A 115,343-nucleotide genomic window follows, 5' to 3' on the forward strand; every position below is an offset into this window, starting at 1 on the left:
GATTGGTCACGGAGAAATAAAAGGAGAAAATAAAAATGAACAATAGTAATAAAATGGCAGCCATCCTTTCTAATGTTTCTTCTAGTAAAAATTTAAAACCTTTAACAGATGTCCGCCCAATCGCTACTCTTCCTTTTGATTGTAAATATCGTTTGATTGATTTTCCACTTTCTTCGCTCTCGAATGCTCATGTGGATAATATTTTTATGACTTTTAATGAAGGAGAAACACAGTCCGTTTTTGATCATCTGGGTTCAGGAGGAGAATGGGGCTTAGATGGATTTAATAGTCGTTATTTTGTTTATATCCAACAGGATTTTGATCGTTTAAAGGAGCTAGGAAAAGATTATTTTGCTCAACAACTAAATTTTTTGCGAAAATCAAAAGCTCCTTATACAGTTCTGTTGGGAAGTAAATTTATTTGCAATGTAGATTTGACCGCTGTACTCAAAATTCACAAATTGGCCGGCAAAGAGATCACCACAGTTTATAAAAAGGTTTCTCCAGATTTAGCAAGTGAATATGATACAATTCTTCGTTTTGATGAAACAGGTAAAATGAGTAATTGCTATGTTAATCAATTAGAGGACCCACAAGAAAGAGAAGCACTTTGTTTAAATTTATTTATTGTTAATACTGATTGGTTGATTAATTTTATAAAAGAAATGCAAGATTTAGGAGAGTTGGCATCAATCGCTCGTTTGATTCGAGTTTATATGAAAAATTATGATGTGAACACTTATGAATATACTGGTTATATGAGCAATATCACAAATATTAAATCTTTTTATGATGCTAATATGGTTATGCTTGACCCCCAAAATTTCACTTCTCTTTTATACAGTAGTCAGCCAGTCTATACAAAGATAAAAAATGAAGTTCCAACTTATTTTTCGGAAAATAGTAAGGTCGAAAACTGTCAATTAGGTTCTGGTTGTATCATTAATGGACGAGTAAAAAATTCTCTTATTTCTCGGGGAGTCAAGATTCAAGATGATGCATTAATTGAAGAATCATTAATTTTTACAAATTCTGAGATAAAAAGTGGAGCTCAAGTAAAGTTTGCTATCATCGATAAAGGGGTAGTTGTAGAAAACAATGTTAAAATTATTGGTAGCTCAGAAAAACCAATAGTTATTCCTAAAGGCACCGTTGTGACTGCAGATATTTTATAAATATAAAAATAGCGCTGATATTCTTTATCGGCGCTCTTGAGTAAACGTAAAAAATGGCAATTAGAGAAATGAAAAGAGAAAAAATGAAAGTTTTATTTGCGTCAAGTGAGTGTGCTCCCTTTTTCAAAACGGGAGGACTTGGTGATGTAGCGGGAGCACTTCCAAAAGAGTTGGCTAAGAAAAGTGAGATTTCTTCAGTTGGTGTGATTTTACCTTATTTCAAAAATGAAATGAAAGAAGAATATCGTTCACTACTCGTCGATGAATTTTATGATTTTGTTGATGTAGGTTGGCGGCATGAATATGTTGGAGTTAAAACCTTAGTAAAAGATAATGTTAAATATTATTTTTTAGATAATGAGCATTATTTTGGTCGAGGGCAGCTTTACGGTTATGGTGATGATGGAGAACGTTTTGCCTTTTTCGATTTAGCAGTTTGTCAGCTCTTAGAAAAATTAGATTTTATTCCTGACATTTTGCATGTAAATGACTGGCAAACAGCCATGATTCCATTTTTACTTAAAGAAAAATATAAGTGGATTAACGCTTATTCCGATATACAGTCAGTTTTGACTATTCATAATATAGAATTTCAAGGTGTGATGCAAGGAGATGCCCTGACAGAACTATTCGGAATGGGAATGGAACGGTATTTTGAAGGAGTTGTTCGCCATAATGGAATGCTAAATATGTTGAAAACAGGTATTTTGTATGCAGACCGGGTTAACACTGTCTCGCCTACGTATGCAAAGGAAATTCAAACATCAGAATTTGGTGGTGGATTGGAAGGCGTTTTGCAGTATGTGAAAGGAAAGATTTCTGGGATTTTAAATGGGATTGATTATGAGATTTATGACCCAGAAAAAGATAAACAAATCTCATATCATTTCAATTCACTGGACCTTACAGGCAAAGCAAAGATGAAGGCAGAATTACAAAAAAGAGCATTTTTACCGATAAATCCTGATATTCCAGTAATTGGTATGGTTTCACGATTAACCAATCAAAAAGGATTTGATTTAGTGTTAAGCCAATTGGAAGAGCTTTTGAAAGAAGAGGTTCAAATTGTCTTACTAGGAACAGGTTTTCCAGAACTAGAAGAAGGATTTAAATATTTCGCACAAAAGTATCCTGATAAACTGTCGGCGAATATTGCTTTTGATTTGCAATTTGCTCAAGAAATATATGCTGGTTCAGATCTATTTTTGATGCCATCGGCTTTTGAACCCTGTGGTTTATCTCAAATGATTGCTATGAGATATGGAACTTTACCGATTGTCCACGAGATTGGCGGACTAAGAGATACCGTAATTCCATTCAATCCTGTTACGAAAGAGGGGACTGGTTTCGGTTTTATAGATTTTGACAGAGATATTTTATTAGAAACGATTAAACGTGCACTAGAAGTTTATAAAAAGGAGCCAAAGACTTTAAACCGGATAATTGTATCCGCAATGGAACAAGATTTTTCGTGGGAAACGAAAGCACAGCAATACATTGAACTTTATCAAACAATATTAAAGTAACGCAAGCGTTTGCGTTAAGTGCTAAAGTGTGATAAAATTCTTTTTAAAATAAATGATGTTTGATTTTAAAAAAGGAGCGATGAGTGAAACTTTCTAAAAAACAATTTAAGCAAGATTTCGAAGAGCGTCTAACTTCAAAATTTGCGACTGACCTGACTAAAGCAGGTTATCAGGAAATTTATGATGCATTAGCATCTGTTGTGAAACACTACTATGCTAATATCTGGGTTTCTGATAATCAATATAAGGATGAAACTGGGAAAAAACAAGCTTATTATTTTTCAATTGAGTTTTTACCGGGGAAAATGCTTAAATCCAATTTACTTAATTTAGGTATTTTAAAAACCGTTCGCGAAGGTCTGGAAGATTTTGGCATTGAACTTGATGAAGTAGCTAAAGTTGAACCAGACATGGCGATTGGTAATGGTGGTTTAGGGCGCTTGGCAAGTTGTTTTATGGATTCCTTAGCGTCTACGGGCCTACCAGGTAACGGAAATGGAATTCGTTATCGCTATGGACTATTCAAACAAAAAATTATTGATGGCTATCAAGTAGAATTACCTGATTCTTGGCTGAATAATGGAAATCCTTGGGAAGTTCGCAGAGCTGACAAAGCAGTTGAGGTAACTTTTGGTGGTGAAGTTTGGTTAGAAGATGATGGTAAGGGAAATCTCATTCCTCATTATAAAGATCAGGAACGTGTTTTAGCCGTACCTTATGACACACCAATGATAGGTTATGAAAATACTACGGTCAACAATATGTGTCTGTGGCGCTCAGAAGTTCCAGAAGAGTTAGATCCCAAATTTCAAAACTTAGAATATATGCGGCAAACCTCAATGTTATCAGCTGAACTTTATCCAGATGATTCAAATTATGATGGACGTCTCTTACGTTTGAAGCAGGAATATTTCTTTGTTTCCGCTGGTCTACAAAGGATTTTACACCATTACAAAGGAACACAAAAAAAAGATATTCGAAGAATTAGTGATTATATTGCAGTCCATATAAATGATACTCACCCTGCTCTTTGTGTGCCAGAGTTCATGCGCCTTTTGGTTGATGATTATGGGGTAGGTTGGAATCGTGCTTGGGATACAACGGTTAAGGTGATGTCATATACCAATCATACGATTTTATCTGAAGCTTTAGAAAAATGGCCTGAGGAAATGGTGAAACAATTATTGCCTCGTATTTATCAAATTATTGTCGAGATTGACCGTAGGCGTACGGCAGAGTTACTCCCTAAAATTGGAGCAAGCCTTGTTCATAACACGAGAATTATTAAAGATGGACAAATCCATATGGCAAATTTATCAATCATCGGTTCACACTCAACAAATGGTGTAGCCAAGTTACATTCTGATTTGTTAAAAGATGTTGAACTTCATGATTTTTATGAAATTTACCCTGAACGTTTTAATAACAAAACGAATGGAATTGCTGACCGTCGTTGGATTCAGATTGCAAATGAACGCTTATCAGGTATTATTGACGAAACAATTGGTAAATCATGGCGTCATGATTTGGATGAATTAAAATTGTTAAAAAATTTCAAGGATGATGAAAAAACGCTTGAAAAACTGCAAAAAGCTAAATATGATGATAAGCTTAGATTAGCAGCCTTAATCAAAGAAAAAAATGGGATTATTGTTAATCCTGATGCTATTTTTGATGTTCAGGTAAAAAGATTGCATGCCTATAAGCGTCAGTTGCTAAATGCTCTACATATTCTTAAATTATATTTTGATTTAAAAGAGAATCCAGAATTAGATAGGGTTCCAAGAGTATTTATTTTTGGAGCAAAAGCGGCACCTTCTTATCATTACGCGAAGTCTATTATCAAATGTATTAATGAAATCGCGAATATGATTAATAATGATCAAACGGTTAAAGATAAACTCAAAGTTGTCTTTATGGAAAACTATAATGTAAGTCTAGCAGAAATGATTATACCAGCAGCCAATGTAGGGGAACAAATTTCATTGGCTTCTAAGGAAGCCTCGGGGACTTCAAATATGAAATTTATGCTAAATGGTGCTCTAACAATTGGAACACTAGATGGGGCTAATATTGAAATTTTTGAAGCTGCCGGAGATGGGAATAACTTTGTTTTTGGTCTAACTAAAGATGAAGTCTATGAATACTATCGCAATGGTAATTATAATGCGCGTGATATTTTTGAGCAAAATCCAGTAGTTAATCGTATTTTGAATGCTCTAATTGATGGGACGATTCCCAATATAAAAAGTGAAGGACGCGAAATCTTTGATTCACTGACCGTTTATAATGACGAATATTTTGTACTACGTGATTTTAATGATTATGTTCGAGCGCAAGCTGATCTTGAAAAACTTTATCGAGATCCTAAAGCATGGGCTCAAGCAAGTTTGATGAACATTGCAAATGTGGGGCGTTTTAGTTCTGACCGGACGGTAAAAGAATACGCCGACGATATTTGGTATATTAAAGCTAAAAAAGAATGACCAGATTTGCTGACAGAGCTGTCAGTAAATTAAGAAATCTTATAGTGAATAAAAAGTTCGCTTTATAGGATTGAGTAAGCCTTTTTAGATAGAGTAGTTTTAATGATTTACTGACAAACTTGTCGTTGGTCAAAAAACTCCTGACCGTTTGTGACAGGAGTTCTTGTTTTAATAGAAAGAACTCTCTAATTTTCTATCTTAAACTACTAAAAAATGAAATGAGAATCAGATGTATTACTATAATCCATGGAATTTAGATTATAAGCAACCTTTTGGTGCAGTAAAAGTAGGGCAAGCCATTTTATTGAAATTTGACGCAAATCAAACTCAAGTAGAAGTGAAGTGCATTATTCGACGTGATTTTGGAAAAAGATATGAATTCCTTATGAGCAGAGATGAGTCAGGTTTTTTTACAGTCACTATCCCATTTGATGAAAATGCTGGTCTTTATTTTTACTATTTTGAAATTTTGGAGGGCTCAGATTGGGAACAAAACAAGCGTTTTTATGGGAGTTCTGGAATAGGTGGGGAAGGGCTGCTTTATACTAACGAAAATGATATTAAACCCTATCAGCTGACAGTTTTTGAAAAAGAGGACAAGGCACCAGCTTGGTATCGTGACGCTGTTTTTTACCAGATTTTTCCTGATCGTTTCCATAATGGAAATGAGAATGGACAAGTCAGCCATCCAAAACCGAATTCTTTTATTTATGGAACTAAATCTGATACGCCTTTTTATGTGAAAGAGGAAAATGGTGATATTGCACGTTGGGATTTCTTTGGTGGAAATCTAAGAGGAATCATTAACAAAATTCCATATTTAAAAGAACTTGGAATCAATGCCATTTATCTTAATCCAATTTTTTCTGGGACAAGTAACCATCGTTATGACACCAACGATTATCTAAAAATAGATTCCATGTTAGGAACTCAAGAAGATTTTCAAGAATTAATCAATTTACTTCATCAAGAACAAATGCATTTAGTTTTGGACGGTGTCTTTTCACATGTAGGTAAAAATTCACTTTACTTCAATATCAGTGGAGATTATGGAGATGATGAAGGAGCGGCGAAAAATCCTGACTCCCCTTATTTTGACTGGTTCAAGTTTGAAAATTATCCTTTTGATTATAAATCTTGGTGGGGAATTAAAGATTTACCTGAAATTGATAAAGATAATGAGTCCTTTCGTGATTTTATTTATGGTAGGAAAAACTCTGTTTTATCAAAGTGGAATGACTTGGGAATAGATGGTTGGCGATTAGATGTTGCTGATGAATTGCCTGATTCATTTATTAAAGGGATTCGTGAGAATCTTGAGCGTTATTCAGAAAAAATTCTAATAGGAGAAATTTGGGAGGATGCTTCTAATAAGATTTCTTATGGAACAAGACGCAAGTATATTCTTGGCAGGAGCTTACAAGCTTGTATGAACTATCCGTTTCGTGAGTTAATCATCAATTTATTAAACGGAAATCGCTCATGTCAGGATGTAGCCCATCAATTGATGACTTTGCAGGAAAACTATCCCAAAGATATTTTTTATAACAACTTAAATAATTTGGGAACCCATGATACGGAACGTATTTTAACAATGGTCGGAAAAGAAAATCTGCCATTAGCTGTTTCACTCTTATTTGTTTTACCAGGAATCCCTTGTATTTATTACGGTGACGAAGCGGGACTTTCTGGAGGAAAGGATCCAGAAAATCGTAAATATTTTCCTTGGGATGATATTTCACCAGAAATATATGATTATTATAAGAGTTGGACGAAAAAGCGTCTGTTAGAAAATAGTTTGAAAGAAGGAGAATTTTCTAGCTTTTATAGTGACAGACTACTAGGAATTTTGCGCTATACAGATTCAGAAGTTTTTGTCGAGGTGATTAATCCCAGTGAAGATGAAATCAAGATAGATTATTCAGAAATTACTTTTTTACAGAAGTTTGATTTTATGCCAAAACTAAAAGATTTACTGACAGAGCAAGTGATTAGTGGAAAATCAAACTTAGATTTGAAAATAGAAAGATAAAAATCTGCTTTAGCAGATTTTTGATTTACCGAAAAGTCTGTCAGTGAAAAATAATTTAAAAAGGGATACAAATGAATGGCTGAAGATAGTCTTAAGGATTTTCAAACTTTAGGTGATAATGAACTGATGGAAATTAAAGGAGGAGACCTTTCTACCAATATTAGAAATGAGCGCTTAGCGATTGGCTTAACTCAAAATCAATTAGCTGAGCAACTTCAATTTTCAAAACAAGCCGTTTACAATTGGGAAAAAGGAAAATGTGAACCAAACATTGAAACCTTAAAAGCTTTAGCAACACTTTTCAATATCTCAGTGGATAAACTTATCAGGTAAACAAAAAAGTTATTGACAGAAAAATCAGATAATTGTAAACTATATTAGTAATCGATTATAACAAACCAAAATATTATCTTTTAAAGAATGGAGATTCAGATGGAAAATGTTAAAAACTCTTTAGAACTTTTCACAGAATTGACTGATGAAGAACTTGAAAATATCCATGGTGGTCAAAATATGTCCATGACAGATGGTGGATTCGAATGGATTTACATGTTTGGACAACCGTATGCTCGCGTCGCTTAAATAAAGTCAGGAGTCAAATTTGACAAAAAAATACTGGATGAATAAACTAAAATATTTTGGTTTATTCATTTTAATTTGGACAATTTATTGGTTTCCAGATGTGATTTTCGCTTATCCTGAAATCTTCTTCAAATCACTGATAGGATATGAACGGCAATTAGCTTCAACTTGGTTACTTTTTGCTAATCTATTAATAAGTATTGGACTAGGCATTTTTCTTGGCGTTAAATTTGGCTATTTCAAAAATACTTTATCCATGTTTAAAATCAAAAACTTATTGATTATTTTGATGACTTTTTTCTTTGCTAGCATCCTATATTTTGTTACATTGACTTACTATTCTTCCCATTTTCCTCTGGCCGGAATTGCCCAAACACAGATGGAGTATAGTAATCAAATTGTATTTCCTTGGATTAATGCAATAAGTTTTGGTATAAGTTCTCCCCTATTTGAAGAAATGGCCTTTCGGGGAACAATTTACCGTTTTTTCAAGAATGATAAGTTAGCATTTATCCTAGCAAGTATTACTTTTGCTTGGATACATACGGGATTTAGTCCAGTTTTGTTAGTGTATCTCCCCATGTCCGTTATACTAACTACGATTTATCATAGACGAAAAGTGCTTTCTGAAAGTATTTTGCTTCACGTCTTGTTCAATACATTTTTACCGATTATGTTTTCATTTCTACAGTTTCTCACGGGAATTTATTATTTATGAGAAAATTAAAGACTTATCTTAGGAATGTTTTTAAAAGAAATACCTTGAAAAGTTTGTTATTGTCCCTCTTTTTCCCGCGTTTTTCAAAGAATCTGTATAGGCAAAATTGTTTGACAACTTGACAAGTTGTATAGAAAACTTTATAATATAATCTATGCAAAACTTAAACAAAACAGAAAAAACATTTTTCGGTCAACCTCGCGGCCTATTGACGCTTTTTCAGACTGAGTTCTGGGAGCGTTTTTCTTACTATGGGATGCGTGCCATTCTGGTTTATTACCTCTATGCATTGACAACTGCAGATAACGCAGGTTTAGGACTTCCTAAAGCTCAGGCAATGGCGATTGTAAGTATTTATGGTGCACTTGTCTATCTTTCAACGATTGTTGGGGGATGGGTTGCTGACCGTTTGTTGGGTGCTTCGCGCACAATCTTCTTGGGTGGTATTTTAATCACTTTAGGACACGTCGCTTTAGCAACACCATTTGGTTTATCTTCACTCTTCGTGGCATTATTCTTGATTATCTTAGGAACAGGGATGCTTAAACCCAATATTTCTAACATGGTTGGACATCTATATTCAAAAGATGACTCACGTCGTGATACTGGATTTAATATCTTTGTAGTCGGAATTAATATGGGTTCTCTGATTGCTCCATTGATTGTTGGGACAGTTGGACAAGGTGTGAACTACCACTTAGGTTTCTCACTTGCCGCAATCGGAATGATTTTTGCATTATTTGCTTATTGGTATGGACGTCTTCGTCATTTCCCAGAAATTGGACGTGAACCATCTAATCCAATGGATGCAAAAGCAAAACGTAATTTTATTATTACATTAACGATTGTTCTTATCGTTGCTTTAATCGGATTTTTCTTAATTTATCAAGCAAGTCCTGCGAATTTCATCAATAATTTCATTAACGTTTTATCAATTATCGGTATTGTTGTTCCAATTATTTATTTCGTAATGATGTTTACCTCTAAAAAGGTAGAATCAGACGAACGTCGTAAATTAACAGCTTATATTCCTTTGTTCCTTTCTGCGATTGTCTTTTGGGCAATTGAAGAACAAAGTTCTACGATTATTGCGGTTTGGGGAGAATCACGTTCTAACTTAAATCCTACTTGGTTTGGATTTACTTTCCATATTGACCCATCTTGGTACCAATTGTTGAACCCACTCTTCATCGTTCTCTTGTCACCTATCTTTGTACGAATTTGGAACAAATTAGGAGATCGTCAACCATCAACCATCGTTAAATTTGGTCTTGGATTGATGTTGACCGGAGCTTCTTATTTGATTATGACACTTCCTGGACTCTTGAATGGGACTTCTGGACGTGCGAGTGCTCTTTGGCTAGTATTGATGTTTGCTGTTCAAATGGCAGGTGAATTACTTGTTTCACCAGTTGGTTTATCAGTTTCAACAAAATTAGCGCCAGTAGCATTCCAATCTCAAATGATGGCAATGTGGTTCTTGGCAGACTCAACTTCACAAGCGATTAATGCCCAAATTACACCTATCTTTAAAGCAGCAACAGAAGTTCACTTCTTTGCAATTACAGGGATTATCGGTATTATCGTTGGAATCATCCTCCTTATTATCAAAAAACCTATTTTGAAATTAATGGGAGATGTTCGTTAATTAGTAAAGGAATGAAAAAACCTATCTTGAGAGATAGGTTTTTTTGTATCTTTAAAATGACATTGTTGCTCATGAGGTTACTCTTGTTAAATAATTTTTACAATTCAATCGTTTTTATTCGCGCTTACATTGTGATAGAATAAAGTGTAACGTGATTTTAAATTATTTGCAGATGTTAGTGCCTTTGTTCAAACGTTCAAAGACATTCACAAATGCCAATATAAATTTTAAAAAATCACTCACTTATAGTGCTATTTAAAGAGAATAGAGGTGGCAAGGGAACATATTTTTATCTAAGGCTTAAAGTTAGTGCTCTGTTACTGAAAAATGAAAAAATTCAAAGTAGAAATACTCATTATAGTTACGAATTAAACTGGGTAACTAGAAAGTATGAGTTTCAAAAACTTTGAACATTTTGTGTTTGAAAAGTGAACTAATCGGAGGCCTCAAGAAAGCACTTATTGTTTTCTTGAAAAAATTAATAAATAATTTGATGGGAAATAAAAAATTTAATAGTCTTTTAATTAAAACTGATCTTTTTAATTCTTAATTATTTTTGAAAGTCTTATGAATTTAAAAAAATACCCTTATTTTATTTATTAAAATGTAAATATTTTTAATTAGGCTTGAAATGAAACTCGTCTAATAGCATAAAATATTTTTTTAAGTAAGTTTATATCTATTTGATATATATAGTAAATAAAAAATAAGGAGATAAACAATGCTAACCATTGAAAATCTCGCACGCTTTCAGTTTGCGATGACTACAATCTTCCACTTTTTCTTTGTACCGCTTTCTGTCGGAATGGTTCTCATGACGGCAATCATGGAGACAATCTATGTAAAAACTGGTGATGAAAAATGGAAAAAACGCACGAAATTTTTTGGATCTATTATGCTCTTATCCTTTGCAGTAGGGGTAGTAACCGGTATTATTCAAGAATTTCAATTTGGAATGAACTGGTCGGAATATTCTCGTTACGTAGGGGATATTTTTGGCGCGCCTTTGGCTGTTGAAGCCCTTCTGGCCTTCTTTTTGGAATCTACCTTCCTTGGAGTCTGGATGTTCGGTTGGGATAAGTTAGGAAAGAAACTGCATAATGCAACGCTATGGATTGTATTTGTTGGGACTTTCTTGTCTTCACTTTGGATTTTGGCAGCAAACTCATGGATGCAAAATCCAGTGGGTTATGAAGTAAAAGGTGGACGAGCAACCTTAACAAGCTTCTCGGCTCTTTTGACAAATCCTCAAACAATTTTAGAATTTAGTCACGTGGCAACAGGCTTCCTTGTAACTGGTGGTTTTGTTGTTGCTGGGATTGCAGCTTATCAAATTCTTAAAAATCGAGAAATTGATATGTTTAAACCAGTTTTGCGTTTAGGACTTTTGGTTGCTTTAATTGGTGCCGTAGGTAACTTTGTAGCTGGTGACCAACAAATGATTGAAGTTAAAAATTCTCAACCTATGAAATTTGCTGCAACTGAAGGTGTCTATGAAACGACTCCTGACCCTGCGGCTTGGGATATGGTTGCTTTCTTTAATGAAGCTGACCATAAAGAAGTGTTTGGAATTCAAATTCCTTATATGCTTTCAATTCTAACTTATCACCGTCCTAGTGGTTCTGTTGAAGGGATGAATGAAATTAATGCTCAACTTCAGAAGAAATATCCTGATGTAGCTAAAGAAATTGGAGGGAATTTCTTCCCACCAGTGACTGTACTTTTCTGGACTTTCCGGATTATGGCCGGTCTGTCAATGTTAATGATTCTACTTTCGGCACTGGGTCTCTTTTGGACAAGGAAGAAAAAACCAAGTCTATATAAAAATAAATTTGGTTTGCAAGTGTATCGTTGGATGTTATTTGCACCATTTCTTGCGATTACCTCAGGTTGGTTAGTGACCGAACTTGGACGCTATCCTTGGACGGTGTATGGATTGTTCACGATGAAGGATTCAGTTTCACCAAATGTTTCTGTAGGTTCACTCTTGTTCTCAAACATCGTCTATTTCTTCCTTTTCTGCTTCCTTGGGGCTGTGATGGTCTACTTTACTCTTCAACGAATGAGAGAAGGAGTAGAAGGTGCGGAAACAGCTTATGTTTCTTTAGATTCATTTAGTCAAGAAAATTTTGATTCTTCATCTAAAGAAGAAAATGAAATTCAAAAAGAAACTAAAGAGAAAGGAGTGGATGAATAATGACTGGATTACAACTTTTTTGGTTTATTATTGTTGGAGTATTATTTAGTGGCTTTTTCTTCCTTGAAGGTTTTGACTACGGAGTAGGAATGAGTGCAATTACGGTTGCAAAGGATAAACGTGAAGTCGAGCAAGCTATAGGATCAATTGGTCCAGTTTGGGACTTGAATGAAGTTTGGCTTTTGACAGCCGGTGGAGCAATGTTTGCTTCATTTCCTTATTGGTATGCCTCTTTATTCTCAGGTTTCTATCTGATTCTATTCTTGATTTTGGTAGGCTTGATTTTCCGGGGAGTAACCTTCGAGTTTCGTCATCACTCACACACAGAAAAAGGGAAAATGATTTGGACCAAGGTCTTAGGAGTAGCTAGCTTTGCAATCCCATTTCTCTTTGGTTTGATGTTTACGGGAATGATTCAAGGCGTTCCAATGGATGCTAAAGGGAATGTAACTGCGACTTTTACCACTTATGTAAACTTCTTGTCAGTTGTGGGTGGTGTTGCCGTAATGCTCTTGGCCTGGCTTCATGGTTTAAACTATTTAGCTTTGAAAACAGAAGGAGATTTGCGTAAAAGAGCTGCAAAAGTAGCAAACTTCCTCTACTTTGTCCTCTATGCTGGAGAAGTAGTTTTTGCAATCTTATTGGCCGTCTTCACTGATTTCTTTGAAAAACATTTCATTGGAACTTTGCTTTTACTTGCTTTGATTGTGATTTTGACTCTTGTCGCTCATTTATCTGTTCGTTCAGGTAAAGAAATGTCAGCTTTCTTGGCGTCAGGATTGACTTTCATCGCTTTAGTTGCTCTAATCTTCCAAGGAATATTCCCACGAGTGATGATTGCAACCAATCCTGCTCATAGTATTTTGATAAAAAATGCTAGTTCAACAGGTTATACTTTGAAAACAATGACAATCATTACCTTAGCAATCTTGCCTTTTGTTCTTGTTTACATGGGCTGGACCTATTATATTTTCAGAAAAAGAATTCAAAAATAAATTATGAGAATAACTGGTTAAGCCAGTTATTTTCAGATTAGTTTTTTAATTGATATAATTAATTAGAGGTAACCATTTATTCTGGTCAGAAAATTTTTCTGACCTAAATTTTTTAGAAAGGAACTGATGCTCTGTTTTTTACTGACAGAAATTTTCTTCAATTATTTTTAGATTTTTTCTGTTTGAACAATAAAAAATGGGCTTATCAGTAACTTTAATATGATTGATAAATCACTTTTTGAACTGCCAGGAGTAAGAAAGATGTTTCCAATTCTTGGAATGTTGGCAGTTCTGCAGTTTGTTGCTATCGCTGGGCAGGCCTTGTTTTTGGCTGCTGCAATTACTAAACTTTGGCAAGGGCAATTATTTTCTCATGTTATTCCTTGGGTCATGGGCTTTTTAGTCTGCTTTTTGAGCCGAGAAATTATTAATTTTATACGTGCAAAATCTTTGGATAAGCTTGCTTACAATTTAGCAACAAAATTGCGCGGAGATATGTTGGATAAATTTTTTCGTTTGGGACCTGTAGCTATTGCAAATCTTGGTTCTGGTTCTGCTGCGACGACAGTTATCACAGGAATTGACCAAGTTGAAAATTATATTAAACTGGTTTTATCTAAGGTTTTAAATATGATGATTGTCCCAATGTTAATTCTGATTCCAGTTTATTTTCTAGATTGGCAAAGTGGAATCGTGCTAACTTTAACTTTTCCTTTTGCAATCATTTTTATGATTTTATTGGGTTATGCTGCGCAAGGAAGAGCCGAGCGTCAGTACAAAACATTCCAATATCTATCAAATCATTTCTTAGACTCATTACGCGGAATTTCTACTTTGAAATATTTTGGTCTGTCTAAAGATTATTCCAATTCAATTTATAAAACGTCTGAGGATTTTCGGAAAGAAACAATGGGAGCATTAAGAGTTGCTATGCTTTCAACTTTTGCTCTTGATTTCTTTGCCAGTCTTTCTGTTGCAATAGTTGCACTTTTTTTAGGATTAAGATTGATGAGTGGAGATATTTTATTATTTCCAGCTCTCGCGGCTTTAATCTTAGCACCTGAGTATTTCTTACCTTTACGTGATTTTGCTAGTGATTATCATGCAACACTTAACGGGAAAAATGCTTTGGCTGCAGTAAATGAAGTTCTTTCAACTGACGAAAATACCCTGTCAGTGCTAAAAGATAGAGTGACTTGGACTGAGGATTCTAGCCTCAAACTGACAGATTTAGCAAAAATTTACGATACTGGACGCGGAATTTCAGAAGTGAACTTGACAGTAAAAGGATTTAAAAAAGTTGCCTTAGTTGGAAGTTCTGGCTCTGGTAAGTCAACCCTTCTTTCTATGTTAGCAGGATTTTTAGAACCTACAGCTGGAGAGTTTAAGCTTAATAACCAAATACTGACAAGTTTGACTGATGAAATGTATCGACAATCTGTTCAATTTATTCCTCAAAAAACTTACATTTTTGCAGGAACTTTTCGTCAAAACTTGGCCTTTTATGAGCCCGAATCAACTGACGAACAAATCAATCAAGCTGCAGAACTTGCAGGTCTAGGAAGTTTACTGAATGAAATTGGGCTTGATGGGCAAATTGGTGCTAGTGGTCGGACAATTTCTGGAGGTCAGGCACAGCGTGTGGCTTTGGCTAGAGCTTTTTTGAGTCGTACTCGTAATATTTTATTTCTTGATGAGCCAACGGCTCATTTAGATATTGAAACTGAATTAGAAATCAAAGCAAATATTTTACCTTTGCTTGAGAATAAACTCGTTTTTATTGCTACACATCGACTCCATTGGCTTTCATCAATGGATTTGGTCATCGTACTCAATGAAGGCCAAGTTGAAGGAATTGGCACCCATGAACAGCTATTGGCTGAGAATGGCTACTATCAAAAATTGCTCAGTCAAATGCGAGGTGTTGATGATGATAAAAAATTACTGACAGAAAATGGAGGCCATGAATAATGAAATTAAAAAATATTTTATTTGGAAATGATTGGATTTCTCCATTCTTGAAAAAAAATCGTTCCGGTTTTATTTTGTCTATTTTCTTAGGAACGATTACAATTTCAATGGCGGGACTTTTAATGTTTAGTTCTGGTTATGTTATTTCAAAATCAGCGACAAAACCAGAAAATATCTTGATGATTTACGTTCCAGTTCTCTTTGTTCGGATTTTTGGGATTGGACGCCCTGTAATGCATTATGTGGAAAGATTAACTTCACATAATTGGATTTTAAAAATCACAAGTCTGCTGCGTAAAAAACTTTATTTACGATTGGAAAAAACAGCAGTGACCTTAGCAGACCGTTATCGCTTGGGAGATTTATTGGGGGTTCTTAATGAAGACATTGGAAACTTACAAGACCTTTTCTTAAGAACCTTGTTCCCAGTTTTGATTGCGGGGAGTCTATCAGTTGCTTTAATTATTGCCGGCGGATTTTTATCTCTGTGGTTTGCCTTTGGTTTAGCAATTTTTCTAGGTTTCTTGATTGTAATTCTTCCTTTAATTTCTCTAAAATTTACTGTAAAACTAGATGAAGAACTTAAAATTTATCGGAATCAACTTTTTTCTCATTTGACTGATGATATTTTAGGATTACAAGACTGGGTCCTTTCTGGTCGAAAAGAAGATTTTTTAACGGCCTATCGGGGATCAGAATTATCTGCCAGAAAGATTCAAGCTAAATTATTAGCTTTTGGCCGAAGACGAAATCTCTTTTTACAGGTTGTTTATGGGGCTTTAGTAATATATTTGATGATTTGGTCTTCTGGAATTTTAAAATTAGGGGATGCTCCCAATTATATTGCAGCGGTTAGTTTAGCTGCCTTTCCACTATTTGATGCCTTTTCTCCTTTGTCTGATGCAGTGGTTGAAACAAATCGCTATGGTGATTCAATTAATCGCTTAAATGCACTACCAGACCAAGATGAAGAAATTAGGAGTGAGGAAATCACTAGGACTGATTTGGTCATCAATAATCTACAATTTTATTTTGAAGAAAATAAAAAAATATTCAATGATTTTGATTTAGAGGTTAAAAAGGGTGAACATATTGCGATTCTAGGTCGTTCAGGAGTTGGAAAATCAACCCTTGCCTCTTTGATTCGAGGAGATTTAATTCCGCAAAAGGGAGAAATCACATTTTCAGGTGTAGAACCATCAAAAGCAAAAAATGTTGAAGAAAAGATAGGTGTGATTAACCAATCTCCATATCTCTTTGCAACAACGGTTCGTTCTAATTTAACTTTGGCAAAACTAGATGCTACTGATGAAGAAATCTGGGAGGCGCTTGAATTAGTCGGACTCCGTAAAATGGTTGAATCGTTGCCACAAAAATTGTTAACGCCAGTTGACGAAGCAGGAGAACGTTTTTCTGGAGGAGAGCGACAACGTTTAGCACTCGCAAGAGTTTTACTGTCAGATGTGGATGTGGTTATTCTTGATGAACCTACCGTCTCGCTTGATCCCATTACTGAAAATCAATTATTAACACTCTTTTTTGAAAGGTTAAGAGATAAATCAATTATCTTTATCACTCACCATTTATTAGGAGTTCACCAAATGGACCGTGTTCTATTTTTAGAAAATGGTTCGATTAAATTTGATGGAAAACCAGCAGTATTGCTGGAAAGTAACCCGACATTTAAGCAACTTTATCAGCTTGATTTAGGAAATGAATAAAATAAAAAATCAGTCTTTGGGCTGATTTTTTTAATTTAGTTAGTTTTATTGTTGACAAAACTAATTAAATGATTTATAATCATTTTTGTTAGTTAATAAATAAATAAACTAACTAATTTTAAAAATCTCTCTCTAAAATAAAAGTTCACTAAACAATAATAAGGGAACTTTTAAAGAGAATAAAAATCTTAAAGGAGAACCAATGCTTAAGATGATAAAAAAAATAATTCAGAAATTCAATTGGTTCATCAGGCTGATTGAACAACCAGATGCGTTACTCGTCTACGCTTTTGATGAACAACTACAACCAATCTAAACTAAGGAGAACAAATTATGTCAGAACAAACAAATAACTTATTAAATTTATTTTCAAAACTATTGCACAATCCAAGCGTTCTATTTGCTTTGCGAGCAGATGGAATTTCAAAACAGATGAAAAATCGAGGGAATCGTAATGGTGCCCAAGGATTACTTGTCGAATTATGGAACAAAGATGGCTTAACAAATGCTGAGATTGCTGAACTGCTTGATATTAAGCCTTCGAGTGTGACGGCTCAAGTTAAACAATTGGAAGAAGCAGAAATGGTTATTCGTAAACAAGATGAAAATGATAAACGCGTCAATCGTATCTTTTTAACAGAAAAAGGACGGGAAGCCCAAGAAACACGAGATACAATGCACAATGATATTTCCGAAACAATTTTTGGTAATTTGACAGATGAAGAACAAGAACAACTGGCAAATCTAATGGAAAAATTAGTAGAAACGAATGATGCACATGAAGATCGAGATTTCCAAAAAATGACACAATTTTTCGGAAACCCATTTATGGAAAATATGATGAATGCTCATGATCGTCATGCTTTTGGAAATCATATGCGCCGTGAAATGCAAAATTGGCAACGTGAAATGCGTCGTTCCTCTCAAGAAATGAAACGTGGTCAAAATCGGATGCGTCGTGATGATCGTTCACAAGCACCATTTGGTGAAGACTGGAAAATTTTTGGAAAACAAATAAAAGAAAATTTCCGCAATAGCTTTGGTAAACGAGATGAAGCAGAGTTTAATGAACATTGGGAACATTTCTCAGATGAAATGAAAAATCGTTTTGGTGATTTTGATGGACATCATCGTCCAGAATTTGATGAATTTGACCCTAGAGCAGGACACTCTGATAAACATGCAGAACCTAAAAAACCAGAAAACTGGGATGATTTCTAAACAGTAAATAGATTAGGAAGTGAAAGATGAATACACTCATCGCCTACGCTGGAAAAACGGGAAATACAGCAAAATGTGCAAGAAGGTTAGCAATTCGTTTAAAAAATGTGACCCTTGTTGACTTGAATGTTGAAGAAGTTAGTCCCAAGGATTTTGATGCAGTCATTGTTGCTAGTCCAGTATATAGCCATAAATTCGAGCGCTCAGTTCAAATTTTTCTAAGAACTTATCAAAATATCTTAGAAAATAAACTTTTCGCTGTTTTTGTAACGATGGTAGAGTATGGTACTTTTAATAAAGTCATTGCAAAAGAAATTGCTGGACCTTTACGTAAAAATGCAGTAGCGATTGCAAATTTTGGTGGAGAAGTTAATAATTTAACTCCATTTGGTTGGCATGATAAAATCGTTGCAAAATCAATGATTAAGTTAGAATCTAAAAAACACCCCATTGAATTTTTACCAGAAGCTCCTCAAAAATTTATTGAAGAATTAAAAAAAGTAAATTGGGACTAAAAGGAGAAAAGGAAAATGTCAGAAGAAACTAAAGCACTTACGTTAAACCCTCAACTTGAAGCATTTCAAGAAAAACTCCTTGCCCAATATGACAAAGAAAATCTGTCAGCAAAAAAAGGTCAGACTTTATTTGTTGGTTCTTCACTGATGGAAATATTTCCTATTGAAAAGTGGGAAGAAGAGGGAAAGGTCAGATTTTCAAAATACATTTATAATCGTGCAGTTCGCGCTACCACGACCGCATTTTTATTAAAACATCTGGAGAGTCAGATTATTAACCTTGAGCCGTCAAAAATTTTTATCAATATTGGAACGAATGATATCGGATTTGAAGTCCCAGAAGCTGAATTTATGAGCAACTACAATGAAATTTTGACACAAATTGGGGAAAAATTACCGCAAGCACAAGTTTATGTCATGCGCTATTACCCAATCAATACCCTTGATTTTGGACAAGATTCAGATGAAAAAACTTTGTTTGAAACGAGAAGTAATGAAAAATTTCAAAAAGCATCAGACAAAATTGAAAAACTTGCTCAAAAACATCATTTTCACTTTATTGATGTCAATGATGGCTTATCCGATAAAGATGGCAATTTAAAGAAAGAACTCACTTTCGATGGCGCTCATCTTAACCCAGCTGGTTATAGCATTGTGTTAGAAAACCTCAAAGTTTATTTGGAAGAATGAAAAATAAAAACTGATTTAAGGATAAAAGTGATTGAATTAAGTTCTTTTAGTCTTGAATTTCAATAATTAGAAAAAAGGAAGTAAGCAAACAATGGAAAGAGGTCCACAAATGGCCAATCGCGTTGAAGGAAAAGCGGTTGACAAAACATCCATTAAACATTTCGTCAAATTAATTCGTGCAGCAAAACCACGTTATCTATTTTTTGTGATTGGGATTGTGGCTGGTATCATTGGCACACTCATTCAATTGCAAGTTCCTAAAATGGTTCAGCCACTGGTTAATAGTTTTGGTCAGGGTGTAAATGGCGGGAAAGTTGCTTTAGTCATTGCTCTTTATATTGGTTCAGCAGCCGTTTCAGCTATTGCGGCCATCGTTCTGGGGATATTTGGTGAGTCGGTCGTCAAAAATTTGCGAACTCGTGTCTGGGATAAAATGATTCATTTGCCAGTAAAATATTTTGATGAAGTTAAAACAGGTGAAATGAGTTCTCGCTTAGCTAACGATACGACGCAAGTTAAAAACTTAATCGCAAATAGTATTCCTCAAGCTTTTACCTCTATTTTACTCCTGATAGGTTCAATCATATTCATGCTGCAAATGCAATGGCGTTTAACCCTTGCCATGATTATTGCGGTTCCGATTGTCATGCTGATCATGTTTCCAATTATGACTTTTGGTCAAAAAATTGGACGAACTAGACAAGATTCTTTAGCAAATTTCCAAGGGATTGCCAGTGAATCTTTATCAGAAATTCGTTTAGTCAAATCTTCAAATGCTGAAAAACAAGCTTCTAAAAAAGCAGAAAATGATGTCAATGCCCTTTACAAAATCGGTGTAAAAGAAGCCGTTTTCGATGGTTTGATGTCGCCAGTCATGATGTTATCAATGATGTTGATGATTTTTGGATTGTTGGCTTACGGAATCTATCTCATCTCAACGGGGGTTATGAGTCTTGGAACTTTGCTTGGAATGATGATGTATTTGATGAATTTAATCGGAGCGGTCCCAACAGTGGCAACTTTCTTTACAGAACTTGCCAAAGCGTCAGGATCAACTGGTCGTTTGACTGAATTACTTGATGAAGAACAAGAAGTCCTTCATCAAGGTGAAAGCCTTGATTTGGAAGGAAAGACCCTCTCTGCTCACCATGTTGATTTTGCTTACGATGATTCTGAACAAATATTGCATGATATCTCTTTTGAAGCTCAACCTAATTCAATAATTGCCTTTGCTGGTCCTTCTGGTGGTGGTAAATCAACCATCTTCTCCCTTTTAGAACGTTTTTATCAACCAACTGCGGGAGAGATTACTATCGGTGGTCAACCAATTGATAGTGTTTCTCTTGAAAATTGGCGAAGTCAAATTGGTTTTGTTAGTCAAGATTCAGCGATTATGGCTGGAACTATTCGTGAAAATCTAACTTACGGACTCGAAGGAAACTTTACTGACGAAGATCTCTGGCAAGTTCTTGACCTTGCTTTTGCACGTAGCTTTGTTGAAAATATGCCTGACCAACTCAATACCGAAGTTGGTGAAAGAGGAGTCAAAATTTCTGGTGGACAAAGACAACGTTTGGCCATTGCACGGGCTTTCTTACGTAATCCAAAAATTCTAATGCTTGATGAAGCAACAGCCAGTTTAGATAGTGAATCAGAATCAATGGTTCAACGGGCTTTAGATAGTTTGATGAAGGGACGGACAACTCTCGTCATTGCTCATAGACTTTCAACAATTGTTGATGCTGACAAGATTTACTTCATTGAAAAAGGGGAAATCACAGGTAGTGGGAAACACAATGAACTTGTGGCAACTCACCCACTCTATGCTAAATATGTTTCAGAACAATTGACTGTTGGTCAATAAAATAAAAAAGCTCAACTTAAATCGTTGAGCTTTTTTTATTTTGGCTGCGTACTGTTGCAAAAATCATTTCTCCGGCAGTATAAATGAAGACAAAGGGTGGATAAATAAATGTCAGTATGAAACTGACAATCATTCCGATTTTCCAAAAGGGATGACGTAAATAATGATAGACTTCCATTTGGGCAATCAGTTCGGCTTTTTCCTTTGGGTTGTCCTCAATAAAACATTTTGTCATATAAGTATAAGCAAAGCCCCAGAGGTAAATCATCATGATAAAAAGTAAAGCAGGAGCTTTTGGAGAATGAAGTCCGAAATCATGAAAGAAGTCGATTGTCCGTCCAGCCCAAGCAGATAAAACAGGAAGCATGGATAATGACAAAACCCAGAGCATGCAACTGTGGTAAATCCGACGGCTAATGTTTTCAGCTTGTTGGAGCATGTATTGTTGATTAAACCATGAGGTGGTGACATAGATAAAACTTAAGAGGTAAGCAATTAAATAGACAAGATTATCTCTTAAAAACTCAATAATCCCACCTGTTTTTGGCAATTCAAACTCTAACAACATGATTGTCATTACTACCGCAATAATTGCATCAATAAATCCGGCTAAACGCCCCTTAGATACCATAAAATTCTCCTTTATATTGCCCAATTATAACAAAAGATAAGAAATTTTCATATAAAAAAATAAGCACGAAGGCTTATTTTTCTGAGTCAGGTGAATAATTTTTATTTTTAGGAAAGAAGCGTTTTTTGACAAAGAGAAGAAGTCCAAGGATAAAGATGACCCCTAGAATTGCAACGACAACCGAAGAGTAAGAATCGAGAATTCCAGCAATCATCTCCCAGTTATCACCTAGTGCGGCCCCAAGTGAAACTAGAACAATGTTCCAAATGAGAGTTCCCAGAGTAGTTAAAATAAGAAAACTAGGAAGTTTCATTTTTGCAGAACCTGCTGGGACTGAAATTAAACTTCTAATCAAAGGAATGAAACGGCAGAAGAAAATCGTTGCATATCCTCTCTTTAAAAACCATTTTTCAGCTTTTGTGATGTCTTCTGGCTTAAGGCGAAGAACTTTTCCTAAACGACCTGAAACTAATCTCTCAAGGCGTTCTACGCTCAAAAGACGACCTACGAAGTAGAGTATCAATGCACCAAGCACAGAACCAATAGTGGCTGCGATAATCATGCCGATAATCCCCAGTTCGCTATAAGTAGTCATGAAACCACCGAAAGTTAATATGACTTCGGAAGGAATTGGTGGGAAAATGTTCTCAATCATAATGAGAAAAGCAACACCAAAGTAGCCAAATTGATTCATGACTTGGATAATTATTTCTTGCATTAGTACTCCTTTATTTGTCTATTAGTTTAATTCTAACATAAGGCTGGAAGGGGTCCAAACAATATAAAGTACAAAAAATAGGCTTTGTCTTTAGGCAAGGTCTATTTTTTGAAATGATTGTTTTCACTGACAGAATCACCAGCAGAGCCGGTTATTCTTTTATTTACTGATAGAAAGTTCATAGCAATTGACTGGATTGTCAGTCGCTAGAATATTGTTGTGGTTCTGTCAGTAAATGTGACTGACTGACAGAAGCCTTTGTAAGTTGAGTGATTATTCAGAAGCAAGTGCTTCAATTGTATTCAAACGTGCTGCACGACCACTTGGAGCTAAGCTTGCCAAGAGGGCAATCAAAACGGCAATGATGATTGCAAAGATGATGTGACCACCAGAGATTTGAACAATGCTTGCACCTTCAAGGAAGCTACTCAAAACTTTGTTAATGAGGAATTGTCCCAGATAAGCAAATCCGATGGCAATAGCAGCTGATGAAAGACCAAGAATCAAGCTTTCTGCGGTGAATAGACGAGAAATATCTTTCTTACGTCCACCAAGTGCTCGGATAACACCAATTTCTTTTGTACGTTCAGCAACACTCATATAAGTTGTAACGACAATCATAAAGATTGAAACAATCAAACTGATACCAGCAATAGCTGCAAGGACATAGCTGACAATGTTAGTAATATTAGTGATTACATCAAGGAATGAAGTAACACTGTAAGTAACAAAAGCTTTTGTTCCATTAATTTTCAAGTCTTGAATATCAGAAGTAGTTGATTTGACATTATCTACTTTATTAACTGTTACTACAGCATAAGTTGCGTCAGTGTCAGCATTAGCAGCTTCAAGAGCAGATTTTACAGTATTATAAGTAGCAATAACGCTGCTAGAAGAACCTGCAGGACCTTGAGGGTCTTTCAAAATACCTGAAACAGTGAATTCTTTTGTCACTTCAACACTTGCGCCAGCAGCTGTTTTAGCTGGAATTTTCAAAGTAATTTTCTTACCGACTAATGATTTATAATCTTTATTTAACTCTTTAGCGTCCTTCGCATAGATTGCAATTTCGCCATCAGCTGGTTTTGAACCAGAAACATAATCATCATTAATATTTGATTGTGTCCAAGTATCAAGAGTAATTAAACCAGATTTAGATTTGTCATTGTTAGTAAGTGTGCCTAAACCAGAAATAGAATAGGTTGGTTCAACTTTTTTGACATTATCTACTTTTTTCAATTTTGAAAGATGATCACTGTCAAGATTGGTAGAAGCATTTCCAAGCTCCTGTTGAGTTTGTTGCAGGGCTTGCTCATTTCCTAACTTATTATCTGTTGTTGTTCGCTTGAAGATGGTGACCACATTTGGATTGACACTCGAAGTGATGGTGTCATTCATATATTTGGTCGCCCCATTTCCCAGTCCTAAGAAGAAGATAACTGAGAAAAGACCGATTGCGGTTCCGATTGCAATTAATAAATTGATTTTCCAAGAGTGGGTAAAGTGTTTAAAGGCGGTTCTGAAAGTATCACGATATGAGAGTGCTTTTGATTGCATTCGTTGATGTGATTCAACAGGGTAAGGCGGTTTTAGACGTTCGTCACCTATGATTTGTCCATCGGCCAAACGGATAATTCGAGTTCCATAGTCAGCAACTTCTTGTGAGTGGGTTACGACAATGACTGTTTTACCAGATTGGGCAATTTGACGTAGAAGTGCTAAGACTTCTTTTGTATTTTGTGAGTCAAGTGCTCCCGTTGGTTCATCAGCAAGAATAATTTCAGGGTCAGAAGCCAAGGCACGCGCAATGGCTACCCTTTGTTTTTGTCCACCAGAAAGTTGTGATGGATTTTTCTTACGATGTTCATAGAGTCCAACTTGCTTGGTCAGCTCAATCGCTCTTTCATGACGTTCTTTGTCAGATAAACTAGTCATTTTAAGACTAATTAAAATGTTATCTAAAACGCTCAAATAGCTGACAAGGTTGAAAGATTGGAAGATAAAACCGATAGTATCTCGGCGATAAGCATCCATATCTTTTCTTTTTTGTTTTTGAGCAAGGCCATCAACGATAACGTCCCCCTCATATTTACGGTCAAGCCCCCCAATGATATTCATCAGAGTTGACTTTCCTCCCCCAGATTCCCCTAGGAGACTGACGAAATCACCACGTTCAAACTCGAGGTCGATTCCTTTGAGGACAGGAAATTCTTCTTTTCCAAGAAAATAAGATTTCCTAATATTTTTTAATTCCAAAACGGCCATAAAGACTCTCTTCCTTTTCTTAAAGTATGTACTTTACATTATAACTTAATTTTCTTAAATAAAAATAAGACTTAGGTCTTATTTTTAATTTTATTGACTTCATCATCAACCATTCAATAGAAAATCTAAAATATTCATTCCGTTGCTTGTCTGTGATTTATAAAGTTCAGTGTACCCGCATTGAGAACAAGAAATCGTAATAAATTTTTTGTTTTGCACATCAAAAAGCTTTGAAAAATTTCCACCAGTTGCTTGAAGCTGATCTTCTTCAAAATTATGATTGCCACATTTGATACAAGTATATTGTTGTTGATAACCGTTCATTTTAATTCCTCCTCATTTTGAACTGGAAATGCTTTTGGAAAGCTAATCGTTTAAATCCATTATAACTCAAAAAACATTATTCTCTTAATCTTTTGAATCCGCTCTATTATTTTATATATTCCTTAAAATCATCAAAATCAAAATAAAAAAGTTAAATTTGCTTCATAATTGAAAAGCAAAGAGAATAAGCTTTGTGATATAATTCTAATTATGGATAGACAAGTTAAGGAAAAACTGCGGATAGCATTAATTTTTGCTTTGAACGCAGGATTTATGGATGGTTTCTCATTCTTTCATTTTAATGACCGTTTTATTGGGGCACAATCAGGGAATGTAATTCAAGCAGGGATTAATATTGCCAAAGGAGATTTTGCTCGATTTTGGGATTTTGCGATTCCGATTATTTTCTTTATATTAGGGGTAATGACTCGCGGTTTTTACTCTCATTATTTGATGAAGCGACGTCGTTTTGATGCTTCTTATTTGCTTTTGGTTCAATGGTTAGGTGTGACTATTTTTGCCTTAGCTTATGGCTTAGGCTTGAAGATTCCTGTTTCGTTTTATGTTGGAATTTTTTCTTATTTTATGGCAATTCAATATGATACCTTCACCAAGGTTCACGGACGAGCTTACGGAAGTATCTTTATGACAGGTAATATGAAGTCTATGTCAGCAAATCTTGCACAGTATATTATTACCAAAGATAAACAAAAACTTCGTTCAGTCGGTATCTATGCAGCGCTCATCAGTATTTTCTTTGCTGGAGCAGCGATAGCAACCCTTGCCGGAAATTGGTTTGGAAGTTGGACAATGATGGGCTCCACTTTCATGATAGGGGCAGTTTATTTAATTGTTCGTTTTGATGAAATTTAAAAATCCTCAAAAATGAGGATTTTTTTGTTCAAGTGAGGACAATTTTTCCGATGGTATGATTTTCTTCAATAAGCTCATGAGCTTTTCTGACATTGTCAGCAGTAAGAGCACCTAAATTTTGAGTCATTGTGCTTGTAAGAGTACCATTATCTAGCCATTCAGAAACTTGATTTAATATGTCATGCTGACTTTGTAAATCATCAGTATCTGAAACCACTTTAGTAAACATCCACTCAAAGTTAAAACGAGCAGATTTATGAGCCAGTTTATCTAAATTAATAGCTTGCCCTGGTTCAACAATATTTGCAATCGAACCTTGAGGAGCAATTAACTCATTTACTGCAGGCATATGTTCAACAACAGCATTTAAAATTAAAATATAATCAACAAACTTAAAGCCAAGCTCATGAACTTGAGGTACCAGATTTTCATGATGATTGACGGTATAATCGGCGCCAAAATTCTTGACCCATTCAATGGCTTGGGGATTTGATGCTGTAGCAATTACTGTCAATCCTGCATTTTTGGCCATTTGAGTTGCTACTGAACCGACGCCACCTGCGCCATTAATGATAAGAATTGACTTCCCTTTTGACTCACTGGTAACTTGAAGTTTTTCAAAAAGAAGTTCATAAGCTGTTAAACTTGTTAGAGGCATGGCGACGGCTTTTTCTTTGGAAAGATTTTTGGGAGCAAAGCCAACAATTCGTTCATCAACTGCTTGAAATTCAGCGTTTGAACCCGCTCGTGTGACATCTCCAGCCCAAAAAACAGAATCTCCAACTTTAAAAAATTTGCTTTGACTGCCAACTTCGACCACGGTTCCCAATCCATCCCAACCAAGAATTTTTGGCTGAGTTAGTGTCCCTTTGATTGATTTTCGAACTTTTGTATCGACAGGATTGATTGAAATGGCTTCAACTTTAATTAGTAAATCATGTGGTCTTAAGATTGGCTTTTCTATTTCAAAGTCAATAAAATTTCGACCAGAGTCAACTGTTCCGATTGCTTTCATTTTTCTACCTCACTTATAAGTAAAAGTGTATATCAGTGTGACTCCTAAGTCAATCACTTGAATTTAATATTATATATTTTCATCACAACATTAAAAATTTCTAAGACCAAAGAAAAAAGGCTTTGTTACAATGGAGAGAGTTAAACTAATAGAATCTAGGTAAACTCATGACAAAAACTTATAATCATTATCATTTTGACCACGTTGGAAGCTTTCTTCGCCCAAAAGCCCTAAAAGATGCACGTTCGGCTTATTCCGAAGGTCAACTTTCACTGACAGATTTAAAAAAAGTTCAAGAAGTGGAAATTGAGAGACTGGTAAAAGAAGAAGTAAAGGTTGGTATTAAAGCTGTAACTGATGGGGAATTTAATCGTTCGTGGTGGCATTTAGATTTTCTCTGGGGACTAAATGGAATTGGAGCTTATGAACAAGAAGCTTCTTATAAATTTCATGGAGCAAAAACAAGAACGACTAATATTGAACTGACAGGAAAAGTAGCCTTTAATCCAGAGCATCCTTTTTTTGCTGATTTTGAATATTTGAAAAGTATTTTACCAGAAGGAGTTGAACCTAAAGTTACGATTCCATCGCCATCATTAATTCCGAATCGTGATGGTCGTTCAGACCGCTGGCCTGAGTTTTATGGAAGTTGGGAAGAGTTTTTAGATGATTTGGCTCAAGCTTATCATGAAACTTTGCTTCATTTTTATGATCTGGGGGCTCGTTATATTCAATTAGATGATACAACTTGGGCTTATCTTATTGCACGTTTGTTAGATGATCCTGAAAATCATGAAAAATATGTCAAAATGTGTGAAGATATCGTTTATGTTGTCAACAAACTTTTACAAGACTTACCGGAAGATTTGAGAGTTTCGACTCATATTTGCCGTGGAAACTTCAAATCAACTTATCTTTTTGAAGGTTCCTATGAGCCTGTCGCAAAATACTTGGGACAACTTAACTATGATACTTTCTTTTTAGAATATGATGATGCTCGCTCAGGCTCTTTTGCTCCTTTAGCCGAAATCTGGAATCAAAGAAATGATGTATTAATTGTTCTTGGACTATTCACCTCAAAATATCCAGAGCTTGAAAAATATGAGGAAATTAAAGCACGTTTAGATGAAGCTCTTGAATCTGTGCCTCTCAAAAACTTAGCCCTCTCAACACAATGCGGATTTGCCTCAACAGAAGAAGGAAACTCGTTAACACAAGCGGAGCAATGGGCAAAATTGGCACATATAAAAAATATTGTGGATAAAATTTGGGAGTAAGAGATAGCTCCAAAACTTAGCATTTGATAGTGAAAAGATGAAGTTTTTCTCTTCAAGTTTTTTTCCGTTGAACGAAAAATATGACCGTCCAAGTCAAATGATTTCTTAATGGATTTGACTTTAGTTGAACATAGTGTTATACTTGCGAAGCGGGATGGAGCAGTTAGGTAGCTCGTCGGGCTCATAACCCGAAGGTCATAGGTTCAAATCCTATTCCCGCAATATTATTAAGGGCTGTAGGGGGCCCTTATTTTTCTTATCATTAAAAAGTAAAATGAGCCTCTTATGTAGTGAAAAGTTCTTCGTTAAATAGGCAAAGCCTAGAAAAGGAAGTAATAACATGAAAACAGGAGATATTATCACCCTCTCAAACGGCGAAAAAGCAACGATTGTTTCGGCAGATATTAACACCTATAAGCATGCTCTCATTGTAGAATTAGAGAATCATGATGTGAGGGTAGTTGATAGAGAAACATTGACTCTTGCAAAAGCAAATCCGCATGATAATATAGGTAACCATAAGAAGATACGGAAAGCATAATTTGACTTTCTATCAGAGAGGTGGTACTATCAAGAGGTAGGTTTTGTCGTGAGTTTAAATGTTTCAGGAATGCACTTTTTCGCAAAATAGGATTTACAATTAATGCGAAAGGATGTATTAAGATGATAAATGGAACAGTAAAATGGTTCAATATGGACAAAGGCTATGGCTTTATTATTACAGAGGATATGCAAGATGTATTTGCTTATCTACTGTCTATACAAGGAAATGGTTTTAAAAAGTATAATGAAGGTCAAAAGGTAACTTTTGATGTAACAATGACAGCTCGAGGGCGTTATGCTTCAAATATACATAAAGTATAAATTTTGAAAATGAGAGATTGTCTCTCTTTTTTTATTTATTGCTGTTGTAATTAGATTTTAAAATGTTATACTAGTCTTGGGAAGAATAGTTGCTTTCCTAACAGTTTATCAAGACTACCTTCATTACTGAGGTGGTTTTTTTATAGGTTGACATGTAACCTATATAATGATATTATAGACGAGTAGATTTTGTCATGAGTTAAATGTATATTATATTCACTTTTCACAAAATAAGGTTTACAATTTTTGTTGAAAGGAAATAATTAATATGACAAAAGGAACTGTAAAATGGTTTAATCCAGATAAAGGATTTGGCTTTATCACTTCAGAAGATGGTCAAGATGTGTTCGCACACTTTTCACAAATTCAAACTTCAGGTTTTAAAACACTTGATGAAGGCCAAAAAGTAACTTTTGATGTTGAAGCTGGTCAACGTGGCCCTCAAGCTGTTAATATCGAAAAAGCATAAAAGTAATTAATGAAAAACGGAGCAATTTGCTTCGTTTTTTTTATTAAAACTTGTAATTATAAAATCTTATGATATACTTAGCGCAGCAAGAGGAAACTCACACTTCCCTTGATATAAATTAGGGCCACTCTTTTAAGGAGTGGTTTTTAATTGTTTTTAATGTGTTATAATTAAAGTGTTGATACTGGTAAATGCTACTTTTTGAGAGAAGTTTATAATTGAAGTGGATAAGTGCCATTTAGAATAATATAGGACGTCTAGCATTAAGATTAAGATGCTTTAAACTATAATAGAATTAAGAAAAAAAATAGAAAGAGAGAAAAAAATGAAATTAACAGCGCTAGGTGTTTGGGGAGGTTACCCCACTCGTGATGCAGGAACAACTTCTTATCTTTTACAATCGGAGTCTGGCTTCAACATGCTTTTAGACTGCGGGTCTCGTGCGGTGACTGAGCTTGAACATGAATTACAACCGACTCAGTTGGATGCGGTTATTTTGAGCCATTATCATGAAGACCATATTGCTGATTTGGGAGCACTTCGTCAATATCGTCAACTTTATCCATTAGGACAGGACGGTTGGGACGGTATGATGTTACCGATTTATGGTCATGGGGAAAATGAATATGAATTTTCTAAATTGAATTTGGATAAGGTTTCTGAAGGTCATCTTTATGATGTGGAAAATGGGACAAAAGTTGGTCCTTTTGACATTACATTTTTAAAAACAGTACACCCTGTGGTTAATTATGCTATGCGCATTGTTGAACGTAGAACGGGTCAAGTTTTAGTTTATACTGGGGATACTGGTTATTTTGATGAATTGACAGAATTTGCCAAAGAGGCTGACATTCTCCTTGCCGATGTTTATTTCTTTAAGGACAAAGCTAAAATGCCTAATCACTTATCATCAATTGAAGCTGGTCAAATTGCTAAAGAAGCGAAAGTTAAAAAATTAATTTTGACTCATTTGCCTCAATTTGGTGATTTAGATATTTTACTGACAGAAGCCAAAGAAGCGGCGGGAAATACTGTCACTACTGATTTAGCGGTGCCCCATAAAAAATGGCAACTTTAACGAGGCGCTTTAAAAAGCCAATAATTATTATTTTGTCTGTCCTTTTATTGACAGTTATTATCATTCTTTCTGTCAGTATCAGAAATCATTTCCTTAATTATAATCCTCCAAAGACTAAAAGGCAGATTGAACAATTAGTTAAAGCAAGTGCTGACAGTCCTAAAACGAGATTTGTTACTGACGGTCAGCATTATCAGCGAAATTTATTTGTTTCAGACATTCATGGTCGCTTGCCAGGATTGAAAAAAACACTGACAGAGATTCACTTTAGTAAAAGTGACAGACTCTTCGTGCTTGGAGATAGTATTGACCACGGCCGATTTGGTTTTGATGTTTTGCTTTATTTGTTGAAAACTTTGCCAGATGCGGGCTATCATGTGACAGTCATGATGGGAAATCATGAACAAATGTGGTCAGAGCTTGCAAGTGACGGTAAAACGGATGCGGAGCAACTTTCTAATGCAATTGGAACGATTGATATCTATGAGGGGGCTCCGCCAAATGGTTGGCAATATTCAATCGAAAATTGGAAAAAGTTGTCAGTTGCTGACAGACAATTTTTACTGACAGAAATGAAAAATAACTTTGGTCAGCCGGAGCAGTTGATTGAAAAAATTGGAAATAAGTGGGTGGTACTCTCTCATAGTGCAAAAATGAACCTCTCTTATGAAAAAGAGAAAAAAACTGATTTGTTTTGGGAACATTTGCCGGGAGATTCTTTTGAGCGGCGAAATAGTGTTGCTAAGGCGGTAGGGGTACCAAACACAGACGTTCAGGTCTTCGTTGGTCATGTCAGTGGAATCTTGTTTGGTAAGCATCCAAACTATATTTGTTTAGATAATACGATTGTCAATGGAACATTAGAACAGTTTGAAGCAGTTCCAGTGAAAATATATTGTCTTGAACAAGAGAAATTTTTAGGATAAATGAATTTTACAGAAGAAGAAAAAGAATTTTTTATGACGGAAGCACTCAAAGAGGCGCAAAAAGCAGCTGAAAATGAGGAAGTTCCGATTGGGGTTGTCATTGTCAAAGACGGCGAAATTATTGCGCGTGATTTCAATAGGCGAGAGCTTGATGGTCGGGCAACGCACCATGCTGAAGTTTGTGCAATTGAAGCAGCAAATCAGGCAGTGGGAAATTGGCGACTTCTTGATTGTGCGCTCTTTGTTACTATTGAACCTTGCGTCATGTGCGCCGGAGCGATTGGTTTAGCAAGGATTCCACAAGTTTACTTTGGGGCGACAAATCCTAAATTTGGAGGAACAGTCAGTCTCTATCAGATTTTAGAAGACAAGCGGCTGAACCATCGAGTCCAAGTAGAATCGGGGATTTTAGAATACGAGTGTGCAAAAATTATGCAAGACTTCTTTAAAAATAGACGAAAAAAATAAATTGTGTTATAATAGTTTTCGGAGCAATAAGTTTCTTACGAAGCGTGTCAGGACCTGACGGTAGCAGCACTAAGTATGGAACTTATGTGCTCTTTTTTTTGTATTCTAATTTATGTTAAAGTATAATCATAACCTTGATTGAGGAGGAGTTTTATGAAAAATGGAAATTGGAAAAATATGAAATGGTTGATTTTAGTTTTAGTAGCGCTCCTGATTTCGTTAGGGATATTTAAATCATGTCAAATTTCAGCTAAAAACCGAAGTATGAAAAATGAAAAAGATTCAGTTTGCTTTTTAGAGGGGGCTTGGATTTCAGATGTGAAGTTACCAATGTCTAAAAAACTCAAAGGACAGTTTTATCGGGCCAATATGGGTAACGAGCCCTATTTTAAATACGGTAAAGAACAAGTCGAACTAATATTTAGAGAGTTGGAAAATGGGTGGGGGAATATTGATGGAGATTTTGTGAGAGAAAATTCTGTCTATCATCCTTTGAATGAAGTAGACAAAGATGGTTTTCGGCCAGTTAAAATAAATATTAATGAAAGAGGAGAAGAGGCTTTTTTCCGTTATAAAGTTATTAACAAAAATAAAGTAAAAATGAGAATTCTTCCTTCTGGAAGTGTTAAGGTTGCTGATGAATTTGAGGTTTATTTTTTAAGGGAAAATGGTTGATAAGATCGGAGAAAAGCCTTTATAGGGGCCTGATTTTTTTAAAAAATAATATGGCAAAAGTGATTAGTGAAATTTTACTAATCACTTTTTTACATCAAAAATAAAAATTTTAGAAAATTTACTGCAAAATTATAAAACGCTTTCAAAATGAATATACAAGGTATTTAATATTGACTTTTTTATTTGATAAGTTTATGATTAGTTTATCAAAAAGAGTTTAACGTTAAACTAAAAAGAGAGGTTCTAAATGACACCGACATCTCAAGTGAAAATTCTACCCAAAAAGGGTAGGAATGGCAGAATAAAAGAGAAGTTAAAAAATAATACTTCTTTATATCTTTTACTTGCTCCAGCAACTATTTTACTTATCCTTTTTGCTTATGTACCAATGTATGGTTTATTGATGGCTTTTAAAGATTATTCACCTGCTCTAGGAGTAAGTGGAAGTCCTTGGGTGGGTTTTAAATGGTTTATTCAATATTTCAATTCTTATCAGTTTTGGCCAACAATTTTAAACACATTAAAAATTGCTGTTTATAGTATTGTCTTTGGTTTTACACTGCCAATTGCTTTGGCCTTAATTTGTAATCAAATCAGAGTACAGGCTTTTAAAAAGTTTTTTCAGGTGACAACATATTTACCTCACTTTATTTCAACGATGGTAATGTGTGGAATGATTCTACTATTTCTTTCTCCATCTAATGGATTGGTAGCTAATTTTTTAGGAATCTTTAATTTGAAAATGCCAGATGTTATTGGAAATCCCAATGCTTTTGCGAGTCTATATGTTTGGTCAGATGTTTGGCAACATGTCGGTTGGAATTCGATTATTTATCTGGCAGCCCTTTCTGCTATTGACCCTACTTACTATGAAGCTGCAACTATGGATGGAGCATCTCGTTTGCAGCAAATGATAAAAATTGATTTACCATTATTAGTCCCAACGATGATGATTATGCTTATTTTAGCTGTTGGACAACTTTTAAATATTGGTTTTGAAAAGGTCCTCCTCTTACAAAACCCATTGAATTTATCGGGCTCAGAAATCATTTCAACCTATGTCTATAAGGTTGGGCTTTTATCTTTCCAATATTCTTATTCAACAGCTATTAATTTATTTCAAACGGTCATTAATCTGGTTATCTTAGTTACGGTTAATTTTATTTCACGTCGGCTAACTAAAACTGGATTATTCTGAGAGGAGAATTGATGAAAATCGCACATAAATCGAGAAGGCCAAAAAGTTTACAGGAAAAAATATTTGATGTTCTGGTATATGGCATGGCTGTTTTGCTTATTTTACTCATTATTTATCCTCTTTGGTTCGTTATTATCGCCTCTTTTTCTAACCCACAGGATGTGGCAACAGGCGCAGTTTGGTTTTGGCCGAAATCTTGGAGTTTAGAGGGCTATAAAACCCTATTTGCTCAGCCCTTAATTTGGCGTTCCTATTTTAATACTATTTTATATACAGTTGCAGGGACAGCATTTGGGTTATTGGTTAATATCCCTGTCGGTTATGCCTTATCACGAAGAGATTTATTTGGAAGAAAATGGATTTCGCTACTCTATGTTGTTCCTATGTTTGTGACAGGAGGATTGATTCCAATTTATTTGGTGACCAAAAATTTTGGACTCTTGAATACGGTTTGGGTCATGATTGTTCCCTTTGCGGTTTCCCCTTATAATATTATCGTTGCTCGGACCTTTTTTCAGGAGTCTATTCCAAATGGTCTTTGGGAAGCTGCTCAAGTTGATGGCTCGAGTACCTTTAGATATTTTTTCCAAATTGTTCTTCCTTTGTCAAAAGCGATTTTGGCAGTTATCGGTCTTTGGACAGCAGTCGGAATTTGGAACTCATGGTTCAATGCTTTGATTTATCTTACTGACCAAAATCTGCAACCCTTGCAATTAATATTAAGACAATTATTGATTACAAACCAAACACTCCAAAGTCAAGCTACTGGTGACGTAGCCTCACAACTTCGTCAAACTGCTGATATGATGAAATATGCAGCTATTGTTGTTTCTACACTCCCAATTATGATGGTTTATCCTTTCTTACAAAAATATTTTAATCAAGGTGTCATGGTTGGAGCGATTAAAGAGTAAGTTATTAGATTGAATTAGGAATTAATTAGTAATTTTAAAATTAAATTATAGGAGATTTTCAAATGAAAAATCAAAAAATGGTTGTTGCAGCTGGAGCGGCTTCAATGCTCGCAGCACTTGCTTTACTTTCTGCTTGTGGAAACTCAAGCTCTAGTAAAGAGGGGAATTCAAGCAATAAAGATTTTACAGTTGCAACAGTTCGTTGGGCTGATTGGGGGAATGATTATACTAAATTTCCAAATCAGTTAGCAAAAGAAGCTGGAATTAATGTGAAGTGGGATACTTATCTCAATGCGGATTGGGGAGATAAGAAGTCAACATTGATGGCAGGAGGGAATTTACCAGATGCTTTTATGGGTTCAATCACCTTTACAGACCAAGAAATTGCTCAAAATCAGTCTAATTTCATTCCCTTGGAAAAATATGTCAAGGATATGCCTAATTTGCAAAAGGCAATGAAGAAGAATCCGGCTTTAAAAGCCATGATTACAAGTCCGGATGGTCATATTTGGTCTTTACCTAAAGAAGCCCCAATGCGTCCAATCATTGCGAATCAATTATTTATCAACAAAGCTTGGCTGGATAAGCTGGGCTTACAAATGCCAACAACTTATGACGAATTTGTGAAAGTTTTGGAAGCTTTTAAAACTAAAGACCCTAATGGCAATGGGAAGGCAGATGAAATTCCTTATGGAACAGGAAATTTTGACCCCACTATGTCTTACACTTTACCCTTTGGTGTTCTACGAGGAGCTGATAATTCAAATGAAATGATGATGTTGAATGGAAAACCAGCTTATATCCGCTCGACTGATAATTTCAAAAAAGGGATTGAGGCCATGCATGATGCCTATACGAAAGGGTTGATTGACCCAGAATTGTACACGCTAGACCCTACGCAAGCACAAGCAAAATTAATGGCCGATACTGAAACAGTTGGTGTGTCAGTTGGTTGGACAGCTGATGCAACTTTTGGGAAAAATGCTAAAGATTATGTTGCACTTCCTGCATTAAAAGGCCCTGATGGAAATCAATATGTGATGTCTGACCCTGACCATTTTAACCAAGGGCGAGATGAATTTATGGTAACGACTCATGCTAAAAATGTAAAAGCACTGATAAAGTGGGCTGATAAATTTTATACTAACGATGCAGCCATTCAAAATTATTATGGAGCTTTTGGAGTTGGGACTGAAAAATCAGGTGAGGCTTACAAAGTTTTAAAACCAACTGGGGATAACTCAGCAGACACTCAAGCTTGGATAAATTCCTTGCGAGATTTTGGGCCTAAATCATGGGATAACAGTTTGAATGATAAGGTTACTTTTGAAGACCCTACAAATGGTGATGCTCAAAAATTAAAAATGGATGCAGAGTTGAAACAATATGCTCGGCCTGCCTTTCCTTCGGTTACTTATACAAATGATGAATTACAAAAAATTGCTCAAGTTTATCCAGATTTGAGTTCTTATACAACACAAGAAACTGCAAAATGGGTCACTAAAGGTGGGATTGATAAAGATTGGAATGCTTATATTGCAAAATTAAACCAAATGGGCCTAAAAGACTATTTGAAAATACAAACGGACGCTTATGAACGTTACCAAAAAGCTTTGAAAAAATAGCTTGTTATAAAAGACCAGAGATCTAAAAAACTCTGGTTTATTATTAAAAGTGGCGGACAGTTTTATCAGTAAAAAAGGATGAATAAGATGGGAAAACTATTAAATATTGACAGTTCAGTGATGAGAATAATGGCGCTTTTTGCAGATTTGATAATCCTGAATACTTTATTTATTTTAACGTCACTTCCAGTGATTACTATTGGAGCGAGTTTTTGCGCCTTGCAAACGAGTTTACAAAAAATATTGCATCAAAAAAGAGGAAGTGTGGTCAAGAATTATTTTAAAAGCTTCAAAATAAATTTTAAACAAGCGACAATTTTTTTTACCACTTTAAGTTTGCTGACTTTTATTTTATTCTGTGATTTTCGTTTAGTGGGACATTTGCCACTATTGTTGTCGTTTTTAATGAGAACGGCAGCTTTTATAGGCACTTTAATTCTTGCTTTACTAATCGTTTATGGATTTTCTTATATTGGAAGATATAAAAATTCTTTGAAAAAAACAGTTTATAATCTTCTGTTGATAAGCATTCAAAATTGGTTTCAAAGTTTATTTTTACTGATTTTTAATGGTTTCATTATCTATTTCAGCTTTACAAGTCCGTACGCTTTACTGACAATGATTTATTTCTTAACTTTTGGTGGTTTTTCTGTGATTAATCTTGTCAATTCAATCATGATTAAACAAGTTTTTGACAGAATTGAAAGAGTGACTCATTAGATTATAGTGAGATATCTACTGACAGGATGGTCAGTGAATTAGAAAGTAAATATATGAATAATAATATTATAAAATTTGATAAAGCTAGATTCACGGTTTTGACTGAGCAATTGATTCGTATTGAGTATAGTCATACAGGTGAATTTGAAGATGGAACGACACAAATGGTACAAAATCGAGAGTTTTCTGAGGTCAATTTTGATATCATTGAAAAAGAAGAGACGATTGAAATTATCACCTCAACGGTTCATCTTTATTACAATGGTGGAGAATTTACAAATGCGAGTTTATTTGCTGATGTAAAATTTAACTTTTCTGTTTATTCAAATCGCTGGTATTTTGGTGAAAAATCTGATGGGAATTTAAAAGGAACAACTAGAACCTTGGATATGATTGATGGTGAATGTCCTTTAGAGGATGGGATTATGTCTAAAAATGGTTTTGCAGTCCTTGCGGATAAAGGAAAAGTTCTGACAGAAGTAGGAGATATTGCTGGTAATTCTGTCAGTACAATTGATTTATATTTATTTGCTTATGGACGGGATTATAGACAAGCTCTGAAAGATTTTTATCAGCTGACAGGAAATACACCACAACTTCCTCGGTTTGCTCTGGGAAATTGGTGGAGTCGGTATTACGATTACAGTGATAAATCATATTTGGCTTTGATGGATAAATTTACTGATAAGAAAGTTCCCTTATCTGTCAGTGTGATTGATATGGATTGGCATAAAGTATCAGAGGTTCCAAGTCGTTTTGGTTCTGGATGGACAGGCTATTCATGGAATAAAAAGTTATTTCCTAATCCAGAAAATTTTATTGATGAATTACATCAAAGAAAACTGAAAGTAACTTTGAATGACCATCCGGCTGATGGAATTCGTGCTTTTGAAGACCTTTATCCACAGGTTGCTCAAACGCTTGATTTAAATACAGAATTAGAAGAGGCAGCAAAATTTGATTTTGACAATCCAAAATTTCGAAAAGCTTATTTTGAAGAGGTTCATGGACCTTTAGAAAAAGAAGGCGTTGATTTTTGGTGGATTGATTGGCAACAAGGGGAAATCTCTAAATCAGGAGTTGACCCACTTTGGTTACTCAATCATTATCAATATCAAAATGCTCAAAAGAAGCATAAAAATAATATCATCTTGAGCCGTTATGCTGGACCAGGGAGTCATCGATATCCTTTAGGATTTTCGGGAGATTCAGTCATTTCATGGGCAAGTTTGGATTTTCAGCCTTATTTTACGAGTACAGCTTCAAATATTGGCTATACTTGGTGGAGCCATGATATTGGGGGGCACATGCAAGGTTACAAAGATGCGGAGCTCAGTTTAAGGTGGTTGCAATTTGGGGTATTTTCACCAATCAATCGACTTCATTCCTCAAAATCAGAATTCACTAGTAAAGAGCCCTGGCATTTTGATGCGGTGATTGAACAATCAATGATTGACTTTTTACAACTTCGTCATCAATTAATTCCATATCTTTATAGCGCCAATTTAATAACAGCTTCTGAAGGTAGAGCACTTGTTGAACCACTCTACTATGAATATCCGATGGAAGAAGAAGCTTATCAGCATCGAAATCAATATCTTTTTGGTGAACAACTTATGGTAGCACCAATTACCGAAAAAATGAATTCTCTTTTACAGATGGGAAGTGTGGAGGTTTGGTTTCCAGAAGGAACTTGGTATGATTTTTTTAGCGGTCAACCTTATGATGGGAAGGTCAGCCTGAAAGTTTATCGAGAAATAACAGAAATGCCTGTTTTCGCTAAAGCAGGAGCTATTATTCCACTAGATAAAAATCCTCTAAAAAAAGAAGAAATTCCTAGTGAAATAATCTGGAAAATATTTCCTGGAGCCGATGGTGAGTATCTTTTATTAGAAGATGACAACGAAACTAAAGCAGAATTTGTCAATGGAATTTTTACAGTTACAAGTAAAAAAGAAAGTTCTCGCAAACATACGATTATTTACGGGGAACATGAAATTGTATCTGCTAAAAGAGGAGATTTTTCTATTGATTTAAATGGAAAAGAAGAAAATTTCGATTGGAATTTTTCTACTGCTTTGTTTAGAAGATTAGATATTGCAGAAATTTCTTATGAGCAAAAAGATGAAATTTTACAGCAGCTCTCTTTGATTGAAGAACATGAAAAACAAGTGGCCTTTATCAAAACAATTGAAAATCAAGAATTACAAAATAGTCTATTTGAATTACTTTACAGTGGAAAATAAAGAGGAAGCTTTGTATAATAGGATGACAGAGGTTCTGAAAACTTAAACATATAGGTGAATGCTTCCTCTTGTTAGAAACGAAGACTATGACAAAAATCACTTTAAAAGAAATTGCGACAATGGCTGATGTATCAGTGATGACGGTCTCTAATGTTATCCGTGGGAAAGATTCACGCGTTTCGGCTGAGACAAAAGCTAAAATTCAAGCTTTAGTGAAAAAATATAATTATGTTCCCAACCAAAATGCAGCCAATTTACGTTCAGGAAAATCGAAATTAATCGGTGTCTTATTTTATAATAAATCTCAAAACATAGATTTTACCGACCCTTTTATTTCTTCAGTTTTAACTGGGATTGAGCGAAGAGCGAAGGAGGAGGGTTATTTTACAATGGTTCATACCGTCCAAAATGCAAAGGGAATTGAGCAGCTTCAAAGAAACTGGGCTTTCGCTGGTTTTATTGTGGTCGGGGTATCAAATAAAGACTTTTTGCAAATTGATCAAGCGATATTAACTCCAGTCAGTTATATAGATACCTATTTTGAAGATACAAAAAAATTAGATGATAAGTTAAGAAATTTTATTGGCACCAATGAGGAAAAAATTTCAGAAAGTATTGCTAATCATCTTACAGAAATGGGGCATGAAGAAGTTCTATTTTATAGTTTTGACTTTAATCAAGAAGAACCAAGTGTTATTGAAAAACGTTATCATGCTTTTCATAAATTTTTTAAGGGCGAAATTTTGTTTGCAACGACAAAAAGTGCAGACTACCAGGAAATTTTGAAGAGTGTGTCAGTTTATTTGATGGAGCAGCCTTTTACGGCAATTTATGCTACTGCTGATATTTTGGCAGCAAAGTTAAATCAAATTTTTAAAGAGATTTCGATAGTAGGAGTTGATGATGCAGAATTTGATGAATTTATCTCGCCTAAATTGACAACAGTAGCCATTAACCAAGTTGAAAAGGGAAATGTGGCAATGGGAAGTTTGATTAAATCAATTGAGAAAGAAATTTCTGAAAATTACTCTTCGGAAAGCCTCCTAATCATTCGGGATAGCGTAAAAAAACTCTGACTATTTGTCAGAATTTTTTTGTGGAACCAAGGCGTTGACCACTGTGATTTGTGAAATGAGAATTTCATTTTCGTCAGTGATTTTGATTTCCCAAACGTGGTTGCGTTTGCCGTTTTTGAGGAGAAGACCGCGGACATTTACGAAACCTTCGCATTTTTTTGGATTGAGATGGTTGGCGTTAATGCTTTGACCAAGGGCAAAATATTGACCGGAGCCGATTGCATTACTTGCCATACCAGCTGTGATTTCAGCGAGGGCAAGACTTGCACCTCCATTTAAAAAGCCGTGCGGTTGAGCATGAAAATCGCTGAGGATCATTTTACTTGTGAATTTATAAATTTTACTGACAGACTTGTCAGAATTTTCGTCAGTAAAAACTTGAAAATCTGTGATATTGAGTTGGTCAATCATGTTCATTGAAAAATCTCCTTAATAAGATATGAGGGCGCCCTAGGGCCTTGGCATTTAGTGAATAGACTTCAGGAACAGCAACAAGCTGATATCTCTGATGGCAGTTTATGGCTGACTGTCTTGAAAGGATAAAAAATCCCTTTTTGGCTGACGCTTGCCCTGCCAGCAAGTACTTGCGATTCTCGTTGGCACTTCAGCGCCTTACAGTGAGCCTTTTTGTCCATTGCTTTAGCAATATTGACAAAACGGACAACTTGGTATGGGCATTCGAGCGTAGCGAAGAACAGTACTTAGCTGGAATGGACGGCGTAGCTAGCGACATTGTCAAAAGAGACAACGTAGCGGAGCGGAGGTAGGAAAAAAGTTGTTCTGCTTGAAGCAGAGCTTCAAGATTGTGGAAGGGATTTGCGAAGTAAAATTCACTTGTAAGTCCAGGTTCCAGTTTTTTCTTTTTTCGTTCATTTCAAGGAGGGCAAGCTCCATTTATTTACAGTATAACGATTTAGAATTTCTTCATTGATTGTAACGCCAATGCCAGCTCCAGTAGGGACAGTCATAAATCCCTCTGGGAAAGAAATGTCTGGTTTGATTAGGTCTTGGTCAAAATAATGCTTAGAATCAGATAAATCACCGGCCATAGCATTTCCAGAAAGCGCGGCGAGTTGGACATGGAGTATTTTTGAGATGCCAGACTCAACCATACTGCCAATCCAAAAACCAATCTGATGCTGTCTGCAAAATTCAATAGCTTTTTGACTTTGGTAAAGTCCGCCTAAACGACCAATTTTCACATTGAGCATGGTTTTGAAAGGAAGTTCTGTCAGCATTTTTAGACTTTCCAAATCTTGAACGGATTCGTCAAAGCAAATTGGTGTTAAGAAGTTTTCTGTCAGTAATTTTAATTCGGATAAATCCTTGATATCGAAAGGTTCTTCGATACAAGCCAGACCAAGTTTGTCCAGTTCTTTGATGACCGGCCAATCTGTCAGCTGAAAACTTCGATTGGCATCAAGAGCAAATGTAATTTGTGGATATCTTTTTACCAGTTTTTTAATCAAGTCGGTCCCAATTTGTGGACTAATTTTTAATTTAATTCTTTTGACGCCACTATTAATAAGTTGGTCAATTTGCTTAATGGTTTGCTCGTCAGACATTTGTCCAATAACCGCACCACGTGGGATTTTATCAGCTAATTTTTCTTTGAAAAGTCCAGCAATCAAATTTTCATTTTTTTCTTTAAAATACAAATCTAGAAGCGCATTTTCAAGTCCAGCCAGTGCCATTGGTAAGGGACTTCTAAAAAATTCATGTATTCCAAAAGGGTGTGAGAATTCCTTTTGCAAAATTTCTGGCAGGTAAGTTTCTTCCAAAATTTTCCAAGAATCAGCAAAAGTTTCTGAGGTATAAAAAGGAGTCGTGAAAGCAACAACTTCACCAAATCCGGAAAGGCCCTTAGGACTTTCAACTTTTATAATAATTGTATCGCGGAGATTTAAGGAACCTTTGGCGGTCTTAAAATTAAATTTCATAGGGAGTTGAACATGAAACATTGTGATTTTTTCAATTTTCATGCTTTGAGCTCTTTTCTTAAGATTTTTCCAGAAGCGTTTTTGGGCAATTCATCCATGAAAATGATGGTCTGCGGACGCTTATATTTTGCAAGCTTTTCAGTGAGAAAGTTTTCTAATTTTTCTTGGGAAATATTGCCTGAAACAAAAAGAATCGGCACTTGACCCCATTTGGCATCAGTTTTTGCAACGACGGCACATTCCTTAATTTCAGGAAGAGAATATACTAAATCTTCGATTTCTTTGGGATAAATATTTTCGCCACCAGAAATGATGATATCTTTTCTGCGGTTGAGCAGATAGAGAAAGCCATCCCTATCAAGATAGCCAATATCGCCTGTTTCAAAAGCAGTACCATAAGGCTTTTGCCCTAAATAAGCGGTCATCAGCATGGGAGATTTTAGCCAAATTTCGCCAACGCCCGAAAGATCAGGATTGCGAATTTCAATTTTAACTCCTGGTAAAGGTCGACCGACAGAGCTTGTTTTATCTGGAAAATCTAAAATATTAAAAGTAACAGATTGTGAAAAACTTTCGGTCATTCCATATGTTTTATAGACTGGCAAAGCTAATTCTTGGCATTTTTGGATTAAAGGTTGAGGAATAAATTCACCACCAAGTAGAATTAATCGTAAATTATTTCCATTCAATTTGTCGGCAATTCTGGTCAGAATGGTCGGAACGAGTGAAATCATGTTTATTTTTCCAGAATTGACCACTTCTAGAAGCTGATTTTCATCAAATTTATCAACAATTGTGGCTGATGTTGCGTTGTATAGACTACGCATGATGATTGATAATCCACTGACGTGAAACATAGGTAAGATGATGAGCCAATTATCATCTTCGTAAACACCGAGCGTCTTTTGCGAAGCTTTGACGTGGTTAGAAATCATGCCCCATGTGATGGGCACGGATTTAAATTTTCCGGTAGTCGCCGAAGTATTCATGATGACAGCGATTTTTTCGTCAGGAAAATTGACTGACAGACTTACAGGTTCAGCTTTTGTTGCCAAAATATCTGAAAAAGAAATGCTGTCAGTCATTTTTTCTTTCAATAAATCAGAGCTGAAGACTCTATCAATTTCGAGTTCATTGACTTGCTCAGTCAGTTCGTATGTGGTTAGATGTGTATTCAAAAGAAGAACTTCTTTTGACAAACCAAGTAAGGCAAACAACAGGACCGCCATTTCAACCGAATTCTCTGAAAGGAGTGCAACTCTAGTCTTTTTAGCGACGAGTGGAGCTAAATGTCTTGCTATCTTATCCACTCGTTGATTGATTTGTTCAAAAGTAAAGTCATTTAAAAATTCTTTTTGGGGATAAAGTTCCGCCTGTTTTTTTAACCATTTCATTATTTAAGATGTGAGTGAACTCAATTTTTCCCTTCATTTGTATTTTTTTACTGACAGAAATCTTGTCAGTAATTTTTCATAATTTTAAAAAGCTGTCAGTAACTTTAAATCACAAAAAGCGCCACAATGACGCTTTATCAGCAATTTTTCAAAAGTTTATGGGAATTTTGGAAATTGGTCAAAATCAGGTTTGCGTTTTTCTTTGAAAGCGTCGCGCCCTTCTTTGGCTTCATCAGTGGTATAGAACATGAGTGTTGCGTCTCCCGCAAATTGTTGCAGTCCAGCAAGTCCGTCAGTCGCTGCATTCATTGAACCTTTGAGCATACGGAGGGCCATTGGTGAGAGGGCGAGCATTTCTTCGGCCCATTGAACAGTTTCTTCTTCAAGACGGTCAAAAGGTACAACTGTATTGACCATGCCCATGTCCATTGCTTCTTTGGCAGTATATTGACGGCAGAGGAACCAGATTTCACGCGCTTTCTTTTGACCAACCATGGCCGCCAGCAAACCAGCACCATAACCAGCATCAAATGAACCAACACGTGGACCAGTTTGTCCGAATTTAGCATTTTCAGAAGCGATGGTCAAGTCACAAACGATATGTAAAACATGACCTCCGCCGATGGCAAAACCATTGACCATGGCAATAACAGGTTTTGGCGTAATCCGAATCAAATGTTGTAAATCTAAAACATTCAAACGAGGAATTTGGTCTTCACCAACATAACCACCATTTCCACGAACTTTTTGGTCGCCACCAGAACAAAAGGCTTCTTTATCTTCACCTTTGCCATGATTAGCACCGGTTAAAATAATGACACCGACATTTGTGTCATCACGTGCAATACTAAAAGCGTCAATCATTTCAACGACTGTTTTTGGACGAAAAGCATTGCGAACTTCAGGACGATTAATGGTAATCTTAGCAATTCCATTATAAGTTTCATAAATAATATCTTCGTAGTTACGATTGAGGGCAACCCAGTTAAATTTTGACATAATTTCTCCTTTAAGATGTGAGCCCGACCGTTTTGAAGTGAGGAAAAATAGGAAAATTTTAGGTTCTTCACAAAGTGAAGGTTCAAAATTTTATCTTTTTTCATTCACTTCAGAGAGGGTGAACTCAGTTAAAATTAAGATGTGAGGGCGAGCGTTTAGAAGTTATGAAAATTGCCATTTCGACTAACTGCTTTAGCAGTTTAGCGAGAATGGACAGCGTAGCAACTTGTTGCACAGATAGAAAAATGAGGTTCTGGGCATAGCCTAGGTTCCATTTTATCTTTTTTCGTAGTTTTCTAACGCACCAAACTCAGTTAAATAAGATATGGTTTGTTTCATAATTCTGATTAGAACAAACTCACTTACATAAATTATTTTTATTCTAGTTAATTAGATTTCGATTTTACTGACAAATTGCCTGTAAAAACTCATTTATTTGACTAGTGAATGTTGCTGACAAGTGCACGGATGGCACAGGCATCACTTTTCCATTATATCATAAAGCTTTTTGACTAAGCCAAAAATTCCTCTAATATTTTTTGATAAAGGGCAGGATTTTCTAAGTGGATATTATGACCCGAGCCAGCGACGGGAATCCAAGTGACATTAGAATTTGGAGCGAAAATTTCTTTAGCAATTTTTGAATATTTTTCATCTAAATCACCAGAGAGATAGAGAATTTCAGGATTTACTAAAGAAATCTTGTCCCCGATATAATCCAGCTGACCTTGACCTGTTCCCCGCAAAGTTTGGGCAAGAGCTAGTGGTGAATTATTAGCGCGTCGCTGCCAAATTTCTTTTTGAATTTTTATTGACAGTTTTTTTTGTGAGTTAAAAAGTGAAAGATTTCCCCAAAAATTGGCGAACCATTCAGAGCCATTCAGAAGAATTTTCTGAGCCAACTCTTCGTCAGTAAATTGTCTTTTTTCACGGTCACTAATGCTAAAAATTCCAGGTCCTGTTGACTCTAAAATTAATTTTTCAACGGGAGCCGACGGATAGGTCAGACAATAGCGGAGCGCAAGCCGCCCACCCATTGAATAACCCAAAAGTGAAAAAGGTTTTCCGTCAGCAAATTGTGTGAAAAGTAAATGAAGGTCTGACAGTACTTGATCAAGCTTGTAAGGAGCAAGGGTATCGGGTTTTGCTGATGAACCATGACCTAATAAATCAATGGCAACAATCTTGTAACCTGTCAAACTAAGTTTCTGCCAAGTGCTTGAACTTTCGGAAAAACCATGCAATGCAAAAATAATTTTCCCACTTCCCCAAATACTGACAGCATAATCAAGACCCGCAATCGTCATTATTTTTTTATCAATTTTCATAAGCAGTATATTTTTTATGCAAAGCCAAACTTAAATCTTTGTCCGTTTTAATTTCCAAAAGATGAATGCCAGGTTGACGGATAGAAGTTTCAAATTGTTGACCAAAATCAGCATAATTACTGACCAAATGATAATCTAAACCTGTCAATTCAGCCAAGCCCTCAAAATTCAAGCCATGCGGGGTTGAAAAGAGATAATCAAAATTTGGCACGCCTTTTTGCGCTAAATGATGAAAAATTCCGCCACCATCATTATTGAAAAGAACGATTGTCAGATTAAGTTCATGCGTTTTACCAATAATTAGCCCATTTAAGTCATGGAGCATGGACAAATCGCCTGTCAGTAAAACCGTTGGTTTTCCGGTTGTAGCAATACCAAGCGCTGTAGATTCGGTTCCGTCAATGCCATTGACACCACGATTTCCTAAGATTCTGACCTTGGAATCTTCCTTTTTCCACCAATAATCTATATCGCGGATTTCCATACTATTTGAAACAAGAAGTTGAGCGTCAAGTGCTTTCAAATGTTTTTGTAATTCTTGGACGAAACGTCCTTCAAATGGATTTTCTTCCTGAGTCACTTTTTCAAGTTGATGACGCATTTTTTCTTGGGCCTTTTGCCATTTCTCCAAATATGAAAAGTCTTGATTCACTTTTTGGATAGAATTTGCAAAAGTTGCGACATTGGATTGGACCATGATTGTCGTTGTTAAACTTGGATTGCGATAAGCTAAAGCAGGGTCTACTTGAATAAATTCTGCATCGTCATTGAGGGCAATAAATTGTTGTAATCTTTTAGAAACAGGCATCTGACCAAAAAGGAGAATAGACTCCGCTTTTAAGTCAGTTTTCAAGTCATCATTTGCCAAAAAAGCATCATAGCTATCCATGACAAAAGGAGAATTGTGATTTCTAAGATTGGAAAGAGGGTCTGCCAAGATGGGAGCTTTTAAGTGTTCGGCAAGTTTTAAAAGTGACTCTGAATAATTTTCAGCAGAATTGGCTCCTGCCAAAATCAGTGTTTTTGAAGAAAGTAATGCTTCATCAAAAAAGGCGCTTTGTTGTCCTTTAAAGAATTTAAAAGGCAGTTTAGAACGTCCTTTTTCATAGTTTTCACTCTTTAATTCGGGAACTAAAGGGTCGCGCAATGGAACGTTGATTTGAACAGGTCCAGCCATCTGGTCAAGGGCAGATAAAAAGGCGCGTTGAGCCACTTTTCGCGGATAAGTCCAAAAGTTTTTTGCTTGAGGCTGGGGGGCTTCAAGATTTTCAAAATGATTGACGAAATTTCCAAAAAATCTGGTTTGGTCAAGCGTTTGAGGCGCTCCAACAAATTGAAGCTCGGCTGGTCGGTCAGCTGTCAAAATAATGAGTGGGATACGACTCATCTTTGCTTCAGTAATAGCTGGAAAATGATGAGCAGCAGCAGAGCCAGAAGTACAAACCAGCACAACTGGTCGACGATTTGCCTTAGCAATTCCGAGTGCAAAAAAAGCGGCCGAACGTTCATCAATATTGACATAAGTGTCATATTTTTTATATTCTTCAAAAAGCATGGCTAAAGCCGTTGAACGTGAGCCAGGGCTAAAGACAGCTTCACGTACTCCGAGATTGAAAAGTTCATCAACAAAGGGAGCTAAATATTCATTGGTCATGATTGTGTCCTTTTCTAATGGATTGATATTCTAAATAGAAGTCATAAGGCTTCTAAAATCGTTTTTAATTTTACCTTGGTTTCATTAAATTCTTCTAAAGCATCAGAAGATGGAATGATTCCACAGCCAGCATAAGCATAAAGTTTTTGCTCATTTATTAAAGCTGAACGAATGCCAACAATTAATGTTCCGTTGCCTTCATTATCAATCAAACCAAGAGGAGCCGCGTAAAGTCCACGTTCATGCTTTTCATGTTTTCTAAGAAAAGTGAGTGCTTCATGTCGCGGTTCACCTCCTAATGCCGGCGTTGGGTGAAGATGTTTTCCCCAATCAATGAGCGAGCTTTTAGAACTTTTTGCGGTCAATAAGGTCCGAAGATGATAGACATTTTTTAGCTCCATTAAACCCGTCTGACCAACTTTGACCGATTCGGCTTTTTCAAGCAAATTTTTCTTGATTTTTTGGACAACAATCTCATGTTCTAAAAGATTTTTAGGGTCTGTCAGTAATTTTTCGCCCGCATTTTCCATTGTTTTAGGAAAGGTGCCTGCTAAAGCATAGCTCAACAACTGATTGCCATTTTTTTGAACTAAGATTTCTGGTGAGGCACCAAGAAAAATTCTTTGTTCTTTTTGATAAGCAAAAATAAAAGTATTAGGATTATTTTCAAGAAGATTTTGGAGGATACTTTCGAGCTCAAAAGGGCTTTGACTTAGGAATTCAAGTTCTCTGGAAGCTACAATTTTCTTACTTTTTCCGTCAGTAAAATTTTGCGAAATGGCCTGAAAAAGTTCTTCCCAGTCTGAAAAGTCAGAAGGCTTTTCGCTGATTTGGTGCTTAATCTTAGTAAGAGGGATTTCGCTAATATTTTTTGGAGGATCACAAGTGAGATAATAAGAAGTTTTTTTGTTGGCAACAAAATAATGCTTGAAAGCAATCGTTTCGCTCCCAAAATTTTTCCATAGTTCTCCTTTGACATCATCAAAAAAAGTCTGACTGTGGAAAAGATAAGGAATGTCAGATAAATTATCCTTATCAGGGTCAACAGCTCTTAGACGTTCCGCACCAATAACAAACTCTTCTTTTTGTGGGTCAAACCAAAAGAAACGTTCACTTTCTGGAAAATTTGCCCAAAAGGACAATGGGTTTTTTAATATTAAATCGTTTTTTATATATTTCATTTTTTCTACCATAGAAATTATAACATAGCTCACTAAATGAGGGGAGCATTGAGCCCCAAAATTACAAAAGTTCCTTAAATTAAAGAGCTTTTTCTTTCATAGTTTTTCTAACTATTTTTTGACTTCAGGATGAATTGAACTTGTTTTTGCCAAGCATTTGGGGACATGAAAAAATGAAGTCACCCAAAAGGTCATAATTTTCAAATATGGGCTTGCCGAGTGTGGTATAATTAATGAAAGAATATCATCAAAAAAGGGAGCATCATGAATATTTATGTCAAATTGGCCGAGTTCAGGCTTATTGAAACAAGGCGACTCATCTTGCGTCCTTTTGTGCTGAGCGATGCCGAGGAGATGTTTGCTTATTCTGGAAATCCTGAGAATCTCAAATTTGTTTTTGCGCCACATCTTTCTCTTGAAGAAACTCGCTTTGCGATTGCCAACAATTATATGAAAAATCCCTTAGGAAAATGGGCAATTGAATTGAAAGCAGAACATAAACTGATTGGTGATATTCATTTTGTGAAAATTTCTGAAAAAAATCAGTCAGCAGAGATTGGTTATGTTTTGAATCAAAATTATTGGAATCAAGGATTACTGACAGAAGCCTTAAAAGTACTGACAGAATTTTCTTTTGAACAATTTGCACTGAAAAAGTTAGAATTATTGATTGATAAAGAAAATCCAGCTTCAAAAAAAGTTGCCCTTAAATCAGGCTATCAAATGGTCAAAAAATTTAAAGGAAGCAACCAATATAGTGCAAAAATAAGAAATTTTGAACAGTATGAGCAAAGAAAAAATGACTATGAAATTTATCGAAAAAAATCAGAGATTGGGGAAATTTGAGATTTTATGTCAAAGCATGAAGAGATATTAAGTTATATTGAAGGGTTAGAAATTGGCAAACAAGTCAGTGTTCGTGGGATTGCCAATCGTATGAAAGTCGCTGATGGAACGGCATATCGTGCGATAAAAGAGGCAGAAACACTTGGCTTAGTTGCTGTTAATGACCGTTCGGGAACTGTTAGAGTAGCAGTTAAAGGCCAAAAAGTTGCCAATCGTTTGACCTTTGGTAAGTTGGCAGAAGTAGCGAATGCGGACGTTTTGGGAGGACTTGCCGGTTTAGAAGTTGAATTCAGTAAATTTGTCATTTCGGCAATGCAAAGAGAATCCTTTAAACGCTATCTATCGCCCAATGGCTTAGTGATTGTCGGGGACCGAAAAGAAATTCAAAATTTAGCTTTAAGAGAACAAAATGCCGTTTTAGTGACAGGGGGCTTTGATGTCGACCAAGAGGTTGTGGATTATGCTAATCAGTTAGGAATACCCCTTTTACGAACTTCTTATGATACTTTTACAGTGGCCAATCGGATTAGTCATGCTTTAGCCAATGAACTCATCAAAAAAGATGTCATTACTGTTGGAGATGTGTTTCATCAAAAAAGAGCAACTTTACGAGAAGAAGATACCGTAAAAGATTTTTTGGATTTAGTGAAAAAAACGAATGATAGTCGTTTTGCCGTGGTTAATCCCTATAATGTAGTAGTTGGGGTCATTGCCATGCGTGATGTCACTAATAAAAAAAATGATACACCCTTAAATAAAGTAATGACTCGAGCAAATGTTGCTAGAGCAAGCATGACTGTGGCTAGCGTTTCGCAAAAAATGATATATGAAGGCTATGATATGATGCCTGTCGTCTATGAAAATTATTCTTATGCGGGGATTATTACAAAATCAGACCTTCTGCAAAGTCTTCAAAAAGCTCAAGAAGAGAGTCAAGTGGCCCATACTTTCAGTGATAATATTGCCAACTGTCTGGTAGAAAAAGGTTCGGCTTATACTTTGACTGTTGAACCATTTATGATTAATAGTGTGGGAACGATTGCGAATGGTGTTTTTGCAGAACTCATCAGCCAAGTGGTTCAACGGGTCTTTACCAAAAGACGCCGTCGTAATATTATCATTGAATCCTTAAACATGCACATGATGGGGGCTGCGGCGATTGACAATGTCTTGGAAATTTATCCTAAGGTAATTGGAGAAACACGAATTGGAGCAATGGTCGACTGTGAAATCTACCACGTCAATAATATCGTTGCCAAAGTTTTAGTTAATGTCCAATTAACCTAAAAATTACTGACAGAATTGTCAGTTTTGCTGTCCATTCCATTAGTTATAGACTTAAAACTTATTTTTCATTTGATAGATTAAAAAAGGGGAAAAAATGAACGAAATTTTAGAAAAAATTAAAGCCTATGAGATAATTCTCATTCACAGACATAAAAATCCAGATCCAGATGCTATTGGTTCCCAGGCAGGATTGCGGGCTATTTTAAGAGAAAATTTTCCAGAAAAAAGAATTTATGCGGTCGGTTATGATGAACCAACCTTAACCTATTTGGCCGAAATGGATACGATTGAACTTAGAGAAGATGAAAAATACTTATCTATCGTTTGTGACACAGCAAATACACCAAGAATTGATGATGAACGCTATCAAAAATCTGATTTTTTGATTAAAATTGACCATCATCCGAATGACGATGCCTATGGCGATTTATTATTAGTTGAGCCGGAACGAAGCTCAGCATCAGAAATTGTTGCTGATTTTGCATTTGAAAATGGTCTAAATTTGAATAAGGAAGCTGCGCGTCTCCTTTATGCCGGAATTATTGGAGATACTGGACGTTTCTTATATCCAGCAACTTCGCCCAATACTTTAAAAGTAGCTTCAAAACTTGCTGAATATCCCTTTGACCGCCCAGCTTTAGGACGTGAAATGTCGTCATTTGATATGAAAGTTGCCCGTTTGCAAGGTTTTGTTTATGAAAATATGGAAGTTTCAGAAAATGGAGCTGCTCGAGTTTTATTAACTCAAGAAATTTTGAAAAAATTTGATTTACGCGACGCTGAAACTTCAAGTATTGTTTCGACACCAGGAAATATTCGAGGAATTGAATCATGGGCAATCTTTGTCGAGCAAGCCGACGGACATTTCCGAGTGAGAATGCGTTCAAAAGTGACACCGATTAATGAAATTGCTAAAAGACATGACGGTGGAGGACATGCTTTAGCCTCAGGTGCCAATTCATATTCTTTAGAAGAAAACCAACAAATTTGGCAAGAGTTACAAGATAACTTGAAATAAATCTACTGACAGTTTAAAGCGATTGAATAATGAGCTTTAAATCGGCAAATAAAGGAATTGTCAGCAGAGCTGACGATTCTGTCAGTAGCGATTGAATAATGAGCTTTAAATCGGCAAATAAAGGAATTGTCAGCAGAGCTGACGATTCTGTCAGTAGCGATTGAATAATGAGCTTTAAATCGGCAAATAAAGGAATTGTCAACAGAGCTGACGATTCTGTCAGTAGCGATTGAATAAAGAGCTTTAAATCGGCAAATAAAAGAATCATCAGTCAGCTGATGATTCTTTCTTTTGTCAGTAATTTTTATTTAATTTTCCAAAAAAGGACGTAATTCTGATAAATTTTTCAAACCAGCATTTAAGGCAATAATCAATTTAATTCGTGCCTTTTGAGAATTCACTTCGTCAGCAAACATCACGCCAGCTTCGTAAAGTTGTGAACCGCCACCCTGATAAGAATAGACTGGTTCGGCAATCCCATTGAAACAACGAGAAACAAGAACAACAGGAACCTTAGCGTCCAAGAGTCTTTGCAGTGATTGGCTAGCAATAGGTGGGAGATTTCCAGCACCTAATGCTTCAATGACAATTCCGTCTAACTTCTCTAAATCTAATAAATCTAAAATTTCACCAGTCATTCCGGCAAAAGCCTTGACGATCGGTACATTTCCATGAACTGTTGCCACATCCAAATGTTGATTTTCACTATCTTTGTGGAAATAGATAATTTTATTTTTGGTCAGTAAACCGACAGGACCATGCGTCGGAGTTTGGAAAGTTGACACGTTAGTCGTGTGCGTTTTAGTGACATAACGAGCGGAATGAATTTCGTCATTCATTACCACAAGTACCCCACGGTCACTTGAATTACTGTCAGCAGCAACACGAATGGCTGTCAGTAAATTATAAATTCCGTCAGTCCCCAATTCATTACTTGAGCGCATAGCACCTGTTAGGACAATCGGTTTGCCACGAGAAAGAGTCGTATCAAGGAAAAAGGCTGTTTCTTCAAGGGTGTCAGTTCCATGAGTAATCACCACACCATCAAAATTCTCAGAAATAAATGCCTTTTTAATTCTATTTTTTAAAACCAACATATCTGTTAAAGTAACATGAGGGCTTGGAAGATTAAAAATATCTTCTGTTACCAAGTCGATTTCATCAAATTGCATATTCACAGCATTCATTGGATTTGTTGCATTTGGGGAAACATGACCATTTTCATCTTCCGCCATCGAAATTGTTCCACCAGTGTGGAGAATTAAGATTTTTTTCATCATTATTCCCTTATCTATCTATAATAAACAAAATTTAAATATAAAAATTTATAGACTTCATATAAAAGCCAGCACTAGCATTATATCAAAATTTACTCCAGAAAAAAATAACTAATAAATGAAATAGATTTAAAATTACTGTATAATTTAGATAATAAATGAAAGCTGTATCAAAGCTAGAAAAGATTTGAGAGATGGATATAAAAGCAGTATTTTTTGATTTAGATGGAACCCTATTTACTTCAACCCGTGGAGTAGCAACGAGTACCCGCAAAGCCATACAAGAGCTTCGCCAAAAAGATATTTTTGTTGGAATTGCCACAGGACGTGGGCCTGCTTTTGTGATGCCTTTGCTAGAGGATTTAGACTTAGACTTTGCAGTCACTTATAATGGTCAGTATATATTCACCCCCAAAGAAGTCATTTTCCAAAATCCTTTAGAACAAAAAACCTTAAAGAAATTAATGGATTATGCGACAGAAAATCATTCGGATATCTCTTTAGGGACGGCACATGGTGTGAACGGTTCAGGCTTGTTAAAGTTTGGAGAAACGCGGCTAGCAAGCTTTCTATCAGGAGTCTTGCCCTCTGGAACATCCGGAGTCGCTAGAAACAGTTTCAAACATGTCATTCGCCGCGTTTTACCACAAAATTCAAAACTGGCGGATAACGAAGAAGAATTTATATATCAGGCTATGATGGTAGCTACAAGAAATGAAACAGCTCGTTTGCAAGAAGCCTTTCCAGAACTTTTGGTTACCAGAAGTAATCCCTATTCTGTTGATTTAATTTCGGAATCAGGAGGAAAATTGCCAGGGATTCAGCGCTTAGGCGAACGCTTTGGTTTTAACTTAGAACAAGTGATGTGTTTTGGTGATTCTGAAAATGATTTGACAATGATTTCTGGTGTGGGTTATGGGATTGCTATGGGGAATGCTGTAGCCGAGGTAAAAAAAGTTGCGACTTATGTTACGGATACCAATAACCAAGATGGAATTGCTAAAGCTCTTGCCTACCATGGTTTAATTCATTATTCAGTTGAAAAAGATTTTGTATCAAAAGATCAAAATTTTAATAAAGTTAAAGATTTCCATCGTCTAATGGATGGCAAAACACAAGAAGTTCCAAGAGCTTTTCCGCCAACAGAAGCAGGATTCCGTGCTGATTTTAAAGTTGAAGAGATTGTTGAGTTTCTCTATGCTTCCGCTGATGGAAATCAAGAAAAATTCACAGAATTAGTCGAAAATTTACACCAAGCAGTGGACAAAGCGGCAGATAAGGTCAAGTCGAAAGAACACAAAGAAGACAGCTTAACTGGACAAGTAGATGCGATGATTGATTTACTTTATTTCACTTATGGCTCGCTCGTCCTTTCTGGAATTGACCCTTATGAAATTTTTAATGCTGTCCATCAAGCAAATATGGGTAAAATTTTCCCAGATGGCCGTCCACATTTTGACCCAGTGACCCATAAGGTCTTGAAGCCGGAAGATTGGGAAGAAAAATTTGCTCCAGAAGGAAAAATAAAAAAAGAGCTTGAACGGCAAAAAAGAGTCGCTGCGAAAAAACATAAAACTAAATAAATAGGTAATTTACACTAACAATAGGCATTATAAAATGTTATAATATTAATAAAGTGTAACAAAACGCTTTCAAGGAGAATAAGACTATGATTTTTATTATTATTACTTTGGTTATAATTGTACTCATTATCCTATTGACGGTCTTATTACTTCCAGGAATGGCCTTCTTCAATAAAGTATCCGATCAGAAATATAATGCTGATGAAAAAGATTTACTGACAGGAATTTTGACAACGGCAATCAGTTCAAAAGAAGCAACAGGTGAAGTCATGACAACCTTTGTCAATGAATCCCGTAAGACGATGCCAGCAAAAATTTATTTATCGTCAAAAGATAAGATTGATCAGATAGAACAAGGTGCAGAAGTTTTAATTATTGAAAGTAAGTCTGGAATTGCTTATGTTATTCCTTATAAACAAACGATTTTTTAGCAATCAATAACTTTAAAAATTGCTGGAATAAATAAAAATTTATTATCTAAAGGAGAAATTATGCCACTACTTTACATTTTGGCAATTGCAGTGATTGTTATTATCCTGATATTGTTAGGAATTATCGCTGCCAATTACAAAAAATCTGGACCTCAAGCAGCTCTTATCGTTTATGGTTCTGGCCTAGGTTCAAAAGGAGTCAATAAAGACTCACAAGGCAATCGCTTGAAAGTCGTTCGGGGTTCTGGAACATTTGTTTTACCCATTTTCCAAAATGCCCGATACCTCAGTCTGCAATCTGCTGCGATTGACATTAAAACCGAAAAAGTGCTATCAAAAGATAAAATTCCAGTAACGGTTGAAGCCACAGCAATGATTAAAGTAGGTTCGACTTTGCAGGATATTGCGACGGCTGCCGAGCAATTTTTAGGTAAAAGAGATGAACAACGTGACGCTATGGCCGACCAAGTACTTCGCGGACATCTTCGGGCAATTGTCGGAACAATGACAGTTTCTGAATTAATTGAAGACCGTAATAAGTTTTCAGGAGAGGTTCAGGGCCAAGCTGGTACTGACTTATCAAAAATGGGACTTTCAATTGTTTCGTTCGTTATCAATGACATTCGTGATGACCAAAACTACATCAAAGCATTGGGTGCTAAAGAAGTAGCCCGTGTTCAACAAGAAGCAGCGATTGCCGTAGCTAATGCGGATAAGGAAACGCGGATTCAAAAAGCAGCAGCTGACCAAGATGCTCAAAAAGCCGAAGCTCTTGCTGCTACACAAGTTGCCAATGCGCAAAAGGAAAAAGCAATCAGTCTTGCCCACTATGAGCAAGAACAATCGATTGCTGCAGCCGAAGCCAAAGCACAAGCTGACCAAGCTCAAGCCTCTGCTGACCAAGCTTATGCCATTCAAGAAGCGATTTCTAAAAAAGAAACAACCGAAGCAGAAATGCAGGTTGAATTAATTAAGAAACAAAGAGAAACGGACTTAGAAACACAAGAAGTACTCCGTAAAGCTCAAGAAAATGAAGCTAATGTCGTTAAAGCAGCGGAAGCAGCTAAGGCTGCTCAAATTGCTAAAGCTGAAGCTGACGCTCGTGAGCGTGAAGTCAGAGCTCAAGCCGAAGCGGCAGCCATTGAAGCGACTGCTAAAGCAACCGCGAAACAACGTGAAGTGACTGCCTTAGCTGAAGCCACAGCCATTGAAGCTACCGGGAAAGCTGAGGCTGAGGCTATTCGTCTTAAAGGTCTTGCCGAAGCGGAAGCGATTGATAAAAAAGCGGAAGCAATGCTAAAAATGAATGATGCAGCCAAATTGAACATGGCACTCGAAATTCTCCCAGATGTTGTTGCTAGCGTCTCAAGCAATCTTCAAGCTGTTGATTCAATCAATATCTATGGTGGCGAAGGTTCTTCAAAAATTCTCGGAATGTCACAAGAAAGTTTAAAACAAGGACTTGATGTCTTAGGAACGATGGGAATTGATGTGCCTGATTTACTAAATAATTTTTCTAATCGTGTAACTTCCAATGAGAAATTGGAAACTGTGGAAAAAATAAACGAATAAAAAAATAGCTCTTAGAGCTATTTTTTTTATTTAAATAATTAATCAAAAAAGGCTGAATAAATGGCTTTCAATGCCTCTTGCTCATATTTTTCTTTGACAATAAACATCACAGAAACTTCACTTGAACCTTGGGAAAGCATTGCAATAGAGATACCTTGCTTAGAAAGTGCAGCAGTAGCCCTGGCTGTGACACCGACATGTTCTTTCATGTCTTCACCTACAATGGTAATAATTGAGAAATCACGGTCAATATAAACTTCATCAGGATGAAGGGACTCGGTGAGATTTGAAATTAAGGCTTTGGAAATAGGTTGAGTCAAATAACGACTTCTAATAATGATAGACATGTCATCAATTCCTGTGGGCATATGTTCAAAACGAACACCTAAATTTTCCAAAACGGAAAGCACCTTTCGTCCAAATCCTACTTCGCGGTTCATCAGATATTTACTGACATAAAGAGAAGAGAAGGCGCTAGATGAAGCAATTCCGACTACGGGAGAACCTTTTGTTTCCCTTTGCACGACAATTTTTGTACCTGGATGCTCAGGATTATTCGTATTTTTAATAACCAGAGGGACACGGGCACGATAAGCAGGGACAAGGGCCTCATCATGCAAGACAGAAAAACCAGAATAAGCCAACTCCCGCATTTCACGATAAGTTAATTCAGCGATATAAGCTGGATTTTTTACGATTCCGGGATGCGCGGCAAAAATTCCATTGACATCTGTGAAATTTTCATAAAGTTCAGCTCTCACACCAGCTGCAATAATTGAGCCAGTAATGTCAGAACCCCCACGAGAAAAAGTACAGACTTCGCCTTCCTTGGTAACGCCAAAAAATCCGGGAATAATTAGGGTTTCTTCAAGGTCATTAAGATACTTGATATGTTCATAAGCCCCTCCAAGTAAGCGAGCATTTCCTGGGTCAGAAGATACAGTGATTCCAGCATCTGATGGATGAACATATCGACTTGGTAAGCCAGAATGAGTAAAGAAGTCAGCAATTAATTTAGCGTTATTATTTTCTCCAGCAGCTAAAAAAGTGTCATAAGTAAAGACGTTCTCCAAATCTAAATGAGCTAAGTTGTGGATATTGTCCGCAATTTCATCAATGACAGAACTTTTTAGCTCAAGTTCATCATAGATTTCACGAAATCTTGCAATAATCCAATTTTGATAATATTGAATTCCTTTATCATCGGCTGTTTTGTAAGCTTTATAATAAGAAATTAAAGCATCAGTAACTTTAGTATCAGCCCCCGAACGTTTTCCTGGTGCAGAAACAACAATAAATTTTCTTAATTTATCCGCTTGGACAATATCAAAAACTCTTTTGATCTGAGTAGCTGATGCGAGTGATGAACCCCCAAATTTTGCAACTTTCACTTAAAATTACCTTCCCTTCAAGATTAAATTAAATTATAAATTGATTTATTATAGCTAATTTTCAGATAATTTTCAATAAATAACTCATTTTATTTTGGAGAGTATTCAATAAATAAGCGATGTTGCACGATTAAATAAAAAACTTACATTTAGAAAAATTCCAAAGTAAGTTTCCCTTAGAAGATAGCATGAAAATGCTGACTATGAATTCATAAAAATTATCACCAATTCTTTTTAATAAAAGGAGCATCAGCACGTCCTTGTTCACGGGCAGCTTCAGCAACAGTAGGACGCATTTTTGCTTCTACGGTATTATAATGAAAAGCTTTTAAAATATTCATAACTTTTTCTGATGGGAGAACTAAAGTGGTTTGCGTTCCTTTTTCTTCCAGTTGAGTGAGTAACTCATCCAGTTTGTAAGGAACCGCCACAGGTAAACCAGTAGAAAGCACTATCATTTTATCAGCATCGTTGACAAGGTCAGGATTTTCCATTGAGAAAGAACCGCCATCAAAAAAGTGTTTTCCATTGATTTCGACTGAAGGCCAGACACCTTGTAAAGCAGCACTTGCTTGTAAGGCTGTATAGATATCCACATTTGAAGTTTCATCAAAAACTTTTCGATTGATGTCTTCAATGCTGGTTGCTACAATTCGCAATTTATTATTCCAAGAAGCTTGACCTGAACCATAACGTTCTTTTAGCATGTCTAAACGTTCTTGATTAGTGATAAAAGCTTTTGTTTGTTTAGAAATTTCGGCCTCAGCAGTGATCCATTCTTCGGCTGAATGAGCAGTTTGTGCAATATTTTCAAAGGTTTTGAAAAGCTCTCCCATTTTTTCATCAGAAATTGGAGTGATTTCAGTAATCTCTTTTTCAATTTGCTCTTTCCAGATTAAGTCCCAATCTTTATCAGAAGTAACGATAACGCTGGCTTGTGAGCCAGCAGAAGTCCCAACAAAAATATCAGCTTCTCTGATTGGTAGTCCTCCCTCTTCCAAACCTCTCAAATAACCTAGTTCCCAAGCGATACCAAAATGTCCTCCACCACCTAATACAATGGCTTTTTTATTTTTTTTCATCATTTTTTCTTTTTTCCTTTTCATAAATTTGATTTGCTTTTTGTGTCATTTGATTCAAAACTTTAAAAGCAATTTCTTTCTCTTTAGGATCAATTCCTTCTGAGAGTAAGTTTTCTCTTTCTTTTGTCATTTCTTCAATCTGACTTTGAATGGCTCTGGCTTTTTTGGTCAGTGAAACACGGTAAGCTCGTTTATCATGTTCGTCCCGAACTCTCACTACATATTCTTTTTCAATCAAGCTTCTAATTGCCCGATGTACGCTTGATTTATCAATGCTCAAATCATCAGTGATTTGTTCTTGACTTTGATTGTCCTTGATATATAAAGAAATCAAACAAAGTAATTGAATGTAATTGATTCCAAAAGGGAGAAGACGTTTTGTAAAATAAATATAACCTCTGCGATAAATCTCAGAAGAAAGCTTTCCGATAAACTGTACTCCTTGATATTCATATTGATTATCTTTCATTTATAACCTCCATCTCAATATAATATAGCTAAAATTAGTTGTCTTGTCAACTGTTTTATTCAACTCTTAAAATGTCTTTTGACGGAGTCTATTGAACCATGCTTATGGACTGTGTTATAATGGTTTTATGAAATTTAAAGCAGTGATTTTTGATATGGATGGTGTCCTTGTGGACACTGAACGCTATTATTTACAACGCCGAGAAGAATTTTTTGGCGGACACGGGATTTCAATCAATCATTTAAGCCCGAGTGATTTTATTGGGGGAAATATGAAAGATATTTGGCCTCGGATTTTGCGTGACGACTTTGATGAACAAGCGGCTGGTAAGTTGCAAGCCGATTATGAGGATTTTAAAATCAATCACCCGATGCCCTATGCAGAACTTTTATTTCCTGATGTCCAAGAAATTCTAACTTTTTTGCGTCAAAAAGAAGTGAAAATTGCCCTTGCTTCAAGCTCGTCAATGCTTGATATTAATCAAATGTTGGATACTCATCAGCTTCGTTCTTATTTTGATGTCATCCTTTCAGGAAATGACTTTAAAGAAACTAAGCCAAATCCAGAAATTTATCTGACCGCAATGTCAGAATTAGGAGTAGAAGCTACAGAAAGCTTGATTATTGAAGACTCTGAAAAAGGAATTCAGGCAGGTAAATCAGCTGATGCAACTGTTTGGGCCATTGAAGATAAACGTTTTGGAATGAACCAAGATAAAGCTGACATGAAAGTTGAATCACTGACAGCCATTCAAAAATTACTGACAGCTTCGTCAGTAAAAATGATGAATGTTTAATAAAAAATTATAAGAGAAAAATCACTGACAATCGGTGATTCTTTAAGTTTTTTCTGTCCTATGTTAAAATAGAGGAATATAGGAGTAATATTATGAATTTTGTCCGTCGGTTTTCACCGCTTGCTATTATTGTCATAATGGTTATTGTTCAAATCATTGAAACCATAGTTGTCCATGCTTCAGCAACTCGTTGGTCAATCTTGGTTTATTTGTTGATTTTGAATATTGTGATTACGCTCATCTTACTATCTCAAACCCGAAATTATCAGTTGCGCCGTCAAGATTTTATTCGTAAAATCAATGATGAAGCAGAAAATTCACTTAATGCTACTTTGGATAATATGCCAATTGGAGTCATTCGTTTCAATAATGAAACCTTCGAGCCTGAATGGTTTAATCCCTTTATTGATATGATTTTTAAAGGGAATGACAAAGTAATTAATCGTGATGATATTAAAAAAATATTAAAAAATGCAAGTGATGACCAATATATCACTATTGGTAAGCAAAAATATGTTGCAGAACTTGATTCTGATAAAAACCTTATTTATTTAATTGATGCCACAAAAGAAGTTGCTTTTAAATCAGAATTTAATGACAGTCGTGCAGTTATTGGTGCGATTTCAGTTGATAATTATGATGATGCAACTGATTTGATTACTGATAGTGGTCGAACAGCGATTAATAGTTTTATCGCATCATTTTTAGAAGAATTTGCTGACAAGTATGGAATTTATCTCCGTCGAATAAACAGCAGTCGCCATTATTTTTTCTGTGATTATCGTATTCTTGAAAAAATGATTAATGATAAATTCGCTGTTCTCAAAGAATTTAGAGAACTTTCAGCTCAAAAAGAAATTCCGTTGACACTTTCTATCGGTGTGGCTTATGGTTGGAATGATTTTCCTACCATCGGAAAAGTTGCCCTCAATAACCTTGAGTTGGCTCAAGTACGCGGTGGTGACCAGGTTGTTTTGCGTGAAAATACACCGCAGGCTCGTCCAGTTTATTTTGGGGGAAATTCAGAAAGTAGAACTCAAAAAAGTAGAACAAGAGCACGGGCTATCTCAACTGCCCTTCGGACAATCATTGCTGAGTCAGAAGACGTTTTTATCGTGGGTCATCGATTTACAGATATGGACGCTTTAGGGGCAGCAGTGGCAATGAAGGCTTTTGCTAATATGTCAGGGAAAGAAGCCTTTGTGGTTTATGACCCTGAGCAATTATTGCCAGATGTTGAACGTGCAATTAATAAAATGAATGAATCTTCTGATGGATTTACACATATCGTTCGATTAGAAACCGCTCAAAAGCTCAAGAAAAAAGATTCGTTACTTATTATGGTTGACCACTCTAAAACCAGTCAAACCTTAAATCTAGATTTTTATAAATCTTTTGAAAAATTAGTGGTGATTGACCACCATAGACGTGATGATGATTTTCCAGAACATGCCCTACTTTCATATATTGAATCATCAGCAAGTTCTGCCAGTGAATTGACAGTTGAAATTCTGCAATTTCATGATAATAATCAAAGAAAAATGTCAACAATTGAAGCAAGTATTGTTCTTGCTGGGATTGAACTGGACACAAAAAACTTTACAAAAGCAACAACTGAAAGAACCTTTGAAGCAGCGGCTTATTTACGTTCAAGAGGTTCAGACAATGATCTGATTAAGATGATTATGGCAACTGATTTTGAAAAATACAAAAAGACAAATGAAATCGTGCTTAATTCACAAATAATTTTACCTGGCATTGCTCTAGGCATTGGACTTAAAGAGGAAAAATATGATAATATAGCAACAGCTAAAGCCGCTGACACATTGCTAGACATGGCGGGAATCACCGCAGCATTTACAATTACTCAACATACAAATGGATATATTTCAATCTCAGCCCGTTCTCGTAATGGATTTAATGTCCAAACAATAATGGAACAAATGGGTGGTGGTGGACATTTTAACAATGCCGCGACACAGATTTATGAAAAGAATATTCAGGAAGTACAAGATGATTTAATTGAAATATTAAAAGAAAGAGAAAATGAAAAATGAAAGTTGTATTCTTAGAAGACGTTAAAGGACAAGGAAAAAAAGGTCAAATTAAAGAAGTACCGACTGGCTACGCTCAAAATTTCTTGATTAAGAAAAATTTGGCAAAAGTAGCAACAGCAGCAGCTCTTTCTGAAGTCAAAGGACAAGCGAAAGCTAAAGAAAAAGAAGAAGCTGAACTTTTAGCGGAAGCTAAAGCTCTTAAAGAAGTGCTTGAAAAAGATGAAACTGTTGTTGAAATCAAGATGAAAGTTGGACAAACCGGTCATACTTTTGGTGCGGTTGATAAAGCAGATATTGCTAAAGCATTGAAAAGTCAATTTGGTCTAAAATTGGACAAACGCAAAATTCAATTGATTAACAAAATTCAAGCATTGGGAACAAAAGACGTACCAGTAAAACTTCACCGTGATGTGACAGCCGTGGTTAAAGTCAAAATAAGCGAGGCCTAAAATAGATGCCCGAAATTGATTTAATAAAAGCCCCGCCTCAAGACCTAGCTGCTGAGCAGGCCGTTCTTGGGGCTGTTTTTTTAGATAGTGAACGATTAGTCGAAATTAAAGAATTTCTAAGTTCGGATGATTTTTATAAGAATGCTCATAAAATTATTTTTCGAACAATGGAAAAATTGTCTGATGCTCGTGAAGCAATTGACGTTCTAACCATTCGTTCACATCTTGAAAATCAAGGAGAATTAGAAGCGATTGGTGGAATAGCCTATATTGCTGAACTAGCAACGGCGACACCGACAGCAGCAAATGCGGCCTACTATGCTAAAATTGTTGCCGAAAAATCACTTCTCCGCCAATTAATTAATCGTTTGACCGAATCAGTCGAAAAAGCCTATGAGCAAGATTCGCCAGCGGATGATATTTTAGCTCAAGCAGAAAAAAGTTTGATTGATGTCCAACAAGGACGCAATACAAATGGTTTCAAAAAAATATCTGATGTCTTAGCCATTCACATGGATGACCTTGAGCAAAAAGCACAGCAGAAATCAAATATTACAGGGATTGCTACTGGATATCCTGCTTTAGATAATATGACTACGGGGCTCCATGAAGAAGAATTAATCATTCTAGCAGCCCGTCCTGCTGTTGGTAAAACAGCCTTTGCCTTAAATATTGCGCAAAATATTGGGACAAAACAAGACCGGACCGTTGCTATTTTCTCACTGGAAATGGGTGCAGAAAGTCTTGTGAGTCGGATGATTGCTGCCGAAGGTTCAATTGATTCACACAGCTTACGTACTGGGCAACTCAATGATCAAGAGTGGAATGACTACTTTATGGCAACCGGAACATTGTCTCGGGCCAGTATTTATATTGATGATACACCAGGGATAAAGATTTCAGAAATTCGAGCGCGTTCGAGAAAATTAGCTCAAGAAACAGGAAATCTTGGTTTGATTGTTATTGACTACTTACAATTGATTTCTGGAACAGGACGAGAAAATCGGCAACAAGAAGTCTCTGAAATTTCTCGTCAGTTGAAAATTTTAGCTAAAGAACTAAAAGTCCCCGTAATCGCTCTATCACAGCTCTCACGTGGTGTTGAGCAGCGTCAGGATAAACGACCTGTTTTGTCCGATATTCGTGAATCTGGATCAATCGAGCAAGATGCTGATATTGTAGCCTTCCTTTATCGCGATGATTATTATGAACGTGGCAATGGGGAAGATGAAGACGGTGAAGAAATTTTAGAAGATAATAAAGTTGAAGTAATTATTGAAAAAAACCGTTCAGGAAGCCGTGGAACAGTTGAATTACTCTTTATTAAAGAGCATAATAAATTTGCAAGTATTGATAACCGATATGGCGACTAGATTTTTTTTAGTGTTTCGTGTTATAATATGATTAATTGTCTAATTCTGTTTATAAATATAAGCGAAGTATAAAAAATACAAGCTTTATGTTCTCTTATATTATGAAAACTTAGCAGATATACAGTTCCTTAGATTAGAAAAAGAAGTAAATAATCAAGGATAAAATTAGATTAATAAGGTAAAGTTCGGAGTAATCCGATTTTTACATCTTATTTGGAGGAAAAAATGGATAACCAAAATCAAGAAATAGGAAAAATCGTTGATATTCGTGAAAAAGTTCAAGCACATTTGGGTGAAACGATTGAAATTACTTCACAATTTGGTCGTAAACGTGAAAATCGTCATAAAGTGAACTTGATTGAAGCCTACGCAACACATTTCATTATTGAAAATATCCCAGCTCGTGGTCCTAAAACAACAGAGTCATATCAATATGCTGATATTTTGACTCAAACTATTCTAATTCACTATCCAAACGCTTAATTTTTGGATATAAAGTAGATGTATCAAAAAATGATTAATAGAATTTTAAAGGAAAGGAGGAGATAAGGATGATGAAAGCTGATTGGGATATGACGCCTGTAAAAGGCGGCTCAGGCAATGCATTTTTTGGGAAAAGTGATGAAGAACGCGTTTTTATTAAAAAAAATGGTAGTCCTTTTTTGCCAAGCATTTATCTGGAAGGAATCACACCGAAAGTCTTATGGACAAAACGGACGGCTGAAGGAGACACCTTATCTGCTCAACCTTGGATTGATGGTCATACGCTAAGTCCTGAGGATATGGAAGACCGTCAGATTAATCATATTTTAGCACATTTGCATGACTCAAAAAAACTAGTTGAATCTTATAAAAAATTGGGAAGTCAAATTGTTTTGCCTGAACAATTATTAGAGGATTGTGTCAGAAATACTGAAGCCTTACAAACAAACCATTTTCTCTCAGGAATTATTGAAGAAATGCGCAAGGAAATTCCTGAAATCAAAAATGAAGAGGTCGTGGTTGTTCATGGAGATGTCAATCACAAAAACTGGCTAGTGGATGATAATTCAGGAAAAATTTATCTTGTAGATTGGGATACGGTCTTTTTATCAGATTCCATGGTTGATATGGCACATGTTTTATCACACTATATCAAACCAACTAACTGGTCGTTATGGCTGATGACTTCTGGTGTGAGACCACGTTCTGACATTATGGAAAAAGTGGCTTGGTATGGGAAACTTTCTTTTCTTCGGCAAATTTCTGAATATCTTTCTAGAGGAAAAATGAAAGAAGTAAACCAAGAAATCTTGGGACTTCGTAAATTTTGTGAATTATTTTAGTAAAAATAGGCTAGGGTTTGGACCTTCCTATTTTTTGGCTTATAATTGAATAATCAAAATCAACAAACAAAAGGAGAGTCAGATTCACTGATTTTCCAATAAAAATAAAACAAATTGAGGTAAAAATGCGCGTCAGAAATCGTAAAGGAGCAGGCGAAATGCTTGCTGAAAACGCACATATCGTAGTTGAAAATCCAGCAGACTTTAAAGGACGTTGGTCAGAACGTTTTGGCAATGACCATCCAATTCACATTGAAGTTGGTTGTGGGAAAGGTGCTTTTATTACAGGAATGGCTGCTTTGCATCCTGAAATTAATTACATTGCAATTGATATGCAGTTATCAGTTTTATCTTATGCATTAGATAAGGCGATTGAAGCCGATTTACCAAATGTCCAAATGATGCTCGTTGATGGGGCAGCTTTGAGCGAATATTTTGCTGACGGTGAAATTGATCAAGTTTATTTGAACTTTTCTGACCCTTGGCCAAAAGGACGACATGAAAAACGTCGTTTGACTTATAAATCTTTTCTTGCAACTTACGAAAAGATTTTACGTCCAGAAGGTGAAATACATTTCAAAACGGACAACCGAGGCTTGTTTGAATACTCATTAGTTTCTTTAGCAAACTATGGCATGGAGCTAAAAAAAGTTTGGTTAGATTTACACCAAGATGAAGAATTTGCTCCTCAAAATGTGATGACTGAATATGAACAAAAGTTTTCACAAAAAGGGCAAGTGATTTATCGTCTAGAAGCAAAATTTTTACCAAAAAAATAAATTAAAATATTTGCGGCAATAGAACATGACCAGAAAGTGTTTTATTGGAAGATAAAGGGATTGTCAGCGCAGCTGACGATTCCATCATTAACAATAATTAAAAAAGTTACTGACAGAATTTTTAATAATAGAAAATTTCTGTCAGTAAGACTAATAACAGTTTATTATCTAAACTAAGGAGAATAATATGAGATGTCCAAAGTGTTCTTCTGAAGAATCAAAAGTTGTTGATTCAAGACAAGCCGAAGATGCGATTCGTCGCCGCCGGGTCTGCGAATCATGTGGTTTTCGCTTCACAACCTTTGAACGTATTGAAGAAATGCCCCTTTTAGTCATTAAAAAAGATGACAAACGCGAACCTTTTAACCGTGAAAAAATTGTTCGTGGTTTAGTTCGTTCAGCCTATAAACGTCCTGTTTCAAGTGAAGATATTGAAACAACAGTTGCCAATGTTGAACGAAAAATTCGGCAGCTTGACAGTAATGAAGTTGAATCAGATGTGATTGGCGAATTTGTCATGCAAGAATTAGCTGAATTAGATGATATTACTTATATCCGATTTGCGAGTGTTTATCGCTCATTTAAAGATGTCAGTGAATTAGAAGAGCTTCTAAAAAATATTACTAAAAAATAAAGACTGATTTCTTAATGAGCATTAAATCGGTGGATAAAGAACTGTCATTAAAAACAGTCAGTAAAACTAGAGTGAGGGAAAAATGAGAGCAGGAGATTCATTTACAATGCTTAATCGAGGAAAGACCAGCTTTGACGCTGAGACTTTTCGCCTACTCTATTTACCAATTATTGGGACGGATGCTTTTGCCCTCTACCAAATGATGTTGAGTTTCTCAACGGGTCGAATTTCTCATTTTTTGGAGTATCTAAATCTCGGACTTAATCCGTTCATTGAGGCACTTGACAGACTTTCAGCTCTATCATTAGTTCGAGTTTATGATGACCATAGTAGCCTTTATTTTGAAGTGAAAAGTCCTCTCAATTTTGAAAATTTCCTTGCTGATGACTTTTATAGACAACTTTTAATATCAAGAATTGGTGAAAATCGTGTCACAGCTTTATCTAAAACAATGGAACCCAAAGGGAAAGAAATTTCTAAGAAGTTCCATGAAGTTTATAAAGTTAATTTTGATAGGGAAGCCACACCAAACCAATCACTAAAAGAGAACCAATTTGATATGGGGGCATTTAAAAGTCTGATGGAACGCCAAGGTTATCGTTTATCAAATGAGAACCAAGATTCATTAACACTTTATTCTCTTGCAGAAAAATTTGAACTCAATTGGTACGAATTATTCAAACAGGCTGAACGCACAGCTAATGCCGATAAGAGTTTGAATATGAATCATTTAATTCGTAGTCTTTCAGCAACAAGTCAACCACAACCCGCACTTTCAGAATTTCCAAAAGTTTTTGCAGATTTGATTGTCGTCAGTAAAGCCCATGAGCCTGATGAATTTATTCGTCAGATAAAAACCCAAGCTGGAGGTTTTGTCAGCTCTGATGAGCATAAAATTTTAGCTAATTTGACTCGCCAAAAATTACCAGCAGAAGTTCAAAATATTTTGATTCATTATGTTTTGGTTCAACAAAAAAATGCTTCACTCAGCCCAAACTTTGTCAATGCTTTGGCGAATGATTGGATGAGAAATAAAGTATTCACAGCGGAGGCGGCTGTAAAGCGCATTTTGGAGCGAGAAGAACAAGCAACTGCTAAGGCTAAGGCTGAAGTTACCAAGCACTCAACGAAAATCAAAAAAGAAGCACCAAAATGGTCAAATCCTGACTATGAAAATAAAACAAGCCAAGAGGAACTTGCTAAACTTGAAAAAATAAGGCTTGACTCTCTCAAAAAATTGGAAGGGGAGCAAAATTAATGGAATCTATCGGAGATATTTTAGGAAAGCGACAAGATATTCGAGAAAATTTTGAAAAATTAGTCACAGAAGTTCTAAAAAATACAGATGTTCAAGCTTTTATTGCTGAGCATCAAATGACTTCTGATGAAATCCAACGCTCTTACTCGAAATTTTATGAATATGTACGTGAACATGATAAGTTTAAAAAAGGGGAAAAACGTGCTGCTGATGGATATGAACCAGTTTTAATTATGAATCATGGTTATGCGGACGTTTCTTATCAAGCAACGAATGAGTTAGCTGAACAACAAGCTGCTCAGAGCTTGATGCGTCGTGTAAGTATTATTGGTCTTCCAAAAGATTTAAAGCAAGTTAGTTTAGCTGATATTGCCCTTGATGATGTTCAAAGAATCAAACCTTATCAAGCTTTAGTTGATTTCATTACCAATTTTCCTAAGAAAAAGGGACTTTACCTCTATGGCGATTTCGGTGTTGGAAAATCCTTCATGCTTGCAGCTATGGCAAATGAATTAGCTAAAAAAGGTATTTCGACGACTCTACTTCATTATCCAACTTTTATTTCGGATTTAGACTTTGACAATGCTAAAGTCTGGGTCAATGAAATAAAAGCTAGTCAAGTTCTAGTTTTAGATGATATTGGAGCAGAACAAAATAATGCTTGGGTGCGTGATAGTATTTTACAAGTCATCTTACAACACCGAATGCAAGAAAATCTTCCAACTTTCTTCACTTCAAATTTAAAAATGGAAGAACTTGAACAACATTTGGCTGAAACTAAACGTGCTGATGAGGTTTGGCCAGCTAAACGTGTCATGGAACGCGTCAAGTATTTAGCAGAAGAAATGCGACTGGAGGGAACAAACAGACGACATGACTGAGACAAATGAAACGATTGATTTAATGATGAATCACACTTCGGTCAGAAATTTTACAGAAGAAGCAATTGAGTCTAAAGATTTAGAAAAAATCTTGAAAGCGGCTCAAATGGCTTCAACATGGAAAAATTTTCAATCATATTCTGTGATTGTTGTAGAGTCACAAGATCAAAAAGATGCGATTTATGAATTTCAACCACAAAAATCAATTAAAAATTGTGCGGCTTATTTAGTTTTCGTTGGAGATTTAAATCGTGCCCAAAAAGCAGTCGAATTACATCAGGGGAATTTTCAACCTCAAGGAATTGAAAGTTTATTGATTACTTCAGTTGATGCGGCAACTGCTGGGCAAAATGCACTGTTGGCTGCGGAGTCTTTAGGATACAACGGGGTCATGGTTGGTTTAATTCGGGACCAATCCTCAGAAATTTCTAAAGTTTTAGGCTTGCCTGATTATACTTATCCTATTTTTGGGATTGCTCTTGGAAAAGCCGCACGTTTGAACAAAGTAAAACCGCGTCTTCCCTTGGAAGCGACCGTTTTTAAGGAAAAGTATGTTGAGCAAACGAGTGAAACCATTGAAAAATATGATCAGGTTCAAGAAGACTATGCTGGAAATAGACGCTTAAATAAATGGTCTGAACGGATTGTTGACCAATGGGGACAACCAGAAATTTCAGCCTCAACAGAAAATTTAAAGGCGAAAAAATTACTGTGAAATTAAAAAAAATCTTAGAACCAAAACTTCCTACAACTTTTCAAGCAGCGAGCAGCCAAGATTTTACTGATGGAGAAGTCTATCAAGCAGAATTTACTGATCAGACTTTGACGATTAGCCAACGGACCATTTTTTCTGGTTGTTCTTTCAAAAACACAACCTTTGAATTTACTGACAACACGATCAGTGAATTTACAGATTGCGTTTTCGAGAAATGTGATTTATCCAATCTGAACTTCAATAAAATTGGCATTTATCGTTCAGTATTTAAATCCTGTAAATTATTAGGCACTGATTTTACGGAAAGTCATTTGCAAGATGTTCAATTTACAGAGAATTTATTGACTTATGCCAATTTTTCAGGAAGTACATTAAAAGCCGTTCGCTTTTTAGAAAATGAAGCTAAGGAAACTTTCTTCACTGCCTGTAATTTTAAAAATGTTGAACTTCTAAAAAATCAACTAGAAGCGGCTAATTTTTGGGAAACAGTACTTTCAGGAATTGATTTTTCTACGAATCAATTTGAACGCATGGAAGTTACGCCTCAACTGGCTAAAAACATGAAGATAAGTCTTAGTCAAGCCCCATTTTTTACAAGCCTGTTTGGGATTGAAATTATCTAAAATTAATCACAGAACTGAACTATAAAATTATATGGTCTTTAGATTACAACATCTTTAGCTTAACTATCATAATTTTTCAAACAATAAGTAAACAAAGAAAGAAATAAAAATATGAGCTTACCTACAGTCGCCATCGTTGGGCGTCCAAATGTTGGAAAATCAACGATATTCAACCGTATTGCAGGAGAACGCATCTCAATTGTCGAAGACATTCCAGGTGTAACTCGTGACCGTATCTATGCCACAGGAGAATGGTTAACCCGTAAATTCAACATCATCGATACCGGTGGGATTGAACTTTCAGATGAACCTTTCATGACTGAAATTCGGGCACAGGCCGAAATCGCCATGACCGAAGCAGATGTTATTATCGCTGTCGTTGATGGAGAAACAGGAATTACTGATGCCGATGAAGCAGTTGCTAATATTCTTTATCGTACAGATAAACCTGTCATTCTTATCGTCAATAAAGTCGACAACCCAGAACGTCGAATGGAAATTTTTGACTTCTATTCACTTGGGCTCGGCGATCCATATCCTGTATCGGCTGTTCACGGGATTGGGACAGGGGATGTACTTGATGCTATTGTTCAAAATCTTCCTAATGAAATTGAAGAAGAGAATGAAGATGTCATCAAGTTTAGCTTGATTGGTCGTCCAAACGTTGGTAAATCATCCCTTATCAATGCCATTCTTGGTGAAGACCGAGTGATTGCAAGCCCAATCGCGGGAACAACTCGTGATGCCATTGATACACACTTCGTTGATTCTGAAGATCAAGAATTTGTCATGATTGATACCGCTGGAATGCGTAAATCAGGAAAAATTTACGAAAACACTGAAAAATATTCAGTCATGCGTGCCATGCGTGCCATTGACCGTTCAGATATCGTTTTGATGGTCATTAATGCTGAAGAAGGAATTCGCGAATATGATATGCGTATCGCTGGATTTGCTCATGAAGCAGGTAAAGGGATTCTGATGGTTGTCAATAAATGGGATACCCTTGAAAAAGACAATGATACAATGAAAAAATTTGAATTAGAAATTCGTACAAAGTTCAAATTCCTTGATTATGCACCAATCGTTTACGTGTCTGCTAAAACTGGCCAACGATTGAATAAACTTCCAGACATGATTAAAGAAATTCACCATGCTCAAAACCTACGTATTTCAAGTTCTGTTTTGAATGATGTGATTATGGATGCCGTTGCGATTAATCCAACTCCGACAGATAAAGGAAAACGCCTGAAGATTTTCTATGCAACACAAGTTGCCATTAAACCACCAACTTTTGTTGTTTTTGTCAATGAAGAAGAACTGATGCACTTCTCATATCTTCGTTTCTTGGAAAATCAAATTCGTAAAGCCTTTGTTTTTGAAGGAACTCCGATTCATTTGATTGCTCGTAAACGTAAATAATTAAAAGCACTGATTATTCAGTGCTTTTTTTAAGCAAAAGAATTGCAAAAATCCTGAATTTGAAATATACTATTAAAAAATTAGTTTAAGCGAAAGAAGAACAAATGGTATATTTTAAATATGGGAAAGCCTTCCATGACCTTAGAATTCAACACGGATTTTCACTATCTGCCTTTGAAGAATTAGGGATTGCGAAATCCACCCTTTCTAATTTTGAGAATGGTAAAAGTATGCTTTCTTTTGACCGACTAGACTCTGCGCTTCAAAAAATGAATGTCTCCCCTCTTGACTACAGTATCATGATAAATAATGGTGAACAAGAAAGTTATATCTCGATTTTCGATGAGATTGAACACGCCTATTACCAAAGAGAAATTAAACGTCTTAAAGAAATTTATCAAGAAAATCAAATGGGGACTAATGAACAAAAATTAGTAGCTTATTCAGCTAAAGGACTTTATCAACACTTACTTCCTGATGAAATTGATGAAATAGAAGATTATCTCAAAGGAATCCAATTTTGGGGCTTATTTGATCTTTCAATTCTTGCTAATATTGGAGATAAAGTCAATGAAAATTTAATTGATAACATTCTAGAAGATTTTTTCTATAATAAATCTTATTATGAGAATGATTTATATTATCGAGTGCTCATTTATCGCTTCCTCTATAAAGTAATCCTTAACTGTATTGATTCTGGAAGGAAAGAAAAAGCTCAGGAAGTGCTCGATATTTCCAAACAGTTCTTTATGCCCGGTGATGTGATGAGTCGTGTCATTATTAATTATGCCGAATCTTTTTTTGCTTATTATTATGTTGATAAACAAAAAGGTAAGAGGCAACTTCAAGACACATTAAAATTTTTAAAAAAAATAGGAGCCGAAGATTTTCGCAAAACACTAAAAATGCAATATGATAAAAGAATAATTAGAGAAAAGCCCAATGAAAGATGAAGGTCGTCACGTCAAAAGTTTGGGCTGCAGAATAAAAACTAAACTTGCACTAAAAACTTCATATTTTTTAGATTAAGGTCCAAAATCCTACGCGAAATTATTACGTTATATTACAAGTGAAAAAGACATATAAAAACCGTTCTTTAAAATGAACGGTTTTTGTTTTTTGCTTAAAGTCTATGGAATACAGCTATACAAAGCTCTTTTGTTTTCAAAGCCTTAAATAATAAATCAATTTTTTAGTCAAAAAAATAATATTACAATGCTAGAAAGATTTTTATTTTGTTAAAATGCTTGCTTCTGCTTTACTTGATGAAACATTATTGCAATGATAAAATGACCTTAAGACAGGAAGGAATTTTCAGGATTTCATCATTAAACAACTTGAGACGACTAAGGAATAAAGATTTAAGAAAGTGAGGTATCGGACATGTACTATTCTAAGCACCAAAAAGGTTATAAAACCAGTCATAAAGTACAAGTGACTCACTTCCGTACTTGGAAATCGGGGAAAAAATGGGTTTATGCTTTTATGGCCTTTAGTCTTCTTGCAGGAGATATTGGTTCAATTCCCCTACTTCAGCATGGACAAGAACAAATAGTACATGCGGCGACTTCCAGCTCAGGAACTTTAGTTCCCAATAGTCCGGCTAGTACGAACAATAATAATGTACTCGCAGGAGACGTATCTACTGCAACAAACTGGACGACCTCAAAGCTAACAGGAGCGGGCTATGGTTCGGGGACATCCACCGCAGGTGGCGGATGGTCAGGTGGGACTTGGACTGCGATTGCAGCCACAACACAAACCAATGCGGTCAGTCTTTTTAATCAACCGCTTGATATGACTCAAAGCCTAACACTGTCAGGCAAGATAACGACAAGTACTAATAGTTCTGTTGCCTCAGCACTTGGGGTAATGCTCCTCCCACCAGGAACTCCCCTTAGTCTCAATGCAGGAGGAACGGGAACGGGTATCCTTCCGACAGAAGGGACGGCCAATGCAATCTTTGCAGGCCGTGATATTTATCCTCTAGCTAGTACAGAGACAATTAATGGACAAACTGTTGCCAATAATGACTGGACAGGAGGCTCTTACTGGCAGATTCGTATTTCTCAGACAGGGGCGAATGGTCTTAAACAAGCGTCTGCTTCTACAAATAATACAGCCAATCCAGTTGTTGGGACAGGCACCTATAACGGTACATCTGGTGAAAGCTATGTCTTGACATGGACGCCAACTACTGGGACTACTACAGGTTCGCTAAGTTATGCACTGACAACAGGCGGTAGCACCTACACCGTCACTTGGCCAAATCTTACCTTGCCCGCTTCAATGCAGGTAGGACTTGCCGCTTCGGCAGGCGGTTGGACATCTACGATGACCTATACGAATACGACGCTCACTGCAAGCCGAGTCACAGCTCCGGTTCCTGTCAATTATTTGAACAAAGTGACAGGTCAAGCGATTCCTAGTATGGGTCCGAGCACAATCACGGCGAATGTCGGGGATACCGTTGGACTATCGCTTGTTGCTCCGACGACAAGTAGTCCCGATAGCAATAGTTATACTTTTCTAGCACCAGCAGCGCCGGCAGGCTATAATGCCAATTCTTCTACGAATACGGTCATTTCTGCAACGAATCCTGCAAGTTCAACCAATACCGCTGCAACAAAGGTTCAAGCTGTCGCTCAAGGTTCAACAAATCCTAATATAGTGAACGTGACTTATACTCCGAGCCAACAGACCGTTACTTTTAGTTGGGCATTGGCCTCTGGCACCAATCTTGCGACACTTCCTGCATCTAAAAGCTATGGCGCAGCAGGAACTGCTGTGACGACCGATAGCTCAGTCGTCACTGACAATCCTTTCGCCTCTACGACCCTCCTTAAAAACTATGCCAGTGATTTGACATCAGCTGTCCCTGCCGGTTATAACATCACGTCTATCACTAATGGCACGAGTACCTACACAGGTACGACAACTGCAGCAACACTGGCAGCTTTCACAGCGGCTAACCCGACAGTCAGTGCTAGTCAAGCAAGCAATAACTATACGGTCACGCTTAGCGCTGTGGCTCAAACCGCAACCTTCAACTATGGTTATGTCAGCACGGCACAGCATACACCAGCGGTACCGACTAGCCTATCAGCGAGTGGAACGACAGGAGCAAACGTCACACCACCAACTGACTGGAACAAGGTTTCCACAGCGACAGCAGCGAATAAAATCCCTTATGGCTATTATATCTCTGCCATCTATGCTGGAAACTCTGCGACACCACCACCGATAGCCACAGGGACGGGAACAACAGGAACTGGTGCCAATGCTGTATTCCCTGCAACAGGTCAGACCTACGTCGCAACTGACAATCAATACTATGTTCAACTCTCGCCATATTCAGTCAGAACTTCTTGGAAAGTTTCTGTATTAGGAACTGACCCCGATTATCTTGATGGGCTTGGGAACCAGATTAATGGTGTTGTGGTAGGTCAAGTAACCCCTAATAATCAAGACAATATGTTTAGTTATATTGCTAGTAATAACGGTATAGCTATGACGACGACAGATAATATCGTCTATACTGATCCTGCAGGAATTCGCTATATCATCACAGGTTATACCTATGCGACGACTGCTGGTGGGACTGGAACGACTTACCCGACATTTGCGGCTCTTCTTGCCGCAAATCCTTATGTACTTGCTGGGACTTATAATCAACCAACACAGTTTGTCACGGTCAACATGATTTCTGACCAGACGAGCATCACATCTAATTCGACAAGTAGCACAACACCGTTAACCCCAGCAACGAACTATCTGCCTATCAATGACATCACGGCAAGTACAGATATTGATGGTGCAGATGATGATGGTCTGCCTTATGCCATCAATGGCTATAATGCCGTGACGAATATCACAGGTGGCACGACCAACTATTGGGGAGATGCGACAAATTCCTTGAAACTTCCGATTGGCTCATACACAGAAACTTACTATGCGCTTAATTACTTAGGTCTTCAGGCTTACCAAGCACAGTCAACATACACGGCAGTCGCAAGCTTTCTTCAAAGCCTGTCTAGCATCAATCTGGCAAAATATACGGTAAGTTCAACAACCACACTAACCGTCGCTGATGCAACGACTATTTCGGCAAATAATCAGCATATCATTCCTAAAGCCGGCTCTTATAACCCAAGCTCGGATGTTCTTAGCGCGACAAATGCTGATGGGACTAATGCTTTTGCAGCTGTCAATAATGTTCCGGTTGGGGTGATTATCACAGACAGCACAGGTAATACCGTCTGGGTAAACAACATGACCGTTAACTTACCCAAAAACAAATTGGTCGTGGGGACTTATAGTGAAAAGTATTATGCTTTAACTGCTCAAGGAGCTGCGGACTATACGACTTGGAAAGCAACAGCAAGTCCAAGTGCCAACACAGTGGGCGACTTTATCAACTCTGGTCAAACAACAAGTGGTGATTATGTGACAGCCACGACGCAACTTACGGTTACAAACTTTATCTTACCCTTTGCAGGTGGGAGTGGAAATCAATTTCTCTATCTCATGATAAGTCTAGCTGCAATCGGAGCGCTCGGACTCTACTTTAGTAAGCGACGTAAAGAAGAAGAATTCGAGTTCGTCCCTGAGCAAGTGGGTTATGGAGCTTCAACAAATACTAATGGCAACAAAGCAAGGTTTTTCCAAACACTAAGAAAAACCAGACCCTATCGTAAGGTCTTCCATAGCAAAAACCGTATCCATCTGGCGCAAATGCAGCGAAAGGAGGGGAAAAATGATTAAGAAAATAAGAGGAAACTCTACTTAACCTTATGAACTTCATTTAGCTACAAAAGTGCGATAAGCAGAGATGAGCGCACAGTCTCAGACTCAATCAAACAAAAATAGGAGAAAAAACATGAAACTCAATTCACTTAACAAAAAATTTGCCCTTGCTAGCGTTAGTCTTCTAACAATTAGCACATTAGCAGGATTTGGTGGGCTAGTAAACGTTAATGCTAAAACTACGGTTGTAACTGACCAAGTCTCAAATGGTGAAGTTGCTATCTATGCCCAATCAGCAGCGGGGAATGCAAGCACAACAACTAACAACGACAGTCCAAATACGGATACAGGTGTTGCCAACAACCAAACAGGTGGACAAGCAGGAAATACTGGTACAACCAAAAATGACGGGAGCCAACAATCAAGCCTTGAAGGTTCAACTCCAAGTGTTATGGCTAATGTGACATTCTCAGCTACAAAATACACAGGAACAGGCGTTCCTACGGGTGTTGCCGATTCAGCATTCAATGGTGCAAAAGTCACAGCGACTTCAGATGCGTCAGGACTTGCTGACTTTACTGGCTTGGCAGATGGTTATTACCTTTTCCATCAAGTAACAACAGTCAACGGGATTACAACAGTTGGCGACTTTATCGTCCAAGTCAATCATAATGATAGTCAAGCCGGCATCGTCAACGTCTATCCAAAATTGGATATGTCAAGTTCGGCAGGTTTAGGGACAAGTGCCACAACAAACGCCGATGATAACTTTAATGGTTCAACACCAAACCAAATTGCTAATTCAAATGCAACAGGCGATTCTGACCAAACACTTACAAACTCAGATAATAATGCTGGTAATGAAAATCTTGCTAATGGAACATGGGTAAACAATGGTGATAACCAAAATACAACGACTGCAGCAGCCGGAAATACAGTGAGCTGGAATGTGAACACAGTCTTTGACTCTTCACAAACAAATAATGGAAATGGTACAACTGGTGTAACAGGAACTTATGTTGTGACCGACCAATTACCAAATAACCTTGTGGATAGCTCAACAGCTGCAGATGGTACTGTTATCGTTAATGTCACATACGGTAGCGGAGCAAAAGTCGGGACATTGACAGCTACAACAGACTATACAGTCACAAATGACGGTAACGGTAAAATCGTTGTAACTTTGACTCCTGTAGGTCAACAACATGCGGCGAGCTTGCTTGGAAATGCCGATGGTGCATTGAATATCATCATTCCTTCTACGGTTAAGACGGCTGTTGTTGGCTCAGCAAAAGACTCGGCAACAACAGCCATCACGAATGCTTATGGGGCTGACCTTTCAACGACTGCCGCTGTTCAGTCTACATTGAATGTTGGTGGAGTTGACATGACGAAGACAGACGCCTCAACGAGCGCTGCCTTGAAAGGTGCAACATTTACGGTAGTCCGTGCGGACAATAAAGCTGATGCCCAAGCTTTTGTCATTGCCAATGCAGCCTACTTTAATAACTCGGCAGCTGGCGGTTCAGTGGCAAATCCAACTTTGGCTAAGGCAGCCTTTGTCACAGGGGATTCCAATGGTAACGCAAGTACGACAGCAACCACACCAGTGACGTTCACGACTGGAGAAGATGGTATTGCAACATTTAGCGGTTTGAACTTGGTAGATGACAATACAGATACTACTAATACAAGCAACTACTACCTTGTCGAAGTTGCCGCACCAAAAGGTTATCAACTTCCAGCACCAAATACAGCAGCAAACTTGACAGGCGCTGTGACAGCTAGTACCGCACCTACTGCGACTGACACAACCATTACTAATAGCAAACCATTTGCTTTGCCATTTACTGGTGGACAAGGATTGGCAGGGATTATCGCTATTGCCACAGTCTCAGGAGTTGTAGCCTTTGCCATCAAACGTCGTAAAGATAATGAAGAAGAAGTCGTAAAATAAGCTAGATTACCTTTGATAAAATGAAAATCTAATTAGTAAGGAGGGGAATAATGGCAAGAAAAAAACCAAAAACCTCCCGTAAAAAGGGCTTTAGTTTACGAAATATACTAAGTGTGATTTTGGCAATTATCGCAATCGGATTACTTTTTTATCCGATTGTGGTTAATTACCTAGCAGGACAACAAAACGTCAAATCAGTCCAAAAATATGATAATCAACTGTCCACAATTGGAAACTCGAAAGTTAAGCAACTACTTGCTCAGGCTCAATTATACAATGCCCAGCTTTACAACGAATATATCTATTATGCAAGTCAACATATTGCATGGAATAAACCTATTCCCAACTATAACAATGTTTTAAAAGTTGATTCTACAGGAATGATGGGCTTTATCACGATTCCGCAGATTAAGGTCAATGATATTCCAATCTATCATGGAGATTCTGAAACGATTTTAGGGCTTGGCGTTGGTCATGTGCCACAATCTTCTTTACCAATCGGTGGAATCAATACACACGCTGTTTTGCCTGCACATTCTGGTCGAGTGAATGATACTTTATTTACCAATCTGGACAAACTTAAGAATGGGGACGTCTTTTATTTACACGTCTTAGATTTAACTCTAAAATATAAGATTGATGATATTCGGATTGTTGCCCCAAATCAAGTTTCGTCATTGAGCATCGAAAAAGGGCGAGATTTAGTGACTTTAGTTACTTGTTATCCGACAGGGATTAATAATAAAAGGTTATTGGTCACTGGCGAGCGTGTTCCGATAGCTAAGGTATTACCCCAAGAAAAAGTCCAACGAAATCAGTTTGGTTATAATTTTTGGGTGATGCTTGGTTCGGGTCTGTTAATGCTTTTGGGGCTTCTCTATCTTTTGTGGTTACTCTTGGGCTTGAGGCACAAGTTGTATCATGTTGCTGACAGAAAAATCGAAGCACCAAAGCTTTCAGATGGACAGTTAAGGGGAGATTTTGGAGAAGGATTTTATTTGACTGACTCCAAGAAACTAGCTAATCAATGGTTAGATGAAGAAGCTCATAAAGAAAATCAAAATCCTGATGATCTCCTTATAAATGTTTATCGCCTGGAAAAAATAAAAAATTTATCTCGTTGGATATTTAAAGATAAGACAGAAAACTGGCAAAATTATATTCTTGAAAAACAAGGATATGGGGATGAGAAACATGCGCTTGTTGTGGGTCCTGTATTTACCAGTGATAAGAAAGTCATGCAATATGCTTTGAAAACAGAAGAAGCATTTGAGCATCTAAAGTATATTAAATGCTTGAATAAAAATAAATCAAAGAAAGGGGGAGGAAGAATTGACTAAAAGGATCAAATTAATGAGCATTTTAGCATTTGCTTTGGTTTTGATTTTTGGATTTGTCAGTCAAAACGCTTTTGCTGATAGCCGTTTAACAATTGTAAAATATGGATTAAGCCCAGGGGCATCTGGTTTTAGCGAGAATCAGACGACAAATGATGGACTAAAAATTAATAACCTCCCCTTGGATAATTTGGGCAATGAACTTTCAGTAGTTTCTGGAATTCATTATTTAGTCTATGAAATCTCACCTACTGGGGTGGGTTCAGAGCTTACGGCAACAAATCCGTCACAAACAAGTTATACAATTTCAAAAGAAATTGCTGACTTAGTGACTGATTCAAATGGTGTGGCCAGTCTTTCTGTGAGCGAGGGTTATTATCTGATTGAAGAGCAAAGTAACCCACAAAAGGGTCTGCTAAAGCCTGCTCTACCATTAGTTGTAAAGTTGCCAGTGACTGGACTGGATAATGTTTATATCTATCCTAAGTCTAGTGTAGATAAAGAAGAAACGATTAGTCCTCCACAAGCAAAGCCTCAACCTAAGCCGATTGAAGTTCCCAATGCGCCTAAAACGGTTGATGATTCTTCTAAGAAAGTTTTTGGATTATTACCAAAAACGGGCGTAGTGAGCTCCTTACTATTGACTTCTTATGGCTTTGCTTTATTCTTGATTATCATTCTTTTAAAGAAGCACAGTAAAAACGAAGAAGAAGTTAAGTGAAATAAATTTTTCTTAGGCAGATAAAAAAACGCTGGACAAGTAAAGTTCAACGTTTTTTTATTTTTAAAATAGACAGTTAATAACCGAGAATAATTTTAGCGATGATTGGTGCAAAAATAACATACATGATACCAGTGACACCAATACTGAGTGCTGCCATTGCTCCTTGCGTCTTACCAAGTTCGATCGCTGTTCCAGTTCCGACAGCATGTCCAGTTCCTCCAAGGGCAATTCCTTGAGCAACAGGGTCTGTAATTCTAAAGAGTTTTAATAATGGGCCGCCAAGCACACTGGTGAGAATTCCTGTAGCAACCACGACAACAACGGTAATTTGTTCCACGCCATGCATTTTATCAGAAATTCCCATAGCCATTGCAGTAGTTACTGATTTTGGGAAGATTGAAAGAGAGGCGAGTTTACTGAGGCTGAAAAATTTAGCACAGAGAGCAGTAAAGACACAATTGACTAATGCCGCAATAGCAATTGAGCTAACGATTGAACGCGCGTGGTGTTTCATTAAATGGAAAGTTTTATAAAGAGGAATTCCAAGAGCAACGGTACTAGGACCGATGAGGTCATTGATGATTGAACCCCCAATATAATAATTTTTATAGGGAATATGAGCTAGTGAGAGAATGAGAATAATGACGACAGTAGCAAAGAGGAGAGGATTTGTCCAAGGCTTACGAAAGTTTTCATTAATTCGTACACCAATCATAAAGACAAGAACGGTAAGGACAAAGCCAAAGAGTGGGTCAGTAGTGATAATGTTCATGATTTTAAATACTCCAAATTATTGGTCTTCAGTAGACGATGTGACGTTAGTATCTGGTTTTAAAGCGACATAATCGCCTTCAAATTTCACTTTAATCCACTCGACTAATTTTCCTAAGATAAGCATATTGATAACAAGTGCTCCAACAACAATCAAGAGAATTTGTGCCCAAAAATGACTGATTAAATTCCACTTGGCCATGATTCCGACACCAGCGGGTAAAAATAAAATGGTCATATTATTAATAAGAAAACTTCCTGCTTCATCAACATGACGAAATTCTAAAAGTTTAAATTGCAGGGCGAGAAAAAGTAGTATCATTCCTAAAATAGAGCCAGGAACCGGTAAACGAAAAACGTTTGAGATGACATTTCCAATAAAAGAAAAGCCAAAAATGATTAATAATTGCAGGTAAATTTTCATATTTGTTAACTCCCTAAGTTAATTACGGATAATTTTTACAACAATTTTTATTGTACTCTTTGAAATAGGGTTTTTCAAGGATAAGCTGGTATTGTTTTTATGAAAATAATCTTGAAAAATTTTTTTATAAAGTCCACTTGACATTTGCTTAAAACATGTTATAATTAATATAAATAAACTATTAGAAAGGAGCGTTCGCAAGGGCGCTCCTTCTCTTGTGTTTTAAAATTGAAGTTGATTTCAACTTTGGATTTTATGAAAGGAGAATTGCCTATGAATGATGTTGTAAAAATTGTAGAAGATTTCATTAAACCTCATATTCCAAAACCCTTTGAACTCTTTGCTGTTGAATGGGAAAAATTTGGCGGAGATATGATGCTTTCAATTCTAGTGGATAAAGAAGGCGGAATCGAAATTGATGAAACAGCAGAACTAAGTGAACTTATTTCACCTTTGCTTGATACCATCAGCCCAGATCCATTTCCAACAGAAGGTTATCTATTAGAAGTTGCAAGTCCGGGAGCTGAACGTCCTTTGCGTAAGGCTGAACATTTTGCTGGTGCAGTTGGTGAGTATATCTTTGTTAAGCTTTATCAAAAAATCAATAATGAAAAAGAATTTACTGGTGATTTGGTTAGTTTTGACGGGGAAAATTTAGTAGTAGATGTTTTAGATAAGACGCGTCATAAAAATATTGAAATTCCTTTATCTGCTGTTGCAAAAGCACAAACGATGGTGAAATTTTAAAGAATTCTGGATGGATTTAATTAATTTTCTACTTGGAAATTAATTTTCCTTAGCTGAGTTCGATTTCCTTGAGTTAGGTGAAATCGGAAAAATTTCCTTGATTCAAGGTAGTCGAACTTAGCAGATATTAAAAATGAAATTTTCTTATAAAAGAAAGAGAGAAAAAAATGAGCAAAGAAATGCTGAACGCCTTTGCAATGTTAGAAGAGCAAAAAGGAATTAAATCTGAGATTGTTATTGAAGCGATTGAGCAAGCTATCACAGCAGCTTACAAGCGTCAATATGGTCAAGCACAAAATGTTAAAGTTATCTTTGATGAAAAGAAAGGAAACTTTAATGTTTATTCTACTCGTGAAGTAGTAGATGAAGTTTTTGATAGTCGTCTCGAAATTTCTCTTGAAGATGCTCATGAATTAAATCCTCATTATGAAATTGGGGACAAAATCATGTTTGAAGAAAAACCAAAAGATTTTGCTCGTACTGCTGCAGGGGCTGCTAAACAAGTTATCATGCAAAAAATGCGTGAAGAAGAACGCACAATCATTTATAACGAATATAGCCGTTACAAGGACGAAATTATCCAAGGGACTGTTGAAAAAGTTGATGCACGTGCCGTTTATGTAAATCTTGGACGTGTTGATGCACTTTTGACTAAGAAAGACCAAATTCCACAAGAAAACTTCCATGTGGGTGACCGTGTGAAGGTTTATGTGACTGATGTTGTCTTGACTCCAAAAGGAACTCGTGTCTTTATTTCTCGTACTGCGCCTGATATGCTCAAACGCATGTTTGAAAAAGAAATTCCTGAAGTTTTTGATGGAACTGTTGAAATCAAATCTATTGCTCGTGATGCTGGTGACCGTGCGAAGGTCATCGTTCAAAGTCATGATGAAAATGTTGATGCGATTGGTACAATGGTTGGGGCTAAAGGTTCACGTATTCAAGGAATTATTCGCGAACTTGCTGGCGAAAAAATGGATATCATTGAATGGTCAGAAGACAAAGCAACTCTTGTAGCCAATGCTTTGAAACCTGCTCGTATTGAACAAGTTTTGATTACTGCTGATGGTTCAAGTCTGGCTGTTGTTGCTCGTGACCAATTGTCACTTGCCATTGGTAAACGCGGACAAAATGTTCGTCTTGCTGCTCACGTCACAAATAGCAAGATTGATATTAAAGCTGCTGACGAGTTTAACATGGACGATTATGAATTTGTTGGTGAAGCTGACGAAGAAACTCCAACTCTTGAAGTTGAGGAAACAATCTCAGTTGATGAAGTTGTTGAAGAACCAGTAGTTAGCGAAAGTGAAGAATAAATTTTAAAAGTTGAAAAATTTACTGACAGAACATAAAAGATTAGTAGAAGCATAAAGCTTCTAGGAATTTCTTTTTAATAAGTCTGTCAGTAAAATGACTGAGAGTTTAGGAATCAAAAAATGGCTGTCAGTCACTTTTTCAACAGAAATTTTGAGGATTTTCGATGAAGCAGAAAAAAATTCCAATGAGAAAATCTTTAGTTTCAAATGAGCAATTTCCCAAACGGGATTTATTGCGTATTGCCTACAACAAAGAGGGAGAAATTTCAATTGACCCTTCTGGCAAGGCACATGGGCGCGGAGCTTATATTGCAATTCTTAATAAAGAAGCAAAAGAAGCTAAGAAAAAACGCGTATTTGACCGAGCTTTTCAAACTAAAATCGCTGATGAGTTTTATGATGAATTAATCACTTATGTTGAACACCTTGTTGCTCGACGTGAACTTGAATCGACAACTTATTCTGCTGATTTAGCGCCGGATTATGACTAAAGATGGATAAAAAACAACAGATTTCAAATTTGCTAGGTATTGCAAAACGTGCGGGTAAAATTATTAGTGGAGAAGAATTGGTGATTAAGTCAATTCAATCGAATAAGGCAAGACTTATTCTTCTTGCTAATGATGCCGCAGCAAATTTGAGTAAAAGAATTACTGATAAATCAAATTATTATGAGATTCCTGTCTCAACACTCTTTACAGAAATAGAATTATCGCACGCTATAGGCCAAAATCGTAAGGTTATTGCGCTTGTGGACGATGGATTTGCAAAGAAAATGGAGAGCCTCATGAACAATTGATCATATAAGGAGGACAAAGATTGTCTGATAAAAAACGTATTAACCAAATTGCTAAAGAAACTGGATTATCAAATACTGAGCTTGTCGCAACTGCACAATCACTCGGTTTTGAAGTGAAATCACATTCAAGCTCTGTAACAGCAGAACAAGCGGAAAAAATCATTCAAGGTGTAAAAACAGGCACTGATACTATTGTTAAACCTGCTGAAAAAACTGTTAAAGCTAAAACTAAGACTGTTCCAGAAACAGCAAAAAGTAAACAAGAGGACCACCCACGTACTTTTGCTGGGAAAGCAGTCGTTGAAGACCCAGCCATTTTAGCAAGAATCAAAGAAAAAGAAGAAGCTAAAAAGGCTGCTAAAACAGAAGCCGAACCGATTGAAGAGGTTATTACTACGGAAAAACCAAAAGTGGCTGAGCCAGTTAAAAAATCTGAACCTAAAGCCGCAGCAAAAGCTGAAGAAACAAAGGTTGAAAAAGTAGAAGCCAAAGCCAAAACAGTAACTCCAAAAGCTGAAGTAAAAACAGAAAATGTTGCTGACAAAAAAGAACCAGTTGTTACTGAAGAGAAGAAAAAATCATTGACTCAAAAACCAAGAATTCAAATTAAAGTTATCAAACGTGCCGAAGATATCAAAAAAGAACAAGCTGCTGCTCGTCCTGAAAAGAAAAAATTCGACAAAAATCGCAACGATAGAAACAACCGTAATGATAACCGCCGTCCAAACCAAAATGGAAATGGTCAAGGCCATTCACAAGGTGGAAATCATTATGATAAAAACCGTCCAGCTGGTCAAGGACAAAATCAAGGGCAAAAACGTGATAAATTTGCTTCATCAGGTAGCAGCTCTACAAGTGATACCTTTACTCCAGCTGCTTCAGGGAAAAATAATCGTCGTGATCGTGACCGCAAAAAAACGGATAGCAACCGCGATAATACAAAAGATGGTAACCGCAAAGGTGGACCACTTCGCGTAAACGATAATCGTAATCAAGTCCGTAATGCTCGTAACTCAAATTGGAATCAAAAAGGTGGTCGTGGTCGTTACCAAAATAACCAATCTTCAAGTGTTCCAGCAACTCAACGTAAATTCCATGAATTGCCAGAAAGTCTTGAATATGAAGTAGGAATGAACGTTCAAGATATTGCTAAATCAATCAAACGTGAACCGGCTGAAATTATCAAAAAACTCTTCATGATGGGAACAATGGTCAATCAAAACCAATCGCTTGATGAAGATACAATCGAATTAATCCTTATGGATTATGGTGTGACACCACTTAAAAAGGTTGAAGAAGATAAATCAGATATTGAACGTTTGTTTGTTGAAGATGGTTATCTTAATGAAGATAAAATGGTTGAACGTCCAGCAGTTGTAACAATTATGGGACACGTTGACCATGGTAAAACGACTTTGCTTGACCGTTTCCGTGAATCTCGCGTAACTGAAGGTGAAGCTGGTGGTATCACTCAACATATTGGGGCTTACCAAATTAAAACCAATGGCAAGAAAATTACTTTCCTTGACACACCAGGTCACGAAGCCTTCACTTCTATGCGTGCTCGTGGTGCTTCAGTCACTGATATTACAATCCTCGTTGTTGCTGCTGATGACGGTGTAATGCCTCAAACAATTGAAGCAATTAATCACTCTAAAGCTGCTGGCGTGCCAATTATTGTAGCCATTAACAAGATTGATAAACCAGGGGCTAATCCACAACGTGTGACACAAGAATTGACTGAACATGGTGTTTTCCCAGTTGCTTGGGATCCAGAAAATGGTTCAGAATTTGTTGAAATTTCAGCTAAATTCAACCAAAATCTTGAGGAATTGTTAGATACAGTTCTTCTTGTGGCAGAAGTGCAAGAGCTCAAAGCTGACCCATCTGTTCGAGCAATTGGTACTGTTGTTGAAGCACGTCTTGACCAAGGTAAAGGGGCGATTGCAACTCTCTTGGTTCAACAAGGGACACTTCATATCCAAGACCCAATCGTTGTCGGAAATACTTACGGTCGTGTACGTACAATGACAAACGACCTTGGACGCCGAATTAAAGAAGCTGGTCCATCAACACCAATTGAGTTAACAGGTCTTTCAGATGTTCCTCAAGCGGGTGACCACTTTGCGGTATTTGAAGATGAAAAAGCAGCCCGCGCTGCTGGTGAAGAACGTGCTAAACGCGCTCAATTGATTAAACGTCAAAATACACGTCGTGTTAACTTGGATAATCTCTTTGACACACTTAAAGAAGGTCAAACTAAATCTGTTAACATTATCATCAAAGCGGATGTACAAGGTTCAGCAGAAGCACTTGCCGCTTCACTTCAAAAAATTGAAGTTGAAGGTGTAAAAGTTGATATCGTCCATTCAGCTGTTGGAGCAATTTCAGAATCTGATATTTCTCTTGCTGCAGCATCAAATGCGATTATCATTGGTTTCAATGTTCGTCCAACTGGTCTTGCTCGTGAACAAGCAGCGCAAGAAGAAGTTGACATCCGCTTGCACAGTATCATTTATAAAGTAATTGAAGAAGTTGAAACAGCGATGCGTGGAATGCTTGACCCAGAATTCAAAGAAGAAATCATCGGTGAAGCAATTGTTCGCGAAACATTCAACGTTTCTAAAGTGGGTACAATTGCCGGATTCATGGTTATTCGTGGTAAAGTGACTCGTGATGCTTCAGTTCGTGTTATCCGTGAAGGTGTCGTGATTCATGATGGTGCCATTGCCAGCCTTAAACATTTTAAAGATGACGTCAAAGAAGTCGGAAATGCTCAAGAAGGTGGTTTGATGGTTGAAGACTTCAATGATGTTGAAATTGATGATACATTTGAAGTTTACAAAATGGTTGAAATCGAACGTAAAAAATAAGATGTGAGGAAGATTCGCTTAGAAGTTAAGAGAAATGCCATTCGACTTGCGACTATAGTCGTATAGCGAGAATGGACAACGCAGTAGCAAAAGTGCGGAGATAGGAAAATTTAGGATTCACACAAGTTGTGTTTCTGTATTTCACCTATTTTCAATGATTTCTAGGACTATTGACTCACTTAAAAAAATGTAAAAATAGTTTCATATTTATTTCTTACATTTTGAAATAAATTAGGAGGAAAAAAATGGGAAATTCTTTTCGTAGCGACCGTGTCGCAGTAGAGATTCAACGCGAAATCAATGATATTTTGCGCAATAAAGTTCGCGATCCACGTGTACAAGATGTTAATATTACTGATGTTCAATTGACAGGCGATTTGAGTCAAGCGACTGTTTATTATAGTCTCTTGTCAAACTTAGCTTCTGACAATGAAAAAGCTGCTACTGCTTTGAAAAAAGCAACTGGACTTTTCAAAAGTGAATTGGCAAAACGAATGACTATTTTTAAAATTCCAGATTTAACTTTTGCAAAAGATGAATCTGTTGAATATGGTTCAAAAATTGACGAGCTCTTACGTGGGCTTAACGATAAATCAGAATATTAATTAAAAGTTACTGACAGAAAAAGTTGAATGGTGTTCTCTATAGAGATAGATTCTGTACCTTCTGTCAGTATTTTTTTGTCTTAAAATTACTGACAAATTGTTCTAGATAAATTTTGTGATATAATAGACATTGTGAAATGAAAGCGAATAAAATCTGCTCATTTGGAGGAAAATATGAAAGAACCATTGTTTTTGAACTCAGTTTTGCAAGAAAAAATCTGGGGCGGCGACCATTTGAAAGAATTTGGCTATGATTTGCCATCCGATAAAGTTGGCGAATATTGGGCCATTTCTGCTCATCCACATGGTGTGTCAACAATTGCTAATGGCGAATTTAAAGGTCAAAAGCTTGACCAATTATACGCAAGTCACCGCGAATTGTTTGGTGACAGTAAAAAGGAAGTCTTTCCTTTATTAACTAAAATTTTAGATGCCAATGATTGGCTTTCTGTACAAGTTCATCCAGATGATGAATATGGACAAAAACATGAGGGTGAACTTGGGAAAACTGAATGTTGGTACATAATTTCAGCTGAACCAGGAGCTGAAATTATCTATGGTCATAATGCCAAATCACGTGAAGAACTCGCTGAAATGATTAAATCTGGTGATTGGGATCATTTGTTGCGTAAAGTGAAAGTGAAAACGGGTGATTTCTTCCATGTTCCATCAGGAACAATGCACGCAATTGGTGCTGGAATTGTCATTCTTGAAACACAACAATCTTCTGATACGACTTACCGTGTTTATGATTTCGACCGTAAAGATGACCAAGGAAATCTTCGTGAATTACATATTCAACAATCGATTGATGTCTTGAATATTCCGGGCGACAAAGTTCCTGAAAATCAAGTTAAAACTGAAAAATTTGCTGATGCAGAAATTACAACTCTTGTGAAATCAGATTTCTTTGATGTTTATAAATGGCAAGTTCATGGTGAACATGAATTTACCAAAGTTGCTGATTACACCTTGGTTTCTGTCCTTGATGGCGAAGGGAAACTGACTGTTGATGGAAATGAATATCCCTTGAAAAAAGGTGCTCATTTTATCTTACCAAGCAATGTTGAAAACTGGACTTTATCTGGTCAATTAGAAATTATTGCCAGCAATCCAGCCTAATCAAATGAAAAATTACTGACAAAAGTTCAAAAAATCTTGTCAGTATTTTTTTTTTGACAAAATTTCTGTCAGTAAAAATACCATTTTTACAGATAAAAACTGTGGATTTTTTAAAAAATTAAAAAATGTTGACGTTTTCTAAAAATTATTACTTGCAAATCATTCTAAAAAATAATATAATTTGATACAGAAAATCATTTGCAATATAAAAACAAATTGAGTTCATCTTGCGCGAAAGATAAAATAGATTATTAATCAGGGGATAAATTGATGATATTTTGCTATCAGTTTATCCCCTGTCTAAATGTAATAATAAAAGCCCATAGGGACTTTTATTTATTTCGGTTTCCTATTTTTACTAATGTCTAAAGTCGGACTCACATCTAAAAAATGAAGAGGATGACAGATGAAAACAGATTTTGATAAGGTAAATGAATGGCTGATTCAACTCTTTCATGATTTTATGATATTAGAGGAGCAATTCTTAAAAGATTCAGCTTATTCAGATGTAACAGTAAAAGAATTACAAATTTTGACACTCGTCCATACGTTGGGAACTTGTCGAGCAACAGATATTGCCAAAAATCAAAAATTGGCCTTATCAACTATCACAATTACCCTCAATCGTTTAGAAGATAAAGGTTACATTGAACGTAAACGTTCAACAGCGGACCGACGAGTGACTCATATTATACTGACATCAAAAGGTGACGAGCTTTGCGCCACTCATCGTGAGTTTTTCCATATGATTACTGACAATCTATTTGATAGTGTTTATGGAACAACTGAAAACAAGCTAGCTGGTGAACTTGCAGCTCTGCATAATTCTTTGGAGAATATGAAATAATGACTTTTGCGAAAATCACGCAAGCGGCACATTATGTGCCAGAAAACGTAGTATCTAATGATGACTTATCAAAAATTATGGATACTAATGATGAATGGATTTACAGTCGAACGGGAATTAAAAATCGTCATATTTCAACTGGGGAAAATACTTCAGATTTAGCAACAAAAGTTGCTAAACAGTTGATTGAAAATTCTGGGGTAGACCCAGAATTGATAGATTTTATTATTGTTGCTACTGTGACCCCTGATTCAATGATGCCCTCAACAGCCGCACGCGTTCAAGCGCAAGTAGGTGCAACTAATGCATTTGCTTACGACTTGACCGCGGCATGCTCAGGATTTGTTTTTGCACTATCAACCGCAGAAAAATTAATTTCCTCAGATGCTTATCAACGTGGGATTGTCATTGGAGCAGAAGTATTCTCAAAAGTAATTGACTGGTCAGACCGGTCAACAGCTGTTCTCTTTGGAGATGGTGCTGCTGGTGTACTCTTGGACAATAGTGGAAGTCAACCTCTTATTATTGCTGAAAAAATGCAGACAGATGGCAAGCGAGGTGGAAGTTTACTTTCTAGCTACGCTGATATTCAAACGCCTTTTGCCTCTGTTTCATACGAGGGTTCAAACTTGAGTATGGAAGGGCGAGCAATTTTTGATTTTGCTGTACGCGATGTTCCAAAGAACATTCAAGCAACATTAGAAAAATCTGACCTTGCTGCTGAAGAAATAGATTATTATCTCCTTCATCAAGCAAATTCAAGAATTCTTGATAAAATGGCTAAAAAGTTAGGCGTGACAAGGGATAAGTTCCTCCAAAATATGCAAGAATATGGCAATACATCGGCAGCAAGTATCCCTATATTGTTGTCAGAATCTGTAAAAAATGGTATATTTAGTTTGGACGGTCAAACAAAAGTCGTCTTGACAGGATTTGGTGGTGGCCTCACTTGGGGCACAGCAATTATTAATTTATAAGAGTCAAAAAGTTTAGCCTGCTTTTGGTAAGTTGTCTACTTTAAATTTTAAAGAAGTGACGAAAAAGTTGAAGCTGACTTAACTCTTAAGTAGATTTTTAAAATCTACATTTAACTAATGGTTATAAACCGCTTTGCGGATATAATATAAATATTTTCACTCAATTAAAGGAGAAAAAATTATGGCAGTATTTGAAAAAGTACAAGATATTATCGTTGACGAACTCGGTAAAGAAAAAGAAGAAGTAACACTCGAAACTTCATTTGAAGAGCTCGACGCTGATTCACTTGACCTTTTCCAAATCATCAATGACATCGAAGACGAATTCGACGTTGAAGTTGATACAGAAGCAGATATGAAAACAGTTGCTGACCTCGTTAAATACGTAGAAAACAACAAATAATTCGGGATGGGGGTGAAGCGAGCAAGGGAGTTGATTCTTTTGCGACTTTCGCCCCTTCTTTTCGTTGGACTAGCTCTATTTTAAAAAATAGAATTCTAGTATAGGGAGCTCAGTAGTGTTATACTGGGCTTGTCCTATAATTTTCATATTGAGGAATGTCATTTTTTTTAAGATAAAAACATTTTACAATACTAATAATTAACTTTATAAAAGAAAATACGAGGAATTCTAATCTTCTAGTTTGAATAGCTTATTTGAATTCGAAATAGTTGATTACTATATATTATGACTAAAACAGCATTTTTATTCTCGGGTCAGGGCGCACAACAGCTAGGAATGGCTCGTGATTTATATGACCAACACGAATCGGTAAAAACGACTTTTGATGAAGCAAGCAAAGCTTTAGGATATGACTTACGTGCTTTGATTGATCATGATGAAAAAAAATTAAATGAAACAAAATATACACAACCCGCTATTTTGACAACTTCTGTTGCCATTATGCGATTGTTGAATGAAAATGGAATAAAACCCGACGTAGTTGCTGGGCTTAGTCTTGGTGAGTACTCAGCATTAGTTGCTTCAGGAATTATTGATTTTAAAGAAGCAGTTAAGCTTGTAGCTAAACGTGGTCAATACATGACAGAAGCTGCTCCGACTGGTTCAGGTAAAATGGTTGCAGTAATGAATACAGAGCCTGCTTTGATTGAAGAGATTTGTCAAAAAGCATCTGAGCGTGGCATTGTGAGCCCGGCAAATTACAATACGCCCGCACAAATTGTTATTGGTGGTGAAGTTTTAGCCGTTGATTACGCCGTTGAATTATTAAAAGAGGCAGGGGTTCGTAAACTGATTGAATTAAAAGTATCAGGACCTTTCCATACAGCTATTCTTAAGCCAGCTTCTGAAAAATTAGCTTTGGAACTTGATAAAATTAATTTTAAATCTTTTGAATTACCTTTAATTTCAAATACTAGCGCTAAAGTAATGCAAGAGGATGAGGTCAAAGCCTTGTTAACTCGTCAAGTAATGGAACCTGTCCGTTTCTATGAATCTGTTGAAACAATGCAAAAACTAGGAGTGACTCGCTTTATTGAAGTTGGTCCTGGAAAAGTACTTTCTGGTTTCATAAAGAAAATTGATAAAAATGCAGAATTTACAAATGTTTGTGATATTGCTACATTTGAAGCCTTGATTAGTCAGTAAAATTGGAGAAAGGAATTGAGTTCGTCCTTCTAAACAGTCAACGATAATCTGACATCAGATTATTGCTGTCCCTGAAGTCTAAGCACTAAAGTGCTAAGACCCTAGGGCGGGCTCACATCTTATAAATAATGGAAATTAAAAATAAAAACGTCTTTGTAACTGGTTCAACTCGTGGAATTGGTAAAGCAATTGCTCTTCAATTTGCTAAAGCGGGTTCTAATGTGATCATTAATGGACGTTCAGCTGTTTCAGAAGAACTTTTAGCTGAATTTAAAGCTTTTGGTGTTCAAGCGGTTGGGATATCAGGTGATATTTCAAAATCAGAAGATGCTAAACGAATGGTTAAAGAAGCAATTGAAGCTCTTGGTTCAGTGGATATTTTGGTAAACAATGCAGGAATCACGCGTGATGGCTTATCATTAAAAATGTCAGAAGAAGATTTTGAGACTGTTCTTAAAATCAACTTGACAGGTGCCTTTAATATGACACAAGCAGTTTTAAAACCAATGACTAGAGCGCGTTCTGGAGCAATCATTAATATCTCATCAGTTGTTGGTTTGATGGGAAATGCTGGACAAGCAAATTATGCGGCTTCAAAAGCTGGACTCATTGGTTTAACAAAATCAATTGCCAGAGAGGTAGCAGGACGTAACGTTCGTGTAAATGCTGTGGCTCCAGGATTTATTGAATCAGATATGACTGAAGTTCTTTCTGATAAGGTTAAAGATGCAATGAAAGGGCAAATTCCAATGAAACGTTTTGGTATGCCAGAAGAAATTGCGACCGCGGTTCAATTCTTGGCCGAACAAGAATATATGACTGGACAAGTACTCACCATTGATGGTGGGGTTGCGATGTAAATTGCTCATTTATAAATTTTGAAATTAAGAAGGATAAAAATATGACAAATAGAGTTGTAATCACTGGTTATGGCGTAGTTAGTGCAATTGGGAATAGCCCAGAAGAATTTTGGAACAATCTTAAAGCTGGTAAAACTGGAATTGGTCCAATCACTCATTTTGATGCCGAAGCAACAGGAATTTCTGTTGCAGCAGAAGTAAAAGAATTTCCATTTGACAAATATTTCCAGAAAAAAGATGCACGACGCATGGATACTTTCTCACTTTATGCGGTTTATGCAGCGCTTGATGCGATGGAAATGTCTGGAATTACAGAAGAAAATACTAATTTTGACCGTTTGGGTTGTATCATGGCTTCTGGGATTGGTGGACTTGAACAATCACAAAAAAATTCACAAGCGATTGTTGCTAAAGGACCTCGTAAAGGTGTAGCACCACTCTATGTTCCACTTGCTATTGCTAATATGGCAACTGGTAATGTTGCTTTACGTACAGGTGCTCGTGGTGTTTCACGTGCCGAAGTTACTGCTTGTGCGGCTGGTGCCAATTCAATTGGTTCAGCTTTCCGTGAAATCAAACATGGTTACGCTGATGCAATGATTGCTGGTGGTGCTGAAGCGGCAATTTGTGAACTTGGAATTGCTGGATTTGCTAATTTGACAGCTTTGACTAAAGAAACTGACCCTGAAAAAGCATGTATTCCATTCGATAAAAACCGTTCTGGTTTCGTAATGGGTGAAGGCTCTGGTGTTTTGATTTTGGAAAGTCTTGAACATGCACAAGCTCGCGGTGCTAATATCTTGGCTGAGATTGTTGGTTACGGAAATACAAATGATGCTTTCCATATGACAACTCCTTCAGGAGTTGGTGCTAAAAATGCCATTAAATTGGCATTGGAAGAAGCTGGGGCAAGTCCTGCTGATGTAGATTATGTCAATGCTCACGGAACTTCAACACATGCTAATGAAGAAACTGAAAGCAAAGCAATTCACAATGTAATTGGCGATAAAGCTTATGTTTCATCTACAAAAGCATTGCACGGTCATGCACTTGGTGCAACGGGTGCAATTGAAGCAGTAGCAACTGTTCAAGCACTTTTGAATCAATATGCACCAGTAAATGCTGGAACAACTGAACTTGATGAAGGAATGACAATTAATGTTGTTCTTGGTGAAGGGAAACCTGCTGAAATTAACCTTGCCTTGTCACAAGACTTTGGTTTTGGTGGACACAATGCTGTATTGGCATTCAAGAAATGGACTGGAGAGTAAATAAAAATGAACATTTCAGAAGTAAAAGATTTGATGAACCAATTCAATGGTTCTACTTTACGTGAATTTTCTTGGAAAAATGCTGATGGTGAATTATCATTTTCAAAAAATGAAGGGCAAGCCCTTGTTGGTACTCAAAGTTCCGCTCCTATTGCAGCTGCTTTTACAGCTCAACAAGCTGCGCCAGTTGCAGAAAGCACAGAAGTTCCCGTGGCAAATGAAACAGCCGTAGAAGCTGAAGGCGAAGCAGTTACTTCTCCATTGGTAGGTGTGGCTTATCTTAAACCTTCTCCAGATAAAGCTGAATTTGCCAAAGTTGGAGATACGGTTAAAAAAGGTCAAACCTTGCTTATTATTGAAGCAATGAAGGTAATGAACGAAATTCCAGCACCAAAAGATGGAATTATCACTGAGGTGATGGTTTCAGGAGAAGATGTTGTTGAATTTGGTCAAGATTTGATGAGAATCAAATAAAAATTGCTGACAAGTTCTAGAGGCTAGATGATTTACAAGCAAGTTCTGTCAGTAAATCATCTAAAAGAAAAGTGAGAATAAATGACTGAAGTAAATATTAATGTAACAGAAATTATGGAGGCTTTGCCTCATCGTTATCCATTTTTATTAGTGGACCGTGTGATTGATATTGCTGATGATGAAATTACAGCAATTAAAAATGTGACGATTAATGAAGAATTTTTCCAAGGACATTTTCCACAATATCCAGTAATGCCAGGTGTTTTGATTATGGAAGCTCTCGCCCAAGCGGCTGGTGTCTTGGAATTATCTAAACCTGAAAATAAAGGGAAGCTTGTCTTTTATGCGGGAATGGATAACGTTAAATATAAAAAACAAGTCACTCCTGGAGACCAGTTGGTCTTACATGCTAAATTTATCAAACGCCGTGGACCAATTGCGGTTGTTGAAGCAGAAGCAACTGTTGATGGAAAATTGGCAGCGAAAGGAACTTTGACCTTTGCCTTAGGGCGTTAGTGCTTTAGCACTTGCCATTTCGCCTAGCGACTTTAGTCGCTTAGAGCGAATGGACAGCAAAACGAAGTGGAGATAGGCTTCTAGGTCAAGGTGACCTGATATTGAAGATGTCAGGTTGTATCCTGCCTTAGGTAAATAGGTTATTCCCATTTAAAAATAATCATATTTATTATGATTAAGAAGCAAAAAATTTATTTTAACCATAAGATTTTTTACTTATGGTAAATTTCGGACTTATTTTTATTTATCAAAAAATTGTTTTGTTGGCTATGACTTTCTTTTTATCATGCCTTTCAAAACTCCCATTGAGCAAAAGCTCGGGGTATTTTCCCATATGGAGAACATCTATGTTTAATAAAATTTTGATTGCCAATCGTGGCGAAATTGCTGTAAGAATTATTCGTGCAGCTCGTGAATTAGGAGTGGGTACAGTTGCCATTTATTCAACTGCAGACCGTGACGCTTTACATGTTCATTTGGCTGATGAAGCCATTTGTGTTGGTCCAGCTAGAAGTACAGAATCATATCTTAATATGAATAATATTCTGTCAGCTGCTGTAGCAACTGGTGCACAAGCGATTCACCCAGGTTTTGGATTTCTTTCGGAAAATTCAAAGTTTGCTCGTCTTTGTGAAGAAATGAATATTAAATTTATCGGCCCCTCAGCAAAAGTCATGGATATGATGGGTGATAAAATCAATGCTCGTGCAGAAATGATTAAAGCTGGTGTTCCAGTAACACCGGGTTCTGAAGGCGAAGTTCATACCACTGACGAGGCCGTGAAAATTGCTGAAGAAATTGGCTATCCAATCATGCTTAAAGCGTCAGCTGGTGGTGGTGGTAAAGGAATTCGTAAAGTTAATACTGTCGAAGAACTTGTCCCAGCCTTTGAGGCAGCCCAAGCTGAAGCCCAAGCGGCTTTTGGAAATGGTGCCATGTTCATCGAACGTATGATTTTCCCAGCACGTCATATTGAAGTTCAAATCTTAGGTGACAGCCATGGCAATGTGATTCATCTTGGCGAACGTGATTGTTCTCTTCAACGTAATAACCAGAAAGTTCTCGAAGAATCTCCGTCAGTAGCAATTGGACATACTTTACGTAATGAAATCACGTCGGCTGCTGTAAAAGCGGCTCAACATGTTTCTTATGAAAATGCAGGAACCATTGAATTTTTACTTGATGAATCTTCTGGTAAGTTTTATTTCATGGAAATGAATACTCGTGTTCAAGTTGAACATCCAGTTACTGAATTTGTCTCTGGTGTAGATATTGTCAAAGAGCAAATCCGTGTAGCCAATGGCAATGAGTTATCTGTTAAGCAAGAAGACGTGACTTTTAGCGGACATGCGATTGAATGTCGAATTAATGCTGAAAATCCTAAGTTTAATTTTGCACCATCGCCAGGAAAGATTACTAATCTTTTCTTACCAGGTGGTGGGGTTGGCTTACGGGTTGATAGTGCCATGTACAGTGGCTACACTATTCCCCCTTACTATGACAGTATGATTGCTAAAGTCATTGTTCATGGCGAAAATCGTTTTGAAGCTTTGATGAAAATGCAACGTGCCCTCCTTGAATTCGATGTTGAAGGTGTGACAACGAATGTTGATTTTCAATTGGAGCTTATTTCTGATCCACATGTTGTTGCGGGAGATTACGATACAAGTTTCTTAGGAAATGTTTTCTTACCAGAATATCAAAAAGAAGACTGACAAGAAAATTCTGCAAAAGCAGAAAGCGAATGTCTGTCACTAAATTTAATAAAAAATGAGAAAAGGATGCAAAGATGGCTCTTTTCCAAAAGAAAAAATACATTAAAATTAATCCAAATCGTTCAATTATTGAGAAACAAGCAGAGCATCCGGAAGTTCCAGACGAACTTTTTGCTAAATGTCCTGCTTGTAAACACACGATTTATCAAAAAGATTTAGGAAAGAATAAAGTCTGTCCTAATTGTGACTATAATTTCCGAATTACGGCAAAGGAACGTCTAGCCATTGTTGCTGACAAAGATTCTTTTGTTGAAATGTTTACTGGAATTGATAGTAAAAATCCCTTAGATTTTCCAGGATATCCTGAGAAATTGGCGGCCACAAAAGCAAGAACAGGTCTTGACGAAGCAATTATGACTGGAGTGGCTACGATTAAAGGTCAAAAAACGGCTTTGGCAATCATGGACTCGACTTTTATTATGGCTTCTATGGGGACGGTTGTTGGTGAAAAACTGACACGTCTCTTTGAACATGCGACGACTGAAAAATTACCAATTATTGTTTTTACAGCATCAGGTGGAGCACGTATGCAAGAGGGAATCATGTCCTTGATGCAAATGGCTAAAACCTCAGCTGCTGTCAAACGTCATTCAAATGCTGATCTTTTTTATATTACTGTTTTGACTGACCCAACCACGGGTGGAGTGACGGCATCTTTTGCTAGCTTAGGCGATATTATTCTTGCCGAACCACAATCTTTGATTGGTTTTGCTGGCCGTCGAGTTATTGAGCAAACGGTGCGTCAAACCTTACCTGATGATTTTCAAAAAGCTGAATTTCTTTTGAATCACGGTTTTGTCGATGCAATTGTTAAGCGCAATGAATTACGTCAAAAATTGGCCCTTCTTTTAGAACTTCATACGGAGGTGGAAAATGTCTGAAACTATTGATTCAATGACAGGTGAAGTTTCGCAAAAAAATATTGCTGATATTATTAATGAAGCAAGAGCTGCTGATAGAATTTCGGCAAGAGATATTATTGCTCAGGTTTTCACTGATTTCTTTGAATTACACGGAGATCGTCAATTAACGGATGATGAAGCAATCGTCGGTGGAATTGCACGATTTAATGACCAAGCTGTGACCGTTATCGGAATTCAAAAAGGGCGCAATCTTGAGGAAAATTTGGCGACTAATTTTGGACAACCCAGTCCGAATGGTTATCGGAAAGCTTTGAGATTGATGAAACAGGCCGAAAAATTTGGCCGTCCAGTCATTACTTTTGTCAATACTGCGGGTGCTTATCCGGGGATTGAAGCAGAAGAACGTGGTCAAGGTGAGGCGATTGCTAGAAATCTTTTAGAGATGTCTGACCTTAAAGTCCCACTGATTGCCTTTATAACAGGAGAAGGAGGCTCTGGTGGAGCACTTGCTCTTGCGCTTGCTAATAAGGTTTATATTTTAGAAAATGCCGTTTATTCTGTTCTTTCGCCAGAAGGTTTTGCCACTATTCTGTGGAAAGATGGTTCGCGTCGTGATGAAGCGGCTGAGCTGATGAAAATTACTGCACCACATCTTTTAGAAATGGGAATTGTTGATGGGATTATTTCTGAAGAAAATCTGATTGATAATCTCAAAAGACAGCTGACAGAAACGCTTGGCGAGTTAACTTTACTGACAGAAACTGAATTAGCAGAACAACGCTATAATCGATTTAGAAAATATTAAGAACGAAGCCCTTTGCCTCGTTTTTTTATTTTTCAATCAGTAAAGGAGTGAGCAATTTGTATGCGAATTAAGCTTGCCATAAAAAATATTAAGTCTGCCATAGCATTTTCTTATGGCGACTTTTTAACTTTCATGATATTTTTATATTATAGAAAAAATTAGAAAGTAAAGGACTAATGACAAGTTTAAAAACAAAAGTAATTCACGGTGGAATCTCAACAGATAGAACAACAGGAGCTGTTTCTGTTCCAATTTATCAAACATCAACTTATAAACAAAATGGACTTGGACAACCTAAAGAATATGAATATTCACGTTCAGGTAATCCGACACGACATGCTTTGGAAGAATTAATTGCAGATTTAGAGGGTGGGGTTCAAGGTTTTGCTTTTAGTTCAGGCTTGGCTGGAATTCACGCGGTACTATCTTTATTTTCTGCGGGCGATCATATCATCTTAGCTGATGATGTTTACGGCGGAACTTTTCGATTGATGGACAAGGTGCTGACAAAGACAGGAATAATCTATGATTTAGTAGATTTGAGCAATCTTGACGATTTAAAGGCAGCTTTTAAAGCAGAAACCAAAGCAGTCTACTTTGAAACGCCCTCAAATCCCCTCCTAAAAGTCTTGGATATCAAAGAAATTTCAAGGATTGCTAAAGCTCATAATGCTCTAACATTAGTTGATAATACCTTTGCGACGCCTTATTTACAACAACCAATCACTCTAGGAGCGGATATTGTCTTGCATTCTGCAACGAAATATTTAGGAGGACACTCAGATGTAGTGGCTGGTTTGGTAACGACAAATTCAAATGAACTCGCTAGTGAAATTGGCTTTTTACAAAATTCTATTGGAGCGGTTCTTGGTCCACAAGATAGCTGGTTAGTCCAAAGAGGAATCAAAACACTTGCACTCCGGATGGAGGCCCATTCAGCAAATGCTCAAAAAATTGCTGAGTTTTTAGAAGCATCACAAGCTGTTTCAAAAGTCTATTATCCAGGTCTCGTCAATCATGAAGGACATGAGATTGCTAAAAAACAAATGACTGCTTTTGGTGGAATGATTTCATTTGAATTGACTGACGAAAATGCGGTTAAAAATTTTGTTGAAAACTTGCGCTATTTTACACTAGCCGAATCACTCGGAGGAGTCGAATCTTTGATTGAAGTGCCAGCAGTAATGACTCATGCCTCAATTCCTAAAGAACTTCGGGAAGAAATTGGGATAAAAGATGGATTGATTCGCTTATCAGTCGGTGTTGAAGCTCTTGAAGATTTACTGACGGACCTCAAAGAAGCACTCGAAAAATAATAATATATTGACAGAGTTGTAAGCAAAGCTTACAACTCATTTCTCCCCCGCTTCAACAGCTCCCGCTGGTCCTGTTGAACTGACAGAAAAATTAGATAGTAAAAATTGAGAATGATTTACTGACAGAATGGTAAACTTCAAAGTCTGTCATTCTTAAGCAGAGCTGACAAGACTGTCAGTAATTTAGGAATTAATATGGCAAAAATTGTTGAAAACATCACTGAATTAGTTGGCAATAGTCCAATAATAAAATTAAAAAACAGCCCAGAAAACAGTGCTGAAATTTATCTCAAACTGGAATATTTCAATCCTGGAGGCTCAGTTAAAGACCGGATTGCCCTACAAATGATTCGACAAGCAGAACAAGAGGGGCTCTTGAAAAAAGGTGGAACGATTGTAGAGCCTACTTCTGGAAATACAGGGATTGGACTTGCCATGGTTGGAGCAGCTTTGGGTTATAATGTCGTAATTATCATGCCTGATAGTTACTCAAAAGAACGTCGTCAGCTCATTCAAGCTTATGGGGCAAAGTTAATATTAACTCCAGCAGCTGACGGAATTAAGGCTGCCATTGATTTAGGTGAACAGCTAGTCAAAGAAAATGGCTGGTACATGCCAATGCAATTTGAAAATCCAGCCAATTTGAAAGCCCATGAATTGAGCACAGGTCCTGAAATTATTGAAGCCTTTGGTAAAGAAGGACTGGATGTTTTTGTGGCTTGCGCAGGAACTGGTGGGACAATTTCTGGAGTTTCTCATTATCTAAAAAGTAAAAATTCCAAGATAAAAACTTTTGTCGTTGAACCAGCGGAATCTCCGATTTTAACAGGAGGAGAGAGTGGGCCTCATCGAATTCAAGGAATCGGCATTCCTTTTATGTCGCCCAATTTGGATACAAAGTCTTATGACGGCGTGGTGGATGTGACAAGTGATGATGCTTTAGATACCGCACGAAAGATCGGTAAAACAGAAGGTTTTCTAGTCGGAATTTCTTCAGGGGCGGCCATTTGGGCAGCTTATGATTTGGCTAAAAAACTCGGAAAAGGGAAAAAAATACTAGCACTTTGTGCTGATAATGGGGAGCGATATCTTTCAACAGAACTTTATGATTATTAAAACTTGGCATGTTCCAAGTTTTTTTATCATTATGAGCAGTTTTCTGTACTTTTTTTGCTACGGATGTTAGAATGAGAATAGATTAAGAAGAGAATAAAGGAGGGAAATCGTACATTCTATTTTATCAATCAATGATTGATAAATTTAACTGATTTAGTTTTTCTAAAAATTATTATGAAACTTTCATGATAATTTGAGATGAAATCGCAAATTACGAGGAGGATTTAAAATGGCTTTAAATGACAAACTTGATGCAACAAAAGATAAAGTAAGTGGAAAAGTTAAAGAAACCACAGGTAAAGTAACTGGTGATGAAAAACTAGAAGCTAAAGGTAAAACAGAAGGACTTATGGGAAAAGCTAAAGAAGGCTTGGAAAATATCAAAGATAAGGCTTCTGACCTTGCTGAAGATGTTGCAGAAAAATTTAATGATACGGTTGACTCTGTCAAACATAAAAAAGATAACTAATTAATTTCCTATTTTTTATCAACAAAAACCTAAGTGATTGAAAACTTAGGTTTTTTTATTTTATAAATTAGGAAGTGATAAAACTTGACTTATATACCCACGGGGGTATATAATGGTTTTAAATTAACTAAAGAAGAGGCAATGAAGTGCAAACAATTGATGCTGGTCAGTTAAAATTACTGACAGAAAATAAAAAAGCAATAATCATTGATGTTCGAGAAGATTTTGAATATCGAAATGGGCATGTTCCAGAAGCTAAAAATATTCCATTAAGTCAGCTAGAAGAAAAATATCAAGAAATTACTGACGGAAGTTATATTATCTGTCAGTCAGGCGCTCGTTCTGCTAGGGCTTGTCAATATCTTTTGGCAAAAGGCATTGAAACAATCAATATTTCTGGAGGCACTTCAGCTTGGGATGGACAGCTAGATTTTGATTAAAAGCAAGAAGTGACAAAGTTGAGGAGAAAATGTGTTCAAGTTATTTAATATAATAAAAACAATAAGTATCTCTGAATTAACAGAGGAAATAAAAAAAGGAAAACAATTAATTGATGTTCGGGAAGTAGAGGAATTTAAAAGAGGACATATTAGTGGCGCCCGAAATCTTCCATTGAGTCAACTGACCGCTCAATCATTAAATAAGAACAAAAAATACTTACTCATTTGTCAGTCAGGAATGAGGTCAAAAAAAGCTTACAAAATATTGAGCAAAGCTGATTATGATGTGACCAATATATCTGGTGGAATGTTAGCTTGGAGAGGAAAAATCAAAAAATGACAGAGAAAATATTAATTGTTGGTGGTGTTGCTGGCGGAATGTCTGCGGCCACCCGTTTGCGTCGTCTTCAGGAAAAGGCAGAAATTATTGTTTTTGAAAAAGGACCTTATGTTTCATTTGCAAATTGTGGTTTGCCTTATTATGTGGGCGGAGAAATTGAAGAACGAGAAAATTTAATTGTCCAATCGTCTAAAGCATTGCAAAAACGTTTTAACTTAGATGTGCGTGAAAATTCTGAGGTCACTGCAATTGACAGTAAAGAAAAGAAAATTACAGTCCTTTCAAATGGGAAAAGTTATTTTGAAAGCTATGATAAACTCATTCTTTCATCAGGTGCCAAACCATTTGTTCCACAAATTAAAGGATTAGATCTGGCAAACAATGTCTTTACTTTACGAAATATTCCTGACGTGGATAAAATAATGGCTCAGCTGAAAGAGAAAGCTCCTAAAAAGGCGACGATCATTGGTGCTGGTTTCATTGGAATAGAAATGGCCGAAAATCTTTCAAAACGTGGAATAGCGGTCACAATCGTTGAAAAAGCGCCACATGTTTTGCCAACGATTGATCGTGAAATGGCTGCTTATGTCAATGAAGAATTAATCAAAAATAATGTATCAGTAATGACAAATACAGGAGCTGTGGAATTTAAGGACAAGCAAATTTTACTTGATAATGGTGAAAGTCTTTTATCAGATTTAACAATTCTCTCGGTCGGTATTCAACCAGAAACGAGTTTAGCTAAAATGGCTGATATTAAATTAGGACTTAGGAATGCTATTCTAGTTGATGAACATTACGAAACATCGGTTAAAGACATTTATGCGGTAGGTGATGCTATTGTTGTCAAAAATCAATTGGGACATGATGCTTTAATTTCACTGGCCTCTCCAGCCAATCGTCAAGGACGTCAGGTTGCTGATATCATTAGTGGCTTGCCAGTTGAAAATCGAGGTTCGCTCGGGACAGCGATTGTTCGTGTATTTGATTTACAAGTGGCAAGTACAGGGCTTTCAGAGTCGCAACTTCAGTCCTTAAATCTGAAGCATAAAATTGTTCATGTGACGGCAAACAATCATGCTGGATATTATCCAGGAGCGACATCTATTGTTCTGAAACTAATTTTTGAGCCAGAGAGTGGGGAAATTTTTGGAGCGCAGGCGCTTGGTAAAGAAGGAGTTGATAAAAGAATTGATATTTTATCGACAGCAATTAAAGCTAAACTCACTGTGTTTGACTTACCAGAATTAGAATTTACTTATGCTCCACCTTTTGGATCGGCTAAAGACCCTGTGAATATGGCTGGTTATGCTGCAATGAATATTATATTGGGACAGTCAGAAAATATTCAGTGGCATGAGCTTGCAGATGAATTGGCAAAAGGAAAAGTTTTGCTTGATGTAAGAAATCCTGCTGAACTAATTAAAGGTAAATTTAAAAATTCTCAAAATATTCCACTTGATGAGCTCCGTGAACGTCTTAATGAACTGGATAAGAAGATTCAATATATCGTCAGTTGTCAGTCAGGACTTCGTTCTTACAATGCTGAACGGATTTTAAAACAAGAAGGTTATCAAGTTAGAAATTTAGATGGAGCCTTTGGTTTATATAGTAAAGTCACGCATGATTTAATTGAATAAACAAAGGGAAGATGCTGATGAAAAAATATGATAAAAAAATGGAAAATCGATTGAAAAGGGCTAATGGTCAGCTGTCAGGTGTTTTAAACATGATGGATTCAGGTGAGGAGTGTATTGATGTCGTCAGGCAACTGACTGCAGTTCGTTCTAGTTTAGATAGTCTGATTGGTCTAATCGTGGCAGAAAATCTTAAAGAGCTTTTACTGGATAATGAAGTGACTGACAAGGAAGAAAAACTTGAACAAGCCATCAAATTGATTGTGAAAAAATAACGATGGCTGAAACTTAGTCAGCAATAAAAAACCATATTATTTTAATAATATGGTTTTTTTATCAAGAAATTTTTATAAAAATTGACTTTTTATTATGCTATAATAAGACTGGATTTAAGGAGGGAAAAATGTACGATTTTTATTGGTATCCAAAATGTTCTACTTGTAGAAAAGCAAAAGCAAAATTAGATGAACTTGGTATAGACTATCAAGCGATTGATTTGAAGGAAATACCACCTAGTCAGCAAAAATTTGAAAAGTGGTTTAAAGAAGCTGACTTTCCCATTAAAAAATTTTTCAATACAAGTGGCTTAGTTTATCGTGACTTGAATCTTAAAGATAAGCTAGCAACATTATCGGAAAAAGAAATGGCAGAACTTCTTTCATCAAATGGAATGCTTATCAAACGCCCATTACTCGTAAAAAATGATCAAGTTCAGCAGATTGGTTTTAAAGAATCATCTTATGAAAAAATATAAAAAAATGAGTTGGTTAGACTCATTTTTTTATGTAATAATATTTAAATCTTAGGAGATTCTAAAAAAGCTAAACTTTCAAACGAAAGCGAAAATCTTTCTTATGAAGAAAATATATCATATTTTAGAAAATCTGTCAATAAAAAAATGGACATTGTCCATTTTTTATTGAATAGTCGTGACTTTGATATTTTGATTTTCAAGAATTGCTTCGGTTTCTTTACTGATCGCTTTATCAGTAAAGACTTGCGAAATTTCAGGGAATGAAAAACAAGTGACGGTGCCGTTTTGCTTAAATTTAGAAGCATCAGTTAAAATAATGACTTCCTTAGCGGCAGCGGCCATGACATGAATGGCTTCACTACGGGCAAGGTCATTACTTCTAAAACCACGTATGGGGTCAAAACCATCAATGCCGATAAATAATTTGTCAACATAAAATTCATCAACTACCTTTTTTATCAGTGGACCTACATTGACTTGGGAGTTGTTTTGATATTCTCCACCAAGTAAGATGACTTTAACGGAATCGGATTTCCGGATATAATTGGCAATAAAAACAGAGTTAGTAATGATGGTAACATTTTTCCGATTAAAGGCTAACTCTTCAGCGAGTAGAGCACAAGTAGAGCCAGATTCAATCATCACTGTATCCCCATCAAGAATATTTTCAGCAGCTTTAATGGCAATTTTACGCTTTAAGTCATAGTTTTTTGCTAAACGGAAGTTGATATCATCTGTATTATTAATCAAAGCAAAACCGTGTTGGCGATTAATAATTCCTTTTTCTTCAAGTTTATCAAGATCTTTTCGGATTGTTACGTTTGAAACTTCAAGTAATTGTGAAAGTTGAGTGACTTCGATTTTTTTATAATCACTCACAATCCGGATAATTTCGTCAGAACGGGACATTTAGTAGCCTTTCGTCATCTTTTTTATATTTTAAGACTACCACAAAAATCTAAAAAAATAAAATTTTTTATTAGTATTTCTTTCATTCGTAAGTTAATGAAGTAAAGTATATTCGTTTTTGGTAATTGCCCAATAGTCTGTAAGAATAGGCTGCTTAAACTTAGGAAAATAGGAATAAACCTTTCCTAAGTGTTTCATTCCTAGTTTTTCCATGACACGGCCTGATTTTGAATTTTCTGTTAGGTGTTCGGCCTGAATGACCTCAATCCCCAACTCATTGAAACAGAGCTCGAAAAGACATCTGGCTGCTTCTGGCATATATCCCTTGCCCCAGCTATTTTGATTTAAAATCCAACCAAATTCAACAATTTTTTCTTTGATAATATTAAGAAAAATTTCCCCAATGAGTTGTCCTGAAGTTTTTTCAACAATTCCCCAATGATTGAGACCATCAGGCAGAAAAAAATTGGCAATTGTGGATTTGGTTGTCTCTACCGAGTCATGCGGTTCAAAGCTAGTATAACGAACAACTTCTGGATTAGAAGCATAGTTAAACATTTCTGTGGCATCCTCAAGTTGTAATTTTCTAAGAATCAAGCGCTCAGTTTCTAAGGTCTGATGCTCTGCTAATATTAAATTTATATCAACCATAATAATTTTTCTCCTTGACTATTTTCACTCAATTATAGCCTCTATTTGTTTTATTGACAATAAAAAAGAACCTTTAAGGTTCTTTTATTTTAGAGTTCAAATTCTAAGAGAATTGGGACGTGATCTAGACGTTCGCCAGAATCAAGGGGTTCAGAAACTTTAATTGCATCTGCAAGACGATTGGAAACTAACCAGTAATCAATTCTCCAACCTGAATTATTTAGTTTTGAGGTTTTTGCACGTTGGGCAAACCAAGTATAAATACTGCGTCCTTCTTCATAAAACTTCTCAACAGGACCATGAAGTTTACGGAATGTATCAGTAAATCCAGCCTCTAAAAGTTGACCAAATTTTTCACGTTCTTGGTCGGTAAATCCAGCTGAGTTGTGATTGCCACGGGGATTGGCTAAGTCGATTTCTGTATAGGCTGCATTGAAATCTCCACAAACAAAGACAGGTTTTTGAGCATCAAGGCTTGTGAGATAGTTACGGTAGTTATCATCCCAAATTCCACGTAAATCAAGTCGCGTCAGACCTTCTTGAGCATTTGGTGTATAAACCGTAGTGACAAAGAAGTCAGGAAATTCAAGGGTGATGATTCGACCTTCGGCATCCATAGGTTCAGGAGCATCAATTTCAGGAAAAGTGATGACTGGTTCTGGTAGAGTTTCTTTATAAAGAATCATTGTTCCAGAATATCCTTTACGAGCGGGTTCTACTGATGAACGCCAGACGATTTTATAACCTTTAAACAGATCTTCCAAAACTTCTAGATGAGCTTTTTTAGGTCCAGTAGAAGGAAGTTTGGTTTCTTGAATGGCTAAAACGTCTGGTTGTGCTTGGGCAAGATTTTTAACAACGGCAAGAGAAAGTGCAGCACGTTCTGAGGTTCCAGTCAATGCAGCATTGAGTGAGTCAATATTCCATGAGATAAATTTATAGTTCATAATCGTTCCTTTATTTTTTAAAAGAATTTCCAAAGAGCTGTGACTTAAAGGAATTCTTAACTTTTCTATGATAATTATAACATAGCCGGTAACATGAAACACGTTTTATGTTACCGGCTTTTCGTCTAATTACGACCTGATAAAAATACAAGCTTATCTGTAAGCGCTGAAGCGCCAACAGCGTAGCGCCTAAGCGCGTAGATGATGACTTACGAATATCCTAGTAGTTTCATCAGAGGTAGTAGTAAGACTCTAGTCAATCCCCATAGGGATTGACGTCCGCCCATTCCTGCTTTAGCGGGTTATGGGCTGTGAGTATTATAACAAACTTAATCAGACAATGCGATTTTAGAGGTTTTTTGGTATAATATTTAGATGAGAATCTTCTCAAATATCGAGCCTCATTTGCTCGGAAAGAGGAAAATATGACAGAAAACAAAACTTTTTACATTACAACCCCAATTTATTATCCCTCGGGTAAGTTGCACCTGGGTAACACTTATACGACGATTGCTTGTGACGTGCTTGCCCGTTACAAACGGTTGAGCGGTTTTGATACTTTTTATTTAACAGGGCTTGATGAACATGGAATGAAAATTCAACGTAAAGCCGAAGAGTTGGGAATGACTCCTAAAGAATACTTAGACCCAATGGCGGCTGATGTACAATCCCTTTGGGAAAAATTAGATATTTCTTATGATAAATTCATCCGTACAACGGACGATTACCATGAAGAAGCGGTAGCAAAGGCTTTTGAGCAGTTATTGGCCCAAGATGATATTTATTTGGGTAAATATGCGGGTTGGTATTCTGTTTCTGATGAAGAATTTTTCACTGAAACACAACTTGAAGAAATTTTCCGAGATGAAGCTGGGAATATTACTGGTGGGATTGCACCTTCTGGTCATGAAGTGGAATGGGTCGAAGAAGAAACTTATTTCTTCCGCATGGGAAAATATGCCGATTGGCTTTTACAATATTATGATGAACATCCAGATTTTATTCAACCTGAGGTTCGTAAAAATGAAATGATTAACAATTTCATCAAACCAGGTTTGGAAGATTTGGCTCTGACACGGACAAGTTTTACTTGGGGAATTCCTGTCCCTTCTAATCCCAAACATGTGGTTTATGTATGGTTTGATGCTTTGTTGAACTATATCACGGCGCTTGGTTATAATTCTGACGATGATAGTAATTTTAAAAAATACTGGCCTGGAATTAATATGGTTGGTAAAGAAATTGTTCGTTTCCATACGATTTATTGGCCAATTATGCTTCATGCTCTTGGTTTACCTGCCCCTAAAAAGGTTTTCGGTCATGGTTGGCTCTTGATGAAAGACGGAAAAATGTCTAAATCAAAAGGAAATGTTGTTTATCCTGAGATGTTGATTGAACGTTATGGCCTTGATGCGGTTCGTTATTATTTGATGCGTGCGATTTCTTTTGGACAAGATGGAATTTTCACTCCAGAAGATTTTGTTGGACGTATTAATTTTGATTTGGCTAATGATTTGGGAAATTTGTTGAATCGTACTGTTTCAATGATTAACAAATATAATGACGGAAAAATCGAAGCAACTGGAGTTTCGACTGAATTTGATGTAAGTTTAGAAGAAGTGGTTGATGAAACAATCGGTCATTTCCATAAAGCAATGGATAAATTTGAATTCAACGTGGCTTTGGCTGATATTTGGACATTGATATCAAGAACAAATAAATATATTGATGAAACAGCGCCTTGGGTCCTTGCGAAATCAGAAGACGACAAAGCAAAATTGAATAATGTTTTGTATCATTTGGCAGAAAATTTACGGATTGCAGGTAGTCTTTTACAACCATTTATGCGTGCAACTTCAGGTAAAATCTTCGAGCAATTGGGAATGGATGAAGAATCATTTTCACTTGAAAATCTAGCTTTTGGTTATTCATTTACTCATCCTGTAGTAGCAAAAGGCGAACCTATTTTCCCACGTCTTGATGTGGAAGAAGAGGTTGCTTATATTAAATTACAAATGTCTGGTGGCTCAGCGGACTCCGCTGAGGTGGCAGATGAATGGGTGCCTGAAGAAGTTGAATTGAATTTAACTTTACCACAAATTAAATTTGATGATTTTGAAAAAATTGAACTAAAAGTTGCCGAAGTGCTTGAAGTGGAACGTGTGGAAGGCTCTGATAAATTATTGAAATTTAAGCTTGATGCCGGTGATTCTGAACCACGTCAAATCTTGTCAGGAATTGCACAATTCTATCCAAATGAACAAGAATTAGTAGGTAAAAAATTACAAATTGTAGCCAACTTGAAACCACGTAAAATGATGAAAAAATACGTTTCACAAGGGATGATTTTATCGGCTGAATTTGGGGATCAATTGCGTGTCTTGACCGTTGATGCTGATGTTCCTGCTGGTTCATTGATTGGATAATAAATATAATTGCTGACAGTTCTGCCAGTATTATATAATCTTTGCTACAAGAAATTGTTGGAATGAAGCGTATAGAAAAAAGCCGTGAAAATTTGTTATTTTTCACGGCTTTTTACGTATAGTAGATTAGGAGGGAAATCTCTTAGTGTTCACTTGGTTTCATGTATCCTGACAAACTCTAGATGCAGGAGGTGCCTATGAAGTCAAGGTGTTTCTTGGTTATGGAGAGGATTTTATGCTGATGGTACTTGAGATGATTGTCGAAGTTTTGAACTTCGCAATTAACCTAGTCAGACTTTGGCTTGAAATAAAAAAACTAATCGCAATTAGCGATTAGTCCCACCATAACCAAGTTTTAACACGAGGTCTGTTAGCGCAGACCGTTTTTTTTTGCGTGTTCCACTTTGTTGAAATTACTATAACAAAAAATTTTAAGGGAGACAAATAGACTATAATTTTTGAGGGCTGTTTATTAGTTCTATCCATCGGATAATTAAAACTGGTTTTCATTTATTTAAAATCTCTCGAACTTTGCTATAATGAATTTAGTTTATTTTTAAACAATATGGAGGAAAAAAATGACTTTTGAAGAAGCATTAGCTTTACTTAAAGCTGGAAAAAAAGTAGTTAGAACTAAAGGTTGGGCGGGTAGTGAAAATTATGTCAAACTTTATGATTCGATTGTTTTAGAATCTGGTGAAAAGTTAGAAGTGACCCCTTATTTCTTGATTAATGTCTCAGGAGAGGGTGAAGGTTTTTCAATGTGGGCACCAACGCCTTGCGACGTTTTGGCTGATGATTGGGCCTTGGTTGAATAGATAGAATAGATAGGCTACAAAATGAAATTTTCTGGAAAAAAAGTGCTAATTACAGGTGCTGCCAGTGGTATTGGCTTGGCTCAAACAAAAGCATTTTTGGCCGAAGGCGCACAAGTTGTTGCTGTTGACTTACAAGAATTTACTGACGAATCTGTCAGTAAATCAAATAACCTGTCAGTAAAAATGATTGATGTTTCCAATGCTCAAGCAGTTGAAAAATTGTCTAACGAAGTGGAAACGATTGATGTTTTACTCAATACAGCGGGCGTTTTGGATGCTTATAAAACCTTGGAAGAAACCGATTTTGCAGAATGGCAACGTATTTTGTCAACGAATCTCAATTCGATGTATTTGATGATTTCGGCTTTCTTACCTAAAATGAAAAGGCAAAAATCAGGAGTCATTATCAATATGGCTTCGGTTGCCGGATTAGTGGCAGGTGGAGGCGGTGTCGCTTATACGGCCAGTAAGCATGCTATTGTTGGACTGACAAAACAATTGGCTTTAGATGAGGCGCAACATGGGATTCAAATAGCAGCCATCGCTCCGGGGGCAATCAATACTCCGATGAATGCGGCTGATTTTACTGAAAATAACGGTCAGATGGCTCAGTGGGTAGCAGATGAGACACCAGCTAAAAGATGGGCCAGCCCTGATGAAGTGGCTAATCTGACTCTCTTTTTAGCCAGTCCACAGGCTTCTTATATGTCGGGAGCAATTGTTCCAATTGATGGAGGTTGGACAATTAAATAAAAGATATTGAAAGACTTATCAGCATGTTGGTAAGTCTTTTATTTATTGTAGGAAAGTCTGTATTAATTACAAAAGTACTGACAGACTCATTGATTTTACTGACGAGTTGCTCAATTGGTTGTTTTCTGTGAAAAAAATTCTGTCAGTAATTTTTGAGATTCTTTTTGGCACATCTACTTGATGGTCTGTCTTGAGAGAGTTTTTATTGATTACAAAAAATTAACAGCTGTCAGCGAAACTAACCTCTCTCTCTATTTACTGATGAAAGAAAATCTTTGTCACTCCTTTTCATTTGTTCAAAAATCTGTTAAAATAAAAACGTTGCTCAATTGCGAGTCAACCCTTGAGCCTTCTTCCCTTTGCTCAAGCATATTAAACGCGACATTTTGTCGCCAAAGGAGAGTATTTTGAAAAAGTCTAGAACTTATGATATTGTTACGATTGCGATTGTTGCCGCTCTTTATGTTATTCTAACGATGACGCCGGGTCTGAGCGCGATTTCTTATGGGCCAATCCAATTTCGGGTGTCGGAAATGTTAAATTTCACAGCATTCTTCAATAAAAAATATATTATTGCAGTTACGATTGGCTGTATGATTTCAAACTTTTTGTCTTTCACTTGGGTCGATGTGATTGTTGGTGGTTTATCAACTTTAATTTTCTTAAGTCTTGGTCTTTTCTTATTTGAACGCTTTAAAGGACAGTATTTTTGGAATGGTCAGTTAAATAAAGCCTTTCTGTTTTTTGCAATTTTCTTTTCAATTAGTATGTTTACCATTGCTCTGGAGCTAAAATTTGTCGCTGGAGCCCCATTTTTTGTGACATGGTTGACACTTGGTCTGGGTGAATTTGCCAGTCTATTGGTTGGGGCGTTTGTGATGGATAAACTTGGGAAAAGAGTGGATTTAAGCCGATAAATATAGTAAAGCAGCACTTGCTGCTTTTTTTGAACCATTTTTAGAAGCCAAAATTACTTAATTTGTTATAATAAAAATAAATAAAGGATTGGAGAGTTTGTAATGAAAAAAATAGCTGTGATTGCTGCTACTGGTAAAGCTGGAAGTTTAATTGCCCAAAAAGCTCTTAGTCATGGTCATGAAGTGACTGCCATTGTCAGAAATAAAGAGCGATTAAAAAATCAAGTGACTGCTGTTCTTGAAAAAGATATCTTTGCATTGACTGCAGAAGATTTATCTGGATTTGATGCCATCGTTTTGGCTCATCGTGCACCAGCAGGTCAAGAAGAAGATTACTCAAAAGTAGCAGAGAAAATGATAAAAATTCTTGACGGTTCAGAAAGTCGTTTAATCATCGTGGGAGGAGCAAGTTCACTTTATCTTGATGAGAACCGCGATCAACGCCTACTAGATGTGACACCAACGGATTTACCATATTATCCAACACTTTTGGAGATGGCTAAAGCAAGCTTGATTTATGAAAGTTCAAAACTCAATTTCACATTCTTTTCCCCAGCAGAATTTTTTGACCCAGAAGGTTTAGAAACAAATGATTATACAATCACCGGAGATGTTTTGGGACACAATAAAGCCGGAAAAAGCCGAATTTCATATGCTGACTATGCCGAAGCGGTCGTAAAAATGATTGAAGACGGAAAATATCAACATGAACATATTGGAATTTACGAAAATTAAAATGGATTAAAATACATAAATAATGATGAATTTAATCTAAAAAAGTAGAATAGCAATGTTCTACTTTTTTTATTTTTTGAAAAAGTGTATAAAAATACAATAAATTCTTGACAAATAAAAATCAGAGTAGTATAGTGTATAAAAATACATAAAAAGGGTATAGATATGAAAAAAATCGCAATTGTTGGGATTACAGGCTATAGTGGACTAGAACTTCTTAGAATTTTTTATGGTCATCCAGAAGTAGAAGTGGTAAAAGTCTGTGCAACAAGCCATTATGGAGAAAAATTGTCAGAGCTTTTTCCACAGTTAGAAAACTTGACTGACTTGACTGTCAGTGAATTTAATGACGAAGAAATTATGGCAGAATGTGATGCCGTCTTTTTTGCAACCTCATCTGGAGTGAGTCAAAACTTGGCTTTAGCTTTTATAGATGCAGATTTTCCTGTCATTGATTTATCAGGAGATTTTCGCTTAAAAAAAGTTGAAACATACGAAAAATGGTATAAAAATACAAATATAAAAAATGAATATTTATTAAAATCAGAATATCATCTGGCGGATATTGGAAAAGCAAGTGGGAACTATATCGCTAATCCCGGCTGTTATGCGACTGCAACTCTACTTGCGCTCTATCCATCAGTGAAAAATGAAATGATTGATTTAAATTCGATTATTGTTGATGCTAAATCGGGTTTGTCAGGAGCTGGAAAGACACTTTCTGAGTCAAGTCATTTTGTCAATGTAGCGGATAATATGTCCATGTATAAAGTCAATGCTCATCAGCATATTCCGGAAATTGCTCAACAATTAAAAATTTGGAATCCGAATTTTCAAGCCCTGCAATTTTCAACTTCTTTAATTCCTGTCAGCAGAGGAATTTTTGTCAGTACTTATGCAAAAGTAGTCAGTAATTTCGACATTGAGCAGATAAGAAGAGCTTATGTTCAGGCTTTTCTTGACAAACCTTTTGTTAGAATACGACGACAAATGCCGCAGCTCTCAGATGTGATTGGGACAAACTTTTGTGATATTGGTTTGGCCTACAATCCAGTGACCAATGTTTTAAGCATTGTATCAGTGATTGATAATCTCATGAAAGGCGCTGCGGGACAGGCGGTACAAAATTTTAATCAGTTATTTGGCTATGATGAAAGTTTAGGTTTAAACTTTATGCCAAGACGATAGAAGAGGAAAAAATGAAGAAAATAATGGGAACAATTGCCAGTC

The 115,343-nt window shown here is 36.5% G+C and carries 111 protein-coding genes, 1 tRNA gene, 1 other RNA gene and 1 riboswitch (2 of these 114 cut by a window edge); of the genes, 91 read left to right on the top strand and 22 right to left on the bottom strand.

Translation table 11 applies throughout. The annotated features are described in order from the left end of the window. The 17 genes from KW2_RS03165 to lmrA all read left to right on the top strand — a co-directional run. A protein-coding gene (locus KW2_RS03165) for a glucose-1-phosphate adenylyltransferase (RefSeq protein ID WP_021036869.1) crosses the window boundary here: on the top strand, window positions 1-46 show its 3' portion. 1,097 nt of this gene lie to the left of the window's left edge; the window shows 46 of its 1,143 coding nt (coding positions 1,098-1,143); the start codon falls outside the window, past its left edge; it ends in the stop codon at window positions 44-46. Next, window positions 36-1,175 (top strand): glucose-1-phosphate adenylyltransferase subunit GlgD, encoded by a 1,140-nt coding sequence (gene glgD / locus KW2_RS03170; protein WP_011835637.1) that lies wholly within the window; start codon window positions 36-38, stop codon window positions 1,173-1,175. Before KW2_RS03165 ends, glgD begins: the two co-directional genes overlap by 11 nt. An 83-nt stretch (window positions 1,176-1,258) precedes the next feature. Further along, window positions 1,259-2,701: a glycogen synthase GlgA gene (gene glgA, locus KW2_RS03175; RefSeq protein ID WP_021036870.1), complete on the top strand. Its 1,443-nt coding sequence runs from the start codon at window positions 1,259-1,261 to the stop codon at window positions 2,699-2,701. Between the two features lie 83 nt (window positions 2,702-2,784). Continuing rightward, window positions 2,785-5,187 carry a glycogen/starch/alpha-glucan phosphorylase gene (locus tag KW2_RS03180; protein ID WP_021036871.1) on the top strand — a complete coding sequence of 801 codons (2,403 nt, stop codon included), beginning with the start codon at window positions 2,785-2,787 and terminating at the stop codon, window positions 5,185-5,187. A 229-nt stretch (window positions 5,188-5,416) separates the two neighbouring features. After that, window positions 5,417-7,219 (top strand): glycoside hydrolase family 13 protein, encoded by a 1,803-nt coding sequence (locus KW2_RS03185; protein WP_021036872.1) that lies wholly within the window; start codon window positions 5,417-5,419, stop codon window positions 7,217-7,219. Between the two features lie 75 nt (window positions 7,220-7,294). Continuing rightward, window positions 7,295-7,552 (top strand): helix-turn-helix domain-containing protein, encoded by a 258-nt coding sequence (locus KW2_RS03190; protein WP_011675661.1) that lies wholly within the window; start codon window positions 7,295-7,297, stop codon window positions 7,550-7,552. Window positions 7,553-7,651: 99 nt separating this feature from the next. Further along, the gene (locus tag KW2_RS11845) at window positions 7,652-7,801 is read left to right on the top strand and encodes a bacteriocin (RefSeq protein WP_011675662.1); all 150 of its coding nucleotides are present in this window, start codon (window positions 7,652-7,654) and stop codon (window positions 7,799-7,801) included. 37 nt (window positions 7,802-7,838) lie between these two features. Beyond that, a complete protein-coding gene (locus KW2_RS03195) occupies window positions 7,839-8,519 on the top strand; it encodes a CPBP family intramembrane glutamic endopeptidase (RefSeq protein ID WP_046125029.1) in 681 nt (226 codons plus the stop codon). A gap of 154 nt (window positions 8,520-8,673) precedes the next feature. Beyond that, window positions 8,674-10,167, top strand: a complete 1,494-nt coding sequence (locus KW2_RS03200) for a peptide MFS transporter (protein WP_011835629.1) — start codon at window positions 8,674-8,676, stop codon at window positions 10,165-10,167. A 721-nt stretch (window positions 10,168-10,888) separates the two neighbouring features. Further along, a complete protein-coding gene (locus KW2_RS03205; RefSeq protein WP_011835628.1) occupies window positions 10,889-12,364 on the top strand; it encodes a cytochrome ubiquinol oxidase subunit I in 1,476 nt (491 codons plus the stop codon). After that, window positions 12,364-13,359 (top strand): cytochrome d ubiquinol oxidase subunit II, encoded by a 996-nt coding sequence (gene cydB / locus KW2_RS03210; protein ID WP_021036874.1) that lies wholly within the window; start codon window positions 12,364-12,366, stop codon window positions 13,357-13,359. Before KW2_RS03205 ends, cydB begins: the two co-directional genes overlap by 1 nt. A 219-nt stretch (window positions 13,360-13,578) precedes the next feature. Further along, on the top strand, window positions 13,579-15,330 hold the full coding sequence (gene cydD, locus KW2_RS03215) for a thiol reductant ABC exporter subunit CydD (protein ID WP_041168584.1): 1,752 nt from the start codon (window positions 13,579-13,581) through the stop codon (window positions 15,328-15,330). Next, window positions 15,330-17,051 (top strand): thiol reductant ABC exporter subunit CydC, encoded by a 1,722-nt coding sequence (gene cydC / locus KW2_RS03220; RefSeq protein WP_021036876.1) that lies wholly within the window; start codon window positions 15,330-15,332, stop codon window positions 17,049-17,051. Before cydD ends, cydC begins: the two co-directional genes overlap by 1 nt. Window positions 17,052-17,384: 333 nt before the next feature. Then, complete coding sequence (locus tag KW2_RS03225) at window positions 17,385-18,272, top strand: MarR family winged helix-turn-helix transcriptional regulator (protein ID WP_021036878.1); 888 nt, start codon at window positions 17,385-17,387, stop codon at window positions 18,270-18,272. A gap of 26 nt (window positions 18,273-18,298) precedes the next feature. Beyond that, window positions 18,299-18,787: a flavodoxin domain-containing protein gene (locus tag KW2_RS03230; protein ID WP_021036879.1), complete on the top strand. Its 489-nt coding sequence runs from the start codon at window positions 18,299-18,301 to the stop codon at window positions 18,785-18,787. 15 nt (window positions 18,788-18,802) lie between these two features. Next, window positions 18,803-19,477, top strand: coding sequence for an SGNH/GDSL hydrolase family protein (locus tag KW2_RS03235; protein WP_021036880.1), 675 nt, complete (start codon window positions 18,803-18,805; stop codon window positions 19,475-19,477). A gap of 109 nt (window positions 19,478-19,586) precedes the next feature. Next, window positions 19,587-21,341, top strand: a complete 1,755-nt coding sequence (gene lmrA / locus KW2_RS03240; protein WP_041168686.1) for a multidrug efflux ABC transporter LmrA — start codon at window positions 19,587-19,589, stop codon at window positions 21,339-21,341. A 16-nt stretch (window positions 21,342-21,357) separates the two neighbouring features. Here the strand turns inward: lmrA and KW2_RS03245 are convergent, their stop codons facing one another. The 4 genes from KW2_RS03245 to KW2_RS03260 form a co-directional block, all read right to left on the bottom strand. Next, on the bottom strand, window positions 21,358-21,972 hold the full coding sequence (locus KW2_RS03245; RefSeq protein WP_021036882.1) for a TMEM175 family protein: 615 nt from the start codon (window positions 21,970-21,972) through the stop codon (window positions 21,358-21,360). A 73-nt stretch (window positions 21,973-22,045) separates the two neighbouring features. Next, on the bottom strand, window positions 22,046-22,690 hold the full coding sequence (locus tag KW2_RS03250; protein WP_011835619.1) for a DedA family protein: 645 nt from the start codon (window positions 22,688-22,690) through the stop codon (window positions 22,046-22,048). A 273-nt stretch (window positions 22,691-22,963) separates the two neighbouring features. Continuing rightward, window positions 22,964-24,955, bottom strand: coding sequence for an ABC transporter ATP-binding protein/permease (locus KW2_RS03255; protein ID WP_021036883.1), 1,992 nt, complete (start codon window positions 24,953-24,955; stop codon window positions 22,964-22,966). A 105-nt stretch (window positions 24,956-25,060) separates the two neighbouring features. Then, window positions 25,061-25,279, bottom strand: coding sequence for a zinc ribbon domain-containing protein (locus tag KW2_RS03260; protein WP_011675679.1), 219 nt, complete (start codon window positions 25,277-25,279; stop codon window positions 25,061-25,063). A gap of 210 nt (window positions 25,280-25,489) precedes the next feature. On the opposite strand from KW2_RS03260, the gene KW2_RS03265 reads away from it, so the two are divergent. Then, window positions 25,490-26,152, top strand: coding sequence for a YoaK family protein (locus KW2_RS03265; protein WP_003129657.1), 663 nt, complete (start codon window positions 25,490-25,492; stop codon window positions 26,150-26,152). Between the two features lie 28 nt (window positions 26,153-26,180). On the opposite strand, the gene KW2_RS03270 is transcribed toward KW2_RS03265, so the two are convergent. Further along, window positions 26,181-27,167 carry a zinc-binding alcohol dehydrogenase family protein gene (locus KW2_RS03270; RefSeq protein ID WP_021036884.1) on the bottom strand — a complete coding sequence of 329 codons (987 nt, stop codon included), beginning with the start codon at window positions 27,165-27,167 and terminating at the stop codon, window positions 26,181-26,183. A gap of 167 nt (window positions 27,168-27,334) precedes the next feature. On the opposite strand from KW2_RS03270, the gene KW2_RS03275 reads away from it, so the two are divergent. The 16 genes from KW2_RS03275 to KW2_RS03345 all read left to right on the top strand — a co-directional run bounded on the left by KW2_RS03275 (window position 27,335) and on the right by KW2_RS03345 (window position 40,703). Beyond that, on the top strand, window positions 27,335-28,444 hold the full coding sequence (locus KW2_RS03275) for a vitamin B12 independent methionine synthase (RefSeq protein WP_021036885.1): 1,110 nt from the start codon (window positions 27,335-27,337) through the stop codon (window positions 28,442-28,444). A gap of 148 nt (window positions 28,445-28,592) precedes the next feature. Next, window positions 28,593-28,666: transfer RNA gene (locus KW2_RS03280), tRNA-Met, on the top strand. A gap of 118 nt (window positions 28,667-28,784) precedes the next feature. Then, window positions 28,785-28,985 carry a hypothetical protein gene (locus KW2_RS03285; protein ID WP_011675683.1) on the top strand — a complete coding sequence of 67 codons (201 nt, stop codon included), beginning with the start codon at window positions 28,785-28,787 and terminating at the stop codon, window positions 28,983-28,985. Between the two features lie 122 nt (window positions 28,986-29,107). After that, window positions 29,108-29,308: a cold-shock protein gene (locus tag KW2_RS03290; RefSeq protein ID WP_011675684.1), complete on the top strand. Its 201-nt coding sequence runs from the start codon at window positions 29,108-29,110 to the stop codon at window positions 29,306-29,308. Window positions 29,309-29,576: 268 nt separating this feature from the next. Beyond that, entirely contained in the window at window positions 29,577-29,777 is a 201-nt protein-coding gene (locus KW2_RS03295; RefSeq protein WP_011675685.1) for a cold-shock protein, read from the top strand. A gap of 325 nt (window positions 29,778-30,102) precedes the next feature. Next, the gene (locus KW2_RS03300; RefSeq protein ID WP_021036886.1) at window positions 30,103-30,855 is read left to right on the top strand and encodes an MBL fold metallo-hydrolase; all 753 of its coding nucleotides are present in this window, start codon (window positions 30,103-30,105) and stop codon (window positions 30,853-30,855) included. Beyond that, window positions 30,843-31,781, top strand: a complete 939-nt coding sequence (locus KW2_RS03305) for a metallophosphoesterase family protein (protein WP_021036887.1) — start codon at window positions 30,843-30,845, stop codon at window positions 31,779-31,781. The genes KW2_RS03300 and KW2_RS03305 overlap by 13 nt, the downstream gene beginning before the upstream one ends. Next, window positions 31,782-32,249 (top strand): tRNA adenosine(34) deaminase TadA, encoded by a 468-nt coding sequence (tadA, locus tag KW2_RS03310; protein ID WP_011675688.1) that lies wholly within the window; start codon window positions 31,782-31,784, stop codon window positions 32,247-32,249. 15 nt (window positions 32,250-32,264) lie between these two features. Beyond that, window positions 32,265-32,350, top strand: an RNA gene (ffs, locus tag KW2_RS11850) — signal recognition particle sRNA small type. Window positions 32,351-32,402: 52 nt separating this feature from the next. Beyond that, window positions 32,403-32,924, top strand: coding sequence for a hypothetical protein (locus tag KW2_RS03315; protein ID WP_021036888.1), 522 nt, complete (start codon window positions 32,403-32,405; stop codon window positions 32,922-32,924). Window positions 32,925-33,171: 247 nt separating this feature from the next. After that, complete coding sequence (locus KW2_RS03320) at window positions 33,172-34,122, top strand: ABC transporter permease (RefSeq protein ID WP_021036889.1); 951 nt, start codon at window positions 33,172-33,174, stop codon at window positions 34,120-34,122. A gap of 11 nt (window positions 34,123-34,133) precedes the next feature. Then, window positions 34,134-35,036: a carbohydrate ABC transporter permease gene (locus KW2_RS03325; RefSeq protein ID WP_021036890.1), complete on the top strand. Its 903-nt coding sequence runs from the start codon at window positions 34,134-34,136 to the stop codon at window positions 35,034-35,036. A gap of 62 nt (window positions 35,037-35,098) precedes the next feature. Further along, complete coding sequence (locus KW2_RS03330) at window positions 35,099-36,661, top strand: type 2 periplasmic-binding domain-containing protein (protein WP_021036891.1); 1,563 nt, start codon at window positions 35,099-35,101, stop codon at window positions 36,659-36,661. A 78-nt stretch (window positions 36,662-36,739) separates the two neighbouring features. Next, window positions 36,740-37,381, top strand: a complete 642-nt coding sequence (locus tag KW2_RS03335) for a YesL family protein (RefSeq protein ID WP_051303725.1) — start codon at window positions 36,740-36,742, stop codon at window positions 37,379-37,381. A gap of 26 nt (window positions 37,382-37,407) precedes the next feature. Continuing rightward, window positions 37,408-39,627 carry a glycoside hydrolase family 31 protein gene (locus KW2_RS03340; RefSeq protein WP_021036893.1) on the top strand — a complete coding sequence of 740 codons (2,220 nt, stop codon included), beginning with the start codon at window positions 37,408-37,410 and terminating at the stop codon, window positions 39,625-39,627. A gap of 86 nt (window positions 39,628-39,713) precedes the next feature. After that, window positions 39,714-40,703, top strand: coding sequence for a LacI family DNA-binding transcriptional regulator (locus tag KW2_RS03345; protein WP_080656292.1), 990 nt, complete (start codon window positions 39,714-39,716; stop codon window positions 40,701-40,703). Here the strand turns inward: KW2_RS03345 and KW2_RS03350 are convergent, their stop codons facing one another. The 7 genes from KW2_RS03350 to KW2_RS03385 all read right to left on the bottom strand — a co-directional run bounded on the left by KW2_RS03350 (window position 40,704) and on the right by KW2_RS03385 (window position 49,199). Continuing rightward, window positions 40,704-41,120 (bottom strand): PaaI family thioesterase, encoded by a 417-nt coding sequence (locus tag KW2_RS03350; RefSeq protein WP_021036895.1) that lies wholly within the window; start codon window positions 41,118-41,120, stop codon window positions 40,704-40,706. It abuts the gene before it with no gap. A gap of 452 nt (window positions 41,121-41,572) precedes the next feature. Continuing rightward, on the bottom strand, window positions 41,573-42,685 hold the full coding sequence (menC, locus tag KW2_RS03360; protein ID WP_021036896.1) for an o-succinylbenzoate synthase: 1,113 nt from the start codon (window positions 42,683-42,685) through the stop codon (window positions 41,573-41,575). Beyond that, on the bottom strand, window positions 42,682-44,037 hold the full coding sequence (gene menE, locus KW2_RS03365; RefSeq protein ID WP_021036897.1) for an o-succinylbenzoate--CoA ligase: 1,356 nt from the start codon (window positions 44,035-44,037) through the stop codon (window positions 42,682-42,684). The genes menC and menE overlap by 4 nt, the downstream gene beginning before the upstream one ends. Before the next feature lie 156 nt (window positions 44,038-44,193). Further along, window positions 44,194-45,036, bottom strand: coding sequence for a 1,4-dihydroxy-2-naphthoyl-CoA synthase (menB, locus tag KW2_RS03370; protein ID WP_011675699.1), 843 nt, complete (start codon window positions 45,034-45,036; stop codon window positions 44,194-44,196). 512 nt (window positions 45,037-45,548) lie between these two features. Beyond that, window positions 45,549-46,364, bottom strand: coding sequence for a 2-succinyl-6-hydroxy-2,4-cyclohexadiene-1-carboxylate synthase (menH, locus tag KW2_RS03375; RefSeq protein WP_021036898.1), 816 nt, complete (start codon window positions 46,362-46,364; stop codon window positions 45,549-45,551). Beyond that, window positions 46,354-48,018 (bottom strand): 2-succinyl-5-enolpyruvyl-6-hydroxy-3-cyclohexene-1-carboxylic-acid synthase, encoded by a 1,665-nt coding sequence (gene menD, locus KW2_RS03380; RefSeq protein WP_021036899.1) that lies wholly within the window; start codon window positions 48,016-48,018, stop codon window positions 46,354-46,356. The genes menH and menD overlap by 11 nt, the downstream gene beginning before the upstream one ends. Window positions 48,019-48,059: 41 nt before the next feature. Continuing rightward, a complete protein-coding gene (locus KW2_RS03385; protein ID WP_041168589.1) occupies window positions 48,060-49,199 on the bottom strand; it encodes an isochorismate synthase in 1,140 nt (379 codons plus the stop codon). A 264-nt stretch (window positions 49,200-49,463) separates the two neighbouring features. Here KW2_RS03385 and KW2_RS03390 point away from each other — a divergent pair, with 264 nt between their 5' ends. The 3 genes from KW2_RS03390 to KW2_RS03400 all read left to right on the top strand — a co-directional run bounded on the left by KW2_RS03390 (window position 49,464) and on the right by KW2_RS03400 (window position 52,350). Further along, a complete protein-coding gene (locus KW2_RS03390; RefSeq protein WP_011835598.1) occupies window positions 49,464-50,045 on the top strand; it encodes a GNAT family N-acetyltransferase in 582 nt (193 codons plus the stop codon). Between the two features lie 6 nt (window positions 50,046-50,051). After that, the gene (locus KW2_RS03395) at window positions 50,052-51,332 is read left to right on the top strand and encodes a DRTGG domain-containing protein (RefSeq protein ID WP_011835597.1); all 1,281 of its coding nucleotides are present in this window, start codon (window positions 50,052-50,054) and stop codon (window positions 51,330-51,332) included. 94 nt (window positions 51,333-51,426) lie between these two features. Beyond that, entirely contained in the window at window positions 51,427-52,350 is a 924-nt protein-coding gene (locus tag KW2_RS03400) for a DHH family phosphoesterase (RefSeq protein WP_011835596.1), read from the top strand. A 13-nt stretch (window positions 52,351-52,363) separates the two neighbouring features. Here the strand turns inward: KW2_RS03400 and KW2_RS03405 are convergent, their stop codons facing one another. Continuing rightward, on the bottom strand, window positions 52,364-52,618 hold the full coding sequence (locus KW2_RS03405) for a hypothetical protein (RefSeq protein WP_021036901.1): 255 nt from the start codon (window positions 52,616-52,618) through the stop codon (window positions 52,364-52,366). 40 nt (window positions 52,619-52,658) lie between these two features. Beyond that, on the bottom strand, window positions 52,659-53,627 hold the full coding sequence (locus KW2_RS03410; RefSeq protein ID WP_011835594.1) for an asparaginase: 969 nt from the start codon (window positions 53,625-53,627) through the stop codon (window positions 52,659-52,661). A 194-nt stretch (window positions 53,628-53,821) separates the two neighbouring features. On the opposite strand from KW2_RS03410, the gene KW2_RS03415 reads away from it, so the two are divergent. The 3 genes from KW2_RS03415 to KW2_RS03425 all read left to right on the top strand — a co-directional run bounded on the left by KW2_RS03415 (window position 53,822) and on the right by KW2_RS03425 (window position 57,213). After that, window positions 53,822-55,210 carry a Cof-type HAD-IIB family hydrolase gene (locus tag KW2_RS03415; RefSeq protein WP_021036903.1) on the top strand — a complete coding sequence of 463 codons (1,389 nt, stop codon included), beginning with the start codon at window positions 53,822-53,824 and terminating at the stop codon, window positions 55,208-55,210. 86 nt (window positions 55,211-55,296) lie between these two features. After that, complete coding sequence (locus tag KW2_RS03420; RefSeq protein ID WP_011675709.1) at window positions 55,297-55,641, top strand: hypothetical protein; 345 nt, start codon at window positions 55,297-55,299, stop codon at window positions 55,639-55,641. Window positions 55,642-55,701: 60 nt separating this feature from the next. After that, the gene (locus KW2_RS03425; protein ID WP_021036904.1) at window positions 55,702-57,213 is read left to right on the top strand and encodes a flotillin family protein; all 1,512 of its coding nucleotides are present in this window, start codon (window positions 55,702-55,704) and stop codon (window positions 57,211-57,213) included. Between the two features lie 38 nt (window positions 57,214-57,251). Here KW2_RS03425 and KW2_RS03430 read toward each other — a convergent pair whose 3' ends face one another. The 3 genes from KW2_RS03430 to KW2_RS03440 form a co-directional block, all read right to left on the bottom strand. After that, window positions 57,252-58,604: an aspartate kinase gene (locus tag KW2_RS03430; protein ID WP_021036905.1), complete on the bottom strand. Its 1,353-nt coding sequence runs from the start codon at window positions 58,602-58,604 to the stop codon at window positions 57,252-57,254. A gap of 221 nt (window positions 58,605-58,825) precedes the next feature. Further along, window positions 58,826-59,689 carry a patatin-like phospholipase family protein gene (locus KW2_RS03435; protein WP_021036906.1) on the bottom strand — a complete coding sequence of 288 codons (864 nt, stop codon included), beginning with the start codon at window positions 59,687-59,689 and terminating at the stop codon, window positions 58,826-58,828. Next, window positions 59,673-60,155, bottom strand: a complete 483-nt coding sequence (locus KW2_RS03440) for a MarR family winged helix-turn-helix transcriptional regulator (protein WP_021036907.1) — start codon at window positions 60,153-60,155, stop codon at window positions 59,673-59,675. Before KW2_RS03440 ends, KW2_RS03435 begins: the two co-directional genes overlap by 17 nt. Before the next feature lie 127 nt (window positions 60,156-60,282). On the opposite strand from KW2_RS03440, the gene KW2_RS03445 reads away from it, so the two are divergent. From KW2_RS03445 to KW2_RS03530, 18 genes are all read left to right on the top strand, one after another. Beyond that, window positions 60,283-60,951: an HAD family hydrolase gene (locus tag KW2_RS03445; protein ID WP_041168689.1), complete on the top strand. Its 669-nt coding sequence runs from the start codon at window positions 60,283-60,285 to the stop codon at window positions 60,949-60,951. 92 nt (window positions 60,952-61,043) lie between these two features. Further along, a complete protein-coding gene (locus tag KW2_RS03450; RefSeq protein ID WP_011835587.1) occupies window positions 61,044-63,008 on the top strand; it encodes a DHH family phosphoesterase in 1,965 nt (654 codons plus the stop codon). Continuing rightward, the gene (rplI, locus tag KW2_RS03455) at window positions 63,005-63,457 is read left to right on the top strand and encodes a 50S ribosomal protein L9 (protein WP_021036908.1); all 453 of its coding nucleotides are present in this window, start codon (window positions 63,005-63,007) and stop codon (window positions 63,455-63,457) included. The genes KW2_RS03450 and rplI overlap by 4 nt, the downstream gene beginning before the upstream one ends. Before the next feature lie 5 nt (window positions 63,458-63,462). Then, on the top strand, window positions 63,463-64,830 hold the full coding sequence (dnaB, locus tag KW2_RS03460; RefSeq protein WP_021036909.1) for a replicative DNA helicase: 1,368 nt from the start codon (window positions 63,463-63,465) through the stop codon (window positions 64,828-64,830). A 225-nt stretch (window positions 64,831-65,055) separates the two neighbouring features. After that, complete coding sequence (locus KW2_RS03465; protein WP_010905542.1) at window positions 65,056-65,313, top strand: Veg family protein; 258 nt, start codon at window positions 65,056-65,058, stop codon at window positions 65,311-65,313. A gap of 68 nt (window positions 65,314-65,381) precedes the next feature. Continuing rightward, window positions 65,382-66,155 (top strand): phosphotransferase family protein, encoded by a 774-nt coding sequence (locus KW2_RS03470; protein ID WP_011835584.1) that lies wholly within the window; start codon window positions 65,382-65,384, stop codon window positions 66,153-66,155. A 125-nt stretch (window positions 66,156-66,280) separates the two neighbouring features. Next, on the top strand, window positions 66,281-66,934 hold the full coding sequence (trmB, locus tag KW2_RS03475; RefSeq protein ID WP_003132468.1) for a tRNA (guanosine(46)-N7)-methyltransferase TrmB: 654 nt from the start codon (window positions 66,281-66,283) through the stop codon (window positions 66,932-66,934). Between the two features lie 187 nt (window positions 66,935-67,121). Then, window positions 67,122-67,568: a transcriptional regulator NrdR gene (nrdR, locus tag KW2_RS03480; protein WP_003132469.1), complete on the top strand. Its 447-nt coding sequence runs from the start codon at window positions 67,122-67,124 to the stop codon at window positions 67,566-67,568. An 82-nt stretch (window positions 67,569-67,650) separates the two neighbouring features. Next, complete coding sequence (locus KW2_RS03485; RefSeq protein WP_021036910.1) at window positions 67,651-68,826, top strand: DnaD domain protein; 1,176 nt, start codon at window positions 67,651-67,653, stop codon at window positions 68,824-68,826. Continuing rightward, on the top strand, window positions 68,826-69,707 hold the full coding sequence (dnaI, locus tag KW2_RS03490; RefSeq protein ID WP_011835582.1) for a primosomal protein DnaI: 882 nt from the start codon (window positions 68,826-68,828) through the stop codon (window positions 69,705-69,707). The genes KW2_RS03485 and dnaI overlap by 1 nt, the downstream gene beginning before the upstream one ends. After that, on the top strand, window positions 69,700-70,422 hold the full coding sequence (locus tag KW2_RS03495) for an NADPH-dependent oxidoreductase (protein WP_021036911.1): 723 nt from the start codon (window positions 69,700-69,702) through the stop codon (window positions 70,420-70,422). The genes dnaI and KW2_RS03495 overlap by 8 nt, the downstream gene beginning before the upstream one ends. Beyond that, window positions 70,419-71,045, top strand: coding sequence for a pentapeptide repeat-containing protein (locus KW2_RS03500; protein WP_021036912.1), 627 nt, complete (start codon window positions 70,419-70,421; stop codon window positions 71,043-71,045). The genes KW2_RS03495 and KW2_RS03500 overlap by 4 nt, the downstream gene beginning before the upstream one ends. 111 nt (window positions 71,046-71,156) lie before the next feature. Beyond that, a complete protein-coding gene (gene der / locus KW2_RS03505; RefSeq protein WP_021036913.1) occupies window positions 71,157-72,467 on the top strand; it encodes a ribosome biogenesis GTPase Der in 1,311 nt (436 codons plus the stop codon). Between the two features lie 104 nt (window positions 72,468-72,571). After that, window positions 72,572-73,420, top strand: coding sequence for an Rgg/GadR/MutR family transcriptional regulator (locus KW2_RS03510; RefSeq protein ID WP_021036914.1), 849 nt, complete (start codon window positions 72,572-72,574; stop codon window positions 73,418-73,420). A 430-nt stretch (window positions 73,421-73,850) separates the two neighbouring features. After that, window positions 73,851-77,231, top strand: coding sequence for a KxYKxGKxW signal peptide domain-containing protein (locus KW2_RS03515; protein WP_021036915.1), 3,381 nt, complete (start codon window positions 73,851-73,853; stop codon window positions 77,229-77,231). A gap of 115 nt (window positions 77,232-77,346) precedes the next feature. Beyond that, on the top strand, window positions 77,347-79,170 hold the full coding sequence (locus KW2_RS03520) for a SpaH/EbpB family LPXTG-anchored major pilin (RefSeq protein WP_021036916.1): 1,824 nt from the start codon (window positions 77,347-77,349) through the stop codon (window positions 79,168-79,170). A 50-nt stretch (window positions 79,171-79,220) separates the two neighbouring features. Further along, window positions 79,221-80,510, top strand: a complete 1,290-nt coding sequence (locus KW2_RS03525; protein ID WP_021036917.1) for a class C sortase — start codon at window positions 79,221-79,223, stop codon at window positions 80,508-80,510. Continuing rightward, window positions 80,503-81,228, top strand: a complete 726-nt coding sequence (locus KW2_RS03530) for a pilin N-terminal domain-containing protein (protein ID WP_021036918.1) — start codon at window positions 80,503-80,505, stop codon at window positions 81,226-81,228. Before KW2_RS03525 ends, KW2_RS03530 begins: the two co-directional genes overlap by 8 nt. A 76-nt stretch (window positions 81,229-81,304) precedes the next feature. Here KW2_RS03530 and KW2_RS03535 read toward each other — a convergent pair whose 3' ends face one another. Both KW2_RS03535 and KW2_RS03540 read right to left on the bottom strand, forming a co-directional pair. Beyond that, a complete protein-coding gene (locus KW2_RS03535) occupies window positions 81,305-82,003 on the bottom strand; it encodes an LrgB family protein (protein WP_011675731.1) in 699 nt (232 codons plus the stop codon). 18 nt (window positions 82,004-82,021) lie between these two features. Beyond that, the gene (locus KW2_RS03540) at window positions 82,022-82,426 is read right to left on the bottom strand and encodes a CidA/LrgA family protein (RefSeq protein ID WP_011675732.1); all 405 of its coding nucleotides are present in this window, start codon (window positions 82,424-82,426) and stop codon (window positions 82,022-82,024) included. A gap of 273 nt (window positions 82,427-82,699) precedes the next feature. Between KW2_RS03540 and rimP the strand changes: the two genes are divergently transcribed. The 26 genes from rimP (at window position 82,700) to KW2_RS03670 (ending at window position 105,957) form a co-directional block, all read left to right on the top strand. Continuing rightward, window positions 82,700-83,173: a ribosome maturation factor RimP gene (rimP, locus tag KW2_RS03545; RefSeq protein WP_011675733.1), complete on the top strand. Its 474-nt coding sequence runs from the start codon at window positions 82,700-82,702 to the stop codon at window positions 83,171-83,173. Window positions 83,174-83,340: 167 nt separating this feature from the next. Then, window positions 83,341-84,489, top strand: a complete 1,149-nt coding sequence (gene nusA / locus KW2_RS03550) for a transcription termination factor NusA (RefSeq protein ID WP_011835572.1) — start codon at window positions 83,341-83,343, stop codon at window positions 84,487-84,489. A 164-nt stretch (window positions 84,490-84,653) separates the two neighbouring features. Next, window positions 84,654-84,980, top strand: a complete 327-nt coding sequence (gene rnpM, locus KW2_RS03555; RefSeq protein ID WP_011675735.1) for an RNase P modulator RnpM — start codon at window positions 84,654-84,656, stop codon at window positions 84,978-84,980. 2 nt (window positions 84,981-84,982) lie between these two features. Further along, window positions 84,983-85,288, top strand: a complete 306-nt coding sequence (locus KW2_RS03560; protein ID WP_011675736.1) for a YlxQ-related RNA-binding protein — start codon at window positions 84,983-84,985, stop codon at window positions 85,286-85,288. A 20-nt stretch (window positions 85,289-85,308) separates the two neighbouring features. After that, window positions 85,309-88,161: a translation initiation factor IF-2 gene (gene infB, locus KW2_RS03565; protein WP_021036919.1), complete on the top strand. Its 2,853-nt coding sequence runs from the start codon at window positions 85,309-85,311 to the stop codon at window positions 88,159-88,161. Window positions 88,162-88,406: 245 nt separating this feature from the next. After that, window positions 88,407-88,766, top strand: coding sequence for a 30S ribosome-binding factor RbfA (gene rbfA / locus KW2_RS03570; RefSeq protein ID WP_011675738.1), 360 nt, complete (start codon window positions 88,407-88,409; stop codon window positions 88,764-88,766). A gap of 174 nt (window positions 88,767-88,940) precedes the next feature. Beyond that, window positions 88,941-89,888, top strand: a complete 948-nt coding sequence (gene manA, locus KW2_RS03575) for a mannose-6-phosphate isomerase, class I (protein ID WP_021036920.1) — start codon at window positions 88,941-88,943, stop codon at window positions 89,886-89,888. A gap of 406 nt (window positions 89,889-90,294) precedes the next feature. Next, window positions 90,295-90,735 carry a MarR family winged helix-turn-helix transcriptional regulator gene (locus KW2_RS03580; protein WP_011675740.1) on the top strand — a complete coding sequence of 147 codons (441 nt, stop codon included), beginning with the start codon at window positions 90,295-90,297 and terminating at the stop codon, window positions 90,733-90,735. Continuing rightward, window positions 90,735-91,712: a beta-ketoacyl-ACP synthase III gene (locus tag KW2_RS03585; RefSeq protein ID WP_021036921.1), complete on the top strand. Its 978-nt coding sequence runs from the start codon at window positions 90,735-90,737 to the stop codon at window positions 91,710-91,712. Before KW2_RS03580 ends, KW2_RS03585 begins: the two co-directional genes overlap by 1 nt. A 181-nt stretch (window positions 91,713-91,893) precedes the next feature. Then, window positions 91,894-92,115: an acyl carrier protein gene (locus KW2_RS03590; RefSeq protein WP_003132501.1), complete on the top strand. Its 222-nt coding sequence runs from the start codon at window positions 91,894-91,896 to the stop codon at window positions 92,113-92,115. Between the two features lie 285 nt (window positions 92,116-92,400). Then, window positions 92,401-93,321: an ACP S-malonyltransferase gene (gene fabD / locus KW2_RS03595; protein ID WP_021036922.1), complete on the top strand. Its 921-nt coding sequence runs from the start codon at window positions 92,401-92,403 to the stop codon at window positions 93,319-93,321. A gap of 128 nt (window positions 93,322-93,449) precedes the next feature. Further along, complete coding sequence (gene fabG, locus KW2_RS03600; protein WP_011675906.1) at window positions 93,450-94,181, top strand: 3-oxoacyl-[acyl-carrier-protein] reductase; 732 nt, start codon at window positions 93,450-93,452, stop codon at window positions 94,179-94,181. 41 nt (window positions 94,182-94,222) lie between these two features. Then, window positions 94,223-95,452 carry a beta-ketoacyl-ACP synthase II gene (fabF, locus tag KW2_RS03605; RefSeq protein WP_021036923.1) on the top strand — a complete coding sequence of 410 codons (1,230 nt, stop codon included), beginning with the start codon at window positions 94,223-94,225 and terminating at the stop codon, window positions 95,450-95,452. A 6-nt stretch (window positions 95,453-95,458) separates the two neighbouring features. Continuing rightward, window positions 95,459-95,926, top strand: coding sequence for an acetyl-CoA carboxylase biotin carboxyl carrier protein (gene accB, locus KW2_RS03610; RefSeq protein WP_021036924.1), 468 nt, complete (start codon window positions 95,459-95,461; stop codon window positions 95,924-95,926). 81 nt (window positions 95,927-96,007) lie between these two features. Then, entirely contained in the window at window positions 96,008-96,442 is a 435-nt protein-coding gene (gene fabZ / locus KW2_RS03615; RefSeq protein WP_015426090.1) for a 3-hydroxyacyl-ACP dehydratase FabZ, read from the top strand. Between the two features lie 347 nt (window positions 96,443-96,789). Beyond that, window positions 96,790-98,157 (top strand): acetyl-CoA carboxylase biotin carboxylase subunit, encoded by a 1,368-nt coding sequence (accC, locus tag KW2_RS03620; RefSeq protein ID WP_021036925.1) that lies wholly within the window; start codon window positions 96,790-96,792, stop codon window positions 98,155-98,157. A gap of 74 nt (window positions 98,158-98,231) precedes the next feature. Continuing rightward, window positions 98,232-99,098: an acetyl-CoA carboxylase, carboxyltransferase subunit beta gene (gene accD / locus KW2_RS03625; RefSeq protein ID WP_021036926.1), complete on the top strand. Its 867-nt coding sequence runs from the start codon at window positions 98,232-98,234 to the stop codon at window positions 99,096-99,098. Then, window positions 99,091-99,885: an acetyl-CoA carboxylase carboxyl transferase subunit alpha gene (gene accA, locus KW2_RS03630; RefSeq protein ID WP_021036927.1), complete on the top strand. Its 795-nt coding sequence runs from the start codon at window positions 99,091-99,093 to the stop codon at window positions 99,883-99,885. Before accD ends, accA begins: the two co-directional genes overlap by 8 nt. A gap of 176 nt (window positions 99,886-100,061) precedes the next feature. Beyond that, window positions 100,062-101,201 (top strand): cystathionine gamma-synthase, encoded by a 1,140-nt coding sequence (locus tag KW2_RS03635; protein ID WP_021036928.1) that lies wholly within the window; start codon window positions 100,062-100,064, stop codon window positions 101,199-101,201. A gap of 195 nt (window positions 101,202-101,396) precedes the next feature. Then, window positions 101,397-102,317: a cysteine synthase A gene (gene cysK, locus KW2_RS03640; RefSeq protein WP_021036929.1), complete on the top strand. Its 921-nt coding sequence runs from the start codon at window positions 101,397-101,399 to the stop codon at window positions 102,315-102,317. A gap of 229 nt (window positions 102,318-102,546) precedes the next feature. After that, window positions 102,547-102,786 (top strand): CsbD family protein, encoded by a 240-nt coding sequence (locus tag KW2_RS03645; protein WP_011675915.1) that lies wholly within the window; start codon window positions 102,547-102,549, stop codon window positions 102,784-102,786. Between the two features lie 146 nt (window positions 102,787-102,932). Then, the gene (locus tag KW2_RS03650) at window positions 102,933-103,226 is read left to right on the top strand and encodes a rhodanese-like domain-containing protein (RefSeq protein ID WP_021036930.1); all 294 of its coding nucleotides are present in this window, start codon (window positions 102,933-102,935) and stop codon (window positions 103,224-103,226) included. Window positions 103,227-103,257: 31 nt separating this feature from the next. Further along, window positions 103,258-103,566 (top strand): rhodanese-like domain-containing protein, encoded by a 309-nt coding sequence (locus tag KW2_RS03655; RefSeq protein ID WP_021036931.1) that lies wholly within the window; start codon window positions 103,258-103,260, stop codon window positions 103,564-103,566. Continuing rightward, complete coding sequence (locus tag KW2_RS03660) at window positions 103,563-105,206, top strand: FAD-dependent oxidoreductase (RefSeq protein ID WP_021036932.1); 1,644 nt, start codon at window positions 103,563-103,565, stop codon at window positions 105,204-105,206. Before KW2_RS03655 ends, KW2_RS03660 begins: the two co-directional genes overlap by 4 nt. Before the next feature lie 17 nt (window positions 105,207-105,223). Continuing rightward, complete coding sequence (locus KW2_RS03665; RefSeq protein WP_011675918.1) at window positions 105,224-105,478, top strand: metal-sensitive transcriptional regulator; 255 nt, start codon at window positions 105,224-105,226, stop codon at window positions 105,476-105,478. Window positions 105,479-105,606: 128 nt separating this feature from the next. Further along, window positions 105,607-105,957 (top strand): arsenate reductase family protein, encoded by a 351-nt coding sequence (locus tag KW2_RS03670; RefSeq protein WP_021036933.1) that lies wholly within the window; start codon window positions 105,607-105,609, stop codon window positions 105,955-105,957. Window positions 105,958-106,119: 162 nt separating this feature from the next. Here the strand turns inward: KW2_RS03670 and KW2_RS03675 are convergent, their stop codons facing one another. From KW2_RS03675 to KW2_RS03685, 3 genes are all read right to left on the bottom strand, one after another. Then, entirely contained in the window at window positions 106,120-106,866 is a 747-nt protein-coding gene (locus KW2_RS03675) for a DeoR/GlpR family DNA-binding transcription regulator (RefSeq protein ID WP_014572904.1), read from the bottom strand. A gap of 93 nt (window positions 106,867-106,959) precedes the next feature. Next, window positions 106,960-107,517, bottom strand: a complete 558-nt coding sequence (locus KW2_RS03680; protein WP_021036934.1) for a GNAT family N-acetyltransferase — start codon at window positions 107,515-107,517, stop codon at window positions 106,960-106,962. Between the two features lie 89 nt (window positions 107,518-107,606). Next, a complete protein-coding gene (locus KW2_RS03685; protein ID WP_011675922.1) occupies window positions 107,607-108,464 on the bottom strand; it encodes an exodeoxyribonuclease III in 858 nt (285 codons plus the stop codon). Window positions 108,465-108,889: 425 nt separating this feature from the next. Here KW2_RS03685 and metG point away from each other — a divergent pair, with 425 nt between their 5' ends. From metG to argJ, 7 genes are all read left to right on the top strand, one after another. Beyond that, a complete protein-coding gene (gene metG, locus KW2_RS03690; protein WP_021036935.1) occupies window positions 108,890-110,890 on the top strand; it encodes a methionine--tRNA ligase in 2,001 nt (666 codons plus the stop codon). Window positions 110,891-111,468: 578 nt separating this feature from the next. Then, window positions 111,469-111,708 carry a DUF2829 domain-containing protein gene (locus KW2_RS03695; RefSeq protein ID WP_021036936.1) on the top strand — a complete coding sequence of 80 codons (240 nt, stop codon included), beginning with the start codon at window positions 111,469-111,471 and terminating at the stop codon, window positions 111,706-111,708. A gap of 21 nt (window positions 111,709-111,729) precedes the next feature. Next, window positions 111,730-112,461, top strand: coding sequence for a 3-oxoacyl-ACP reductase (locus tag KW2_RS03700; RefSeq protein WP_021036937.1), 732 nt, complete (start codon window positions 111,730-111,732; stop codon window positions 112,459-112,461). Window positions 112,462-112,764: 303 nt separating this feature from the next. Then, a riboswitch (PreQ1 riboswitch) is annotated at window positions 112,765-112,871 on the top strand. Further along, on the top strand, window positions 112,869-113,378 hold the full coding sequence (locus tag KW2_RS03705; RefSeq protein WP_021036938.1) for a QueT transporter family protein: 510 nt from the start codon (window positions 112,869-112,871) through the stop codon (window positions 113,376-113,378). Its footprint overlaps the riboswitch before it by 3 nt. A 102-nt stretch (window positions 113,379-113,480) precedes the next feature. Further along, a complete protein-coding gene (locus KW2_RS03710; RefSeq protein WP_021036939.1) occupies window positions 113,481-114,113 on the top strand; it encodes an NAD(P)-dependent oxidoreductase in 633 nt (210 codons plus the stop codon). 165 nt (window positions 114,114-114,278) lie between these two features. Beyond that, entirely contained in the window at window positions 114,279-115,301 is a 1,023-nt protein-coding gene (gene argC, locus KW2_RS03715; RefSeq protein ID WP_021036940.1) for an N-acetyl-gamma-glutamyl-phosphate reductase, read from the top strand. Between the two features lie 11 nt (window positions 115,302-115,312). After that, window positions 115,313-115,343 carry the 5' portion of a bifunctional glutamate N-acetyltransferase/amino-acid acetyltransferase ArgJ gene (gene argJ / locus KW2_RS03720; RefSeq protein WP_021036941.1) on the top strand. It continues 1,157 nt past the right edge of the window, so only the first 31 of its 1,188 coding nucleotides appear in the window; its start codon is at window positions 115,313-115,315; the stop codon falls past the right edge of the window.

It is taken from the genome of Lactococcus cremoris subsp. cremoris KW2 (assembly GCF_000468955.1).
GTDB classification, from domain to species: Bacteria; Bacillota; Bacilli; order Lactobacillales; family Streptococcaceae; genus Lactococcus; species Lactococcus cremoris.

What these genes read in the sequence shown, in the direction of transcription:
- glgD (WP_011835637.1), top strand. Translation starts at nt 36, where the DNA reads ATGAACAATAGTAATAAAATGGCAGCCATCCTTTCTAATGTTTCTTCT.
- glgA (WP_021036870.1), top strand. Translation starts at nt 1,259, where the DNA reads ATGAAAGTTTTATTTGCGTCAAGTGAGTGTGCTCCCTTTTTCAAAACG.
- KW2_RS03185 (WP_021036872.1), top strand. Translation starts at nt 5,417, where the DNA reads ATGTATTACTATAATCCATGGAATTTAGATTATAAGCAACCTTTTGGT.
- KW2_RS03190 (WP_011675661.1), top strand. Translation starts at nt 7,295, where the DNA reads ATGGCTGAAGATAGTCTTAAGGATTTTCAAACTTTAGGTGATAATGAA.
- KW2_RS11845 (WP_011675662.1), top strand. Translation starts at nt 7,652, where the DNA reads ATGGAAAATGTTAAAAACTCTTTAGAACTTTTCACAGAATTGACTGAT.
- KW2_RS03195 (WP_046125029.1), top strand. Translation starts at nt 7,839, where the DNA reads ATGAATAAACTAAAATATTTTGGTTTATTCATTTTAATTTGGACAATT.
- KW2_RS03200 (WP_011835629.1), top strand. Translation starts at nt 8,674, where the DNA reads ATGCAAAACTTAAACAAAACAGAAAAAACATTTTTCGGTCAACCTCGC.
- KW2_RS03205 (WP_011835628.1), top strand. Translation starts at nt 10,889, where the DNA reads ATGCTAACCATTGAAAATCTCGCACGCTTTCAGTTTGCGATGACTACA.
- cydB (WP_021036874.1), top strand. Translation starts at nt 12,364, where the DNA reads ATGACTGGATTACAACTTTTTTGGTTTATTATTGTTGGAGTATTATTT.
- cydD (WP_041168584.1), top strand. Translation starts at nt 13,579, where the DNA reads ATGATTGATAAATCACTTTTTGAACTGCCAGGAGTAAGAAAGATGTTT.
- cydC (WP_021036876.1), top strand. Translation starts at nt 15,330, where the DNA reads ATGAAATTAAAAAATATTTTATTTGGAAATGATTGGATTTCTCCATTC.
- KW2_RS03225 (WP_021036878.1), top strand. Translation starts at nt 17,385, where the DNA reads ATGTCAGAACAAACAAATAACTTATTAAATTTATTTTCAAAACTATTG.
- KW2_RS03230 (WP_021036879.1), top strand. Translation starts at nt 18,299, where the DNA reads ATGAATACACTCATCGCCTACGCTGGAAAAACGGGAAATACAGCAAAA.
- KW2_RS03235 (WP_021036880.1), top strand. Translation starts at nt 18,803, where the DNA reads ATGTCAGAAGAAACTAAAGCACTTACGTTAAACCCTCAACTTGAAGCA.
- lmrA (WP_041168686.1), top strand. Translation starts at nt 19,587, where the DNA reads ATGGCCAATCGCGTTGAAGGAAAAGCGGTTGACAAAACATCCATTAAA.
- KW2_RS03245 (WP_021036882.1), bottom strand. Translation starts at nt 21,972, where the DNA reads ATGGTATCTAAGGGGCGTTTAGCCGGATTTATTGATGCAATTATTGCG.
- KW2_RS03250 (WP_011835619.1), bottom strand. Translation starts at nt 22,690, where the DNA reads ATGCAAGAAATAATTATCCAAGTCATGAATCAATTTGGCTACTTTGGT.
- KW2_RS03255 (WP_021036883.1), bottom strand. Translation starts at nt 24,955, where the DNA reads ATGGCCGTTTTGGAATTAAAAAATATTAGGAAATCTTATTTTCTTGGA.
- KW2_RS03260 (WP_011675679.1), bottom strand. Translation starts at nt 25,279, where the DNA reads ATGAACGGTTATCAACAACAATATACTTGTATCAAATGTGGCAATCAT.
- KW2_RS03265 (WP_003129657.1), top strand. Translation starts at nt 25,490, where the DNA reads ATGGATAGACAAGTTAAGGAAAAACTGCGGATAGCATTAATTTTTGCT.
- KW2_RS03270 (WP_021036884.1), bottom strand. Translation starts at nt 27,167, where the DNA reads ATGAAAGCAATCGGAACAGTTGACTCTGGTCGAAATTTTATTGACTTT.
- KW2_RS03275 (WP_021036885.1), top strand. Translation starts at nt 27,335, where the DNA reads ATGACAAAAACTTATAATCATTATCATTTTGACCACGTTGGAAGCTTT.
- KW2_RS03285 (WP_011675683.1), top strand. Translation starts at nt 28,785, where the DNA reads ATGAAAACAGGAGATATTATCACCCTCTCAAACGGCGAAAAAGCAACG.
- KW2_RS03290 (WP_011675684.1), top strand. Translation starts at nt 29,108, where the DNA reads ATGATAAATGGAACAGTAAAATGGTTCAATATGGACAAAGGCTATGGC.
- KW2_RS03295 (WP_011675685.1), top strand. Translation starts at nt 29,577, where the DNA reads ATGACAAAAGGAACTGTAAAATGGTTTAATCCAGATAAAGGATTTGGC.
- KW2_RS03300 (WP_021036886.1), top strand. Translation starts at nt 30,103, where the DNA reads ATGAAATTAACAGCGCTAGGTGTTTGGGGAGGTTACCCCACTCGTGAT.
- KW2_RS03305 (WP_021036887.1), top strand. Translation starts at nt 30,843, where the DNA reads ATGGCAACTTTAACGAGGCGCTTTAAAAAGCCAATAATTATTATTTTG.
- tadA (WP_011675688.1), top strand. Translation starts at nt 31,782, where the DNA reads ATGAATTTTACAGAAGAAGAAAAAGAATTTTTTATGACGGAAGCACTC.
- KW2_RS03315 (WP_021036888.1), top strand. Translation starts at nt 32,403, where the DNA reads ATGAAAAATGGAAATTGGAAAAATATGAAATGGTTGATTTTAGTTTTA.
- KW2_RS03320 (WP_021036889.1), top strand. Translation starts at nt 33,172, where the DNA reads ATGACACCGACATCTCAAGTGAAAATTCTACCCAAAAAGGGTAGGAAT.
- KW2_RS03325 (WP_021036890.1), top strand. Translation starts at nt 34,134, where the DNA reads ATGAAAATCGCACATAAATCGAGAAGGCCAAAAAGTTTACAGGAAAAA.
- KW2_RS03330 (WP_021036891.1), top strand. Translation starts at nt 35,099, where the DNA reads ATGAAAAATCAAAAAATGGTTGTTGCAGCTGGAGCGGCTTCAATGCTC.
- KW2_RS03335 (WP_051303725.1), top strand. Translation starts at nt 36,740, where the DNA reads ATGAATAAGATGGGAAAACTATTAAATATTGACAGTTCAGTGATGAGA.
- KW2_RS03340 (WP_021036893.1), top strand. Translation starts at nt 37,408, where the DNA reads ATGGTCAGTGAATTAGAAAGTAAATATATGAATAATAATATTATAAAA.
- KW2_RS03345 (WP_080656292.1), top strand. Translation starts at nt 39,714, where the DNA reads ATGACAAAAATCACTTTAAAAGAAATTGCGACAATGGCTGATGTATCA.
- KW2_RS03350 (WP_021036895.1), bottom strand. Translation starts at nt 41,120, where the DNA reads ATGAACATGATTGACCAACTCAATATCACAGATTTTCAAGTTTTTACT.
- menC (WP_021036896.1), bottom strand. Translation starts at nt 42,685, where the DNA reads ATGAAAATTGAAAAAATCACAATGTTTCATGTTCAACTCCCTATGAAA.
- menE (WP_021036897.1), bottom strand. Translation starts at nt 44,037, where the DNA reads ATGAAATGGTTAAAAAAACAGGCGGAACTTTATCCCCAAAAAGAATTT.
- menB (WP_011675699.1), bottom strand. Translation starts at nt 45,036, where the DNA reads ATGTCAAAATTTAACTGGGTTGCCCTCAATCGTAACTACGAAGATATT.
- menH (WP_021036898.1), bottom strand. Translation starts at nt 46,364, where the DNA reads ATGAAAATTGATAAAAAAATAATGACGATTGCGGGTCTTGATTATGCT.
- menD (WP_021036899.1), bottom strand. Translation starts at nt 48,018, where the DNA reads ATGACCAATGAATATTTAGCTCCCTTTGTTGATGAACTTTTCAATCTC.
- KW2_RS03385 (WP_041168589.1), bottom strand. Translation starts at nt 49,199, where the DNA reads ATGAAATATATAAAAAACGATTTAATATTAAAAAACCCATTGTCCTTT.
- KW2_RS03390 (WP_011835598.1), top strand. Translation starts at nt 49,464, where the DNA reads ATGAATATTTATGTCAAATTGGCCGAGTTCAGGCTTATTGAAACAAGG.
- KW2_RS03395 (WP_011835597.1), top strand. Translation starts at nt 50,052, where the DNA reads ATGTCAAAGCATGAAGAGATATTAAGTTATATTGAAGGGTTAGAAATT.
- KW2_RS03400 (WP_011835596.1), top strand. Translation starts at nt 51,427, where the DNA reads ATGAACGAAATTTTAGAAAAAATTAAAGCCTATGAGATAATTCTCATT.
- KW2_RS03405 (WP_021036901.1), bottom strand. Translation starts at nt 52,618, where the DNA reads ATGATTCTTTTATTTGCCGATTTAAAGCTCTTTATTCAATCGCTACTG.
- KW2_RS03410 (WP_011835594.1), bottom strand. Translation starts at nt 53,627, where the DNA reads ATGAAAAAAATCTTAATTCTCCACACTGGTGGAACAATTTCGATGGCG.
- KW2_RS03415 (WP_021036903.1), top strand. Translation starts at nt 53,822, where the DNA reads ATGGATATAAAAGCAGTATTTTTTGATTTAGATGGAACCCTATTTACT.
- KW2_RS03420 (WP_011675709.1), top strand. Translation starts at nt 55,297, where the DNA reads ATGATTTTTATTATTATTACTTTGGTTATAATTGTACTCATTATCCTA.
- KW2_RS03425 (WP_021036904.1), top strand. Translation starts at nt 55,702, where the DNA reads ATGCCACTACTTTACATTTTGGCAATTGCAGTGATTGTTATTATCCTG.
- KW2_RS03435 (WP_021036906.1), bottom strand. Translation starts at nt 59,689, where the DNA reads ATGATGAAAAAAAATAAAAAAGCCATTGTATTAGGTGGTGGAGGACAT.
- KW2_RS03440 (WP_021036907.1), bottom strand. Translation starts at nt 60,155, where the DNA reads ATGAAAGATAATCAATATGAATATCAAGGAGTACAGTTTATCGGAAAG.
- KW2_RS03445 (WP_041168689.1), top strand. Translation starts at nt 60,283, where the DNA reads ATGAAATTTAAAGCAGTGATTTTTGATATGGATGGTGTCCTTGTGGAC.
- KW2_RS03450 (WP_011835587.1), top strand. Translation starts at nt 61,044, where the DNA reads ATGAATTTTGTCCGTCGGTTTTCACCGCTTGCTATTATTGTCATAATG.
- rplI (WP_021036908.1), top strand. Translation starts at nt 63,005, where the DNA reads ATGAAAGTTGTATTCTTAGAAGACGTTAAAGGACAAGGAAAAAAAGGT.
- dnaB (WP_021036909.1), top strand. Translation starts at nt 63,463, where the DNA reads ATGCCCGAAATTGATTTAATAAAAGCCCCGCCTCAAGACCTAGCTGCT.
- KW2_RS03465 (WP_010905542.1), top strand. Translation starts at nt 65,056, where the DNA reads ATGGATAACCAAAATCAAGAAATAGGAAAAATCGTTGATATTCGTGAA.
- KW2_RS03470 (WP_011835584.1), top strand. Translation starts at nt 65,382, where the DNA reads ATGATGAAAGCTGATTGGGATATGACGCCTGTAAAAGGCGGCTCAGGC.
- trmB (WP_003132468.1), top strand. Translation starts at nt 66,281, where the DNA reads ATGCGCGTCAGAAATCGTAAAGGAGCAGGCGAAATGCTTGCTGAAAAC.
- nrdR (WP_003132469.1), top strand. Translation starts at nt 67,122, where the DNA reads ATGAGATGTCCAAAGTGTTCTTCTGAAGAATCAAAAGTTGTTGATTCA.
- KW2_RS03485 (WP_021036910.1), top strand. Translation starts at nt 67,651, where the DNA reads ATGAGAGCAGGAGATTCATTTACAATGCTTAATCGAGGAAAGACCAGC.
- dnaI (WP_011835582.1), top strand. Translation starts at nt 68,826, where the DNA reads ATGGAATCTATCGGAGATATTTTAGGAAAGCGACAAGATATTCGAGAA.
- KW2_RS03495 (WP_021036911.1), top strand. Translation starts at nt 69,700, where the DNA reads ATGACTGAGACAAATGAAACGATTGATTTAATGATGAATCACACTTCG.
- der (WP_021036913.1), top strand. Translation starts at nt 71,157, where the DNA reads ATGAGCTTACCTACAGTCGCCATCGTTGGGCGTCCAAATGTTGGAAAA.
- KW2_RS03510 (WP_021036914.1), top strand. Translation starts at nt 72,572, where the DNA reads ATGGTATATTTTAAATATGGGAAAGCCTTCCATGACCTTAGAATTCAA.
- KW2_RS03515 (WP_021036915.1), top strand. Translation starts at nt 73,851, where the DNA reads ATGTACTATTCTAAGCACCAAAAAGGTTATAAAACCAGTCATAAAGTA.
- KW2_RS03520 (WP_021036916.1), top strand. Translation starts at nt 77,347, where the DNA reads ATGAAACTCAATTCACTTAACAAAAAATTTGCCCTTGCTAGCGTTAGT.
- KW2_RS03525 (WP_021036917.1), top strand. Translation starts at nt 79,221, where the DNA reads ATGGCAAGAAAAAAACCAAAAACCTCCCGTAAAAAGGGCTTTAGTTTA.
- KW2_RS03535 (WP_011675731.1), bottom strand. Translation starts at nt 82,003, where the DNA reads ATGAACATTATCACTACTGACCCACTCTTTGGCTTTGTCCTTACCGTT.
- KW2_RS03540 (WP_011675732.1), bottom strand. Translation starts at nt 82,426, where the DNA reads ATGAAAATTTACCTGCAATTATTAATCATTTTTGGCTTTTCTTTTATT.
- rimP (WP_011675733.1), top strand. Translation starts at nt 82,700, where the DNA reads ATGAATGATGTTGTAAAAATTGTAGAAGATTTCATTAAACCTCATATT.
- nusA (WP_011835572.1), top strand. Translation starts at nt 83,341, where the DNA reads ATGAGCAAAGAAATGCTGAACGCCTTTGCAATGTTAGAAGAGCAAAAA.
- rnpM (WP_011675735.1), top strand. Translation starts at nt 84,654, where the DNA reads ATGAAGCAGAAAAAAATTCCAATGAGAAAATCTTTAGTTTCAAATGAG.
- KW2_RS03560 (WP_011675736.1), top strand. Translation starts at nt 84,983, where the DNA reads ATGGATAAAAAACAACAGATTTCAAATTTGCTAGGTATTGCAAAACGT.
- rbfA (WP_011675738.1), top strand. Translation starts at nt 88,407, where the DNA reads ATGGGAAATTCTTTTCGTAGCGACCGTGTCGCAGTAGAGATTCAACGC.
- manA (WP_021036920.1), top strand. Translation starts at nt 88,941, where the DNA reads ATGAAAGAACCATTGTTTTTGAACTCAGTTTTGCAAGAAAAAATCTGG.
- KW2_RS03580 (WP_011675740.1), top strand. Translation starts at nt 90,295, where the DNA reads ATGAAAACAGATTTTGATAAGGTAAATGAATGGCTGATTCAACTCTTT.
- KW2_RS03585 (WP_021036921.1), top strand. Translation starts at nt 90,735, where the DNA reads ATGACTTTTGCGAAAATCACGCAAGCGGCACATTATGTGCCAGAAAAC.
- KW2_RS03590 (WP_003132501.1), top strand. Translation starts at nt 91,894, where the DNA reads ATGGCAGTATTTGAAAAAGTACAAGATATTATCGTTGACGAACTCGGT.
- fabD (WP_021036922.1), top strand. Translation starts at nt 92,401, where the DNA reads ATGACTAAAACAGCATTTTTATTCTCGGGTCAGGGCGCACAACAGCTA.
- fabG (WP_011675906.1), top strand. Translation starts at nt 93,450, where the DNA reads ATGGAAATTAAAAATAAAAACGTCTTTGTAACTGGTTCAACTCGTGGA.
- fabF (WP_021036923.1), top strand. Translation starts at nt 94,223, where the DNA reads ATGACAAATAGAGTTGTAATCACTGGTTATGGCGTAGTTAGTGCAATT.
- accB (WP_021036924.1), top strand. Translation starts at nt 95,459, where the DNA reads ATGAACATTTCAGAAGTAAAAGATTTGATGAACCAATTCAATGGTTCT.
- fabZ (WP_015426090.1), top strand. Translation starts at nt 96,008, where the DNA reads ATGACTGAAGTAAATATTAATGTAACAGAAATTATGGAGGCTTTGCCT.
- accC (WP_021036925.1), top strand. Translation starts at nt 96,790, where the DNA reads ATGTTTAATAAAATTTTGATTGCCAATCGTGGCGAAATTGCTGTAAGA.
- accD (WP_021036926.1), top strand. Translation starts at nt 98,232, where the DNA reads ATGGCTCTTTTCCAAAAGAAAAAATACATTAAAATTAATCCAAATCGT.
- accA (WP_021036927.1), top strand. Translation starts at nt 99,091, where the DNA reads ATGTCTGAAACTATTGATTCAATGACAGGTGAAGTTTCGCAAAAAAAT.
- KW2_RS03635 (WP_021036928.1), top strand. Translation starts at nt 100,062, where the DNA reads ATGACAAGTTTAAAAACAAAAGTAATTCACGGTGGAATCTCAACAGAT.
- cysK (WP_021036929.1), top strand. Translation starts at nt 101,397, where the DNA reads ATGGCAAAAATTGTTGAAAACATCACTGAATTAGTTGGCAATAGTCCA.
- KW2_RS03645 (WP_011675915.1), top strand. Translation starts at nt 102,547, where the DNA reads ATGGCTTTAAATGACAAACTTGATGCAACAAAAGATAAAGTAAGTGGA.
- KW2_RS03660 (WP_021036932.1), top strand. Translation starts at nt 103,563, where the DNA reads ATGACAGAGAAAATATTAATTGTTGGTGGTGTTGCTGGCGGAATGTCT.
- KW2_RS03665 (WP_011675918.1), top strand. Translation starts at nt 105,224, where the DNA reads ATGAAAAAATATGATAAAAAAATGGAAAATCGATTGAAAAGGGCTAAT.
- KW2_RS03670 (WP_021036933.1), top strand. Translation starts at nt 105,607, where the DNA reads ATGTACGATTTTTATTGGTATCCAAAATGTTCTACTTGTAGAAAAGCA.
- KW2_RS03675 (WP_014572904.1), bottom strand. Translation starts at nt 106,866, where the DNA reads ATGTCCCGTTCTGACGAAATTATCCGGATTGTGAGTGATTATAAAAAA.
- KW2_RS03680 (WP_021036934.1), bottom strand. Translation starts at nt 107,517, where the DNA reads ATGGTTGATATAAATTTAATATTAGCAGAGCATCAGACCTTAGAAACT.
- KW2_RS03685 (WP_011675922.1), bottom strand. Translation starts at nt 108,464, where the DNA reads ATGAACTATAAATTTATCTCATGGAATATTGACTCACTCAATGCTGCA.
- metG (WP_021036935.1), top strand. Translation starts at nt 108,890, where the DNA reads ATGACAGAAAACAAAACTTTTTACATTACAACCCCAATTTATTATCCC.
- KW2_RS03695 (WP_021036936.1), top strand. Translation starts at nt 111,469, where the DNA reads ATGACTTTTGAAGAAGCATTAGCTTTACTTAAAGCTGGAAAAAAAGTA.
- KW2_RS03700 (WP_021036937.1), top strand. Translation starts at nt 111,730, where the DNA reads ATGAAATTTTCTGGAAAAAAAGTGCTAATTACAGGTGCTGCCAGTGGT.
- KW2_RS03710 (WP_021036939.1), top strand. Translation starts at nt 113,481, where the DNA reads ATGAAAAAAATAGCTGTGATTGCTGCTACTGGTAAAGCTGGAAGTTTA.
- argC (WP_021036940.1), top strand. Translation starts at nt 114,279, where the DNA reads ATGAAAAAAATCGCAATTGTTGGGATTACAGGCTATAGTGGACTAGAA.